The organism is Aeromonas sp. SE22 (genome assembly GCF_038739755.1).
GTDB classification, from domain to species: domain Bacteria; phylum Pseudomonadota; class Gammaproteobacteria; order Enterobacterales; family Aeromonadaceae; genus Aeromonas; species Aeromonas jandaei.
In genome coordinates this window covers 403,010-517,587 of record NZ_JBCGFD010000003.1, presented here as the reverse complement: position 1 = coordinate 517,587, position 114,578 = coordinate 403,010, and the positions used below count along the sequence as shown (strand labels likewise).

Sequence of the window (114,578 nt, the reverse complement as noted above, 5' to 3'; positions counted from 1 at the left end):
GATTGCCGTTATCCTCGCCGCCCTTGGCAAGTGGATGAAGCCGGATGTGGACGGTTTCCTGCTGCTCAGCCTCATCGCCATCGGCCTCTCGGTCGCCGCCAGCCGCTGGCTGCAACAACAACGGAGGTCCCATGAGTGATCTGACGCTCTGGCAAACCCTGCAACAGGCCGATCTGGTGGAAGGGGAGATGCCCCGCAACAACCAGCCGCACTGGTCGAGCCGTTTTCTGCTCGGGCTGGTGGGGTGGATCGCCGCCCTGTTCCTGCTCTTCTTTCTCTTTATGACCTTCGAGCAGCTGACCCGCGAGGCCAATAGCGCCCTGCTGCTGGGCGCCGTGCTGCTCGGGGTGGCTTACGCCATCAACCGCAGCCAGAACGGCGATCTCTGGGATCAGTTCGTGCTGGCGCTCGCGCTGGCAGCCGATGCCTGGCTGCTCTACGGCCTGCTGGATCAGGCCGACAGCCACCAGAGCCTGCTCTGGTTCGGCCTCTGCCTGCTGTCGCTCGCCATCGCGGTGCTGTTCGATCACTGGCTGGTGCGGCTGTTTCACAGCGTGGCGGCGGCTCTGTTGCTGACCCTCGCCCTTGCCTGCCTCGGGTTGCAACTGCTGGCCCTGCCGCTGGTGATGGCCGCCATCACCTTCTGCTGGCTGCGCGCCGATCACGACCCCACCCGTCACCAGCTCTACCACGCCATCACCCTGGGGCTCGCCCTCTCCCTGCTGGTGCTGGGCCGTCTGCACCAACCGCTGTGGGAAGGTGGCAGCAGCGTGCTCGACGAGCTGGGGCTGTCGCGCCTGCCGCTCTGGCTCAACCCGCGGCTCTGCGCCGCCCTGCTGCTGGCGGTGATGGTGAAACTGAAGCTGCCGCTCTGGTACGGTCTGCCGCTGGTGCTGCTCAGCGCCGTCATTCCGGGGATGGGGGCTGGCGCACTGGTGCTGATCCTCGGCTTCTATGCCGGCAGCCTTGGCCTGATGACCCTCGCCGCCCTGCTGCTGGTGGGTTATGGCGCTCTCTATTACTACGATCTGGGGCTCACCCTGATGACCAAATCCTGGCTGCTGCTGGGCTCGGGCGCCCTGTTGCTGGCCGCCCGTCAGCTGCTTAAAACCTGCTCGGCAAGGAGCGACTCATGAGACCCGCGACCCGACAACTCGGCCTGTTGCTCACTGGCCTTGCCATTCTGGCGGGCATCAACCTCACCGTCTGGCGTTTTGAGCGCGCCATGAGCAGTGGCGAAGTGGTGCTGCTGCGGCTCGCCCCGGTCGATCCCCGCTCCCTGATGCAAGGGGATTACATGCGCCTCAACTACGAGATCGCCCGCGAGCTGGCCAGCAGCGATGGCCGCGACAAGCAGAGCGACACCCTGGTGATCCGCCTCGATGCCCATCAGGTGGCGAGCCGGGTTGCCGATGGCAAGCCGGATCAGCTGGCCAGCGATGAGCGGCTACTGCAGGTGCACCGCAGCGATCGCCAGTGGCTGATTGGCCCCGACGCCTTCTTCTTTGAAGAGGGGGATGGCGAGGCCTTGAGCCGTGCCCGTTACGGCGAGTTTCGCCTGCAGCCTGATGGCAAGACGTTGCTGGTGGGGCTGCGCGATGAGGCTTATCAACCAATTGGGAGAAGCCGGTCACGTTGGTAACTGGGCAAAGTGGCTATTTGAGCGGTTCATGGTCACACTCAAAGCACGGTTGACTGCTGAGGATGTTCCCCATGAGGATTTGGCTCACCTGCTTGCTGCTATTGCTCCCCTGGGCCTCGATGGCCCGGGCCGATCTGGGCAAACTCGAATACTTCACCGAAGAGTACCCCCCCTACAACTTCAGCGATGAGCAGGGCCAGCCCACCGGCCTTGCGGTTGAACTGCTGCAGATGGTGTGGAAAAACAGCGGCGTTGCCCCCCAGCCGATCCGCATCCTGCCGTGGGCCCGCGGCTACTACCTGCTGACCCAGAAACCCAACGTGGTGCTCTTCTCCACCGCCCGCACCCAGGCGCGGGAAGATCTCTTCAAGTGGGTCTGCCCCATCGGCTACTCGGAGTACATCCTGCTCGGGCGCAAGGCGCAAAACATCACCCTCACCTCCGTCGACGAGATGAGCAAGTACCGGATAAGCGCGGTACGCTCCGATGCCGCCGAGCAGTTGCTGCTCAACAACGGCATGGATGACAACAACATCATCCCCGCCAACCGCCTCAATCAGGCGGTCAAGATGCTCACCTCCGGCCGCGCCGACCTGCTCGCCACCAGCAAGCTGGCCGGTTATGACGCCCTGCGCGAGATGAAGCTCAACAGCGACGACTTCAACGTCGCCATGGTGCTGAGCGCCGAGCAGCTCTGCTACGCCTTCAGCCGTCAGGTGGATGACAAGGAGATCAAGCTGTTCCAGAGCGGCCTGACCCGCGCCCTCGCCTCGCAGGAGTTTTTGAAGCTGCAGGCCAAATACCTGCCCATTCGCTGACGAGCAGCGGAGACCCGAAACAGACGAGGGATGCCAACGGCATCCCTCACTATTATTGAAGAACCTGACCGATCAACCTTGGCGAAACCGGTCGGCTTGGTCACAATTGAGCATATATATTCCCTTGAGCAGGATGGAAAAAATGAAACCATGGATTGGATTGGCCGCACTGCTTGTGAGTTCCTTCGCCCACGCCAGCCCCGAGCTGGCCAAGCTTCACTACCTGACCGAAGATTACAAACCCTATAACTACGCCGACGAAGCGGGCAATCCGACCGGCTTTGCGGTCGAGCTGCTCAAGCTGGTGTGGCAGAAGACCAACACCCCGGAGCAGCCCGTCACCATCATGCCCTGGGCCCGTGGCTACTACCTGCTGACCCAAAAACCCAACGCAGTGCTCTTCTCCACCGCCCGCACCCAGGCGCGCGACCCACTGTTCAAGTGGGCCTGCCCCATCGGTTACGCCGAAATCGTGCTGGTCGGATTGGCCGAGCACAAACTCAACATCACCAAGCTCGACGATGCCAAGGCGTTCAATATCGGGGCGGTGCGGGCCGATGTGGGCGAGCAGCTGCTGCTCAACAACGGCTTTGACGAGACCAAGATCATCGCCGCCAACCGCCTCTCCCAAGCGCTCAAAATGCTCACCTCCGGCCGGGTAGACATGGTCTCCACCAACAAGACCACCATGGAGCAGCAAATTCAGGAGCAAAAACTCGACCCCGCCAAGTTCAAGGAGCAGTGGCAGCTGAGCTCGGAGCAGTTCTGCTACGCCTTCAGCCATCCGGTGAGTGACGATCTGGTCAAGGAGTTTCAGAACGGCTTGACCCAGGTGCTGGCGGGCAGCGAATACCCGCTGCTGCACAACAAATACTTCCCCGCCCCTGCCGCCAAATAGCGGCGCCGCGCCAAACAGCAACAACAAGGGGCCCACCGCGGGCCCCTTCTCTTTTTGCCGTTGACTCTCCCCTAGCCGCGCACCAGCGCCGCAGCGGCCACCTTGTGACGGGCAATCAGCCCCTCGATATCCAGCCCCTCGATGGCGCCATCCACCACCCGCCACTTGCCGCCCACCATCACCCGATCGGCCCGCTCGGCGCCGCACAAGATCAGCGCCGCGATAGGGTCGTGACTGCCGCTAAAGCGCAGATCGTCGAGCTTGAACAGCGCCAGATCCGCCTGCTTGCCGGGCAGCAGCTCACCGAGATCGCCGCGCCCGAGCAGCCGGGCCGAGCCAACGGTCGCCCACTCCAGCACCTTGCGCGGGGTAATGCGCTCGGCGCCATAGCGCAGCCGCTGCAAATAGAGCGCCTGACGGGCCTCCTGCATCAGGTTCGAGGCATCGTTGGAGGCCGAGCCATCCACCCCGAGCCCCACCGGCGCACCGGCTGCCTCCAGATCCAGGGTCGGGCAGATGCCGGAGGCGAGCCGCATATTGGAGACCGGACAGTGGCACACCCCGGTGCCCGCCGCCCCCAGCCGCGCAATCTCGTCCGGATTGAAGTGAATGCCGTGAGCCAGCCAGGTGCGATCGCCAAGCCAGCCCACCTTCTCCAGATAATCGACGGTGCGCAGGCCAAAGCGTGCAAGGCAGAACGCCTCCTCATCCAGCGTCTCCGCCAGATGGGTGTGCAGCCGCACATCGAGCTCGGCTGCGAGTCTGGCGCTCTCCACCATGATCTCCTCGGTCACCGAGAAGGGGGAGCAAGGAGCCAGTGCAATCTGGATCTGCGCCCCGGCGCCGCGCTCGTGATACTGGCGCACCAGCCGCAGGCTGTCATCGAGGATCTGCTGCCCCTGCACCGTGTGGCGCGGCGGCAAGCCCCCCTCATCTTCGCCAAGGCTCATGGAGCCGCGGGTCAGCATGGCGCGCATCCCCAGCTCACGCACCGCCGCCACCTGAATATCGATGGACTCCTCCATCCCGCGCGGGAAGAGGTAGTGGTGATCGGCCGCCGTGGTGCAACCCGAGAGCAGCAGCTCCGCCATCGCCACCTTGCTCGCCAGCGCCAGCGCGTCCGGTGTCAATCTGGCCCAGACCGGATAGAGAGTCTTGAGCCAGGGGAAGAGCGGCTGATTAACCACCGGCCCCCAGGCGCGGGTCAGGGTCTGGTAGAAGTGGTGGTGGGTATTGATAAGGCCCGGCAGCACCACATGGTCGCGGGCATCGAACAGCTGCTCACACGGCCGGGCAGGCTGCTGGCCTGCTGCCAGCACCTCGCTGATCAGACCGTTTTCAATCACCAGCCCGCCGCGGCCATCGACCGTTTCGGGGGTAAAGGTGGCAAGGGGGTTTTTAATCCAGATACGGGTAGCGGACATGGCCGACTCCTCCATCAGTGACACATAGGGGTGAGCCAGCTCAGTTATACCCTGTCTGCTGATCCAGAGGCGGCGGTCAGCGACCGCGGCCAACCCAGTCTAGGCATACGGCGCAAAAAGTCTGTGATCGCCGTTTTGAATCAAGGTGATAGCGACGAATTGCCCAAGGCGACCAACCGCACAAGGTTTGCCCCGCAATTAATCAATCAGTAATTAACAAAAGCTTGTGCCAGCGCAAAAAAACCTCTGGTTTCTGATAGTTGCGTGATGGCCGCCATAGTTAAGCGCTCAATGAATCCGTAAGATATTTGGCGGCGCCTGTTGGCCCCTTTTCCCAAACCAAGGTCAACGGCGCAATGTGGCAGCGACAGTCAGGGGCGGTAGCGTCTTTCACGGAGACCAGCCGGTCTCCCGCCTCTGCGCCAAGGTAACCGTTCCCTCTCCCCTTGCGGGAGAGGGCCAGGGTGAGGGGTCACCAACCCCGTTGGCATGACTTCGCCAGCAGGGTCGGTAGGGTCGATTAGCGCAGCGTAATCGTCCGCGGTAACTCTCTCCTTGCGGGAGAAGCGTAGGGTGCACCAAGCGCAGCGCATTGCACCAAGGTAACCGTTCCCTCTCCCCCTGCGGGAGAGGGCCAGGGTGAGGGGTCGCCAACCCCGTTGGCATGACTTCGCCATGCAGGACGCGAGGGCGTTGCCCTCGACGGGGTTTCGCCGCCGCTGCGCGGCTTGGCGAGTGACTTTTCTTTGCGTGGCCAAAGAAAAGTCACCAAAAGAAAGGCCACCCCCCACTTGTTCGCCCTCCTGCGTCGGGTTCCCTCGGTTCAGGCAAAAGGTCTGGCGGAACGACGCAGACGGTACATCCCTGTACCGCCTGCGTCTGCGCCGTCGTCCATGACGGCGCTCCTGACCTTGTGCCCTCACCTCGGCGAACAACAAGGGGCAACAGCCAACCCGCAGCCCCGAGGCCGGTTAACAGACGTAGGTAACCATCCCCTCTCCCCTTGCGGGAGAGGGCTAGGGTGAGGGGTCGCCAACCCCGTTGGCATGACTTCGCCAGCAGGGTCGGTAGGGTCGATTAGCGAAGCGTAATCGTCCGTGTTAACCGCTCCCCTTGCAGGTGAAGCCCATGACGCAATCCGCCAAGCCTGTTGCCGCAAGCAAACCCGCGTCGAATAGAGGTGCAATTCACTTCGTTCATTGCACCCTACGGTATGGGACAAACGGGATCACCCCGGCGAACAACAAGGGGCAACAGCCAACCCGCAACGCCGAGGCCGATTAACAGGCGTAGGGTGCAACAAGCGCAGCACATTGCACCGTGCTAACACTCCCCAGCCTATTCGGGGCAAAGATCGGGCGGGTTGTTAGCTCACAGCAAACCCCTCGCCCACCCCATGGCGAGATCAGATTGTCGCACCTATGCAACAAGCGCCATCGACATAGTTGCATAGGTGAAAAAATCATGGCGGGTATAACGGCAAGCGGTGCCCATCCCTATCGGGAAACGGTTTTATATTGAAGGCCCGATAGTCAGCATTTAGCAGTAATAAAACCTTATTTTCGAATAGCTGATTGCGCTTTTATCATCGGACCTACAGGCTGTTGTTTAAATATAAAACTATTTACACATTAACTTGAGATTTAAGATGAGAATTAAAAATTCAATTTCCAGCTTGTTTTTGAAGCTAAAGACATATGAATTAGAGAAAAAGAAAATTGATTTACCTGAGATTCTATCCACTGCAAAATGGAAAGAAAGCACGTTTTTAACATACTGGAAAAAAGGGCAATTAGCATTTTTCCTTAGCGCTCAAAATGACTCTGGCCCATTTGATGTGTCAAACACAACCAATATCAATGAGGTTGAATTTGCGAAGAAATTATCTCAATCTAAACACATACAAGAGCTAGGACATAACTGCACCTCTAAGCTCGCCAAGTCATTACTTAAACGTTCAAAGGAAAACATGATTCTCGCCTTAGAGATATATAATAGACCTTCTTTAGAAAACAGAATAGATTGCTTCGTCCTTTGTTTCTGTACTGCTTGGGAGCAAATATTAAAAGCTAAAATAATAGAAAGTCATGGTGAAGAGGAAATATATGACAAAAAAGCAAGAGTCAAATATGGTAAGACTATCTCATTGCGACAATGTTTAAAAGTTGTATTTAAAGAGCCCGATTCAGTAAAGGATAATATAGAGAAAATTGTCGATTATCGTGACTACGCAGCTCATCTATTAATGCCAGAAACTCAAGGTTTGCTTTCTCGGTTATTTCAGTCTGGTGTTATAAACTATTCTATGTTTTTTGAAGCATTTTCTGAATTACCTTTTCTAAATCCATCACAATCAGGATTGTTAACTATCACTGGTAATATCAGCAATGTGAATCTAATGCAGTTAAATCAGACTTACGGAAACAGTATTGGCAATGATGTATTAAACCTAGTCAATGAATTAGAGCAGGAAATTGAAAACAAAAATGACTCTAGCTTTGCTATACCACTACCAATAAAACTGGTTTATGCCAAAGATGATGAACATGGGAATCCCGTTGTACTTTCATATGTTGAAGAGGGGATTGCTGGCTTAAAAAAAGCCATTGTAATAGAAAAACCTATTGATAGAGAAATAACGCATCCATATAAAGAGTCTGATGTAGTATCGAATGTCAACAGAATAATTAGTTCTCAAACCTGTTCATCATCATTAAGCACCTATTTCGTTGCGCAGGACAAATATGGAAAGCATATATTTACGAGCCATGATTTTAGATTGATAACAAGGAAAATGAAATGGAAAAACAGCAATAATGAATGGCACTATGAAAATAAAGACCCTCAATATCACAGATATTCCGAAAAAGTTATAAGTGATATTTGTAAAATGATAACAAAAAATGAAATAAACCTATCCAGCCTTAGATTAAGAAGCAACAATGCATGATTTATACAATCAGCAAGGTAACCGCCTATTCGGGGCAAAAATCTGGTGAGTTGTTATCCCTGCTCCCCCCTCACCCACCCTATAACGAAGCCAGATTGTCTCATCTATGAAGCAAATATCACCGACATGGTTGCATAGGTGGAAAAATCATGATGAGTACAAGTACAAACGGCAGATATCCCTATAGGAAAATGGTTGTATATAGAAAGCCCGACCGTGAGTATTTCACTGTAATAACACCTTATTTCTCGAACGTCCAATCACGCTTCGCTAATCTAACCTACGCCAGAACCATACATCTATTTTCAAAGAAGAATTTTTCGGAATTTATATGAGCAATAAACTAATTGAAAACCTGAAGTCATTTAACCGTAAAGAGCGGTTTTACTTGGTCGGACAAATGCTGGGAAATCCAGATTTTCGCATGGCTGAAAAGCAGCTTGATAAAATATCAGAACTAATCGGTATGAAAATCTCGGGAGAATACTTTGCCGCGATGGATTATCACCTTGACTGGATTTATGCCAGCTTATTCCTAACCCACAATAATGCCGATAAAGCTTTTGAACGAAACTTCATAGAAAAAGATGGCATTAAAATCGACTATCAAATATCAGGAACTCAAGAGGATGTCGACTTTCTTCTTGCCTTTGTTGATCACGAAAACACAACCCATATTGTAATGATTGAGGCTAAAGGCGATAGCTACTTTAGCAATGCTCAGTTAGACAGCAAAAACAAACGGTTCAAGGCTATTTTCGGCAACGAAAATACATGGCCAAATGTAAAACCTCATTTTTTAATTTGCAGCCCCCAAAAACCACAAAAGATCAACATTGAGGAACCTGCTTATTTTATTTTTAACAAAAGTCTGGAGCAGGCTTGGTTTCAGCTCTATATGAGCGATGACAAAAACAAAGTAACTCGATGCAATAAAGACAATAAAGCATGTAATACAGGTACACATTGGAAGATTGAAAACCGTCATTAGAAAAAACTACGTTAGCTCAAGTGGACTGGGCAATACCATACTTAACAATAAAATACATTCACCACAAAGTATAAATCAGTTCAGGAAGTATATGACAAGCAAACATATTTTGATAGCAAAAATACTATTTATCATTTCCGCATTATGTGGATTGGTTGTTTCCGCAGCTCTTGGATACATTTTCTCTGATAGCTTTAGCGTAAATGGCATTACCATATCATTGATTGGTGCAGCATTAGTTATCGCATTTCACTACTGCGCCTATCTTGGCTTGATTCAACAATCTTTTGGAATGGCAATCATTTTTTGGATTTATATAGTACTAAATCTGTTTAGCATTCCTATTGGGACGATATTTTCTATAACGTTGATATATTTTTGGAATCAACAAAGAAAACCACATTTATCCCCTATCTAAATAAAAACCGCAGCCTTGAGCTGCGGTTTTTATTTCTATTCCCCAAACACTTTTTCACTCAGGCTAAAAGACTACTTCCCCAACCCCTTGCACTGCTCTCCCCCTGCGGCGGGATAGGTGGTGAGCGTCTCATAGAGGGCGGCGCGCAGGCTGCCGGATTGGCAGAAGTCGCAGCTGCCGCCGGCGTCGATATCGGTGATGCGGGCGCCTTGCGGCCCGTCCTGTACCAGATAGGTGCTGACAAAACGGTAGGTGCCGCTGGGGGCGTCAAGCGGCGTGCCCGGCTCGCCAAAGGTGAAGCGCACCTTGACCTCGCTGCGATCCCGGCTGCCGGCGATGGCGCGCGACGAGAGGATCTCCGAGCCCAGCAGGTTATCCCAGGCGTTGGGCAGGAAGGGGTTGCCCTCGACAAAGGGGGGCTTCTCGTCGGGGGCCTCGCGGGTGGCTATTTCGCGCGCCTTTGAGGCGGCATTGAGCAGGCAGAGCAGCTCGGGGGAGACGATAGTGGGCAGCGTGCCGCCAAGATCGCTCTGATAGAGGCCACTCGGTTTGACTTGGCGCTCCCAGTCGAGAAACTGGGCTACCTTGGCCTTGGCGCGGGCACTGGCGGCCGGATCGAGTTTGCCGCTGGTGGTGGTGCCCGCATGGGCCGGGGCGATCAGGGCCGCCGCAGAGAGGGCCAGTGCCAGCACGGGCCAGCTGGATATCTTCATGGTGCCATCTTCCTTATGTTCGCTTGCATGGGCCGCGCCTTGAACAAAGCGCCGTGCCCTGAAAAAAAGAGCGCAGCCCAAGGGCTGCGCTCTGCGTCAGATCGTCAACCGGCGGCCCTTAGGCACGGCGCCAGCTGGTCTTGCCGGCGCTGTCTTCCAGCACGATACCCATCTCGGTGAGACGGTTGCGGGCGGCATCCGCCGCGGCCCAGTTCTTGTCGGCACGGGCCTGATTACGCTCGGCGATCAGGCGCTCGATTTCGGCAACCTCTTCATCCGCTTCGTCACCCTTCAAGAAAGCTTCGGGGTCTTGCTGCAGGATGCCGAGCACGGCGCCCAGCTCGCGCAGACGGGCGCCCAGCGCGGCGGCAACGGCCATGTCTTCACCCTTCTGGCGGTTGATTTCGCGCACCAGATCGAACAGGGCGGAGTAGGCTTCCGGGGTGTTGAAGTCGTCGTCCATCGCTTCCTTGAAGCGCGCCACCTGCTCGTCGCCACCGGCAGCAGCGGCCACCGGCAGATCGCGCAGGGCGGTGTACATCCGCTCCAGCGCGGCGCGGGCTTGCTTCAGGTTATCTTCCGAGTAGTTGAGCTGGCTGCGGTAGTGGCCAGACATCAGGAAGTAACGGACGGTTTCGGCGTCGTAGTGGGCAAGCACATCGCGGATGGTGAAGAAGTTGCCAAGGGATTTGGACATCTTCTCTTTATCCACCATCACCATGCCGCTGTGCATCCAGGTGTTGACGTAGTCGCCACCGTGGGCGCAGCAGGACTGGGCGATCTCGTTCTCGTGGTGCGGGAACTGCAGATCGGAGCCGCCGCCGTGGATGTCGAAGTGGTTGCCAAGGTGCTTGGAGTTCATGGCGGAGCACTCGATGTGCCAGCCAGGACGGCCCGGGCCCCAGGGGCTTTCCCAGGTCGGCTCGCCCGGCTTGGACATCTTCCACAGCACGAAGTCCAAGGGGTTGCGCTTGGCATCGACCACGTCGACGCGGGCACCGGCTTGCAACTGCTCCAGATCCTGACCGGAGAGCTTGCCGTAGTCGGCATAGGATTCGACGATAAACATCACGTCGCCGTTATCCGCCACGTAGGCGTGCTCTTTTTCCAGCAGGGATTGCACCAGCTCGATGATCTCTTCGATGTGCTGGGTGGCGCGCGGTTCGATATCCGGGCGCACCATGCCGAGGGCGTCGAAGTCGGCGTGCATGTCGCCGATCAGACGCTCGGTCAGCTCGTCGCAGGTCACTTGGGTCTCGGCGGCACGCTTGATGATCTTGTCATCCACGTCGGTGATGTTGCGCACATAGGTGAGGTCGTAACCGGCGTAACGCAGGTAGCGAGCCACCACATCAAAGGCGACGAAGGTGCGGCCGTGGCCGATATGACAGTGATCGTAGATGGTGACACCACACACATACATGCCCACCTTGCCCGGGTGGATAGGTTTGAATTCTTCTTTTTGACGAGTGAGTGTGTTGTATATCTTCAGCATCTTCTAACCACTGCCTGTGAGTAAAATGGTTGGTCATGATACCCCGTTCAGGGGCAGAAAACGAGGCAGAAAACGTGGCCAATCCCGCCTGCCAGCACGGTTACGGCGCCAGAGAGACTATGCCGCCAGCCCCTGATGGGCTAGAATTGCCACCACTTTATGCCATACACCTGCGGGCACTTCGTCGTCCGCATCAAATGAAAGGACATATCATGGTCACTCTGCACACCAATCACGGCGACATCACCCTCACCCTGAATGCTGAAAAAGCCCCGGAAACCGTGGCCAACTTCCTGCAATACTGCCGTGACGGTCACTACGACAACACAATCTTCCACCGTGTTATCGACGGCTTCATGATCCAGGGCGGCGGCTATGCCCCGGGCTTTGAAGAGAAAGACACCCGCGCCCCCATCAAGAACGAAGCGGCCAACGGTCTGTCCAACAAGATCGGCACCATCGCCATGGCCCGCACCATGGAGCCGCACTCTGCCAGCGCCCAGTTCTTCATCAACGTGAACAACAACGACTTCCTCGACTTCAAATCCGCTACCACTCAGGGCTTCGGCTACTGCGTATTCGGTGAAGTGACCGCCGGCATGGACGTGGTCAACAAGATCAAGGGCGTCAAGACCGGCAACTACGGCCGCATCCACCAGGACGTTCCGACCGAAGACGTGGTGATCACCAAGGTGACCCTTGCTGACTGATCTCTGCCGACTCGGCACTGACAAAACTGCGGCCCCGGCCGCAGTTTTTCCATCTGCCTCCCCCACTGCCAGCCCAAACTGGCGCCGCCTCGACTATCTGGCCCACGGCAACCCGCGCCAGCGCTCGGCCCATGCCCTGCTCACCGCCGGTGTGTGGGATGAGCTGGCAACGCAGTGCGCCGATCTGGCGCTGGTGAGCACGCTCGCCATCGGCCTCGATCGGCCGGGCAGCGATCTCGATATCCTCTGCCAGCATCCTGATCCGGCGGCGTTTGCCGCTACTTTTGCAGAGCAAGGCTGGCAGGCGAGCCCCAAGGGCGACAATGTCTGGCTGCTGGAGCGCACCTTTCCCCGCCTCGACCAACACAGTGCCGATAGCGGTTGCGATCAAAGCGAGGCCAGCTGGCCGGTGGAGCTGTACGTCACCCCCGCCCCTATCGAGACGCTGAATGGCTGGCGCCACCTCACCCTGATGGCGGCCCTGCTCGAGCACTTTGGCGATGACTTCTACCGCGAAGTGCTGCGCCTGCGCCTTGAAGAGGGATTGAAAGGGGAAGCAGCCATGTGCCGGTTGCTGGGTCTGGCGGGCGATCCTTACGCCGCGCTGCTGACGCTGGAGGGGCAGGAGCTGGCCCATCTGGTGTGGCCCGCCGCTATCGCGACTCCCGAAGCGGATGCGACCAGCAGCAACGGCTCGGCCATGCGCACCCTCTTTATCAGCGACATTCACCTGTGCAGCGTTCGGCCCAATATGACCGCCGCACTGGTGCACTTTCTGGCCAAGGAGGCGGTGGGCGCCGATGCCCTCTATGTGCTCGGCGATCTCTTCGAGTTCTGGATTGGCGATGATGATCCCAACCCGCTCCATCAGGAGATGGCTGACGCCTTTCTGGCCCTGAGCCAGCAGAATGTGCCCATCTACTTTATCCACGGCAACCGCGACTTTCTGCTGGGGCAACAGTTTGCCAAACGCGCCGGCATCACCCTGCTGGCGGATCCGTGCGTGATCGAACTCTATGGCGAGCGGGTGGTGCTGAGCCACGGCGATCTGCTCTGCACCCTGGATGAGGGGTATCAGAAGTTTCGTCGCATCACCCAGCTCAAGTGGCTGCGCTGGCTGTTCCTGCGCCTGCCGCTCGCCCGCCGGCAGGCCATCGCCCGCAAGATGCGCGGCCAAAGCCAGATGGAGAACGCCCACAAGAGCCAGCGCATCATGGATGTAACGCCAGCTGCGGTTGACGAGATGCTGCGCCAGCACGGCTGCAAGGTGATGATCCACGGCCACACCCACAGACCCGCCATCCACCACTTCCAGCTCGATGGCGCGCCTGCCCGGCGTATCGTGCTGGGTGACTGGTTCGAGCAGGGCTCGGTACTGGTCTGCCGCCCCGGCGAGCAGCAGCTGGAGACAAGGCCGCTGGCAGCCGCACGCTGACAGCAGGTTCACAAGGCATCCGTAAAGAGAGGGGCGCGTCAGCAGTGACGCGCCCCTTGTTGTTTTGTTGCGGCAGCTCTACCGGTGCCCCCCGAAGCGCTGCACGCCGAGGCGGTGTTAGCGGCTGAAGTTGGGCTCCAGCGCATAGTGCTTGAAGCAGGCTTCCAGATTGCTGCGAATGGCCGGTGTCACGTTGATGAACTCCAGCCCGTAGACCTCGCCCTCGGCCTCCTGTTTCGACCACATCACTCTGGCGGTCACAGCCAGCGGTGTCTGGTTGCGATAGAGGTCGATGGAGGGTTTGGGGGTGTAGATCTTGAGCTCGACTTGCGCCTTTTTGGGCAATTCGAGGGACTGTACGGTACGCAGGCGCAGACCGGTCACGCTGAAGTCCTCGGTAATCGATTCATGGAAGCTGCCAGCGGCCTCGACCTTCACCATCATGTGCTGATACATACGGGGGGCGCCGCGCAGCTCGTGTTCGGCGCGATCGACGCTGCTGGCCGCCTCGAAGCGGAACTGCTCCATGATATCGCGCAGCTGGCTCGACTCTTCATACAGGGTGCGGCTGATGATCCCGGTGGTCTGCACCTTCTCGGTATTCTCGGAGAGGGCGTGCAGCAGATCGTGCAGATGGGCATTGAGAGAGGCGAGCTTGTGCATCTGCTCGTCGCTGGTGGTGCGGATTTGGTCGGCGGCCCCGACACTGCGCTCAATCTCGCCCATCAAGCCGTTGATGGACTGGCTCGCCTCGTGGGCCTTGTCCATGGTGAGGTGGGTGCGGGCAATCACGCTCTTCACCGTGGTTTCGTTCTCGCCGATAAGCTGGCTCAGGGTGGTGACAATCCCGTTGATCTCTTTGGTCGCCTGTCCGGCATGGTTGGCCAGCTTGCGCACCTCGTCAGCCACCACGGCAAAACCGCGACCATGTTCACCGGCACGGGCCGCTTCGATGGCAGCATTGAGGGCCAGCAGGTTGGTCTGCTCGGTGATGGCAGTGATGGACTGGGTGATCACCTGGATCTTCTGGCTTGCCTCGCTCAGCTGGCGAGTCTTCTGCTCGGCCTGCTGCGCTTCGGTCACTGCGCGGCGCATCTCCTCGATGTTCTCGCTCATCACCCGGGTGCTGTTGTTGGCACTCTGGTAGGCCAGTTCGGCCTGCTGCCCGACCTGAGCGGCCAGACCCGATACCGCCTCGGCCGCGCAGGAGAGATCGTTGCTGGCACGGCTCACCTCACCGGAGTGGTGCTGCTCGGTCTGGGCCGCATCCGTGATGGTTCTGGAGATATCGGAGATCTGATAGGAGGATTGGGCCAGCTGGCGGGTACGCAGGTCAATCTGGCGCATATGACCGCTAAGCTGCTCGGCCATCATGCGCATGGTGCCCAGCACGCTGTTGCCACCAAAGCGGGTCTCGATCCTGACGGTCAGGTTGCCGGCTGCGATCTCGGCAGCGACCCGGGCGGCATAGTCCGGCTCGCCCCCCAGAGTGCGCATCAGATGGCGATACTGGATCAGATAGGCCATTGCTACAAAGAGCAGGGAGACCAGCCCGGCCCCGAGGCTTATCCAGAGTGACAGGGCCTTGGCCTCGTCCCGACTGGCGATGGCGCTGGCAATACGGTTGTCGAGCTCGTGGGAGATGCGATCGAGCTTCCCGGCGCCATTCTCGACCATGGCATCAAACCCGTCCGGGCTGGTCATGATGGCGTTGCCGGCCTCCCGCCCCTTCTGGACATAGGCGTTGACCATGACGATCCCTCTCTCCTGCAGCTGCCTGGCCACGTCCTGCATTGGCAGGATCTCGTCGGTGAGATCCGGCAGGGTGCGAGCCAATGTATCGAGATTTTTCAACGCATCATCACGGTAGGTAGCCGCCTCGGCGATCCCCTCTTCGGTATCGCCGGTCACCGAGGCATCGGTCAGAAACTGCTGGATCTGCACCAGATCGAATCGGGTTGCCTGGAAGGTCGATTGAGCACGCTCCAGGAGGTCAACCTTCTCCTGGGCTCGCAGCTGGGTTTGACTACTCCAGATGGAGACCACAGAGGCCACCAGCAGCGGCACCGCCACCAGTATGCCACCCTTGATCATCATCCACTTGACGGAGCTCCCTCTCACCGGTTTGTGCGAGGCGATAGCAGCCTCTTTCAGCTCGAAGGTGTTGTTGTGCAAGAGTCCTTGTGCTGTAGCCATGGCATCACCTCATAGACCCGTTGCAGGACGGAAAAACCATTCCAGCAAGGGATCCAACTACACGATGCCAAGCTGGCATCTCAACAACGCATAAGCTGTGCCAACAAAAAAACCGGTTTATTGCATCACTCTGTTTTCAAAATGGGAAAAACAGATTCTTGATCCAGATCAATCCAGCAAGATGCAATGCAATTTGCAAAAGCGGCGTCAGTGCTTTGCCAACTGAGGGCAAGCTCAGTGACATACCTCCTGCGTCATAACAAGTCCGACAGCTTGTGACCAGCCAAGGGGGTGGAGCCCTTCGCATCGCCAGCCGCATCCCTATAATGTGCCCCTCACATAAACAGAGAGGAGTGACTCATGGGTTTCATCACCTGGATTATTTTGGGATTGCTGGTTGGCATGCTGGCCAAGTGGATCATGCCGGGCCGCGACGGTGGTGGCTTCTTCATGACCGCCCTGCTGGGGATTGTCGGCGCCATGGTCGGCGGCTATGTGGGCACCTTGCTGGGTCTGGGCTCGGTGACCGGCTTCAATATTTCGAGCATCGCCATCGCCACCGTGGGAGCCCTTATCGTCCTGTTTGTCTTCAACAAGATCCGCAGCTGACAACCCAACGCCATCTTATGTGTAGATAAACAGGGCACCGCGAGGTGCCCTCTCTTTTTGTATCACCTTCACGATTTTGCCTGCGGCAAGATCAGCCTGACCAACAAGCCCCCCAGCTGCGGGGCAGGCAGCAGCACCACCTCGCCGTGATGGTAGTGGGCGATGTCGCGCACCAGTGCCAGACCAAGCCCTGCCCCCGGCTGTTCGCTCCCCTGCTCGAGGCGCTGGAACGGCTGCCAGACCCGCTCTGCCAGCTCGGGGGCAATGCCGGGACCGCTATCCTCCACCTCCAGCCAGATCTGCCCGTTGCTTCGCACCACCCGCGCCGTCACCGTGCCGTGGGGCGGGGTGTATTTGATGGCGTTGTCGAGCAGATTGGCACAGAGCTCCCCGAGCAGCAGCGGCTCCCCTACCACCATGATGGCGGACTCCTCCCCTTCGTAACCGAGATCTATCCCCTTGCTGCGGGCCTGCGCCAACCGCGACAGACAGGCCTGCTGCACCAGCGCCGTCAATTCGATGGGATCCCGCAGGCGCAGCCCGGAGCACTCGTCCGATTTGAGCCGGGCCAGCAGCAGGAGCCGCTCGGTCAGGGCGATGGTGTGATCGAGCCGCACTGCCATGGCATCGAGACTTTCGCTCATCAGGGCGGGATCGCCACTACCGCGCGCTACCTCAACCTGGGTTTTCAGGATGGTGAGCGGGGTGCGCAGCTGATGGGCGGCATCAGCGCTGAAACGTTCCTGCCGGGCCACCAGCTGACGCAAGCGGGCCAGCTGGCGATTGAACGCCTGCACCAACGGCCGGGTCTCCTGCCAGGGGAGCAGATCCGGCAAGGGAGCGAGCGTGGCGGCATCGCGGCGCAGGATCTCCCGCGACAAACGGCGCATCGGGGTGAGCAGCCGCTTGAGCAACAGATAAGCGAGCAGCAGGGTGAGCACCACCAGCGCCCCCTGGGTCAGCACGGCCGACCAGAGCAGCTGCTGTGCCAGTTGCTGGCGGCCGAGCAGGGTTTCCGCCACCGTGATGCGGGCCATGCCGGTGACGCCCCCCTCGCCTACCGGTTGCAGCAGCATAACGGCGCGAATTGGCGCCTCCTGATAAATTTCGTCATAGAAGTAAGCGAGCGCCGGATAGCGGTCGGTCAGGGGCGTACCGTCCGGCATGCGGGGCAAGTCGTCAAAGCCGGAGATGACCCTATCGTCGATGCCGCGCACCTGATAGAAGAGGCGATCGCGCATGTTGCGCTCGAAGCTGTCGAGCACCACATAGGGCACATCCACCTCGAGGATGCCATCGCTTGCCGTCAGCCGCTCGGCGACGGTGCGGGCCGAGGCGAGCAGGGTGCGATCATAGGCCGATGTGGCCGCCGCCAGCGCGCCGTAGTAGCTGTACCAGGCCGAGGCAGCCCAGAGGATCAGCAAGGGGCCGCCCAGAAACAGCAGCAGTTGATTGAGCAGGGAGCGACTAATGGGAGGCCTCCGGCGCCGCTTCCAGCAGATAGCCCAGCCCGCGCAGGGTGGTGATCACCACCCCGCTGCCCACCAGCTTTTTGCGCAGCCGGTGGATATAGAGGTCGATGCTGTCGAGCCCCGCCTCGTCATCGAGGTTGAACACCTGCTCGAACAGCTGCCCTTTGGCGACGGGGCGCCCGTGGCGGTACATCAACGCCGTCAGCAGCGCCTGCTCGCGCGGAGTCAGGGCCAGCCGGGCATCGGCCAGCAGAAAATAGCCGTCGGGATGCAGGGTCAGGCGCCCCAGCCGCAGCTCGGCGCCGCCACTTTCGCTGCGCCGCAGCAGGGCCCGCAGCCGGGCATCCAGCTCCCCCAGATCGAATGGCTTGGCCAGATAGTCATCGGCACCGGCATTGAGACCGCAGATCCGCTCCTCCACCGCGCCGCGGGCGGTGAGCAGCAGCACCGGCAATCCCTGCCCCCGGCTGCGCAACCGGCCGAGTACCGCCAGCCCGTCGAGCTTGGGCATCTCGATATCGAGCACCGCCAGCGCGTATTTTTCGTGGCGCAGCAGGTGATCGGCCCGGGCGCCGTCAGCCACCCAATCCACCGCGAAACCGGCGCTGGTGAGCGCCCGCGACAACCAGTGGGCCAGTTCGTGATTGTCTTCTGCCAACAGCAAGCGCATCCCTATCCCCTTGTTCTTAACGACGGCGTGCAACCACAGTGCTGCAACTGCATCCATTCACTCTGCCTGAGCGGAACAAGGTGCGATCACGGTCACACTCCCGCCAATTGGTCAGCGATTGAAAGGTGAATGAAAGGTTGTTGTTTTAACAATTTCGCATCACTTCGTCCATCGACGGAGTCACACCGAGAAAAAACAACGACAAGATGGAGCACACAACCATGAAGCAACGTAAACGTCATGCCCTCGCCCTGCTGACCCTGCTCGGCGCCCTGCCGCTGCAGGCGGCCGAGAGTGCCACCGCCCCGAGCCGTACCGAATGCATCGCACCGGCCAAACCGGGCGGTGGTTTCGATCTCACCTGCAAGCTGTTGCAGGTGAGCCTGCAGGAGACCGGCACCATCGACAAACCGATGCGGGTCACCTATATGCCGGGCGGGGTCGGTGCCGTGGCCTACAACGCCATCGTGGCACAGCGCCCTGCCGAAGCGGGGACTGTGGTCGCCTTCTCCGGTGGCTCTCTGCTCAACCTCTCTCAGGGGAAATTTGGCCGTTACGGGGTGGATGATGTGCGCTGGCTGGCGGCGGTAGGGACCGATTACGGCATGATCGCGGTGCGCCATGATGCCCCCTATCAGAACCTCAAGGATCTGGTGAATGCCATGGCAAACGACCCCAACAGCGTGGTCATCGGGGCGGGAGCTTCCATCGGCAGTCAGGACTGGATGAAGACGGCGCTGCTGGCCAAACAGGCGGGCGTTGATCCGCACAAGATGCGCTACGTCGCCTTTGAAGGGGGCGGCGAGCCGGTCACCGCGCTGCTGGGCAACCATGTGCAGGCGGTCTCCGGCGATCTGAGCGAGATGGTGCCCTATATCGGTGGCGACAAGCTGCGGGTGCTGGCGGTGTTCGCCAAAGAGCGGCTGCCCGGCAAGCTGGCCACCATTCCCACCGCCAGGGAGCAGGGTTATGACCTGGAGTGGCCGGTGATCCGCGGCTTCTATGTCGGTCCCAAGGTGAGCGACAGCGAATACCAGTGGTGGAAAGAGACCTTCGATCAGCTGGTGAAAACCGACACCTTCAAGGCGCAGCGAGATCTGCGCGGCCTGTTCGAGTTTGATCTGACCGGGGATGCGCTCGACAGCTACGTCAAGACCCAGGTGGCGCAATATCGCGAGCAGGCCAAGGCCTTCGGTCTGGCCAAGTAGGAGCCGCAGCCATGAGCGATCGCATCTTTGCCGCCATCTGGCTGCTGCTCTGTCTGGCGGGGGCCTCCCTCGCCTGGCAGTACCAGAGCGAATACAGCTATGAGCCGCTGGGGCCACGTCCCTTTCCGCTCGGGATCCTCGGCCTGATGGCACTCTGTGCCCTGCTCCTGCTACGCCGCCAGCCGGACACCGTCAGCTGGCCGCCGCTGCGTACCCTGCGCCACCTCGCCATCATGGTGGCAGCGCTGGCCGGTTACGGCGCCAGCTTCGAGTGGCTGGGCTTTCCGCTGGCTACCGCCCTGCTCACCTTTGTGCTAGGGAGCCTGTTTGGTGCCTCGGCCAAAGCCGCCCTGCTCTCCGGCATCGTCGGCGGGCTGGTGCTCTATTTCGCCTTTGACAGGCTGCTGGATGTCACCCTGCCCCTCGGCGTCTGGTTCTCTTAAGGAGTCAATATGGATACCTGGATGTACCTATCCCAGGGCTTTGCGGTGGCACTCACCCCGGAGAATCTGGTGATTGCCCTCATCGGCTGCTTTGTCGGCACCGTGGTCGGCCTGCTGCCGGGCCTTGGCCCCATCAACGGCGTCGCCATCCTGTTGCCGCTGGCCTTTGCCCTGAAACTGCCCCCCGAATCGGCGCTGATCCTGCTCGCCACCGTCTATATCGGTTGCGAATATGGCGGGCGGATCTCCTCGATCCTGCTCAACGTACCGGGAGATGCCGCAGCCATCATGACTGCGCTGGATGGCTACCCCATGGCCCAGCAGGGCAAGGCGGGAGTGGCCCTCTCCATCTCGGCGGTCAGCTCCTTTGTCGGCTCCATGCTCGCCATCGGCGGGATCATTCTGTTCGCCCCGGCACTGGCACGCTGGTCGCTCGCCTTCGGGCCGGCGGAGTATTTCGCCCTGATGGTGTTCGCCATCGCCTGCCTTGGCAGCATGATGAGCCAGAACCCGCTCAAATCCTTTATGGCTGCGCTGATCGGGCTGGGGCTCGCTACCGTCGGGGTGGATGCCAACACCGGTATCTATCGCTTCACCTTCGACAGCGTGCACCTCTCGGACGGGGTGCAGTTTATCGTGGTGGTGATCGGTCTCTTCTCGGTGAGCGAGATCCTGCTGATGCTGGAGCACACCAGCGGTGGCGGCAAGCTGGTGCGCACCACCGGGCGGATGCTGTTCAACTTCAAGGAGCTGGTCTATTGCACCGGCACCATGCTGCGCTCCTCCACCATCGGCTTTTTCGTCGGCATTCTGCCGGGCGCCGGCGCCACCATCGCCAGCGCCATCACCTACATGAGCGAGAAGCGGCTGGCGGGGCCCAATGCCAAATTCGGCGAAGGGGATATTCGCGGCGTGGCAGCGCCAGAGGCGGCCAACAACGCGTCAGCCTGCGGCTCCTTTATCCCCATGCTCACCCTGGGGGTGCCGGGGTCGGGCACCACGGCGGTGATGATGGGGGCGCTGACCCTCTACAACATCACCCCGGGCCCCACCATGTTCACCGAACAACCCGATGTGGTGTGGGGATTGATCGCCGCCCTCTTGCTGGCCAACGTCATGCTGCTGGTGATGAACATCCCCATGGTGGGTATTTTCACCCGCATGCTCTCCATCCCGCTCTGGTTTCTGGTGCCCGCCATCGCCAGCGTCTCGGCGGTGGGGGTCTATGCGGTGCACAGCACCACCTTTGACCTGCTGCTGATGGTGGGCCTCGGAGTCTTTGGCTACCTGCTGCGCAAAATGCACTTCCCCATGTCACCGCTCATTCTGGGCTTCGTGCTGGGTGAAATGCTGGAGCAGAACCTGCGCCGCGCCCTCTCCATCAGCAATGGCGATACCGCCATCCTGTGGAGCAGCAGCATCAGCCAGACTCTGCTGGTGCTGGCCATTGCAGTGATCACCCTCCCCCCGCTGGTTCGCCTGCTGGGCCGCCGCAACCCAGTCGTGGCCGCCACAGATGCCAGCGCAGAGCAAAGCTCCTGACAACCGGAGTGTTCTGCACACAAATGCAAGAAGGGCCCCACCATGTGGGGCCCTTCTCATTTCATCTAACAGCACAAAGTTGTGCCAGAGGTCATGACCAAAGAAAGCTACCAGATAAAGCCCGTCAACAGGCTGGACGATGTCACGCAAAAGGATGCACAGATTGCTGTTGGCAAAAATAGAGCAGCCGAACCGAAAGGCTGTGTGGACACATTGGCGACATTCGGACAAAACAAAAAGGCCGCTATTGCTAAATAACTGATCCCAATAGTGCTACATCTTTGCTGTACCATAGCTATTCCCTGGGAAAGGAGACACTGTATCCATGAAGTGTTTCACTCGGGCCAGCAGGCTGGCCATTCCTCTACATTGATGATTGCGCGTGATGGTTTCATGTAACTTGTGCCACAGCCGTTCTATGTGATTAACCCAAGGGCTGTAAACTGGCTGGAACACCAGGCAGAACTTGGGGTTCTTCTTAAACATCGCTCGGTCTATTTGCTTTTGTGAATGATGTAGTTATCGAGGATCAGCGTGATAGTTTTGGCTCGTCGGTAATGGTGACGCAGCTTTTCCAGCATGGCGATAAACAGGGATGAGTTTTTCTTTATCCCACTGACGTAAAGCACTCTTCCGTTGCCTGCATGGAGAGCGCCTGCCAGGTAATGTTTCGCGTTCTGTCCCGGTGTGACAACCCGCTTTTGCTGCGCTCTGAACATCTAGTCGGCCCCTAATTTGGGATTGAGGTCTATATCGACTTCATCCTCATAAAACACCGGATTATCGGCATCACAGCGGGCCAGTGCCTCGTCGATATTCGCCATTTTCTCCTGATAGGCTGGGTCTTTTATCCGCAAGGTCGGCACGGGCCTGCGCCAGACAATACCCATACGAGGTAACCATCGACGAAGTGTGGAGGCGGCCACATTGAGACCTGTTAACCGATTGATTTTGATAGCCAATAGTTCGGTACACCAGCGGCTGCGCTGATAACCAAAATCTTGCGGAGAGAACTGCATGAGCAGCACCAGTAAGGTGACAATCTTGGCGACAGGTAGGACCGGGGCACGGCCAGCCGGTAAGGCTTCTAACGCCCCCACACCTTCATCTCGATACCACCGAAGGGCGTTGTTGCCCAAATCAACGAGCAAGTCATGACTTCCCCAGCTCCTGGTTACCACTACACTCGGGGCTTTCTGACAGGCAAGCCCAAGGTATTCAGCTTGTTTATGGCGCTAACATACGTCATGACTTCTCCCACTTGGCCGTTGTAGTTACGCAGACTGATTTTCCCCGCCAGCAACTGCTTGAACCGATACATTGTCGTCTCTGCCAGCGAGCGATGGTGATACCCCGATATCTTCTTCCAGTGCCCCAGCCCTTCCTTGCGCATTACCAGCACAGCCTCATTTCTTGGATGTCCCTTTTTCCAGAGTCCAGCGTTCTTGCGAGGCGGGATACAGGCTGTCGCCCCTTTGCACGAGATCAGCTGATGGCTGGCTTTGCTGTCATACGCGCCATCCGCATAAACACGTCCCAGCTTGCGCCGCAGTGGATTGAGCAGAGTCGGCAACACCTCGACATCATGGACATTCTCTAGCGAGATTTCCGCTGCCACGATATCGTGAGTGGCCGGGTCTACTGCGAGATGCAACATGCGCCAGACTCGCCGTTTCTCGGCGCCGTGTTTTCTGACCTTCCACTCACCTTCACCAAACACCTTCAGCCCGGTTGAGTCGATAACCAAGTCGGTAATGCGTTCCTTTGGGGGCTGTCGATAAGCCACCGTCACCGAGCGTGCTCGCTTGCTGACACAACTGTAATCGGGGGCACAAAGCGGTATGTTCATCAACTCGAACAGGGAGTCGAGTAGTCCCTGAGTGGCCCGCAGAGTGAGGTTAAAAATCCCCTTGAGCATCAGGAAGGTACAGATGGTCTGGTCGGTGTAGAGCTGACTACGGCCCCGGCGCCCATGATGGTCGTGGTGGAACCAGTTATCCATGGCGCCTGCATCAACCCAGAAGGTGAGGGAACCACGGCTAATCAAAGACTTGTTGTATTAAGGCCAGTTGGTGATGGGGTGAAGCGACGCGCCCATAATACGGACTTGAAGAGGATGGTGGTGATAAAATCACCAAGTTCTCAGTTAGTTCCACTCAAGCTGTTTCGATTTGGGCAACAACGCCCATGAACAGTCAAATTCATACCTTATCTTGCTGTTCCTAGAGCTGATCATCTTCACCTGGTGGTGGGTAAAATATCCCCTTCTGGGTTTAAGAGCACGGGTGAGCTGGTTTGGCTTCCATCAACTGACGAATTGCTTTAAAGCTCCGTACTGCAGCCTTGGTGGCGACAGGATTAACCAGCCAACCAGGCAGATTATCACCGGGATTTGTATAGCTCTGAAGACGGATCAGAGTTGAGCCATTTGGCTGTGGTATCGCTTCCCATGCCCCTTTACTGATGCGAATCCGCTTTAATCCCACATGAGGCACCAGCACATCGGGAACAGCCCAAACCTTTAAACTCAGTGTGCAATCCACGGCTCTGGTCAGCAGAGAGCGAGTGATCAACTCCCGGTCTTCTAACGGCCAAGGAGCAGAAAGCAAGGTGTAGACAATATCCTCATTGGCGGATGGTCGTGCGAGCAGCCTCACTTCACGGCTTTCTGGCAACCAGACTTGATGGTTTTCGGTATCCCGTAACACATCGAGTAAGGTCAATGGTGAGGCAGTCACCAGCATCTCCAGCCTCATCTCCACAAACGAGCCCGGCCGATGGGGGCGAACCCACAGGGTGACCCCCTCATCTTGCTGCTGGAGTAACCATGTTTGTGCCCAGCAGCCTTGAGCAAAGAGTAATAGGGCTATAAGCCAGTGTTTACGCATAGATGTTACAGCCCGAATAGAGACCCATTTAGAGGCTAGTTGGTCGATATTTTCTTTCACGCCTGGCATAGGCAATCTGTCTAATTTTGGATCACCTTACACACAACCTGAGGGAAGGGTTCTCGATAAAGAACAAATTACACTTTGCTTCTCTTATATTCAGCCCCCGGCAAAATGCCTTCCAGACAAACGTGTGACCTCGATCGACTGATTGCATTGTATATATGAAAAAAAATGGTGGCTACAGCTCCCCTATAGGCCACGTCATTCTAGGGTTTGTCGTGTAGCCATCCCCACAAAAAGTGGTGGCCACAGGTGGCTACACGCCTCTTACTCGGTCGCTACACTCCCTGCTTGGTGTTATTCATCATCTCCTTTATCACCCAATACTCGTTCATCCAGCACATAGGGCCCTCATCGCCTTCCCCTTACCTAGCAACCGCAGTATCGCAGTCGCTAATCCTTTTCTTGACTTGTGAGTTGATAGCCGGCCTCAAGGCACATGGGTAAATGTGACCTAATACACAAGAATGCCATCTCGTCTTGGAACACATCTTCTGAGTTGATAACGATCAAGCAAAATCATACCGTCTGGTCGGTATGATTCAGTAATGAACATGGAAACAGCACACCGTAAAAAAGATCCTGTCCGTTTGCAGGAACAACTGCTGGAGTCAGCAGCCACAATCGCGGCTCGAGACGGCATCGCAGCTCTGTCTTTGAATGCCGTAGCCACGGAAGCAGGTGTGAGCAAAGGTGGATTACTACACCATTTCCCTAATAAGCAAGCACTGATCTTTGCTCTCTTTGCTCGTCTACTGGCAATTATGGAAGAGGCTATTTCAGCACTGATGGCTGCTGACAAGACTGAATATGGCCGTTTTACTCGTGCTTACCTGCACTATCTTTCTGCCCCTGAATTGACGGACACCCAGGAGAGTCGCCAGTTAATGGTACTTTCATTGGCCATGCCAGATGAACCAGTGTTGCGCAAATGTTGGCGTGACTGGATGCTGGCACATCTAGAGCAAGGAGATGAGTTGGACAATAGCCATACTGGTACGCTGGTACGTTATGCCGCGGACGGTATTTGGCTATCGGAGTTAACCGAAGGGCGCACCATGATTGCAAAGCACCGTCAGGCGCTGGTTGAAACTTTGCATAATATGACGCTCCCCATATAAAGCACATGGATTGAGGCCGAGATGCGCTACTTCATCAATGCCCGCTTCATTTATGATGCGACAGATGGATCCTTGACTCATCGGGAAAGTGTTGAGCCGGACAGTCAATTATCCATTACCGCCAATTCGCTTTTTTATTTTTTCTTGCGAAATACAGGGATCGTGAGCCGAGATGAGGTGCTTAAAAAAGTCTGGGATGATAACGGATTAACTTCATCGAACAGCAATCTCAACCAATACCTGAGCATATTGCGCAAGGCTTTTCGCCAGTACGATATAGACAATATCATCATCACGGTATCGCGCGGTTATTTACAGCTGAATCCAGACGTCATAATTGAACCTATCGATGATGCTCCCGCGCCACCCAATGAAATAGCGACCCCACCGGCCATGGTGGCAACCGCCGAACCAGTAATTGAGCCTGCAGAGTGGCAACTTCCCCTCACTCCACACTCACGAGGAATATGCTGGTATATCGCTGGTAGCTGCATGCTCGTTTTTGCCCTACTACTGGTGGCATTCAGTCTGTTGAATGACCGTGAGCCCCGCCCCCTTTCAATGACACAGATCCCCAATAACCAGTGCGAATTGCTGGCCAGCGACGAGATGCTGCGATCGGTCAGCGCCACTGCCTACGGTGAGCATTTCGACCAGGTGCGGCAGCGTTTAAACATCAACTGCAAACCCGGCGAACGTTTTCTGTTTTTCTACGGAGATAGACTGGAGACCAACGGTTTGGGCAGGGTATTTCTTGCCCACTGCGCCATGCACGAAGACAACCCGTTCAGCTATTGCGATAACTATTTTTACTACTCTTGGAAGCCGTGATGAAACTTGCGCCGCGTCCCTTCTTTCTTTTGTCCTGCTCAGTATTCCTAGCTGCGGCAGTCTATGCCTGTTATCAGCTACCTACCGAAAATGATGGAGTCATGAGCTGCGCCACTAAAGGCATTATGCGTTTTGAAGACATGAACAAAGAGAACGTGAACGGTAATATCCACTTCAACTTTGGCCACCAGGGAAAGGGCTCAATGGTAGTTGAAGGCTATACCGACTCGGCCGCCGGCTGGCTCTACCTCCAGCGCTATGTCACGTTCACTTACAACAGCAGCCGTGTCTCAACCACCGAACGCCAGTACCACATCAACAAATGGGAGGCGAGCGCCTCCTCCATCGATCAGTCACCGGATGTGGTCTTCGACTACTTCATGCGTGAGATGTCCGATAGTCACGATGGGTTGTTCCTGAGTGCACAGCGGCTCAATCAGCAGGCGATACTACTGAGCTCCATCAACTCGCCACTCTGGATCTGCACCCTCAAATCTGGCAGCAAACTGAACTAGTCCCGTCAATACTATGGATGCTCCGACCCAAGCGTCGATGACGCTGACACATATCGCCCTCCCCCAACAACGTGGCGGACTCAAATATCCTTGATGGCTCCCCACTCATGCGGCATGTCACCCCATTTTTCGTAAAGACAGCCATGTAGTAATTGTCTCCCTGCTCTTTCTCCTGATTCTACTCCTATAGCGACACACGCCTCTTTCGTATCACACAACAGGGTCGGCCCCTTCCACTTTTCCAGCCCACCCATATGCTCTCTCAGCCTGCACACAATACCTGCCTCTTTTTTTGGCCCGCAGTCACCGCCTTATCACTCCCTCTTGCTACATCCCACTCACTTTCCACTTTTAGCGTCACCGGCAAAATATGAGCTCCGCCACAGTTAACAACTGGCTCAATTACCTCTCCGCCCCTATTAAGCAACAAGCCATTAACATATAGCGACGATATTTCCCTGAGCCTGAATCAGGCCTTATGCAAGGCGAAAACCCCCTCTCGACTGCAGCATGAATACATAAATTTCGCGTATAAAAACCATAAATAAAGAATAAAAAACTAAATATCGAATTTTATCAGATTCAAATTCCACAAACGGTACCAGTACCTATAGTGGCGGTTGAACGCCGCAACCGTGCATCAATGTCGTGATACGGACGGTGTTCCTTAACCACACAACACAACCTGTTCTGAGGAGATCACCATGGGTGATGCATTGGGGCTTATCGAAACTAAAGGTCTGGTGGCCTGCATTGAAGCTGCGGATGCCATGTGTAAATCCGCCAATGTCGAACTGATCAGCTATGAAAACATCGGCTCCGGCCTGGTCACTGTCATGGTGAAGGGGGATGTCGGCGCAGTGAAGGCGGCGGTGGATTCTGGCGTGGAGTCGGCACAGCGCATCGGTGAAGTGGTGACCTCGCTGGTTATCGCTCGGCCGCACAACGACATCAACAAAATCGTCATTAAACACAAGGCTTAAGGCTAGGAGAGTTCAAATGGGTGATGCATTGGGTTTGATTGAAACAAAAGGCCTAGTGGCCTGCATTGAAGCGGCTGATGCCATGTGCAAAGCAGCCAACGTCGAGCTGATCGGCTATGAGAACGTCGGCTCTGGCCTGGTCACCGCGATGGTGAAAGGCGACGTGGGGGCAGTCAAAGCCGCTGTGGACTCGGGTGTGGAGTCAGCACAACGCATTGGTGAAGTGGTGACTTCCTTGGTTATCGCCCGTCCGCACAGTGACATTAGCAAGATTGTCGCCCACTACAAAATTTCCGAATAACGGGAGAGAACATGATGAAAGAAGCACTTGGTCTGATTGAGACCAAAGGTCTGGTGGCCTGCATTGAAGCGGCGGATGCCATGTGCAAGGCCGCCAACGTCGAGCTGATCGGCTATGAGAACGTCGGCTCAGGCCTGGTCACAGCCATGGTGAAAGGCGACGTCGGCGCGGTCAACGCGGCGGTGGATTCCGGTGTGGAAGCGGCGAAACGCATTGGCGAAGTGGTCACCTCTCGCGTCATCGCCCGCCCGCACAACGACATCGAAAAAATAGCGGCGCAGCACAAGGCATAACCTGAGAGGGCACGCCCCGCCCGCACTTTTTTAGTCTGATGAAGGATAGATTCATGATTGAACTCGATACCGATTTGCTCTCCCGCCAGAACGCGAGAGAACTGGTGCGCAACGCCAAGCAGGCACAGGTGATTATGGCCACCTTTTCGCAGCAGAAAATCGACGCCATCGTGAAGAACGTGGCCGAAGAAGCCGCGCGCCATGCCGAAACGCTGGCAAAAATGGCCGCAGAAGAAACAGGCTTTGGCAACTGGCAGGACAAGGTGTTGAAAAACCGGTTCGCTTCGCTACACGTTTACGATGCCATCAAAGAGATGAAGACCGTCGGGATCATTCATGACGATCAGGCGAATAAAGTGATGGACGTGGGCGTGCCGCTGGGCGTGATATGTGCGCTGGTACCCTCCACCAACCCGACCTCCACCATCTTCTACAAAACTCTGATCGCCCTCAAGGCCGGCAATGCCATCATCTTTTCGCCGCATCCGGGCGCACGCCAGTGCAGCTGGAAAGCCATTGAAATCGTCAAGCGTGCCGCCGAAGCCGCCGGGGCCCCGGCAGGTATCGTGGACGGCGTCACCCAGCTGACCCTGGAGGCGACCTCCGAGCTGATGCATAGCAAGGACGTATCACTGATCCTTGCAACCGGTGGCGAAGGCATGGTGCGCGCAGCCTATGCCTCCGGCACCCCGACCATCAGCGGCGGCCCGGGCAACGGCCCGGCCTTTATCGAGCGCAGCGCCGACATTCACCAGGCGGTGAAGGACATCATCACCAGCAAGACCTTCGACAACGGCGTGATTTGCGCCTCCGAACAGTCGATCATCGTCGAACGCTGCATCTACGACGAGGTTCATCGCGAGCTGGCAGCCCAGGGCGCCTACTTCATGAACGAAGACGAAGCCGCCAAGATGGCCGCCCTGCTGCTGCGCCCGAACGGCACCATCAACCCGAAAGTTGTGGGCAAGACCGCATTTCATCTCAGCCAGTTGGCCGGTTTCAGCGTCCCCCCCAGCACCCGCGTGCTGGTGGCCGAGCAGACCACCGTCTCCCACAGTAACCCCTACTCCCGTGAAAAGCTGTGCCCGGTGCTCGGCCTCTACGTGGAAGAGGAGTGGAGAGCCGCCTGTCATCGGGTGGTTGAGCTGCTGACCAACGAAGGCCTTGGCCACACCCTGGTGATCCATACCCGCAACCAGGATGTGATCCGCCAGTTCAGCCTGGAAAAACCGGTCCACCGAATCCTGATCAACACCCCAGCCGCCCTCGGTGGCATTGGGGCCACTACCAACCTAACGCCAGCACTGACCCTCGGCTGCGGAGCCGTTGGCGGAGGCTCCAGCTCCGACAACGTCGGCCCGATGAACCTGCTCAACATCCGCAAGGTGGGTTACGGCGTACGCACCATCGAAGAGCTGCGAGCCCCCATCCAGCCGGTTGCGGTGCAGCCTGCCAGCTCCGCCCCGGCAACGCCCCAGCACTGCAGCATCCTGGACGATGCTCGCTTCAGTGCCCAGACGCCAACCTGCCACAGCGCCGACGACCGCTTTGCCGGCGCTACCGCCGAGGTCGGCGGCGAGATCAGCGAGCAGAACGTGGAACGGGTCATCCGTCAGGTGCTTGAGCGTCTTGGCAAGTAACCCATTGAGATAAGGCGATAAAAACCATGATTCTCGCAAAGGTAACCGGACATGTCGTCGCCACGCAGAAGTGCGATGAGCTGCGCGGCAGCAACCTGCTGTTGATCACCCAGCTGGACGATCAGCAACAACCGATGAAGGACCGCTCTTGGGTCGCCATCGATAGTGTCGGCGCAGGCATGCACGACATCATTCTGGCCGAGGAGTACCTCGCGCTCAACAGAGACCGCTACAAGGCCATGTCGGTGGTCGCCATTGTCGAGAAGGTGTTTCGGGACGCTTGAGGAGTAAATGACCCAATGAGTGAATTTTTGCTGAAACCCCGGATCCGCTTCGGTCAGGACGCATTGTCCGCCCTAGCCGAACAGCCGGCCCGCCAGGCGCTGCTGGTCACCGATCAGGTGATGGTGCAAGTTGGCCTGGCCGACCGGGTGACGCAGATCCTGCGCCAACGCGGCATCGCATTCCAGCTCTGGGACGATGTTGTGGCTGATCCGGACATAACAACGGTAGTGCGCGGCATGAAACTCATGGACAGCTGCTATCCGGATCTGGTGATCGCCTTGGGTGGCGGTTCGGTGATTGATGCAGCCAAAGCGGTCATGTTCGCTCTGGCGCAAACTCGCCCGAATCAGGGGCGCGAGCGCCCCTGCTTCGTGGCCATCCCGACTACCAGCGGCACCGGTTCGGAAGTGACCAGCTTCTCGGTGGTCAAGGCCCGCAGCGAGAAGCTGGTGCTGGTCGACCCGTCATTGCTGCCGGATATCGCCATTCTCGATCCCTCGCTGGTGGCATCGGTACCGCCAGCCATCACCGCCGACACCGGGATGGACGTGCTGTGCCATGCGCTGGAGGCCTATGTCTCCCGGGCGGCCAGCGATTTTTCCGACGCATTGGCGGAGAAGGTGGTGCAACAGGTCTTTCGCTACCTGCCCGCTTGCTGGCGCAACGGTCACGATCTGCTGGCACGGGAGAAGATGCACAACGCCTCCTGCATGGCAGGCATGGCCTTCACCAACGCCTCGCTCGGCATCACCCACAGCCTGGCCCATGCCCTCGGCGGCGTGTTCCGCGTCCCGCACGGACGTGCCAACGCGCTCCTGATGACGCAGGTCGTGGCATGGAACGCCGACCAAGACGGGCAGTGTGATACCCAGGCAGCCCACAAATATGCTCGCCTGGCCCACCTGCTGGACCTGCCAGCCAATACGCCGCGCGAGGGGGTCAACAGCCTGCTGGTGGCCATCCAGGCACTCAAAGACGAGATGAAGATGCCGGCCAGCATTGGCGATACTGGCCTCCTCGCTACCGATTTCGACTTGCGGCTGTCGGAGATGGTCAGTCAGGCGCTGCGCGACAACTGTACCCCAACCAACCCGCGCACACCGGATGAGTGGGCATTAACCGAACTCTATCGTAAGGCATGGCGTGGCAACACAGCCCCCAGCCACTAAGAACAAGAACAGGAGAACTTACCTCATGGCACACTACAGCTTAACACCGCGCGTAAACGTGCTGGCTGAACGTTTATTAGCGCACAGCAGCACCTTGTGCACCGAGCACGCAACGATTCTGAGCAGGCTGGACGGCGACATCGCGGGCATTCCCGCCGCAGTCAAACCGGCACGCCGTTTTTACGAACTGATGCGCCAGCTGCCGCTGACCATCAGTGCCGACGAACTGATTGTCGGCAACCAGACCCGTACCCCCCACGGCGCCATATTTCACGATGAAAGTGCTGGGCAGCGCCCGTCTACATTTCAGTTCCTGAATCTAAACAACGCCATCGACTCCCCCGACTATAAGCTGGTAGTGGAGAAGGGCGTGCTCGCCATCAAGCTGCAGCTGGAAGAAAAAACCCGCGTGCTGGGCAGCGCCGTCAGCCGCAGCGGCATGGACGAAGTCAACGGCTGCCGAGCAGCCATCTACGCCTGCGATGCCCTGATGGCACTGGCACAGAACCTGGCCAACAGCGCCGAAACCTTGGCCGCCGCAGAAACCAACCCGTTCCGCCAGGCCGAGCTGCGCGACAGCGCCGCCATTTTGCACCATGTACCGGCACACCCGGCACGCAACTTCAAAGAGGCCTGCCAGTCGTTCTACCTGTTCCAGCTGGCGCTCCAGCTCGATAACGGCAGCTATGCGGTTAACCCGGAAGGTGCCGACAAGGCGCTGCTGCCATACTTCCAGCGCGATATCACCAACGGCGCTCTCACCGAACAACAGGCGTACGAAATCGTCGAGTGCCTGTGGTTCAAGCTGGCAGAGCTGAGCGAAGTGCGCGCCACCTGCGCCATCGACGGCTACCCCATGTTTGATGCCCTGCTGCACGGCGCCAGCCTGGAGCAGGCGAGCATCAACCCGCTCTCCGAGATGTTCCTCTGCGCCCAGCAAAACCTGAGCGCCCTCAAGCTGCCGGTTCGCCTCTTTCGCGGAGTGCAGCACGTCTCTGCCGTCCCGTTCGCCGCCGGTGCCGATACGCCGGTGATGGAGGGGCTGACGCCGCGAATGCAACGTCTACGGAATAACTATCTCACGATGCGTCCTAGCGTCTCCATCTACCGTGCACTCGCCGTTACCGAAGTTGTCAAAGCAAACCCGGGGATGCCGACCATCTTGCTGCGTGCTAAGGCATTCCGTCATGCCTGTGAAACCGCCCCCATCCTTATCCAGAACGACGAGCTGATCGTCGGCCACCCGTGTGGTAAGCCACGTGCTGGCGCCTTTTCACCGGACATTGCCTGGCGCTGGGTTCATGACGAACTCGATACAATGAGCACACGCCCGCAAGATCCCTTTGAAATCAGTGAAGCGGACAAGAAAACTATCCGCGAAGAGATTGTGCCGTTCTGGCAGGGGCGCTCATTGGATGAGGTCATGGAAGCCCAATACCGTGAGGCTGGCGTCTGGGCATTTAGTGGCGAAACCTATGTCAGCGACCTCTCCTACCACCAGATCAACGGTGGTGGCGATACCTGCCCTGGCTACGACGTGCTGCTGTTCACCAAGGGGATGAACGGCATCAAGGCTGACGCACTGGCTCATCTTGATCAGCTGAGCATGGAAAACCCGGAAGATATCGACCGCATCTATTTCTACAAGGCAGCAGTCGAAACCTGTGAAGGGGTTATCAACTACGCCCGCCGCATCGCGGCTCACGCTCGTGAACTGGCTGCCAAAGAGCAGAATGCCCAGCGCCGCGCAGAGTTGCTGACTATCGCCGAGGTTAACGAGAATGTACCAGCCAATCCACCGAAGACCCTGCAAGAAGCGCTGCAGAGCATCTGGACGGTGGAGTCACTGTTCGAGATCGAAGAAAACCAGACAGGCCTGTCGCTCGGTCGGGTCGACCAGTACTGCTACCCCATGTTCGAAGCTGATATCCACGAGGGGCGCCTAACACATGAAAGCGCGCTCGAGATGATACAAGCCTTCATCATCAAGTGTGCCGAGCTGATGTGGATGTCGAGCGAGCTAGGGGCGAAATACTTCGCTGGCTATCAGCCCTTCATCAACCTGACCGTAGGTGGCCAGAAACGCATCGGTGGCGATGCTTGCAACGATCTGACCTACCTCATCATGGATGCCGTGCGGTTCGTGAAGGTATACCAACCGTCGCTGGCATGCCGCATTCACAACCAGTCACCACAGAAATATATGGAGAAAATCGTCGATGTCGTGAAAGCAGGGATGGGTTTCCCTGCCTGCCACTTCGATGACTCCCACATCAAGATGATGTTACATAAGGGTTTCGATTTTGAGGATGCTCGCGATTACTGCCTGATGGGTTGTGTCGAACCGCAAAAGTCAGGCCGGATCTACCAGTGGACCTCCACAGGTTACACCCAATGGCCGATCGCCATCGAGTTCGTACTCAACCGTGGACGTATGGTGTTGTTCAACAGTGAACAAGGGCTGGATACTGGCGATCTGCGTAATTTGCGGACATTTGAGCAGTTCGATGCTGCGGTAAAACAGCAGATTGCCCATATCGTACGTATGTCAGCGATCGGGACTGTGATAAGTCAGCGTGTTCACCGCGATGTGGCGCCGAAACCATTGATGTCATTGATGGTGGAGGGGTGTATGGAGAGCGGAAAAGATGTCTCTGCTGGTGGTGCAGTGGTCAACTATGGCCCCGGACTCATCTTTTCTGGCCTTGCAACTTATGTCGACTCCATGGCTGCCATCAGAAAGCTGGTATTCGAGGAGAAGAAATACACTCTGGAACAAATCCGCGATGCGTTGCTAGCCAACTTCGAAGGGTATGAAGCATTGCTCCGCGACTGTCTCAATGCTCCCAAGTACGGCAATGACGACAACTACGTCGACCAGTATGCGCTGGATATTACCGAGTGGACGGAGAAGGAGTGTCGCAAGTACAAAATGCTCTACTCCAGAATGAGTCACGGCACCCTATCCATCTCCAACAACACGCCAATTGGTCAGTTGACCAACGCTACGCCAAACGGCCGCTTGGCATGGATGCCGCTTTCTGACGGCATTAGTCCTACCCAAGGGGCAGATAAACACGGTCCTACCGCTGTTATCAAGTCTGTGAGCAAAATGAACGTGGAGACCATGAACATCGGAATGGTGCATAACTTCAAGTTCCTCAAGGGATTGCTGGATACCCAGGAAGGTCGGCATGGTCTCATCACCTTGCTGCGTACAGCCTCAATCCTCGGCAACGGCCAGATGCAGTTCAGCTACGTCGACAACGAAGTACTGAAAAAAGCACAACTGGAACCGGAAAAGTACCGCGACCTCATCGTACGCGTCGCGGGCTACAGTGCCTATTTCGTCGAGCTGTGCAAAGAAGTACAGGATGAAATCATCAGCCGTACCGTGATTGAGAAGTTCTGACCGACATATTGATAACAGATATTTCTTAATCGTAAAAATAACCGGAAGTACTCCGTAATGGCAGGTCGCAAATAATGCAACCGCGGCCTGCTACATACGGAGAGGAGGCAAGCGTGAACGTGAACAATGAATTAACCGGCCGCATATTCAATATCCAAAAATATTCAATATACGACGGAGATGGCATTCGCACGCTGATTTTTTTCAAGGGCTGTAACCTTCGCTGCCCTTGGTGCGCCAACCCTGAAGGGCTGAGCAGCCAATTTCAGGTGATGTTCTCGCACGATAAATGCATTAACTGTGGTGACTGCGTAAATATCTGTCCGGCCGGAATCCATTACCGAGCCGAAGAGAACGGCAGTATGAAACACTTCATTAATCGCAATAAGGATTGCATCGGCTGTCGTAAATGTGAAGAAGTTTGCACCCAGCATGCCTTGGACATTATTGGCAAGGATGTCACCGTCAGCGAGCTGATGGACATCATCATGCAGGACTATGACTTTTACATCTCCTCTGGCGGTGGTGTCACTATCGGTGGTGGCGAGATGAGCCTACAGACTGACTTTGCCGTCGCGCTGTTTCGCGAATGTAAAAAGATGATGATCAATACCGCAATAGAGACCCAGGGCACCACCTCGCTGGCTAATTACCAGCAGCTTGCTCCCGTCACCGATACCTTTCTGTTCGATATTAAGCAAATAAACAGCGAACAACATAAGGCAATGCTGGGTATCGACAATGAAAGTATTCGCCGCAATCTGGAATGGCTAGTCGATTATGGTGCTAAGATCATTGTGCGCATGCCCCTTATACGTGGATATAACGATTCATGGGATGCCATCACCGGCGCTATCGAATATGTACAGAAACTGGCAAAGCGGGGAAATATCCTACGGATCGACATGCTGCCGTACCACCAGCTGGGACGCAAGAAATATGAGCGGCTGGATATGCCCTACCCGATTACGCAAGACCCGTCTTACACGCCGGATGAATTAGAACGGCTGGAGACCTTCTTTGCACAATTTGATTTCGATATTCGCTTGGTCCGCCACTAACAGGAGTCGACGATGAAAAGTTTGGGCGTAATTGAAACGCGAGGATTGATCGCCGCCATTCAGGCCGTGGACGCTGCCTGCAAAGCCGCAAGCGTCACCTGCATCGGCTATCGCAAGGTGGGTTCTGGGCTAGTGAGTGTCTGCTTCCAAGGGGAGATCAGCGCCATCCATACTGCCATCGAGCGTGGTGTAGCAGTGGCTGCCACTATCGACCAGCAGGTCCATTCACTGGTGATTGCACGCCCGGAGCCAAGCGCGGTAGCGGCGCTTAGCAACCTCAAGGGCTACCCGCCGCGCGCACCGGCCAGCACCAGCACTGAGCTAACGGCCGCAACAGGTGCAGCTCCGGTCCTGCCACTGCCAAGCGGTGCCGATACCGAACCGGCCACTCCACCGGCCAGCCAGCCTGCTGGGGATCAGGCGGAAGACAGACAGGCCGCGGCAAGAAAAGGGAGGAAAGCATGATCGATCCCCAGTTGCATCAAAAGATCGCCGCCCGTCTGAGCCTGGTCAGCCCGGCGATCCCGGTCGGCATCTCGAATCGCCACGTTCACCTGGCACAACAGGATGTGGAGGCCTTGTTCGGCAAGGGCTACACCCTGACACCGCTCAAACCGCTGCGCCAACCGGGCCAATTTGCCGCCGAAGAGTGCGTCACCGTGGTCGGCCCCAAAGGCTCGCTAAACCGGGTGAGGGTGCTCGGCCCGACCCGGCCGGTTTCACAGCTGGAGATCTCCCGCGCCGACTGCTTCACCCTCGGCATCAAGGCACCGGTCCGTGAGTCCGGCCAGCTGGAAAATACCGGCAGCGCGCTGCTCATCGGCCCCGCCGGCCACGTGGAGTTGCGATCCCAGGTGATCTGCGCCTGGCGGCATATCCACCTCTCGCCACAAGACGCCCGCCAGCTGAACGTGACCAATGGCCAGAAGGTGAGCGTGCGCAGCGACGGCGAGCGCCAGTTGACCTTCGATGAGGTGGTGGTGCGGGTGCGCGAGGATTTCGCCCTGGAATTTCACATCGATACCGAAGAGGCCAACGCCGCCGGACTGAAAAACGGCGCGCAGGTCAGGCTGCTCGGCTAACGGAGATCCCCATGACCGACGAACAGATTGAACGCTTGGTCGAACAGATGCTCAGGCGCCTACAGCCGCCACTGCTGGTGATGGTGACCGCGGCCCAGGGCTATCGGCAGGCCATTCGAAACCGGCTGGCCAGCTGTGGGCAACCCCTGCAGCTTGCACTGGCAGAAGAGATCGAGGATGGCGCGCTGTGGCAACCGCTGGGGGAGACAGTGCCGGCCAACGTCTGGCAACAGGCTCTACCGCTCGCCCCCTATCGCGCGCTGGTGCTGCCCTTTCTCGACTACCCGCTGGCGATGGACCTGCTGAACGGCTCGCTGCAAAGCCCCGTGGCCCGGCGGCTGCACGATGCCCTGCTGAGCGGCTTGCCGGTACTTGCACTGCGCTATCACTGCGATCCCACGAGTGAACTAAATCAACTTTTGGGTGCGCAAACGAACACGGCGTATGCCGGGCATATGCAGGCTGCACTAACAGGTCTGAACGAGATTGGCGTTACCTTATGCACCATGAATGAGCTGCTAGATAAATTGGCATCGGACCACTTTGCAGACTTGAAACCAGTGAATACGGCGAGCCCCCCACGACGCTATCTCACCGTCAGCGATGTGGAGATGAACCCGATTCTGGCCCGTGCCCCCACGGCACAGCTAACCGATGCAGCGATTGATTTTTTGAAAAACAGTAAAAAAGAAAGAGAACCTTACCTTAAATAACAACCCCGGAGTTTAAGTTATGTCTTCAAAAGCAAAATGTTGGTTATGGATGCTGTTGGTGATTGTGTCCGAAACATCGGCAACCTCCACCTTAAAAATGTTCGGTAGCAGTGAGGGCGTCACTAAGATGCTACTGCTCAGCTTGCTCGTACTGCTCTATTGTACCTGCTACTACTCACTCTCTCGTGCGGTAAAAGATATTCCAGTTGGACTTGCCTACGCTACTTGGTCTGGCACTGGAATTTTAGTCGTATCTACATTAGGTATGGCTTTTTATGGCCAACATCCAGACACCGCAGCCATTATCGGGATGGCAGTTATTGCAAGTGGCATAGTTATAATGAACGTATTTTCAAAAATGGGTAGTGAAGAAGATGACGCCTCATCAGGCGAAGCTTCAAAATAACAACACTAACAATCTGATAATTAAAATTAAGGAATATACACCATGTTTAACATAGGTTTTTTATGGCTAGCACTGTCCATCAGCTCTGAAATAACTGGCACCTCAATGATTAAAAAAACTAATGGATTTAGCAAGCTAGCTCCATCAGCATTAGTCGTTTGTGCCTACAGCCTTTGTTACTTTGCTCTGACACGTGCAATGAGTACAATTCCCGTAGGCGTTGCCTATTCACTTTGGTGTGGATTTGGTATCGTTGGCGTTACAATTTGCTCTATGATTCTGTATAAGCAGAAGCCTGATTTACCCGCAATAGCAGCTATGATTTTGATTATTTCAGGCGGTGTGATTATGAATGTATTCTCTGCGATGTAAATTGTACGGGAGCCTTCACCAATATCGGCAAAGGTTCCCGTTACTTTAAAAGCCACCAGGTATTATCTGGACAGAAAAGCAGCTTAAACAACATACATCACCAGCTACATATTCGTTCATCTAAAAAACATTCATGCAGCACCTAAGGAAGGTGCGAACAAGTGGATCGCACCTTTACCACGAACTCTTTGTCCGCATTTGAAATGCACATCACTCCAAAAACCTGACTTTTTTCCGCAAGTATTCGGCTATTAAGCGCCATTTAGCCTCATTTTCGAGGCTTATCTCGATTTTTGGGCACAGCTATCCCATGCCCGTATCATCTGGTCCACGCGAAACAGATTCGCCAGCGTAAACAACATCGCCAGTTGGTTGTCGTTCTTGCGCAGCCCCTTGAACCGCGCCTTCACAAAGCCAAACTGACGTTTGATGATCCGAAACGGGTGCTCCACTTTGGCGCGGATGCTGGATTTGAGCCTCTCAAAGGCAATCACAGCCTTGTTTTTGCGCGGATGCTTTTTGAGCTCCTTGAGCCTGCCAGGTCGCATCGCAATCGCCCATTGTGCCTTTACATCCGCCAGCTCTTCACGATTTTCCGCACCCTGATATCCTGCGTCAGCGAACACAAATGCCTCCTCGCCATGGAGCAGATTTCCCACTTGATTGAGGTCGTGCTCATTGGCTGCCGTGGTCTCCAGACTGTGCGTCAGGCCACTCTTGGCATCGACACCGATATGAGCCTTCATGCCGAAGTACCATTGATTGCCTTTCTTGGTCTGATGCATCTCGCCGTCACGCTCGCCACGCTTGTTCTTGGTCGAGCAAGGGGCTTCAATGAGAGTGGCATCGACCAGCGTGCCTTGCTTCATCATGATGCCGGCGTCAGAAAGCCACAGGTTGACGGTGTCGAAGAGCTGCCGGGCCAGCCGGTGCTGCTCCAGCAGATGGCGGAAGTTCATGATGGTGGTGCGGTCGGGGATGGCCTGGTCCAGTGAGAGCTTGGCAAACAGACGCATTGAAGTAATCTCGTAGAGCGCATCCTCCATGGCGCCGTCGCTAAGGCTATACCACTGTTGCATGCAGTGAATGCGCAGCATGGTATCGAGTGAGTAGGGACGACGGCCATTACCTGCCTTGGGATAGACGGGCTCGATGACCTCCAGCATCATTGCCCATGGGAGCAACGCCTCCATACGAGCAACGCCTCCATACGAGCCAGGAATAACTCCTTATGGGTTTTGCGGCGTTTGCCATTGAACTCGCTATCCGCGAAGGTGAGCTGATGATTCATGCTGAACCTTATCCCTGATGCCAAGTGGGGCTCATGATCTCACATCAGGGACTTGTTCGCACTTTCCCTAGTTTACGCCTGATAGATCGGATTTTAAAGCCCATCTGACAACGCACGAGAGCATCAAGCTCTCTCCATCTTTCGCCAGTCACATGTCTTGACAAACATATAATGTGACAAAATCACATTACCTCCATGATAAAATACGGATACGTAAGAAATTAATATAAAAGGACTTTTTATAATTATTAGGTGCAAAACAATTAACCATCGAATAGTTATAAAAAAACTCAAAGACCCTATTGAAAACGTCATCGCGCTCACAGACAATCATGTAGCAAAAGAAACATCAGTATCAGATGTTCAACAAAATAATAATCAAAAACATCAATAAACTTTCAGCACAATGGGTAAACAAATGCGTAATACGTTTGTAATGATCTTCTTGGCTCTCTGCGCCATGATGCTTGGTGGCTGTTCCTCAGTGCCAACCGTCACCGATGAGGCTGTCGTCAATGAAGCCAAAAGTTTCTCACCTCCTGCTGAAGGAAAAGCCCACGTCTATATTTACCGAGATGGCTGGCTTGGTCGCCGTATTAACATCGATTTGTTTCTCGATGGAAATCCTTTGGGTGAATCCGAAAATCTGCACTTTTACCTGCTCAAGGTTGATGCTGGAAAGACTGTGCATCTGGAAACCAACAGCGAGTTTGGAAACAATAAAATAGATATCGAAACTGAAAATGGAAAGATCTACTATGTTCGCCATTATACCCGCTTCGGTCTGATCTGGGGCCAAGCTGACTTTGAAATGAAGACCGAGCCAAAAGATATCGAAGATGCCCAAGAGTCCATCAAGAACTCTGAAATGTCAGTGCCCAGCATCTGATACATGATGCCTTTCATTCGTCAAAAAATTGGTAATTTTTATATGAACATATCTGATACCTATGAGATTGAAGAGTTTATTGTATTGAATGAAAACACTCACAAATACAGCTCCACAAAAGTCGAAAGTAGCGGGGGCACGGCAGGCCAACAAAACATATCATCTACTGTAACTCATCATATATCTCAGGACATATGGCTTCGTGATCAAGAAACACAAAAAGAAACTAAGTTCACATGCGAAAATTATACTTTGGGTGTGCTCCCTGGTCACTCACTTGTATTTTTTAAAAACCACAACACAAATAATATAGAGCGCATCGTTAATATTAATACAGGTGAGATCAGTGACGCTAATGGAGAATATAACGAGACTTCAATTAAAAATACCATTGGTGAAAAATCAAAAAACGATGTTATATATAGCATTATGTTTATTCTGCCTATTTTTTGTCTGGTATTATTTTTTATAACATTATGGAATTTAATTTTCCGAACTCGCGATTGCCATTTACAAACATCCATTATTGGGTTTATTTCAGCCACCTATATGTGTAGTGCTTGGCTTCAAGTATGGCGGAAAATTGTGGAGACTGGGGATGATCTTGGGAAAATGGTGGGAGATTACTCTACGTCAACAGCAAGCTGGTTTATAAATGAGAGCTTCTTTAAAGTGCTTTTTTATGGCCCAGGCCTACATTGGTGGCTTGTTCTGCCTGCATTCTTTAGCCTTTACTATTGCGCCTATAGCGAGTCATCTGCTGAAACTGATGACATGACATCACATTGCCATGCATTGGATGAATTTGTTAGTGACTATATTCGTCAACACCACTAATACAAAGATCTATTAATTCCAGTGTTAGTATGGCATTCAAATAAAATTAAATAACTGTGCAGCGAGCTTAGTTGAACATCAAAATCCATGCGGACTGCACCAAAAAATCAAGATTAACAGTATATGACCTTAAATAGATATTTCTTACCTTTTATTTTATTCATTCAATTTGTAAGTCAAGCTATTGCTAGTGAAAAAGACATTATCGGATTTCACATTGGTGAAAGTCTGGAATCAGTTCAAAATAAAAATTATAACTTCAAACCAGAAGGACCATCAGTTTTTGATACGAGATACTACAATGGCATACCAAAAACGAGTGCACTTTCCTTTTTAGATTATAAAAAAAGATATCAGTACGTTTTCCACAAAAACCAACTGAATTCGATTCACATTCGTATGAATCCATACTTAGATAGCTCTCCTGCATCGTTAAAAAAAGCCATAGCCGACTATGATGTATTAAAAAACAAAGTTTATAGCAATCTAGGTATAAAACCAGAACTGGCTGAAACAGCTACTCGCAATAATTCATTTTTTGAATGTGTGGCTGATGTTAACTGTGGCTCATACTCTGCAACATTTACTGATGGGCATAGAGATATAACTATATTCCTAATGGGTGAAGACGATCTCAAGTCAGGCTATCTAGGCGTTATATTAAGTAAACATCGTTAATAAAGTGGACTCATGGAGAGGTAAGATTGATGCAACTTCATGTTCATGCTTACCCCTCTTTCATTAATATTATGCTTTATTAAGTAGCCACAACTTACGACCCGAAACCAAGCCAAGTAGTTTTCCAAGTAAGCAGTGCCCACTCAGTGAAATTTTGCCATCCATTTCTGCCAACGACTCACGTAGTTATTGAGAGTCTGGATGTAGTTCAATTAAACTAACTGAAACAGTGATAACCTGTTCATCCACATCCCTTCAACGCTGTGTCATGGGCAAATCGCTCCCTCCATCAGTCCGCCTTTGTTGCCGTGCCACACGAGCACGTTTTTTTTCTATCGCTCTGGTTTTCGCATCAGAGCGCATCATCAGTTGTCGATTATCGTTGAAGTAACAAAAACAGAAGAGCGCCAAGAAACACAAAGTCGGTACGATCACGTTTTTGTATGTCAAGATTATCGCATTGATGGGGTAGGCAAACTCCTGCAACCTGATGATGAACTCCAGCCCCATGGCAAAGGTGTTGCCACTGTAAATGGCGGTCGCCAGAGAGAACGTTTGATATGCCTTTGTCTCGACAAGCGGGTTGGCAACCTGGTATAGGAAGAATATACCTCCGCCGACGAAGACGATTGCACCCAGCACAGCCTTGAATGTCCTGGCAGAACTTTCTTTACGCAGGAGGCAGCGTAGGAGCAGGGTGGTAATCTTGATCATATGGCCAAAACCACCGAGTAGCGACATTAGCAAGGCCAATGGTACAACGACCAGTGTTTTGACGGCGGAGTCGGCCTTTTCAACAAGCGGCCCATCTCCGACAAAACGCGTTGCTGCAGAGTCGACCTCCGCATGAAGCTTGCTAATGGCCTGGTTAGCAATAGGTAGGTAAACAAGGCGCTTGATGTCATCAAAACGGGTGACAAGAGGGATCTGGCGACCCTTTGGTGCGCCCAATTTTTTCTGCACGGACTGCTGAACTTTCGCTGTCAGCATAAAGGCCTGAATACTCATGTATTTGGTCGGATTGCTGGTGCCAACTTTGTTACCTAAGGCTTTCCAAGTATTGCTATAGGTTTTCTGACGCACGATGGCGTTGAAGGTTTGGCGATCTGCAGGGTGCCAGTCATCCGGAACCGGCACCCCCATTTTGCGAACCTCAATCCTGACCATGCCAAACCGGCGTGGAGGAACACGATCAGGGGTGACCCCTTTGCCACGCAGCTTTTTGACATAACGTACCCAAGCATTGTCCGCAGTAGACTGTAAGCTGCTTGGACTAGTACGTTTAACTGTTTCATTAAATCCATTGGTGTAGTCGGCATACCGACGTTCTACTTCTTTTATAACCTCTGGCCAGATCTCATTATTGAACTGTGCCGGTGAACCCATGCACCCATCTCGATGCTTCATGTCCTCACAGGGTTTCATCACGTTAATGGCGATAGCCTTTTTCAGCAGACTATTCATCTCGGACTGAACGTTGGGGTAGCTGAATGCCAAGGACGGGAATATGGCCACGAACGCCATCAATGATGGTTTGTGTTCGAGAACATCGGGTGTGTGAATACTACGGATGTTCAAGGTACCATTAGAGAGGCTACGGCCTGCCATGGTTAGCAGAAAAGCCCCCTTTCGTGCTTCGGCACTGTCAAATTCAGAGGCGATGCGGTGGTCGATAAAGGCGTCTTGCGCCTGATGGTTGAGCCAAGTAAAGCCTGCGATCAGCATCAACGAATAGACAGCGCGAAGCAGGGGGTGAATACTCTGCTTGTCGATGAACAGACCGATAAACAGCAGTGAGATGGCGGTACCAGTCAGCAATCTTCCAATATCTTCTAGCGCATCGATCTCTTCGATCGTGGCTTCACGACTGCACAGGGCTAGCAAATCAGCACTAAAGGCAAGCTCGCAGACAAGGTAGATCACCGTCATCCAAAATAGTTTCGTGGATACCAGATGTGCAAATCGTAGTTTTACTTCTCCCATGTGACAGCCTTTTGTCCCTTATCGGCTGGCACCTGCTGGATCTGGATTGAACCGGTCTTATACTTCTTAACGCTGGTGATCTTGGGTGGGGATGGGATCGCCACTTTGGCTTTCGATGCGCTGGACTTGCCAGCGGCAACGCGACTCTGCGGTGAGGTGGAGGTCTGTGTCGAAGTCTTCTTCACTGGCGGCTGTTCGTATTCGTACTGACCTAATTGGTCTTTGTGAATATCGTAAGCAAACAGCGAGTCACTCTTATGGGTTGGATCTTCGAACATGATGTACTTACCGTCCCCCGATTGCCTATTGGCGGTATAAGGTTCACACTCAGGAAAGTGTTTGATGGACATACCGTCCGGCTGGTAACTGATAAGCCATTGTGCGGTTTTACAGGAGACCGAAGCCCCTCGCACAATGACGATCCCGCCCTGGCGAGAAGTTGGCCAGCTGTCGAGGGAGGTAAATCCTGTCATGCCATGGATGGGAATACCAATCAGGGAACCATAAAAGGTCATGTCGTAGGTATCGTCCATACGATTGCGGCGAACTTTGGAATCATAGTAACCACCCACGGTGGTCGGAAACGTCCACAAAGTTTCATAGGTACCCAGACTGGCTAGAGGGCCGATTATGGGTAGGACGCCACTTCCTTGTGTCGAACAGCCAGTCAGTAGACTCACAACCACTATGCCCATTAAAACCGCTTTATTCACGAGTTCTTTCCTCAAACTAAAAGCACCAAGACGAAGGGGGTTGTTGACCCAAGATGATCAGACATATCCCGCGAACCTAGGTGCTTGGATTCGAGTTTAGGTAAGAAAAGGGAGTGCCTAAATCATGATTTTAACATCATGTTACTGCACATAAGCTTACCAAAGCTGGAGAATAGAGAGAAGAAGGCGATGACCAAATTAGCGCCGTATGGAATCATTAATTCTGTTGGCTATTGCTGCAATTGTAGTGGCCAACTAAAATGGACATTGAACACCTCAGGTCATGGTGGCGACTGTACCACCTAAAATGGTGTACGGGATGATTAGACCACTACAAATCCACAAAAGATAAGAAACGTCAACAAAAAAGGCTTCACCCTACTAGTCAGGCTCAAGTCCTAAGGCATGCTTAACTTTATTTGTTTTATTAGCTGCTTTCGCCACAGGGTGCAACGCCCTTTGAATCTCGAAAGCAAGCGGCCTTAGCTCCTCCAAAGCACTAATTGCAGCATCAGCTTCCAGCTGGGCTTCTACTACATTAGGATCACGGATAATAGCTGCTAGCGTAGCCAGAATGGGAGATAGCACCATTTTCATCCTTTTTTCCATCTCAATAACTGTCAGTTTGGTCCAGCTTTCAGCTTGTTGTGCCATATCCTCAGCCTGCTCAGCTTTTAATAGTGCCATACGCATGCGCTCTAGAGCCTCTTTATCAACAGCTTTGACTTTATCATTCGCTTCTGCAATTCGAATCCCTAATGTCACCTCCTCTTCTGCTAACTTAATAAGTCTTGCTTCTGCCGCCTCGATCTTGGACGAGTGCAGGATCACGGCACCTAATACATCAAGTCTCTGCATTTTAACATGTTGAGCACCATATAATGCTGCTTCTCTGGCTACCTTAATTAACTGTTCTTCAGTGTAAAGTGCCCGTCCCTTACCCAACAATCCAGCTCGGTGTTCCACGACTTGCTTGGCAATAATCTGTTTGATCCTTCCCATACTCAACCCTATTGGTTTATCAGATATATTGAGTGCTGCATGGGCAGACAGGGCTCGCTGTTCAGCCTTCCACTCATCTCTAGACAACCTACGACGGCGTGGTCCAATACGAGCCAAGCCAAAACTCTGTGAGACCCTATAGATATCCTCTTGCCATGCAATCATCGCTTTCTTATAAGCACTATTTTGCATTCCCTTTCGCTCCCCACGAGCAGCTGACGCGTGTGCTGCAGCAACCCCTGGATGTACTGAACCGAAAGACTCATCTGATAGGGGGACAAGATAAAAGTGTATGTGTGGGTATTTTTCATCAAGATGTTCAACTACAGATTTTAATCTTTCACCATACTTTTTTTGCAGATGTTTAATCATTTCATCCCGATATTCCGGCCACTTATCATGCGGAAAATTATCAGGCACACTAACCACGCCCGCGGCTAGACATAGCCCATCAATTCTAACCTTTCTTCCCTTTGGATCTTTTGCCTTAGCAGCCCACTCGTGGGCAAGCTTTACTGCTTCAGATGGTGTTACTCCAAGGTGTTGCACGGGCATCCTAGGCTCACTAACATGGTCATGTGCACCAGGTTTTCTTTCAGCTTCATCAGCAATATCTTGTGCTGACATAACACGCCCAGCTTTCGATTTCCCTCCCCTTCTGCCATAGCCATCCAAATGCGCGAATTGATATCCTGCCATACAACCCCCAAAGTAACGTGACACTCGTACTCGTATTAGTTGAGATATTCCATCACATCAAAATACATACACCAAGCGACCGACTATGCTTATGTGATTGAGACCTTCGGCATCAATCAACATAAGCGTCGGCCCTGCGGGGCAAAAAATAAAACATGAATTTTGATGATGTATATCTGAGCCATAACATTTACCATTAAAATATAACCAGACCACAAATAAAAAGGAATACAGTAAAGATATTTATAAATTTCATTCATACTCCTTGTTTCGGTTGCAAGTAGTAAAATTTCTGGGACACTATAAATTCAAATATTTCCACTCAACATATAAAAACTACAGAATACCTACTGAAAAAACTTCCATTTCACTCAATGACGATTATCATAAAACAACCGACCAACAATACTATTATTAAACCTTTTAATATTACTTCCATTTTGGATGCATTGTAGTTAATATCTATATATGTCTAAGCCTTGCACTATAGGCTTTTCAAAAAACCGGAAGTATTGGAAGCTTTTATTGTTGTAACATCATATCGCATATGGAACATCAGCGCCGGTAAATTAGCCTACTCACTCTCCATATAGTCAGTAGCTCCAAGCAAAAATTCATCAACCCTCTTGGTCAGCACAATATTAGTGACAGTACCGTTGCTGCTCCTGACTCGATACTCACTGCCTAGTTCCTTTGCTATCTGTTTCAATGCCCGACTGACCGCATTAACTGAAAGTGTATTATCAATCCCATGGTAATGCATGTAAGACAAATAAAGATGGTAAAAGAATTTGTGTGGCTCTCTTTTGATATCCGTCTTACCACCCATTCGCAACCCGTTGGCTTTTGGCATAAATTCCACCATAGTACACAAATCAAAAAGTGGGTCCGCCTCCCGCTTAACTACAATCGCATCCATTGAACCCCTCTGTGCCAGCAGCTGCCTTTTGGCTTTCATGGGCTCTGGATACTGAGATAAGAGGTATCGGATAATGACCGGAAGTTCATTAGAAATTTTACTTTCAATTTGCGAATCCTCATCAGTAACGATGAATATAACCCTACGTCTTGCTATCCCACCATTTCTTTCAGTCATTTCCATAGGAGCATTATTTGTTACCAGTACAACAGCACGCACCTTGGCACTAAACATTGGCTTACCCTTTCTGTTGATAGCTACAGCATCTCCGCCAGTGATTGCTTTCAGAATAGCACCATCGCCTATGTATTTAGGCTGATCGGGTAACAATATTAGTCGCTTATCCCATAAACCTTCCAATCCGAAATCACTATCCAAAAGCCTCATTGAGCTACTACCAATATTTCGGCTACCGACAAGCAACGCACAAAGGTTTGCCATGATTGATTTACCACTTCCGCCCGAGCCTGTCACCTCAAGAAATAATTGCCAATCATAACGATGGGTCAATACCATAAATAATGCTGCTGTAATCCGATCCATCTTATCCATACATCCTTCAGCAGCATAACTCAGCCATTTGAAAAAATTAGGAGCATGAACCTGAATTGATTCCGCTGAGTTAGCTGCTGTATAGATTATTCCATTATGAGCGAGCAGCCCATCATCCGGATCATGAGTACGAAACTGGTTAGTTGCCATATCATAGACACCATTAGAAAAACCTATCAACTCATCATCGGATACAGGAATCTCAGGAATAATATCTTTCATAGTATGAACAACCATCTCCAACTTTGAACTACTAAAGCTCAGATGGTTTCTTTCAAATATCCCCGCTAACTCCCTGCGTAACCTAGCATCGCTCATATACTCCCAAAAACTCCCTGTATAGCGATACACATATGAAGATAACAGATCTACTTTTACTGACCCCAAATGCTCGCTCAAAATCCTTGCCTGTTGATTGGTTGACTTTAGATCTATAATCGTAGCCTCACTTTGTCGGCGCTCATCAACCCTACCGTATTTTTCAGACATATTAATTTCCTCGTAATTATAATACCACCGTATGTAGCGCTAAAATATTTAATAAAAGTTCTGTATAGAACAAAGATTACAAAATGAAAATTAAACTTTCGGATATGTAATTATAACTCTCCGGCCATCCATAGACCGAAGAGCTTAGTGTTAATAAATAAGCGATTGCCAATCTTGCGACAACATTTTCCAAGTGCAGCATCTGTACTTCTTTTACTTAAGCAGCGCAATAATATCTGATAATTCATACCGTCTATACTTGCTTCTCTAACTGGCACCCAATTATCAATATTCATAGCGAGCTCTTGAATCATATTACTCATAAAGCAATCTCCAAAATAGTGTTAATAATGAATTGAGTTAATCAATGTGAGTTGACACATACAGCCTATCAGCAAGATTCAGAATATATCAAGCAATATTTTTACTTTCTTTAATTACTAAGAAATTATATTTTGGCTCATATTTGTTAACTTTAACTCTCTGTAATATTAATACTCTTCAGAGGGAAGAATAATATTGTTAAGTATTAAGAATGTCTCCAAACACCGCTGTGATAGCTTGTTTTTTATTCTCTGTTGAATGGTGCACATACCGCTGTGTTGTGACGATTGTCTTGTGCCCCAAGACCTCTTTGATAACCGACAGCGGTTGACCACTCATCGCAAGATAAGAGCCTGTTGTATGCCTTAGACTGTGGAATACAAGTCCGGTGATCTCAGCCTGCGTCAAAGCGGCATACCAATGCTTATCAAAGTGTTTGAATGGGAAAAGGGGATCATCAGGGTGAGGAAACAACCAGCCATTCCCGACCTCTCGAAACTCTGCTAGTTCAGTCAGGCAAGCTCCAGTAAGCGGTAAAACTCGGTCTGTGCCGTTCTTAGTGTCACTTAGGTATGCGGTCTGATCTTGGAAGTTGATCGAGCTCCAGCGTAATCCCAGGAGCTCGGAGCGCCGAGCCCCAGTGCTTACAGCCATCAGTACAAGCAAGTGAAGACGCTCCCACTGGCTCACTTTACAAGCTGCTAATAGCCGATCCAGTTCCTCACGAGATGCAAAACGCTCACGCTGGCGGGCCTCTTTGATTTGCTTTATCTGACGGGCAGGATTGTGCTGACAATCATAACGGTCATTTATGAACTCGAACACGGAGGACAGCGCGGACTTGTACCGATTGTGGGTAGCAGCAGCGATGCCTTCATCCAACATCGACTGAAGGCACTTTTTAACGTCTTGTTTTGTGATTCTGCCGATTAGCTTGTCGGCACCAATCGCACAGGCCCACCAGTTGAGACGCCCTTTCACGTTAGGGTCTTTGCCGGTGTGCTGGTCGAGATACTCAGCTATAGCGTCTTGGAGAGATAACGTATTGAGCGTGACGTTAGCCAATGTTCCGGCCAAATCAGCATTGAGGGTAATCAAAGCAGCGAATTTTTCCGCTTCTTTTTTAATTCTAAATGTTTTATATACGCGAGAACCCTCCCGCATGAACTCCACACGGTAGGTTTTTCCTTTTACACCTTTTCGCTCTTGAACTTTAGCCATTCGACATCTCTCCGCCTGATTGCGCCTAGAAGATGTCAACTCACACTGACTAAGTTTGTAGCTTTACCTTTAAAATCAACATGTTAGATGGTGCCCGAGGCCGGAATCGAACCGGCACGACGCGAACGTCGAGGGATTTTAAATCCCTTGTGTCTACCGATTTCACCACTCGGGCACCGTAATCGGTATCAAGCTCGCGCCGCGGGCTTGTCAATATGGAGGCACGTTCCGGAGTCGAACCGGACTAAACGGATTTGCAATCCGCTGCATAACCGCTTTGCTAACGCGCCATGCAAAAGAGAGTTGGCTCTCTATTGTCTGAATTTGGAGCGGGAAACGAGACTCGAACTCGCGACCCCGACCTTGGCAAGGTCGTGCTCTACCAACTGAGCTATTCCCGCATCGGTCTGGCTGACTGCCTGACTACGAGGACGCATTCTAGCGATGTTCCCCGCCCAGTCAACCAGAAATATTTAATTAACTGATCGTTCGGGCGTTTTTTGCCCTTTTTGCACACTTTTAGCACCTTTGGCCGTTTCTTGTCTGAAATTGCGAGAAACGGCCTGTTACTGCCAGATAACTCAGAAGCTGGAGTGATGGGTCAGATCGCTCCACGCCGCCTTCATGTACTGGAACATGGACCAGAAGGTGAGCACGGTAGCGACATAGAGCAGCACGTAGGCCAGCCACACCATCCAGACGTTGTACTGCCAGATAAGACCGGTCAGCGACACCATCTGGATCATGGTCTTCCACTTGCCAATCCAGCTCACCGCTACCGAGGAGCGCTTGCCGAGCTCAGCCATCCACTCGCGCAGGGCGGAGATGATGATCTCACGACCAATCATGGTCATGGCGGGAATGGTGACCCAGATGGTGTTGTAGTGTTCGACGATGATGACCAGTGCAGTGGCCACCATGATCTTGTCGGCGACCGGGTCGAGGAAGGCACCAAAAGCGGTGGATTGATTGAGCTTGCGGGCAAGATAGCCATCAAACCAGTCGGTGGCAGCGGCCAGAATAAAGACGATGGCAGCGGCCAGATAGGACCACTGGTAAGGCAGATAGAACAGGATGACGAAGACGGGAATGAGCAAAATCCGGAAAAACGTCAGCATGTTAGGTATGTTTGTCATTATTTTCAGCCACTTCTTGTACGTCGCTACATAGTGCGCCAAAGCCGATTTGCGATGCAACCGCACTGACGCCCGTCTTGGTCTTTTTTAATCCATCAACCCTTTCGCAATACCGCGCCATTATGGCATTTACGGCCCCCCTGCGTCACGGCTCTTGTGCATCAAGGAGTTAGCGAATGTTCCCGGTTAATCATCACATGAAAAAAACAGTGTCATTCAACACTCAGGCTGAATGCAGGCCATCGTGGATGGCTTGGGCCAGCTCCTGACTGATGCCGGGCACCTTGGCCAATTCATCCACACTCGCCTTTTTCACCTCCTGCAGGCCGCCAAGATATTTAAGCAGAGCCTGACGCCGCTTCGGCCCCACTCCCGGAATATCCTCCAGCGTGCTGCTGGTGCGGGCTTTGGCTCGCCGTGCCCGGTGGCCGGTAATGGCAAAACGGTGGGATTCATCGCGAATATGTTGAATAAGGTGCAAAGCGGGCATATCTGCCGGCAAATGCAACTCTTCGTGGCTCTCCCCCATGATGAGCGTTTCCAACCCCGCCTTACGGGTGACCCCCTTGGCAATGCCCACCAGCAGCGGATATTTGCCACCGAGGAACTCCAGCTGGCGCGCCAGGATCTCTTCGGCGCGGCGCAGCTGGCCGAGGCCGCCGTCGATAAAGAGCACGTCCGGCACCTTGTCCGGCTCCTGCTGTTTGCCAAAACGGCGCTCCAGCGCCTGCTCCATGGCCGCGTAGTCATCGCCGCCGGTGATGCCATCGATATTGAAGCGGCGATATTCGAAGGAAAGCGGCCCCTCCCGATTGAATACCACGCAGGAGGCCACCGTGCGCTCCCCCATGGTGTGGGAGATATCGAAACACTCCATGCGGGTGATAGGACGCTCCAGCTCCAGAAGCTCTTCCAGCTGATCGTAGCGGGCGGTGATGGTACTCTTGTGAGCAAGCCGCGAGCGCAGCGCCGTCTCAGCATTGATGGAGGCGAGCTTGATGAAACGGGCCCGCTCGGCACGGGTCCGGCTCACCACCCGCACCTTGTAACCGGCGGTCTGACTCAGGGTCTCGGCGATGACGTTCTCATCTTCCAACGCCACGTCGAGCAGCACCTCGCTCGGGATCTGCCGTCCCCCCTGCCCCGACAGATAGAACTGCAGCAGGAAGGATTGCACCACCTCGTCGAGCTGGGTATCGGCCGGCACTTTCGGGAAGTAGCTGCGCGAGCCGAGCACCTTGCCCTGACGGATAAAGAGCACATGGATGCAGGCCGCCCCCTGTTCGAAGGCCACCCCCACCACATCGAGCTCGTCCAGTACGTTGCCGCTCACCGACTGCTGCTCGGTGACCCGGCGCAGCGCCAGGATCTGATCCCGGTAGCGGGCCGCCTCTTCAAAGCGCAGATCACCGCTGGCGGACTCCATCTTGCCCACCAGCTCGCCAATCACCTGCTGGTTCTTGCCCGCCAGAAAAAGCTTGGCCAACTCTACCTGCTGGGCATATTCGGCCTCGCTCACCAGTCCGGGCACGCAAGGACCGGCGCAGCGCTTGAGCTGGTAGAGCAGGCAGGGACGGGTGCGGTTGGCGTAGACCGCATCCTCGCACTGGCGTACCGGAAAGATCTTCTGCATCAGGTGCAGGCTCTCGCGCACTGCGCCACCGGAAGGATACGGGCCAAAGTACTCCCCCTTGATCTTGCGGGCACCGCGATGGACGCCGATGCGCGGATGCTGGTGCGCGGTAATGATGATCCAGGGGTAGGATTTGTCGTCCCGTAGCAGCACGTTGTAGCGGGGCTGGTACTGCTTGATCAGGTTGTGCTCGAGGATCAGCGCCTCGGTCTCCGTGTGGGTGACGGTGACCTGGATATCGGCGATCTGGCGTACCAGGGTGCGGGTCTTGATGCTGTCGACATTGGCCCGAAAGTAGGAGGCGAGCCGTTTTTTCAGATCCTTGGCCTTGCCCACGTAGATGACGGTGCCGCCGCTGTCATACATGCGGTAGACACCGCTCTGGTGCGTCACGGCGGCGAGAAAGGCTTTGCTGTCAAAAGGGGGCTCGGGAGAGAGGGTCATCGGCAACTCGACTCAACGGATGAAGGCAAAAAGACGGGGAGAGCATACTGCGCCCACTCATGAAAATGCAAAAGGGGGCTAAAAAGCAAAAGGCGGCAGATGCCGCCTTGGTGACCACACAACCCTGGTTACAGGGTGTCGGCATCCAGCATGCCGTAGCGAATGGCCAGATGGGTCAGCTCCACGTCACCGTTGATCCCCAGCTTGCTGAACAGGCGATAGCGGTAGCTGTTGACCGTTTTCGGGCTCAGGTTGAGCTGCTCGGAGATATCGGTCACCTTCTGCCCCTTGGTGATCATCATCATGATCTGCAGCTCCCGCTCTGAGAGGGACTTGAAGGGGTTCTCGTCCGCCGAGGCAAACTGGCTCAAGGCCATCTGCTGGGCAATCTCCGGGGAGATGTAGCGTTGACCGGAATGCACCAACCGGATCGCCTGAATCATCTCGTCCGGCCCGGCCCCCTTGGTCAGGTAACCGGCGGCGCCGGCCTGCATCACCTTGGTGGGGAAGGGATTTTCTGAGTGGATGGTCAGCACTATGATGCGCACATCGGGACGGATCCGCAGAATTTTGCGGGTCGCTTCCAGACCACCAATACCCGGCATGTTCATGTCCATCAGGATCACGTCCGGATGGTGCTGACGACAGAAAGCAACTGCATTTTCGCCACTCTGTGCTTCGCCTACCACCTTGATCCCGCGAACATCTTCCAGAATGCGTCTTATCCCTGTACGCACCAGCTCATGGTCATCGACCAGGAATACATTTATCACCCAAACACCCCGTTTTTTATCTCGTTTTGGCCGCCCGGTTAGGGTTAACAGGGCGTCTTGCATCATAACCAAACTCGCCGCTTTGGCAAACCATGCACGCCAAAAGTTTGATAAAGCGCATTTATAGTGTTTGTAATCAGATAATTATCGAGATACTCAAAACAAAAAACGGCGTCTTGCGACACCGTTTTTCTTATCTTCAGCCTACCGGATCAGCCCGCAAGAAAGGCTCGCACCTTCTCCAGATCGGCCTGGGTATCCACGCCAACCGGTGGCGCCTCGAGCGCCTGAGCCACGTGGATCTTCTCCCCGTACCAGAGCACCCGCAGTTGCTCCAGCGCCTCGACCTGCTCCAGCACGCTAGGCGCCCAGTCCACATAACGCTGGATAAAGCCGGCGCGATAGGCATAGATGCCGATATGGCGCTGGTAGTGGTCGCCAATCTGCTCGTGACCCTTGGCAAAGCGATCCCGATCCCACGGGATGGTGGCGCGACTGAAGTAGAGGGCATAGCCATCCTTGTCAGTAACCACCTTGACCGCATTGGGATTGAACGCCTCTTCGGCATCCCTGATCGGTACCGACAAGGTCGCCATCGGCGCCGTGGCAGCGGCCAGATTGTCCGCCACCTGACGAATGATGGCAGGCGGAATGAGCGGCTCATCCCCCTGCACATTGACGATGATGGTATCGGCAGCAAAACCGTAGTGACGGCACACCTCGGCCAGACGCTCGGTGCCGGACTGGTGATCCGGTGAGGTCATGCACACCTCGACGCCGGTGCTCAGCAGTGCCTGCTGCACCCGATCGTCATCGGTGGCGACGATCACCCGATCGGCACCGGATTGCAGGGCCTTTTCCACCACGTGCTGCACCATGGGCTTGCCATGGATATCGGCCAGCGGCTTGCCCGGCAGCCGGGTGGAGGCGTAGCGGGCCGGAATGACGACGACGAAACTCATGACGGCAGCTCGTCGCTATTGAGCGGACGGGCGCGGTTCTCCAGCAGCACCGGGATCCCCTCCTCCAGCGGATAGGCCAGCTTGTCAAAGCGGCAGACCAGCTCATGCACGGCCTTGTTGTAGTGCAGCTTACCCTTGCAGACCGGGCAGGCGATGATGTCGAGCAACTTGATGTCCAAAGCCAAAACGATACTCCTTCAACGATGTCGCGCTGGCGGCTTCATCACGCCAGCGATGGATGTCGAGCAACCAGATATTCCATGCGGGGCATATCAACCCCCTGCTCCCCCGCCGAGGCGAAAGAGCTTAATCTTGCGCCCTGGCCGCGCCCTTCCCCTTCGTCCCCAGCTTGTGCAGCAGGGCATCGAGCAGGGAGGCGGGCAACTCGGCGCTGACCGGCAGATACCACCAGTTATCGAGGGCAAACGGGCGGCATTTGACCGCATCCTTCTCGGTCATCAGCAGCGGCTTGCTGGCAAAGCGGCCCACCAGCTCATCCCGATCAAAGGGGTGATGATCGCCGTAGGCTGCCTGCTGATCCAGCTGGTAGCCGAGCCCTTCTAGGGTGGCAAAGAAGCGGGGCGGATGACCAATCCCCGCCAGCGCATCAACCGGGCCTGCGAGAGGGGCTGCCAGCGGTGCATCATCGCGTACCCGATGCGGCGCGTCGGCGACCAGTTGCATGGGGTACTCCCCCTTGCCCGGCTCGCCGCCGTTGCAGATGATGGCGTCCACCCGCTTGAGGCGGGTGACCGGCTCGCGCAGCGGCCCCATCGGCAACAGGCAGGCGTTGCCAAAACGGCGCGCACCGTCCACCACCACCAGCTCGATGTCGCGGGCCAGCGCATAGTGCTGCAGACCGTCGTCGGTGATGATGATATCCACCTCACCGCTCTGCTCCAGCAGTCGTACCGCATCGGCCCGTTTCGGGGCGACCACCACGGGACAGCCACAGCGCCGGGCAATCAGTACCGGTTCATCACCGGCCTGCGCCGTGGTGCTGGCGGCATCGAGCCGATAGGGATAATGGGGCGCCTTGCCGCCATAACCACGGCTCACCACCCCGGGGCGATAGCCGCGCGCCTGCAACTGCTCCACCAGCCAGACCACTACCGGGGTCTTGCCGTTGCCGCCCACCGAGATATTGCCCACCACGATCACCGGCAAGGAGGAGCGATACCCCTTGCGCCAGCCGTGGCGATAGGCGTAGCGGCGGGTGCCGCTGATGATGGCAAACAGCAGGGCAAAAGGGGCCAGCAACCAGCGCCAGCCACTTTTGCGATACCAGAGCCGTTCCAGCATCAGGCCTTGTTTCCTGCATTGCCAAACTGAATGGCGCGCAGCTGGGCATAGGTGCCACGCTGCTCCATCAGTGCTGCGTGGTTGCCACGCTCGACGATATGGCCTTCGTCGATCACCAGGATCTCGTCCGCCTTCTCGATGGTGGAGAGGCGGTGGGCGATCACCAGCGAGGTACGCGCCTTGCAAAGCTCGTCGATAGCCGCCTGAATGTGGCGCTCGGACTCGGTATCCAGCGCCGAGGTAGCCTCATCCAGCAGCAACACCGGCGCATCGCGCAGCAAGGCGCGGGCGATGGCCACACGCTGGCGCTGACCGCCAGAGAGGGATGCACCGTTCTCGCCAACCACAGTGTCGTAACCGTGGCTCATCTTGCTGACGAACTCGTCGGCATGGGCGATACGGGCGGCCTGCTTGATCTCGTCGAGGCTGTATTTCTCTTCCGCGGCGTAGGCGATGTTGTTGGCCACCGAGTCGTTGAACAGGTGAACATGCTGGGAGACCAGCGCGTACTGCTTGCGCAGCTCGCTCAACTTGTATTCGCGGATGTTGACGCCATCGAGCAGGATCTCCCCCTGATCGATGTCGTAGAAGCGGGTCAACAGGCTGGCAATGGTACTCTTGCCTGAGCCGGAACGGCCCACCAGTGCCACCGACTTGCCCGCTTCCACCTTGAAGCTGACGTTGTGCAGCGCCGGGGTGTCTTTGGTCGGGTAGGTGAAGGTGACATTGCGAAATTCGATCTCGCCACGGGCGCGCTCCAAAGTACGGGTACCGGTATCCTGCTCCGGCTCGGTGTCGAGCAGGCCAAACAGGCTGTGGCAGGCGGTGATGGCACGCTGGAACTGGTTGTTGACGTCGGTCAGGCTTTTCAGCGGCTTGAGCAGCATCATCATGGAGGTGATCATGACGGTGAAGGTACCGGCAGTCAGGGTGCTGCGCACGCTGTCGACAGTAGCCACATAGAGGAAGGCGGCCAGTGCGATGGAGGCCACCATCTGTACCACCGGGCTGCCGATGGCATCAGCCGCGACCATCTTCATGGTTTGCTGGCGCATGTTGTTGCTGACCTGGAAGAAGCGTTTCTCTTCCACTTTCTGGCCACCAAACATCAGCACCTCTTTGTGCCCCTTGAGCATCTGCTCGGTGGAAGTGGTGATATCACCCACCGCCTGCTGGATGTGACGGCTAATCTGGCGGAAGCGACGGCTGATCAGGCCGATGATAATGCCCACCAGCGGACCCACCACCAGGAAGATCACCGACAACTGCCAGGAGTGCCAGAACATCAGGCCGAGCAGGCCGACCACGGTCGCCCCTTCCCGTACCAGGGTCACCAGGGTGGTGCTCGCCGCCGAGGAGACCTGACTCGCGTCATAGGTCACCTTGGAGAGCAGGTGGCCGGTATTCTGGCGGTCGAAGAAGCTCATCGGCATCGCCACCATGTGATTGAACACCTGCTGTTGCAGACGCATCACCACGTGGTTGCCGACCCAGGCCATGCAGTAGTTGGAGAGGAAGTTGGCGACACCGCGCAGGGCCACGATGCCGAGGACGAAGAAGGGCATCCACTTGAGCACGGTCGGATCGTTGCCGTTGATCCCCTGGTCGATCAGCGGCTTGATGGAGTAGACGAAGGTGGTGTCGACAGCGGCATAACCCAGCATGCCGATGATGCCGCCGATCAGGCCAAGCTTGCGGTCACGGACATAACCGAGCAGGCGCTTGAATACTGGCCAGCTACCTTGTGAAGTTTCTTGTTGCATGAATAGCCGTTGGTAATGGAAATGACGGGGTATTCTAGCCAAACAGTAGACATCCACCAAGCGCCACCATACAGATAGCAGGGATTCGCCCCCCAAATCAGGGATGAGATGCCTTCATCACGCCCCGATTATCCCGCATATTCGCCCTTTCATATGACGGCCGGCCGTGCCACGGAGCACGCGGGCTCCCCTTGCACCAACCCGGCCCACTCATAGTCTCTGCATCCCGACTCCATACAGGCCGCGGCCGACCGGCAACATCACTGCGGGGCTATTCGGCCACCCAGTGATTGGTCACTCTGACCCACAAGGCTCGACTTGCCGCCCCTTGATTGTTTCACCAGTAAAACTGAATCCCATCTTAAACGTAGAAATTTGCAACAATATGGGCGATGCAAGAGGGCGCCAGCGGGAAACACGAGTGGCAGAAACAGTTCCGCTCAAGGTGATGGATCTGGCCGTTCTCCCCATACTCTTGGCTGCCACCAGTTGCCGGCTTGCCGGTACCAGGGGCCATGATCCCGCTCGGCTTTGACCTGCAGGCCACCTGCGACCGGCTCGATCACCACCTCCCCGCCCAGACCGGTCACCCACTGGATCGCCCCCTGATAACGAGCGACTACCTCGGGACGGGGAAAGCCCCACTGGTTCATGAAGCCGGCGCTGTGCACCACATAACGAGGCGCCACGGCGGCGACAAAAGACGGGGTGGAGGAGGTGCGACTGCCGTGGTGCGGGCTCACCAGCAGGGTGCTGGCAAGCCCGCCCCCCTCGAGCGCCACCAGCCGCAGCTCCGCCTGCCGCTCGATATCGGCGCTCAGCAGTACGCTGCGCTCGCCATCGCTGATGCGTACCACGCAGCCATCGTTGTTGTGCCCTGCCCCGGGCTGTTCTGGCCAGAGCACGCGAAACTGCAGCCCTTGCCATGACCATGCCTGACCGCGCTGGCAGAGGGTTGTTGACGGGGTGAAAGGGTAAGAGGATAGCTCGCTGCGCACCGTCAGGGCGCTGAGCAGCCGCTTGCGGTTGCCCGCATGATCCCGATCCTTGTGGCTGATGATGAGACGATCGATGACCCTGATACCGAGGTGGCTCAAGGTGGGCAGGATCACCGCATCCGCCATGTTGTAGCCGCCGGGATAGCGATCGCCGGTGTCATAGAGGATGGCGCGATCCCCCTTGCTGATGAGCACTGCCAACCCCTGCCCCACATCGAGCACCCGCACCTGCCAGCGCGGCGGCGCCGGCCAGAGAAAGAGCGTCAGGGCCAGCAGCCCCGGCAGCGAGAGCCAGCGGGCCGCCCGCCACTGCCAGCAGAACCAGAGCAACAGCAAGAGCGTGCTCACCGGCAGCCACCAGCCCGGCAGTGGCCACCAGAGCTGGACTCGGGAGGCGAGCATATCGAGCAGGGTGAGCACCCATTCCAGACCAAGATTGGCCAGCCAGAACAACCCGTAGGCGAGCGTGCCAGAGAGCGGCGCCAGCAGCACGCCGATCAGCGCCAGCGGAATAATGACGATGCAAAAGAGCGGCACCGCCAGCAGGTTGATCACCATGGCGAGCGGCGCAATCCCCTCGAACAGCGCCAACTGCAGCGGCAGCAAACCGAGCAGCATCCAGAGCTGGATCTGCCAGAGGGTTGGCTTTTCATGGCAGTAACCGACCAGCAGCAAGATCGCGACCGCCAGAAACGAGAGCCAGAAGCCGGCCGAGTAGAGGGCAAAGGGATCCCAGAGGGTCAGCACCACAAAAGCCCAGAGCCAGATGCGGTAGGCCGGCCACTCCCGCCGTCGCCAGCGCAGCACACTCCAGACCAGAACCATGATGAGGGCTCGCTCGGTCGCCACAGCAAACCCCGCCAGCCAGCTATAAGTGGCGGCAAACAGCAGGGAAGTGATGATGGCGCCACGCAGGCCAAACAACCTGCCCAGCCACCAGCCGAGCACCGCCACCAGCGCGATGTGCTGGCCAGAGATGGCGATGATGTGGGTCAGCCCGCTGCCGCGAAACAGGCTCCACTGCTCATCTGTGATGCCACTCTGTTCGCCGAAGGTGAGCGCCGCCAGCAAGGGTCCCTGCGGGAGAGTGCGCCAGCTCTCGTTGGCCGCCGCCAGCCAGCGCTCGCGCAGTCCGGGTGCCACCGGCGCGATATGGATCACCCGGCGCAGGTTGCCGGTAGCCGTAATGCCCTTGCCGAGCAGCAGGCGACGACCATCCATCCCCGCCTCGTTGGCAAGGCCGTGGGCCGGCTTGAGAGTGGTCACCAGCGTCAGTTCACTCCCCGCCGTCAGGGGCGGTAACGACTGATAGGCGTTGACCCGGATCAGGGGGGACGGACGGAGCTGCCGACCATCCAGTTCATGGACGCTGAGGGTCAGCCGGACAAATTTCTCCCCTTCGGACTCTGCACTTTGCAGCTGTGCGGTTATGATATGGCTCGTTTTTTTGTCAAGCAGCTCCAGCCAGGCCAGATGATACGAGAGAGTGGCCTGCATCCAGAGGATGCCCAGCAGCAGAAACAGCAGCCGCCACGCGCGGCAACAGGCAAGGGGAACCAGCAGGGACAGCAACAGGCTCCCCCATGCAAGTGAAGGTAACCATGGCCAGAGCAGTGAGGAGCTTGCCCCGAGGGCAAACGACAACAGACGCAGATCCATGGTGCAAGTATTTAGCAAGGTTTCAATATGCCCAAACGACTCATCAAACGCTGGATGCCCGACCCGCAAACCCTGAAAGAACACAAGCACTTGCGCCTTTTTGGTCGCCTGTTGCTCGATGCCAATCTCTGGCATCTCAACCGGCGCTCGGCTGCGGGCGCCTTCGCCGTGGGGCTGTTCATGGCCTGGGTGCCACTCCCCTGCCAGATGTTGCTGGCCGCCGGGCTCGCCATCGCCTGTCGGGTCAATCTGCCCCTCGCAGTGGCGCTGGTCTGGCTCTCCAATCCACTGACCATTCCCCCCATGTTCTATGGCGCCTATCTGGTCGGTTGCCAGTTGCTGGGGCAGACCTCGCAACATGTCGACATCCAGTTCACCTGGGCCTGGCTGGTATCGGTATTTGAAACCGTCGCGCCGCCGCTCCTGCTGGGCTCGCTGGTGCTGGCCCTGCTGAGCTCGCTCATCGGTTACACCGTGATCCGCACCTTCTGGCGCATCAGCACTGTGCGTCAGTGGCAAAAACGCAAGGTGGCACGCCCATGCTGAGTCGCTGGTTCTCCCGTTTCAAAATCGATCCCGATACCCTGCGCAAGCAGAAGTGGTTTGCCCTGTTTGGTGAGCGACTGCTCGCTCCCGCCCTCTGGCAAGGGGGCTCTCGCGCCCTGAGCGGCGCCGTGGCGGCCGGCATCTTCGCCTGCTGGTTCCCCATCCCGATGCATTCACTGATCGCGGTCGGGCTGGCGCTGGCGTTCAGCCTCAACCTGCCGCTGGCGCTGCTGGCGGTCTGGTTCAACAACCCGCTCACCCTCCCCTTCATGTACCTCTATGCCTATCGCACCGGCTGTCTGGTGCTGCACAAGACGCCGGAGCCCTTCCACCTCACCTGGACGCTCCACTGGCTGGAGCAGGAAGCGGCGACTCTTGTTCCACCCTTCCTGCTCGGCAGCATGCTGCTGGCGGTGCTCACCGCACTGCTGGGTGGCGCCCTCACCTGGCTGGTGCTTCAGCTGCGCCGCTGGTTGCAAGGCGCTTGCTGAGCAGCTCACCCGGCTGGATCAAAAAAGCCCGTCACTGGCGTGACGGGCTTTTTCAGTAGTGCAGTTAACGGCTGGCGTTACAGCACCTTGGCGATGGCATCGCAAAGCGGATCTATGTTGGCGCGGGTGATACCGGCCACGCTGATCCGGCCGGAGCCAACGATATAGATGGCAAACTCGCTCTTGAGGCGCTCAACCTGATCCTTGGAGAGACCGGAGAAGGAGAACATGCCGTTCTGCTCGCGGATAAAGCTGAAATCCTGGTTCACACCGCGCGCAGCCAGTTTCTCCACCAGCAGCTCGCGCATCTCGCGAATGCGCACCCGCATGGCTGCGACCTCTTCCACCCACTCGGCATAGAGGGCCGGATCGCTCACCACGGCGGTGACGACGGCGGCGCCGTGTGACGGCGGGTTGGAGTAGTTGGCACGAATGACGGTCTTGACCTGGGTGAAGGCCACGTCGGCGATCTCCTTGGTCGCGCTGACCAGAGTGAAGGCGCCGACCCGCTCGTTGTAGAGGCCAAAGTTCTTGGAGAAGGAGCTCGCCACCAGCAGCTCGTCGTGGCACTCGGCGAAGATGCGCAGACCTTCGGCATCCTCTTCGATACCACGGGCAAAGCCCTGATAGGCGAAGTCAAACAGCGGCAGCCAGCCGGCGGCAGCACTCTGCTTGGCCAGCGCGCGCCACTGATCGCTAGTGGGGTCGATACCGGTCGGGTTGTGGCAGCAGCCATGCAGCAGCACCAGATCGCCAGCCTGCACTTCAGCCAGCGAGGCCTGCATGGCGGCAAAGTCGAGCCCCTTGGTGGCGGCGTCGTAGTACTTGTACCACTTGACGGTCAGACCGGCGGCTTGGAACACGCTGACGTGGTTGGCCCAGGTGGGATCGGAGATCCAGATGGTCTTGGCCAGACCGTTGCGCACCACAAATTCGGCAGCGATACGCAGGGCACCGGTACCGCCCGGCGCTTGCGCGGTCTTGGCGCGGCCGCTGGCGACCAGCGCGGAGTTCTGCCCGAACAGCAGCTGCTGCACGATGCGGCCATATTCGATATTGCCTTCAATACCGAGGTAATTCTTGGTCTTCTCGTCGGTCAGCAGCTTCTGCTCGGCTTGCTTGACGCAGTGAAGAATGGGGGTAGCACCGGTCTCATCCTTGTAGATCCCGACCCCCAGATTGATTTTGTGGCTGCGAGAGTCGGCGCGGAAGGCTTCGGTCAGGCCCAGGATCGGATCCGCTGGGGCGGCAACAACCTTTTCAAACATGGTATTCCCTGTATTCCGTTGAGTTCATTGGGTGGCAAAGCGGCGTGGTAAACAAAAGCGCTCATCCGCGAGCGCTTCGTCAACTCTTTATATCACCGCGCTCCGTGGGGGAAAACCGCTTTTTGGCCCGCTCTGGCGGGGATTTCAACCAACGGCATGCCACTCGGGTGCAAGGGCACACACCTCGGCCGACAAGGCACCATTGGACTCAACCAAACCGTTACAAATTGCCAACAAGGATTTGGGGATCCGGCTCGGTTCCCAGCGGCGAGATTCCCCGAGCGGGGTAGCGTAGGTGGTGATGATGGGAGCAAGTGTTCTGGGCAGCCACCAGCTCGGCGGACGGCTCAAGCGCTGGGCCAGCGCCACCACCCTGTCGACCCCGGCGGGATCGAGCGAGGTCAGGTGGCTCCACTGCACATTGGGCGGCAGGGCAGCGATCACCTGCTGCAGCGCCAGCTGGGCTGTCGCCGGCGCCCACACCAGCAGAGTACCAGCAGGCAGTTGTAGCTCGGCAAAGGCACCAACGCTGTCGGTGGTGATCACCCGCAACAGCTCCCCCTCCCCCCACAGGATCTTGCCAAGGCTGGCCAGGGTACGCTCGGGGAGCGCTATCTCACCGAGGGCCTGCAGCCAGGGAGCGGCATCGAGCAGGGTGCCACCGCTGAAAAAGAGGCTGAACGGCTGGGCTGCGCGCAGGCGCAACACCTGATCGGCGCAGAGCCGGATCCCCTTGTCCTCGAAGTCGATCTGCTCGTTGGGGGTGAAGTTCACCTCGCTCTTGCGATAGAGCGCGGCAAGCACCCGTTCGTTGACCAGCTCTCCCAGCTGCCACCCCTGCCCGTGCAGCCACTCCTCCGGCGCAGGCGGCGCCGTGGCGATCTCCGCCAGCATCAGCTCGCGAGTCAGATAGCGGCGCCCGGCCGGGGTCAATTCATAGCTGTGGTTGCCGTGGGCAAGCAGCAGCAGGTTATCCTTGAGCAGGCCTATCAGCGGTTGCCATTGCCGGCCCCGGATCACCGCTGGCGAACACTCGAGCAGCTGTTGCGCCAACGCCCGCCATTCGGGGTGACTAAAGTCGATCATGTGCACTTCATCCCTGTAAATCGCATCCCTGTAACTGGCTGACAGACAAAGAGCCTGAAAAGGTACAATTACCGGCAGATGACGCCAACCCTTCTGCGTCAATTACGTGACCTCTCCCCCGCCTTTGCGCCAGAAATAGACAGCCCACCGGGAGGTGGGCTGTAACGGAAGATAAAGCAGAAGCTATTCGGCGGCGAGCCGCAGTTCGGCATCGTGCCAACCGAGCGGCAGCGTCAGCAGCTGATCGATCAGTTCACGGCGATCTGATTTCTCCAGATAGGCGAGATAGAGTGGACGGCTCAGCGGCTGCCCCCCTTCTACCAGATGCAACGCCCCTTTCTCGAGGAAGGGGCTGACCATACGCCGCGGCAGATAGGCAGCGCCGCCGTTGGCCAGCACGAATTGCAGCGCCATGCTGGCAGAGCTGGAGTGCAGCACCGGGGTCTTTTGCAGGCTCTGCAACCGGCTCGGCTGCGGCTCGAAGCTAGTACCCCAGTCGAGATGGATGTGGGGCATCTGCATCAGGTTGTCGGCATTGGCCGCCGGATCCCGGCTCACCAGCTCGAACACCAGCTCGCCGATGGGATGCAGAGCGATCTCGTCGATCTTGGTCGGCTCGGAGAGCAGGGCCAGATCGAGGGAGCGTTCCAGCAACTGACGGCAGAGATGCTCGCGGGAAGCCGTTTCCAGCCGCACTGCCAAGCCGGGCGCCAGTGCATAGATGTGGTTGAGCCAGTCATTGAAATCGAGCTCCCAGAAGACGGCGGGAGCACCGATGGCCAGCTGCTGGCTGAAACCGGGCGAGAGCGCCACATCCTGTTTGGCACGACCGAGGGTATGGAGGATGGCGTCTGCATAGGGCAGCAGACGCTCACCGGAGGCGGTCAAACGGATGTTGTTGCGATGACGGGCAAACAGACTGACCCCGAGTTGCTGTTCAAGCTGGCGGATCCTGAAACTCACCGCCGACTGGGTCAGATAGAGATTTTCAGCAGCCCGGCCAAAGTGCCGGGTCTTGCTCACCTCGATAAAGGTCCGAAGCAGCTCGGTATCCATTAATCGATGGACTCGTCACTGCCACCACCACTGCCACCGCCGACATCAAAGCTGCCGCCACCGCTGCTCTCCTCGCTGGCGCCGCCAACAACGGTGCAGAGACGGTGAACACGCTTGGGCCCGATCACCTTGAGGTACTTGAACCATACCTTGGCGTGGGGGTTGGCACCGGCAGCACCGGATTTAACCTGCTCGATGAAGGCTGCCTCTACATCGTCACGGGGGGCAAGGGTGCCCTGATAGAGTGACAGCATGGCGGTGCCGTATTTTTCCAGACTATCCGCTTCGGCCACAGTGAATTCGCCACTGCGACGCAGGCCACGGGGAAAATGTTTGAAGTCGTTGAAACGCTTGTCTGATTCGAAGCTCATAATGCTCTTTTTTCTGGTTAGTTTGACCTTTGCGGGCAAGTATCATCAGGCCATCGCCGAGTGCAAAATCAATTTTCTTACTATGTTAATAAATATCTTTCATCGAAGCTGCATTATCCGTCAGACAGGACCAATTTTGCGGGTAAGCACACAAAAATCGTTGATAAATAACAGGCTTATGTAAAATTTCGTAAACATTGCCGGGCTGTTCTCAGATAAATCGGGCAAAAAATAAAGCGCCATACGGCGCTTTATTTGTTTCGTCAGGTGAACCAGCTGAACTTTTGGTGCAAAGATCGTTACTCGATCATGGCCGGCTGTGCCAGGTTGTCGGCACGCCACAAACGGTAGCGTACTTCGTACTCCTGCGGCACATAGATCACGAACGGCAGCTTGGAGTTGTAGTTCACAAAGAAACCCTGACCATAGATTTGGACGAAGGTCTCTTTCTTCTGACCATCCGGGCAAGCCATCAGGGTGCTGATGGGGTCGGAGACCTGACCCAGTTGCAGATAGTTGTAGCCCCAGCCCTTGACGCTGTGCTGTTCCAGGTTGCCCGCAAAACGCGGCACGTTGCAGTCAACCATCATCTTCTTGCCGACCTGCAGCTCGACCATCATGTCGGCTTCGTTCTCGACTTCAGGCAGGCGGATCACCACACGTTCCTGATTCACGTCAGCGGCTGGGAACATGCTGATATCAAATTTTTTCGGCTCGGCGGCGAAGGCATGGCCACCCAGCAACAAGGCGCCCAGCAGGCTAAAACGCAATACGGTTTTCATCTGTACCTCTTGGGGTTGGTTCAACGCCGCTAGACTAACCGCTCTGCCGATTTCATGCCAGCGCTCTGCAACGTAAAAAGCACGTAAAATGATGCAGATCCGGCACCCGATGACGTGATTTGGCTATTTTCTGACACCGCGCACACTCCCTTGCTGCTCCCGCTAAATAAAAAGCGAAGCCATCTGGCCCCGCTCTGAATTCAAATGGCACTTTGCCAACTATTTCCGTGTCCCTTCATGGGCTTGGATAACGGCAACCGCCTTGTCGGGGAAGTCGCTGAACACCCCGTCCACATCGGCCTGATAGAGGAAGATGTTAAGCAGATCGGTAAAGTCCTTGGCATAGGCCGGGATCTGTCCCTCATCCTGACGGAAGGTATAAGGATGCACCTTGAGACCCGCCGCGTGGGCTTCTTTCACCATGCCGGTAAAGGTCGGTTTGCCCAGGGTGCCCGGCTCCGGCACTATCATCGGCTTCCACGGGCCGATCCCCTCGGCGTAGCTGGCGATCTCCTTCATGGCGCCCGGCTTGAACATCCAGTCATAGCTGTAGGGGGTTGCCTTGCCCTTGGCGTCATAGACCATGGTCTCGTTCCAGTCGGTCTCGGCCATCAGCTGCACCAGTTTGAGATCCATGCCCATGGCCGGCATCAGCTCACTGTTGATGCGCTTGAGCTCGTTGGTATCGAAACACTGCAGATAGACCTTGTCATCCTTGCTGGTGTAGCCGTACTCCTTGAGCACCTTCAGCACCGCCTTGGAGATGTCCTTGCCCTCGTGGCGGAACAGCCAGGGCGCTTTTATCTCCGGGTAGATACCGATGTTCTTGCCGGTGCTCTTGTTGAGCCCCTGGATCATCTCGATCTCTTCCTGGAAGGTGTGGATCTTGAAGCTGGACTTCCACAGCGGGAAGCGCGCCGGATAGACAGGCACCTGCTTGCCGTCCACCAGCTGGAAAGGCTCGGTCATGCGCAGGGAGCGCACTTCATCCAGGGTGAAATCCACCACATAGTAGCGCCCATCCGGGCGAGCCCGGCCGGGGAAGCGCTCGGCCACATCGGTGATGCCATCGAGGAAGTGATCGTGCATCACCACCAGCTGGTCATCCTTGGTCATCACCAGATCCTGCTCCAGATAATCGGCACCCATGCCGTAGGCCAATGCCTTGGACTCCAGGGTGTGCTCGGGCAGGTAGCCGGAAGCGCCCCGGTGAGCAATCACTATCTTGCCTTCATCTACGGCCAGAACAGGTAATGAGAGGGATGCCCCAAGGCTTAGCGCAATGAGGGAGACGGTGAGTTTTTTCATATGTGACACTCTTTATTATTGTGTGTAGGCAGTTGTTATATCAGAGGTTTATTGCAGTTATGGGAAGGGCGACGCAGGGCCGCCCTTCAGAGGATTCAGCTTGCTTTGCGCAGGCCGTGGTGATGGTGTGCCAGCCACTCACCCAGTTGCTGTTGCTCGGAATCGGACAGGCGCAGCCCCAGCTTGCTGCGACGCCAGAGGATATCTTCCAGAGTGCAGGCCCACTCCCGCTCGATAAGGTAACGCACCTCAGATTCGTACAGTCCGGCACCAAAGTGCTGGCCACGGGGCTCCTTGAGCCAGAGCCGGGCATGGGCGCCATAGGCCTCGGCAATGCGCAGGGCGCTGCGATCATCTAGCCAGTCAAACTCCAGCGCAAAGGCGCGGGCCAGCTCGCGTACCGAGCAGTCGAACTCGCCACCGGGCAGCCGGCTGCTGGCAGTCCAGTCATCCCCCATCTGGCTGAACCAGGGCTTGAGCTTGTTGCAGGCAGCCTGCGCCAACTTGCGATAGGTGGTAAGCTTGCCACCAAATACCGACAACAGCGGCGCACCGTCGGATTCACCGGAAAGTTCGAGGGTATAGTCGCGGGTCACCGCCTGCGGCGAGTCGGATTCGTCATCGCACAGCGGACGCACCCCGGCGTAAGTCCAGATCACATCTTTCGGGGCGATCTGGCGGGTGAAGTGGGCGTTGACCACCTTGCACAGGTAGTTGATCTCGGCGTCGCTGATCTTCGCCTCGCGCGGACTACCCTTGTGCTCCACATCGGTGGTGCCGATGAGGGAGTAGTCCCGCTGATAAGGGATAACGAAGACGATGCGGTTGTCCTCGTTTTGCAGAATGTAGGCCTCTTCGCGCTCATGGATGCGCGGCACTATCATGTGGCTGCCCTTGATGAGGCGAATGCCGCGCGGGGATTTCTCGTGCAGACTCTCGTCATAGAAGGTCTTGACCCAGGGGCCGGCCGCATTGACCAGACCGCGGCAGGTGACATTGAACTGTTCGCCCCCTTCCCGCTCCAGAGTCAAGGTCCAGTGCTTTGATCCGCGCTCCGCCTTGACGCAGCGGGTACGTGTCTGCACGTCGGCCCCCTTGTCGCGCGCCATCATGGCATTGAGCACCACCAGCCGGGCGTCGTCGACCCAGGCGTCCGAATACTCGAACCCCTTGTTGATACCGGAGGTGAGGCCATCTTGCGGCAGGAAGCGCACGCCACAGCTCCCCTTGAGCTTGTCGCGCTTGGCCAGATTGTCATAAAGGAAGAGGCCGGCGCGGATCATCCAGGCCGGACGCAGATGCGGGCGGTGCGGCAGACGGAAACGCATCGGCCGAGCGATATGGGGCGCCATGCCGAGCAGCACCTCCCGCTCCGCCAGCGCCTCTTTCACCAACCGGAATTCGTAATGTTCGAGATAGCGCAGACCACCGTGGATCAGCTTGCTGGAGTTGGAAGAGGTGGCTGAGGCGAGATCCTGCGCCTCGAACAGGGCAACTTTCAAACCCCGTCCTGCCGCATCAGCTGCAATGCCTACCCCGTTGATGCCGCCACCAACGACGACCAGATCATAATGTTCGCTCATGTTCACCTACTTTCATTTTTATGATTGCTATAACAGCAATGTTTGATTTCGCTCATTTTAGAACATAAAAAAACATCAAACGAACATTTAGTTGTAAAAGTGTGATCACAATGTGCAGCCAAACAGGCTTGGCGCTTCGCGTTGGGCAATGAAAGGAGGTGTTGCCAATACCATGGCAATGACATTCAAAAAACGAAGGGAGGAAGAATCGGAAGGCAATACCCCAAAAGGGGATAATAACGAAAGGGAGGCCGCCCAACAGGGCGACCTGAACTCCACAACACAGGCGCTATATCAGCAGATATGGCAGGCGACCTGATGCTGGGCCATCAACCTTGTCAATTTCTCGGGCGGCTCCTGATCGGTAAAGAGCGCGTGAACCTGATTGATGTTGCCGAGGTTGACCATGGCGTTGCGACCAAACTTGGTGTGGTCAGCGGCCAGAAAGACCTGGCGGGAGTGGGCGATGATGGCCTGGGCAATCTTCACCTCGTGATAGTCGAAATCGAGCAGGGAGCCGTCGTTGTCGATACCCGAAATGCCGATGACGCCATAGTCCATGCGAAACTGACCGATAAAGTCGCGGGTTGCCTCCCCCACGATGCCGCCATCCCGGTTGCGGATCTCGCCACCGGCGATGATGACGGTGAAGTCATCCTTGGCCGTCAGAATGCTGGCCACGTTGAGGTTGTTGGTGACGATGCGCAGCTCGCGATGATCGAGCAGGGCGCGGGCAATGGCTTCGGTAGTGGTGCCGATATCGATAAAGAGGGACGAGCCATCGGGAATATTGGCGGCTACCTCGCGGGCGATACGCTCTTTCTCCTTGAGCTGCATCACTTTGCGGGCACTGTAGGCGGTATTGACGGTACTCGAATGCAGGGAGGCACCGCCATGATGCCGCCGGATCTTGTTCTGCTCGGCGAGATCGTTCAGATCCCGGCGAATGGTCTGGGGACTGACATCAAAATGGGTCACCAGATCGTCGGTCGAGACAAATCCCTGCCGCGTCAGGACGTCCAGGATCTCCAGATGTCGTTGGGTTTGCTTCACGCTTGCACTCCGATGATGAGACGAAAAAAGGCCCCGGCAGGTGCGGGGCCTTTGGCAGTTTACCCGATCCCCTTGGGGATCAATAAGCTGAGGATCACGTTTTATGCCTTATGAGCCTCGGCTCTGGCTGCCACGGCAAGGTTCTCGTGCTTGAGAGTCATCGCCAGCAGGATGATGGAGAGGACGCAAGATACGGTCAGCACCATAAAGCCGCCGTCCCAACCGAAGTGGTCAACGGTGTAGCCCAGCATGGCGTTGGCCGCCACGGCGCCACCCAGATAACCAAACAGACCGGTGAAACCAGCCGCAGTACCGGCCGCCTTCTTCGGTGCCAGCTCAAGGGCATAGAGGCCAATCAGCATGACAGGGCCGTAGATGAGGAAGCCGATGGCCACCAGTGCCAGCATGTCGACGGTCGGGTTGCCAGCCGGGTTAAGCCAGTAGACCAGCACGAACAGGGTTACCAGCACCATGAACAGGATACCGGCCGGCGCACGGCGGCCCTGGAACATCTTGTCAGAGATCCAGCCGCACAGCAGGGTGCCCGGAATACCCGCCCACTCATAGAGGAAGTAAGCCCAAGAGGATTTGTCGACGCTGAAATCCTTGGCCTCTTTCAGGTAGGTCGGCGCCCAGTCCAGCACACCGTAACGAATGAGGTAAACGAAGGCGTTGGCAATGGCGATGTACCACAGCAGTTTGTTGTGCAGCACGTACTTGACGAAGATATCCTTGGCGGAAAACTCCTGCTCGTGGCTCTCGTTGTAATCCTTGGGAAAATCGTTCTTGTACTCTTCGATGGGCGGCAGACCGACCGATTGCGGGGTATCGCGCATTACGAAGAAGGCGATCACCGCGATGGCCGCAGCAGCGGCTGCCGGAACATAGAAGGCACTGCGCCAGTCGTTGAACCAACCCATCCCCAGAATAAACAGCGGGCCAATCATGCCGCCACCCACGTTGTGGGCCACGTTCCAGACCGAGACCACCTCGCCCCGCTCTTTCTGTGACCACCAGTGCACCATGGTGCGACCGCAGGGCGGCCAGCCCATGCCCTGTGCCCAGCCGTTCAGGAACAAGAGCACGAACATGATGCCGATGCTCGAGGTGGCCCAGTGCATGGTACCCATCATGAACATCAGCGCAGCTGACAGCAGCAGGCCGGCAGAGAGGAAGTAACGGGCGTTGGAGCGGTCAGAGACGTTCCCCATCAGGAACTTGGAGAGACCATAGGCGATGGACACCCCGGAGAGGGCAAAGCCGAGATCCCCGCGGGAAAAACCCTGCTCGACCAGGTAAGGCATGGCCAGACTGAAGTTTTTCCGCACCAGATAGTAGCCGGCGTAACCGAAGAAGATCCCGAAGAACACTTGCCAACGCATGCGTTTGTAGAAGGGGTCGACCTTGTCGGCCGGGAGCCTGTCGATGTGCGCCGCAGGCCTGAAGAGACTAAGCATGTTCTGCTTCCTTATTGTTGTTATGGGCTGTTGAGGGTGCCCTTGAACAGTCAGACGAATCAGGTGAGTCCATTGATTCGTAAGCGAGCCAATTGTGCTCATATGCGCTCATAAGTTCTGTGATGCATGCTCAAATATTGCAGTTTTATTACAAAAAAAAGCTCCAAATGAGAAAACACTCATCAAGCGTCATCCCTTGTACAGCAAGGGTTATCGACTACCTCATAGGGGGTATTATGGAGATTACATATTGCTTTACGTCACATTTTCTTAGCAATGAGTGGGATCTTGCCCACATTTCCCATGGCGGGGGGATGGTGAAATTTATGGGAAGGTTTATTTTCTCTCACGTCCGAGAACGAGCGAAAACGAACATAACGTTTGCGCAAGAAGAATAAAGAACAAGGAAACGTTTTCGGTCGCAATGGATAGCCACAATAAAGATAAAACGGAACATCAAACCTCTACGGGTGGATACCTAAGGAATACTTATGAGCATACAAAGACCCAATACCCTGCTTGGCGAGTGCATCGCCGAGTTTATCGGAACCGGCCTGCTGATCTTCTTCGGCGTCGGATGTGTCGCCGCACTGGTACTGGCGGGAGCCAACTTCGGGCAGTGGGAAATTTCCATTACCTGGGGTCTGGGCGTTGCCATCGCCATCTATGTGACCGGCGGTATTTCGGGTGCCCACCTCAACCCGGCCGTCACCCTGGCGTTGATGACCTTCGCCGGTTTTGACAAGCGCAAAGTCGTGCCCTACATCATCGCCCAGATCGCTGGCGCCTTCTGCTTCGCCGCGCTGGTCTACTTCCTCTATAGCAACCTGTTCACCCAGTGGGAAGTGACCCACAACGTGGTGCGCGGCAGCGTCGAGAGCCTCGGCACCGCCGGGATCTTCTCTACCTATCCCAATGGCGCCATCTCCAACCTGCAAGCCTTCACCGTCGAGCTGGTGATCACCGCCGTGCTGATGCTGGGCATCATGGCGCTGGGTGACAACAACAACGGCGCCCCCAAAGGCTTTGCCGCCGCATTGTTGATCGGTATCCTCATCGCCGTGATCGGTGCCTCCCTCGGCCCGTTAACCGGTTTTGCCATGAACCCGGCTCGTGATTTTGGCCCCAAACTGTTCGCCTTCCTGGCCGGCTGGGGTGATGTGGCCATGACCGGTGGCCGTGACAACCCCTACTTCTGGGTCCCCATCCTTGGCCCTATCGTCGGTGCCCAGATTGGTACTGCCCTCTATGTCAAAGTGCTGGCTCCCTGTGTACCGGGCAACCGTGTTGCCGCCACCGAGCAAGCTGCCCAAACCGCCAAAGAAGAGGCCGCCGCCTAAGAGCGCCCCTCCCCAACGTGTAAAAACGTGGAAAATAAAAACGTGGAGAACATCATGTCTGCTGAAAAGAAATATGTCGTCGCTCTGGACCAGGGTACTACCTCTTCCCGCGCCATCGTCTTTGATCAGGATGCCAATATCGTTGGCACCTCCCAGCGCGAATTCACCCAGCACTACCCGAAAGCGGGCTGGGTAGAGCACGACCCGATGGAGATCTGGGCAACCCAATCCTCCGTCTTCACCGAAGTGCTGGCCAAGACTGGCCTGCGCAGCGAAGAGATCGCCGCCATCGGTATCACCAACCAGCGTGAAACCACAGTCGTGTGGGAAAAGGCCACCGGCAAACCCATCTACAACGCCATCGTCTGGCAGTGCCGCCGCACCGCAGCCATCTGTGAAGAGCTGAAAGCGCGCGGTCTGGAAGAGTACGTTCGCGAGAACACCGGTCTGGTGCTGGATGCCTACTTCTCCGGTACCAAAGTGAAGTGGATCCTCGACAACGTGGAAGGTGCCCGCGAGAAGGCGATGAACGGCGAGCTGCTGTTCGGCACCATCGACACCTGGCTGGTATGGAAGATGACCAACGGTGAAGTGCACGTCACCGACCCGACCAACGCCTCCCGTACCATGCTCTACAACATCCGCGACCTGAAGTGGGATCAGCGCATGCTGGACGAGCTGGGCATCCCCATGTCCATGCTGCCGGAAGTGAAACCCTCCTCCGAGGTGTATGGCTACACCACCCGTGGCGGCGGCTCCCGCATCCCCATCGCCGGTATTGCCGGTGACCAGCAGTCTGCCCTGTTCGGCCAGCTCTGCTTTGAAAAAGGGATGGCCAAGAACACCTACGGCACCGGCTGCTTCATGCTGATGAACACAGGTACCGAGCCGGTTCGCTCCAGTAATGGCCTGCTGACCACGGTCGCCATCGGCCCGAAAGGGGAAGTGAACTACGCGCTGGAAGGTGCGGTGTTTATGGGCGGCGCTACCATCCAGTGGCTGCGTGACGAGCTCAAGATCATTCACGATGCCCGCGACACCGACTACTTCGCTTCCAAGGTTGGCGATACCAACGGCGTCTATCTGGTACCGGCCTTCGTCGGTCTGGGTGCCCCCTACTGGGATCCGTATGCTCGCGGCACCATGGTCGGCCTGACCCGCGGTGCCAACCGCAACCACATCATCCGTGCCGCGCTGGAATCCATCGCCTATCAGAGCCGCGATGTGCTGGATGCGATGCAGCAGGACTCCGGCATCAAGCTGGCAGCCCTGAAAGTAGACGGTGGCGCTGTGGCCAACGACTTCCTGATGCAGTTCCAGTCCGACATGATGCATACCCCGGTGGTGCGTCCGACCCGTATCGAGACCACCGCCATGGGTGCCGCCTTCCTGGCAGGTCTGGCCGTCGGCTTCTGGAAAAGCTCGGACGAGCTGGAAGACAAGTTCAGCGTGGACCGCGAGTTCATCCCGCAGATGGACCGCGACGATCGTGCCAAACGCTACAGCGGTTGGAAGAAAGCGGTCGAGCGTTCACGCCGCTGGGCAGAAGAGGAGTGATCGGGTCACCGACACAGCCTTGAGATGAAAAACGTGAGAGGCCGACAGCAATGTCGGCCTCTCTTTTTACCTCTATCTCCCCTCTCCATCCCCTGTCGATATTCACTTATGCACTCGGCACAACTGAATTGAGTTGTTTATCTATAATTTGCTTCTGGGTCGCATCTGCGACCTGTTTTTTACAGGAGCTAGGGATTATGGACAGAGCGATAAACCGATTTTCACTTAACTTCCTCTGGTCAGGACTCGGGATCAGAACCCGGATCCTCTCCGGTGTCGCCATACTGATGGTCATCGCCATCAGTTGTATCACCCTGATCCTGGAACAGATCTCCCACACTCAGGCGCAGCAGCGGGTCGAGCGCTATGAGCTGCCAAGCAGCGTAGATCGTATCGCCAACCAGCTCACTGCCGAGCTGACCCACCACTTGACCGAAGCACAGGCACTGGCCAGCAACAGCTTCGTCATCGACTGGCTGGCTCAGGGCATGCCGGCAGCAGAGTGGCCCAAGATGGAGCACTACTTTCAGGCACTGCAGCAGCGCATTGGCGGCAATGTCTTTATCGCCCCGCTCCAGACCAATACTCTGATCAACTTCAGCGGCGGCCCCACCGCCCAGAAACAGCTGCACGACTCAGATCTGAAAGATGACTGGTTCTACGGCTTTCTCAAACGTAAGCACCCCTACGAGCTGAACCTCGATATCTCGGACTTTGACAAGCGCGCCTCGCTCTATATCAATACGGCTGTCACGGCCGAAGGCAAGACGCTGGCGGTGGCGGGTGAGGCGTGCCAGCAGGCACAGAGCATTCAGGAGCTGACCAACGTGGTCGCCATCATCGGGGATAATGCCGAGCAGATAGCCAGCCGCTCCATGGGGGTCAACGAGGTGACCCACCATATCGCCGGCCATATGCGCACCATCGAGCAGGATGTCACCCAGAGTGCCAACCGGCTTGAGACGCTGCGCAGCAGCATCAGCACCTCCTCTACCCTGCTCGATGAAGTGGTGAAAGACAGCAACGACATTACCCAGATCATGAACCTTATTCGCGACGTCTCGAACCAGACCAACCTGCTGGCCCTCAACGCTGCCATCGAAGCGGCCCGAGCGGGCGACATGGGACGCGGTTTCGCCGTAGTGGCCGACGAAGTGCGCCAGCTGGCAGTGCGCACCCAGACCGCAACCAAGGATGTACAGGATCTGATCCTGCGCCTGCAGGAGGGTACCCGCCAGGCCAGCAACTCGATGACCGACTCGCGCACCTTGAGCGAAGAGGGATACAACCGGATGAGTCAGGCCAAGGAGGTACTGATCGATGCCACCAGCCAGATCAATCAGGCGGCACTCGAGATCAACGAGATAAGTACGTTGGCCCAATCCCAGCATCAGCAGATGGGGCAGGCCAAGGCAGCCCTCGACGAACTGGCCATGGTGGCGGAGCATCAGCGCGAGCATGCAGAGGAGAGCAATGCCGCCAGTCGCGAGCTGTTCGAGCTGGCAAAAGCGATCGATGAGCAGATCCGTCAATACCGCATTCGTTGACCTGCCAGCCTCTCATGCAAATGAAAACGCCACCGCAAGGTGGCGTTTTCATTTTGCGAATCATTTTGCTAGCGCTCTCATAACAGGAATAACGATAAAAACCACAACCTATTGATTATTAACATGAAAAAAGATGGAACGGCGGTTGCTTAGTGATATCAGGCTCAATAAGAGGAATGAGATCATGAAACCGACCAGCACCCGCACCTCCCAAGAAGAGAATGCACTGACCCCCCGCGAAGGCACCTTTCTGATGATGGTCGCCCAACTGGTGGTCCTGACCACCATCGTTCTGGCCGCTACGCTGGGCGGGCTCTCATGGCAGTGGACCCTGCTGCTGGCCGTTCCCCCCGTCATCGGCGGCGCCCTGCTTAGCCGGGTCTTTGGCAAGCTGCCGCGCTAAACCGGCACACCCACCTTCCCGCAAAACGGCCGACCCTATGTCGGCCGTTTGTCTATCCGGCCATAAATGCCATTCATCGGCTAGAGGGTATGGCTGCCCAGCTGCTCCTTGAGAAAATCGAGCCAGACCCGCAGCCGGATATCGCGCTGGGCATCGGAATAGAAGACCGCATTGATGGGACGCGAGGCGCCGCTGTTGCTGCGTGCCAGCACCTCCACCAGCGCCCCGCTCGCCCGATCCGGCCCGGTCATAAAGTCCGACAGACAGACGATGCCCTGTCCCGCCAGCGCCAGCTGACGCAAGGTTTCCCCACTGCTTGCACGCAGGCTGGGAGTGATGGGAAAGCGATCCCCCTGCTCGGCACTCAATAGCGGCCAGTGGTTGAGGTGATCGGGATGCAAAAAGCCGAGCAACTCGTGGCCGTTCAGCAGATCTGCCGGCTGGCGCGGCGTACCGCGCTCGCTCAAATAGCCGGGAGAGGCCAGCAAGCGCAGCCGAGAGCGGCCCAGGGGCAGCGCGCGCAAAGAGGAGTCGCTCAGCTCGCCGATACGGATGGCCATGTCTACCCGCCGCTCCATCAGATTGATAAAGCCCTCCGAGCTGTGCAGTTGCAGCTCGATGGCAGGATAACGACGTCGAAACTCGCCGATAATGGGCACCAGCCGATGGAGGATAAAAGGCGTGGCCGCATCGACCCGCAATATCCCCTCCGGCTGTTCGCGGCGCATCAGCAGCAGCCCCTCCGCCTCGCTCATCTCGGTCAGGATCTTCACCGCCCGCTGATAGAACCAGCTCCCCTCCTCGGTAAGGCTGACCCGCCTCGTGGTGCGATTGAGCAAAACGGTGGCGAGCTTCTCCTCCAACCGTTTGATGCCGCGGCTCACCACCGAGTTGTCCATGCCAAGGTTCTCCGCCGCCTGGCGAAAACTGCCCGCCTCCACCACCGCCACAAACAGGGTCAGTTCATCAGAATGGGTCTTCATTGCTGTTATCCGGACAAGAGTAATGGGCTTTTATAGGCGTAGCCGCTCTGTATTGGCAAGCATTGCCTGATATGGCTTCACCATCACAGCAAAGAGATAACGTGATGGCCCGCTCAAACTCTGTTCGGTGTTTGCCGGTAGAATGGAACCATATTGGTTCGTATGAAACCGAATAAACACAAGGACGAATACGATGACATTTGAAAAGCGGCTGGCAGCTGCCCATCAGGAGCTGGCAAACAAAGGGGTATGGCATGCCAACTACAATCCCCCTTTGTGCAGGCTGCTGCGCAGATTTGGCTATCCCGTCAAACCGCCTCAGTATGAAGGTTGGCTAACCAACTTGCTGGTATTCGGGGTCGGCGTTGGTCTGGTATGGGGCACGATGATGTGGTTTTTTAGCTGGCAACCCATGGCAATGGATCTGCTATTTGCCCTGCGCCAAACAGCCCTGTTTGCGGGATTCTTCGGCCTGACCATGGCATCTTGGCTCTGGCTACGACGCAAGCAGCTGAAACTGACCCCTTGGGAGCAACTGGCTAACCCCGCCGATGCTGATGATGAGGAATAAGAGCTGAATGAAATCCCATGAAAAACTGAACTATGTGGAGTTTGCTGCGCGAGATCTTGCCGCGACCAAGGCCTTCTTTCAGGCCGTATTTGGCTGGCAATTTGTCGATTACGGCCCCGACTACTGCGCCTTTGCCGATGAGGGGCTGGATGGCGGCTTCTATCGGGCGGATCAGTGCAGTCAGACAGCTCAGGGCGGCGCCCTGCTGGTGTTCTACAGCGCGGATATTGAAGCGACTCAAGCCAAGGTGAGCCAACACGGTGGCACAATCAGTCGCCCACTATTCGACTTCCCCGGTGGCCGCCGCTTTCACTTTGTCGAGCCCAGCGGCAATGAATTTGCGGTCTGGTCGGAACCCGCCGGCGCCTGATAAGCCAGCTCCTGATAATAGGGAGCCACGGCCCCCGATTGCTGTGCCTCTCTCAATTCACTGCTGCGCCATTAACCCTGTTTCCGGCAAGTCACGGCAGGCATACTGACTCTTCGTTTTTGCCAAGGAGGTTCAGATGTCATCGCCCGTGATTGTGATTGCCCAGCTTGAAGCCAGACCCAAATTCGCCGCCCAGTTTCGTGCCGCCCTTGAGCCGCTGATTGCGGCCACCTTGCAGGAGGCTGGCTGCCAGCGCTACCAGCTACATCAGGATCTGGACAATCCAAACAGCTGGATGCTCTACGAAGTGTGGGAGAGCGAAGCGGCCCTCACCGCCCATCAGGGCCAGCCCCACTTTACGGAATTTGTCGCCAAGACCGAGCCTTGGTTTGCCGGCAGCACCATTCGCCGCTATCAGCCGCTGGACGCCTGATCCGCCGCGCCACTGAGCGCCCTTTGCAACCCGTTTGAGGAGTAGCATGATGAAGATGCCCAACCTGGGTCTTGGAACCTTTCGCCTGACCGGCCAACCCCTGCGCGACTCGCTGTTGCAGGGGCTGGAACTTGGCTACCGCCATATCGACACCGCCCAGATCTACGCCAACGAAGCCGAAGTGGGCCAGCTGATGAGCGAGAGCGGCGTGCCTCGCCAGGATATCTATCTGACCACCAAGGTGTGGACCAGCGAATTCGGGCCGGGCAAGGTGATCCCGAGTCTTGAGGTGAGCCTCGAAAAACTGGGTACCGACTATCTGGATCTGGCGCTGATCCACTGGCCCTCCCCCAAGGATGAGGTGCCGATGGCTGTCTATCTGGAGCAGCTGGCCGAGGCTAAAGCCCGGGGCCTGACCCGCGAGATCGGGGTCTCCAACTTCACCGTGGCCCAACTCAAACAGGCCATCGAGATTTTGGGGCCGGGTGCCATCGCCCACCAGCAGGTGGAGATCCACCCCCTGCTGCAAAACCGCAAGGTGGTGGAGTTCTGCAAAGCCCACGGTATCGCCATCACCGCCTATATGCCGCTCGCCTATGGCAAGGTGCTCGCCGAGCCGCTGCTGATGGAGATCGGCCAGCGCCACGGCGTCTCGGCGGCCCAAGTGTCGCTGGCCTGGCTGCTGGCGCAGGAGATGACGGTGATCCCGAGCTCCACCAAGCGGGAGAATCTCGCCGCGAACCTTGCAGCCCTCAAGGTCACGCCCACTGCCGAAGAGATGGCCGCCATCGCTACCCTGGAGCGGGGCGAGCGCTGCGCCAACCCGGACTTTGCGCCGGATTGGGATTAAACAGAAAAAGATACATAGGCTCTCTTGCTTCGACGGCGGGTACCGGCAACCCTCACGAGCCTATTGCAGCCACAAGCTATCCCCTCTCCCTACGGGAGAGGGTCAGGGCGAGGGCAAGCGACCTCCCCCTCATCCCCAACCCTTCTCCCGCAAGGGGAGAAGGGAGCAAATAACGCTCAATGACATTTTTCAGCAAAAACGGGAGGCATCATGCCTCCCGTTTTTTTGCCCTTTAATCTCACTCTTTACTCACTCCCGCACGCACAGCAGGTTCAGCGAACCCTGTCGCCTTCCATTGCTCAGTCACCATTCCCTATTTGTGCCCTACTCGCTCAGCACGCTTTGTCTCTGCTCTCCTGTCACTTCGCACCCCACTCTCTTCCCCCCTTTGCGGCAACGTTTGTCTCTCCCATTCCCCATCACCATTGCTGCTTATTTGGCAAAAGTAATTTGATGTCACCATCATTTTTGCCAACAAAACCCATCGGCATACTGGCGCCATTCTCCCGTCGGGAGTCCCTAACCAAGGAGTTGTTATGCCACTGGCGTTATTTGCCCTTACCCTGAGTGCCTTTGCGATCGGCACCACCGAATTTGTTATCGTGGGGCTTATCCCCACCATCGCCGAGCAGCTCAATGTCTCGCTCCCCTCGGCGGGCCTGTTGGTCAGCCTCTATGCCCTTGGCGTAGCCATCGGTGCCCCCGTGCTCACGGCGCTCACCGGCAAGGTGCCGCGCAAGTGGCTGCTGGTGGGACTGATGGCACTCTTTACCGCCGGCAACCTGCTCGCCTGGCAGGCCCCGGGTTACGAGAGCCTGATCGTGGCCCGCATCCTGACCGGATTGGCCCACGGGGTCTTCTTCTCGGTGGGCAGCACCATTGCCACCGGCTTGGTCGCCAAAGAGAAGGCTGCGAGCGCCATCGCCATCATGTTCAGCGGCCTGACTGTGGCGCTGGTGACCGGCGTACCGCTCGGCACCTGGATTGGTCAGGTCTTTGGCTGGCGTGAAACCTTTCTGGTGGTGAGCCTGCTCGGCCTCGTCGCCATGGTGGGCAGCCTGCTGCTGATCCCGAACAACTTGCCCAAGGGGGCGGCCTCAACCATCCGCGAACAACTTTCGGTACTGACCAAAAAGCCGCTGCTGCTGGTCTACGCCAAAACCGCCCTCGGTTACGGCGGCGCCTTCACGGCTTTTACCTTCCTCGCCCCCATCCTGCAGCAGGTGAGCGGCTTTAGCGCCGGTGCGGTGAGCCTGATCCTGCTGGTGTACGGGGTATCGGTTGCCGTCGGCAATATCTGGGGCGGCAAGCTGGCCGACAAGATGGGCCCCCTGCCGGCGCTCAAGCTGCTGTTTGCCGGTCTGGCGCTGGTGCTGCTGGCCCTCACCTTCACCGCCCCCCATCCGGTGCTGGCTGTGCTCACCGTGCTGGTGTGGGGCGCCTTTGCCTTCGGCAATGTGCCGGGTCTGCAAGTACTGGTGGTCAAACAGGCCGAACTGCACACCCCCAAGGCGGTGGATGTGGCATCGGGCCTCAATATCGCCGCCTTCAACGTCGGCATTGCGCTCGGCTCCGTAGTCGGTGGCCTGGTGGTGGAACACATAGGGTTGATGCACACCCCCTGGATCGGCGCCCTTATCGTGCTGCTGGCCTACGGGCTGACCCATGTCAGTGAGCGCCGCGAAACCCTCCGGCTCGCCGCCTGTCAGGCATAAGCTGCGCCAGCAGGCGTCACGCAAGAGCGTGGCGCCTGCTGCAATCGGCGCGGCAGGCTTCTATGCTGTGACACAGCGTTAACCCGGCAACCATTTCAGCAACTGTTTCAGCAACCAAGCCTGTCACCCTCGCATCATTTGCCACGGAGTCTGTTATGAAGGTGCTTATCGTCTATGCCCATCCCGAACCCAAAAGTTTCAACGGTGCCCTCTTCTGCCACGCCATCAGGGCGCTGGAGCAGTCGGGCCACACAGTGATGACCAGCGATCTCTATGCCATGGGCTTTGATCCCGTCTCGGATCGGCGCAACTTCACCGCCGCCAGCGATCCCGATTTTCTCAAGCTGCAGCTTGAAGAGCTGGCTGCCACCGAGCAGGGCAGCTTTGCCCCGCAGCTGGAGCAGGAGATGCAAAAGCTGGAGGCGGCCGACCTGCTGATCTTCCAGTTCCCGCTCTGGTGGTTTGGCCTGCCCGCCATTCTCAAGGGGTGGGTGGATCGGGTCTTTGCCATGGGGCGGGTTTATGGTCAGGGCCATATCTACGAGAGCGGCAAGTTTCGCGGCAAGCGGGCGTTGCTGAGCCTGACCACCGGCGGCCCTGCCGAGACCTATCTGCCCGACGGCTTCAACGGCGATATCGACGGGGTGCTGCGCCCCATCCAGCGCGGGATCCTGCAATTTGTCGGCTTTGACGTGCTGCGCCCCCATATCTGCTATGCCCCGGTGCGGGTCTCGCAAGAAGAGCGGGAAGCCTGGCTCGCCCAGTGGGCCGAGCGCCTTGGCCAGATTGAGCAGGAGTCCCCCATCGCGGTTGGCCGCTACCAGTAACGGCTGACGCAGCTGACACTCCCCCCCACACAGCACAAAAACAGCGAGCGGCCCCCGGCCGCTCGCTGTTTTTCACGCTCTGTCGTTATGGTTTTTGTTATCCGTGGACAAGCCTTATGCCGCCTGTTGCACGCCTGCTTTGCCGGTCACGGCACGCTTGAGCCAGTAGTCGAGGCTGACGTAGCGACCCCCGCCGTAAACCAGCAGCACCAACAGCATCACGAAGTAGGTGGCGGCAAACTCCATCCCGTTGTTGAGCATCACGGGATCCCCAAGCTCGGTGATGTAGTTGTAGCGACCGGGGAAGTTGGCGGCCAGCCACTCAATAAAGCCGTTGAGGCGCACAGTGGCCTCCATGCTGCCGGTGGCGATGGCGTCCCAGCCGTGCTTCCAGTGCACCATGGCACTCGCCACGCTCATCAGGAAGATGGTGGGAATGGCCATGATGCGGGTAAAGAGGCCAAGGGCGATGCAGATGCAGCCCAGCACCTCGGTGCCCGCTGCCAGAAAGGCGAGCAGAGTCGGGAACGGCAGGTTGAGCCCCCCTTCCGAGACTGGGGCACCAAACCAGGCAACCGTGCCGGCAAAGCCCATCACCTTGGAGTGGGCCCCCACATAGATGACCGGAATGAGATAGAGGCGAATAGCCAGCAGGGCCAAAAAATCGAGCCGCTTGCACTGGGCCACCGCCCGCTCGTACCACTGGATCAGGGTGTTGTTCATGGGAATTCTCCTTGGTGTTTGCTAAATGAGGACCTAAGTCAGGGCACAGGGGCGCCGGACTGGCGCTCGCCGACGGGCAGGATCAGCAGACCCAGCCGGTGAAAATGGCGCGCCCACTCGATCAGATCAAAGTCGCTGCGAACCTGTTGCACCTGTTGCTGGAATGCGGCTTGGGTGATCCCCTGCTGCTGTTGCAGCAACTGGATCAGCGCCACGTCCCATTCGCGCAAGCGCTGGGTCACCACCTGATGATCCGGGCTGCGAAACAGGCCATAGAAGTGGTTGCCCTGCCGGGTCGGCACCACCCCGCTGCGACGAATGGCAAAGGGGAGTTCAAGCAGTTGCAGGGTGGGATTGAGCACAAGCGGACTCTCCGCCGTCACCTCAACCCCCGATATAACTTGCGGCACTACCCCTTCATCAATCTCGACACAGAGGCAGGCCCACTCGTACTCCAGCAGCGCCAGCCGCTGCCTGGGCCAGTTGAGAGAGCCCTCGCCGTGGCGATGTTGCACATAGCGGACAAACTCGGTGGCGATATGGTGAAACTCGGGGGCCTCGGCGCCGTGTGCGATGACAAAGCCCTCCACCAGCTGCCCTCTGTCCACCGGCACCCAGTGAGCGTGGGTGAGCGGAAAAGCGCTCTCCAGCACCGACTCCACATTGGCGCGCACGCTGCGGGCATAGTGGCTGGCGATGCCATCCTGCGGCAGCCGTACCCGGCTCGCCAGCCAGGCGGTCTGCTGCTGCATCCGCTGCGGCGCCGTTTTGGACGTGCTGATAAGAGATAACCGTCTATCCATAGCGCACCTCCCGCACCTGATGGTCGATCGCCTCGTAACAGGCGCCGTGCACCCGCGCCAGCTCGGCCTCCAGCTCTGCCAGCGGCGGCAGATGGTGATCCCGCTCCAGCAGCAGGGGGCGCAGGCCGTGGGTCTGCACCGTATAACGGGCCAGCGCCACCACCTCCTCACATATCGGACGACCATGGGTATCCAGCAAGGTGCCATCCGCCTCTTCCAGATGACCGGCGATATGGAAATAGCGGATCGCACTGCCCGGCAGCCCGGCGATCATCCGCTTGGGGCAATAACCGTGGTTGCGGCTGTTCACAAAAACGTTATTGATATCGAGCAGCAGCTCGCAGCCGCTGCGCGCCACCAGCTCGGCGAGAAAATCCTCCTCCGGCATCTCGTGGTCATAGCCGTGGTAGTAGGAGATATTTTCCAGCACCAGCGGGCGGGTCAGCGCCTCCTGCACCTGCTCAATCCGCTCGGCCAGATAGGGGATATTCTCCCACTGGCGCGGCACTGGTAAGAGCTCGTAGAGATAGCCCTGCTGGTCGCGGGAAAAGCTCAGGTGCTCGCTATAGATCCCGATACCGAACTCATCCAGAAAGGTACGGATCTGGCTGAGCAAAGTGCGATTGAGGGGCTGGCAATCGCCGAGGGAGAGGCTGAGGCCATGGGCCACCAGCGGGTAACGCTCGGCCAGCTGATGCAGCTGCTCGCGCCTGGCGCCGCCGATGGCCATCCAGTTCTCCGGCGCCAGCTCGAGAAAGTCGATGCCTGGGCGGACGGGGCCGGAGCAGAGCGCATCCAGATGCTCCTGACGCAGCCCGATCCCCCGACTGCGGGAGCTTATTGGCCACATACCCCCTCCGTCATCTTGCTGCCGCTGTTGGTACCGGATCTGTCGCTATCAATCCCCTCTCCCGCCACGCCACACTTGCCGTCGCGAGCGCGCACCAGCCGCCCCTGTGGGTCACTGTCGAGGGCTTGCTTTTCAAAGCGCTTCTCGGTGCCGCACTTGCCCGCCGCACACTTGCCACCGTGCTGTTCGCTGGGGGCGGCCTTGACCGGTGCATCGCTCGGGGTGGCCGCCAGCGCCAGCCCCGGGGTCAGGGCAATCAGGCTGGTCATGGCGATGGAGAGGGTCAGTTTGTTGGTCTTGTTGCTGCTTGGGTTACTCATGGGTGGACTCCTTCACGGATGAAACGGGGTAGCTGGAAAGATCGCGGGCGGCAATCACCTGACCGCGGAACTGCGACTTGACGATGTCGAGCGCCTCGCTCTTGCGGCTCAGCCCCAACCCCATCCAGTGGTTGAGCACCAGCAGCTTGGGGTTCACCTCGGCGGCAATCTTGGCTACCACCGATGGCTTGGCATGGAGCGAGGCGGAGACCGGGTCGGCCCCTTCGTGGATGGCGAGCGGCATCACCAGAATGTCGGCCCCCTTGGCAAACGGCACAAAGGCCGGATTGCTGCCGTTCTGATCTGCCGAGATAACGATGGTCCCCTCGGTGCTCTCGATGCGATAGGCCAGACAGGGCACGTCACCGTGGGGGATGCCGAGCGCCGTGATGGTCAGCCCATCCTGCTGATAGACGGTGTGAGGCTGCGGGCTCTGGTAGGGCACATCGTGCAAGGTGATGGGGAAGAGGCCATCGGTGCCATCCTTGAAGCCGCTCAGGTAGGCATAAGCGCCCTTCTCCTTGTTGAAGAGGGCATCAAAGTAGCCGCTCATGCTGGGGAAGGCCGAGCCCGCCTCGGGCCCCGCCAGATCCAGCGGATCGCTGCGCTCGAAGAAGTAGGCTCCCTTGAGCAGGGCGGGCAGGTCGGTCACATGGTCGGTGTGAAAGTGGGTGATGCCGATAAAATCGACCTCTTCAAGCTTGGCCCCCGCCTGACCGAAGCGCAGGTAGACGCCGCCACCGGCATCGATCAGGATGCGGGATTTCCCCTTCCACCAGATCACCTCGCTGGAGGAGGCACGCTGATCGTCGGAGATGGGGCCGCCGCTACCGAGCACCTGCAGGGTGAAGTTCTTGTCCAGTGGCGTCAGTTGTACGCCCTGGCTGGCGGCCCCCGCCGGCGCGGCGGCAAGGGCGCAGCCGATGGCCAGCGCCACCGCTTTCAATGTCTGTTTCATATTGATTACCTGTCGGTTGAGTGACAGTTCGCGACTGTCAGTGAAGTGGCAGGGTGGGTGATCGGGCTGCGCCACTGGCAGCCCGACCGGGCATGCGGGTCAACCCCGCAGATCAGATCTGGTCGCGGTCAGCCGCTTCCCAGCGCGCTTCCAGCCAGAGCAGATTGCACAGCCCCAGCAGCAGGGCAAAGCCGAGCCCCAGTATCCAGGTGAAGTACCACATGGCGTCCTCCTTATGGTCAGTAGAGTTGATAGCCGTCGCGCTTGATGCGGGCGCGGTCGAGCTTGCCGCGCACCACCCGATAGACCCAGCCGGTGTAGCCGAGGTTGACCGGCATCAGCACCAGCACGATGCCGAACATGATGGCCAACGTCTTGTAGCTGGAGGTGCCATCCCACAGGGTCAGGCTGCTCGCGGCATCAAGGGTTGAAGGGAGCACGAAGGGGAAGAGCGAGATGGCCACCGAGCAAAGCATGGCGATGCAGGCTGCGGCGCTTGCCACCAGAGCCAGCCGTCCGCGCTCCAGCCAGGCTGCGATCCCGCTCGCCAGCGGCGCCAGCGCGCCAATCAGCGGCACCAGCCAGAGCAGCGGCTGCTCGTGGTAGTTGCGCAGCCAACCGGCGACATGGGGGGTGACCCCCTTCATCAGCGGGCTCAGCACCGCATTGCCGTCAAAGGGCTGACCCGCCAGACCGGTCAGCTGATAGCCCTGCAGATCCACCAGATGCCAACCGGCCAGCAGGTAGAAAAAGGTCACCAGCGGGGTCAGCAGGATGGCGATACCCCGTGCGCGCAGCGCGGGCGTCCCCGTGACCTTGGCTTGCAAAAAGCTGGCGCCGTGCAGCAGCAGCAAGGTGATGGCGGTGGCCAGCACCGAGAGCAGCCAGCCCCAGTGGAAGTCGAATGCGCCGTAGTGCAGGCGCAGCGCCGTGTCGAAGCGAAACGGCAAGCCCTGCATCACCAGACCGATGGCGGCGCCGAGGATCAGGGTCGGTATCAGGCCGCCCGCCACCAGCGCCCGATCCCACCAGCGGCGCCAGAGCGGGTCGGTCAGCTTGCTGCGGTAGTCAAAGCCGACCGGGCGCAGAAAGAGGCCGAGCAGCAGCACCACCATGGGGATATAGAGCACCGAAAAGGCGGCGGCATAGACCAGCGGCCAGGCGGCGAACAGGGCGCCGGCACCGGCAATCAGCCACACCTGATTGCCCTCCCACACCGGCCCCACGCTGTTGATCACCAGCCGTCGGTCGTCGTCATCCTGCGAGACCACCGGCAGCAGCATGGCGATGCCGAGATCGAAGCCATCCATCACGATAAAGCCGACCATCATGAAGAGCAGCAGCGCCCACCAGATGAGTTTCAGGGTTGCGTAATCCATCAGGCGATCCTCGCAAGTTCGGGTTGTTCACCGCTGTAGCGGCCGGTATGGAGAATGGCGGGCCCCTTGCGGATCACCCGGCGCAGCAGGAAGAGCTCCACCACCAGCAACAGGGTGTAGATGGAACAGATGGCGATGAGACTGAACCAGAGCTGGCCCGGGGTAAGCAGGGAGACCGAGGCCGAGACCGGCAGCACGTCGCTGATGGTCCAGGGTTGGCGACCGAACTCGGCCACAAACCAGCCCGCCTCAATGGCGATCCAGGGCAGCGGAATGCTCCAGAGCAGGGTCTTGAGCAGGCGTGGCGAGCTCTGCAGCCGGTTGCGGCAGAGCTGGATAAAGCTCACCACCATCAGCCCCAGCATCGCGACACCCAGCCCCACCATCAGACGGAAACCGAAGAAGAGCGGCGCCACCTGCGGGATGGAGTCCTCTACCGCCTTGGCGATCTCCGCCTCCCCCGCCTTGGCGATATTGCTGGCATAGGGGGTGAGCAGCAGACCGTAGCCGAGATCCTTGCCGTGCTTGGCAAACAGCGCCCGATTTTCGGCCGAGTCGTTGCCGGCGCGGATCTGTTCGAGCGCACCGGACGCCACCATGCCGCTGCGAATGCGCGCCTCGTGCTGCACCTTGAGATCCTTGATGCCGGTCACCGCCTCATCGAGGGAGCGAGTGGCGATGATCCCCATCAGATACGGGATCTTGATGGCGGCGTGAGTGGTCTCCCCCTGCTGATCCGGGAAGCCGAACAGGGTGAAGGAGGCAGGCGCTGGCTCGGTGTGCCACTCCGCCTCGATGGCGGCAAGCTTCACTTTCTGCACCTCACCGGTGCGATAGCCAGACTCATCCCCGAGCACGATGACCGAGAGGATGGCGGCCAGCCCGAAGCCGGAGGCGATGGCGAAAGAGCGCAGGGCGAACTGCACTTCCGTCTTGCGCAGCAGATACCAGCTGCTCACCCCCATCACAAACATGGAGGCGGCCACATAGCCCGCCGCCACCGTGTGAACGAACTTCACCTGCGCCACCGGATTGAGCAGCACGGCGGCGATATCCACCAGCTCCATGCGCTGGGTCAGCAGGTTGAACTCGGCCCCCACCGGGTTTTGCATCCAGCCGTTGCCGATCAGGATCCAGAGCGCCGAGAGGTTGGAGCCGAGCGCCACCAGCATGGTCACCAGCAGGTGCTTGCCGCGAGAGAGCTTGTCCCAGCCGAAGAAGAAGAGCCCCACCAGGGTCGATTCGAGGAAGAAGGCCATCAGCCCCTCGATGGCCAGCGGGGTACCGAAGATGTCCCCCACATAGTGGGAGTAGTAAGCCCAGTTGGTGCCGAACTGGAACTCCATGGTGATCCCCGTGGTGACCCCCATGACGAAGTTGATGCCAAACAGTTTGCCCCAGAAGCGGGTGATGTCCTGATAGATCACCTTGCCGGTCATCACATAGGCCGACTCGGCGATCACCAGGATCCAGGACAGCCCCAGGGTGAGGGGGACAAACAGGAAGTGGAACAGGGCCGTGGCGCCAAATTGCAGGCGCGACAGGCTGACCACGTCATCCGGATTGATCATGCGTCACTCTCTTTTGTTGTATTTGCCTTGCACGTTTCATGCGGGACAAGTACACCACGGGTCATGACACCTATAACAGATGCAGTTATAGTGAATAGCACCTATAACAGTTGATCCAGATCATGCCTCTTTACCAACAACTGGCCGAACGCCTGAGCCGCGAGATCGATGACGGCATCTGGCAACCGGGGGAGCGCATCCCCTCCATCCGCCAGAGCTGCAAGACCCACAACCTGAGCCCGATGACGGTGCTGCAGGCCTATCAGTTGCTGGAGAGTCAGGGGCGGATCCTCGCCCGTCCCCAGTCCGGTTACTACGTCAAGGCCGCCTCGCCAAAGGTGGCGCGCCACACCCCGAGCCAGACCCACTACAGCGGTTCGGTGGATATCAACGATCTGGTGTTCGAGGTATTGCAGGCGAGCAAATCGCGGGCACTGGTGCCCCTTGGCATGTCGGTGGCCGACCCGACCCTGTTCCCCCATCCCCAACTCGGGCGGGCGCTGGCCAGCTGTATGCGCAAGCTCGACCCCTTCAGCACGGTGGCCGACCTGCCCCCCGGCAACGAGGCGCTGCGCCGCGCCATCGCCCAGCGCTACGCCAGCGACGGGGTCGCCATCAACCCGCAGGAGATCATCATCACCACCGGCGCCATGGAGGCGCTCTCCCTCAGCCTGCAGGTGCTGACCGAGCCCGGTGACTGGGTGGTGGTGGAGTCCCCTACCTTCTATGGCGCCCTGCAGGCTATCGAGCGGCTGAAGCTCAAGGCGGTGGAGATCCCGGTGATCCCCGGGGTAGGTATCGATCTGGCGCTATTGCAAGATGCCCTCAGCCAGATGCCGATCAAGGCGTGCTGGCTGATGGGCAATGTGCAGCACCCGCTGGGTCACACCATGCCCGATGCGCACAAACAGGGGCTGATGGCGCTGCTCAACGCCCACAAGGTGCCGCTGGTGGAGGATGACGTTTATGCCGAGGTCTACTTTGGCCGCGAGCGCCCCAAACCCATCAAGCACTGGGATCAGCGCGGTGACAGCCTGCTCTGCAGCTCCTTCTCCAAGTGTCTGGCGCCGGGCTTTCGGGTCGGCTGGGTGGTGGCGGGGCCCCATGCCGAGCGGATCCAGCGGCTGCAACTGATGTCCACCCTCTCCACCAATGTGCCTAGCCAGCTGGCGCTGGCCGAAATGCTGCGCCAGGGCGGGGTCGATGCCCACTTTCGCCGCCTGCGCCACACTCTGGCCCAGCGCCAACAGCAGATGCGGGCCGCGCTGCAGCGACTGTTGCCGGGCGAGGTGCGGATCTCCTCCCCCGATGGCGGCTACTTTCTCTGGCTGGAGTTTGCGCCCCGCCTCGACAGTCGTGCCCTCCACGCCATGGCGCTCGACTGCGGCTTCTCCATCGCCCCCGGCGCCCTCTTCTCCAGTCAGGGGCAGCACAACCACTGCCTGCGCCTCAACAGCTCCCATCCCTGGAGCGATCAGCTGGAGCACGCGCTCCACCAGCTTGCGGGCCTGATAAACCGGCAGCTGGCAACAGAGGGGTGATCGCCAAAGCGCAGAAACAACAACGCCCCTTGAACGGGGCGTTATCGGCAATCCATGGCGGTGAGGGTATCAGGCGGGGGCGTTAAGTTGGGCCACCTGCCGCTCGATGCTGCCCTTGAGGTTGTCATCGAGTTTGAGGGCGCGCGCCAGCTCGTCGAGATAACCGCGCTCCATAAAGTGATCCACCTCGATGGCGAGCAGGGAGGCGAGATAGATCTCGGTGGCCAGCTCCATGTCGGTCACTTCCCGCGCCAGCGCGTGGGGGTCGAGGGGGCGGGCCAGCTCGGCGTCAATCCAGCGGGCGGCATCGCTCTGGCCCTGTTCGGTCAGGTACTCCTGAATTTTCTGGCGCTCGGCGCCGTCGATATGGCCGTCGGCCCGGGCTGCCGCCACCATGGCGCGCACCAAGAGAGCCGAGCGGGCATCCAGCGCATTGCCTTCCAGAGTGCTGACAGGATGGGTCGGCTGGGCGGGCGCCGCCTGCTGGGCTTGCCAATCCTGATAGAGCTTGTAGGCCAGCCCGCCGAGGGCCGCAGCGCCACCCACGGAAGCGGCCTTGCCGCCATATTTGCGCATCTTCTTGTTGCCCAGCAGCAGACCGAGCGCACCGCCGGCCAGCGCCCCCTGCATCTGCCCCTTGCGTTTGTCTCCGCCTTCGTTGAGCCAGCCTTTGCCAGCCCCCAGCAACTGTTCCAGCATCTGTTTCATGGTGTCACTCCTGCGGGTCAAAAAAGTGAAATCGGGATGAATAGAGCCAGATAGTGACCCCGCCCCCCTGAATCGGGGATGAACCCTTGACCGGGCAGGCCGATGGGGCAAAGCTCAGGGAAACCCTTCAGGCAATAAGGATGTGACTGTGCCCAATCGCGAACTGACCCTGCAATTTCTGGCCGAACCCTCCGACGTCAACTTCGGCGGCAAGGTGCATGGCGGCATGGTGATGAAGTGGATCGATCAGGCGGGCTATGCCTGCGCCGCCGGCTGGTGCGGCGGCTATGCGGTGACCGTCTATGTGGGGGGGATCCGCTTTTTGCGCCCCATCCAGATTGGCCAGCTGGTGGAGGTGCACGCCCAGGTGATCCACACCGGCACCACCAGCATGCATCTGGCGGTAGATGTCTACAGCCGCCACCCCACCGAGACCGAGCGCCACAAGACCACCCACTGCATCATCATCTTCGTGGCGATGGATGAGCAGGGCAAACCGACCCCGGTCCCCCAGTGGCAGCCGGTGAGCGAGAGCGATCTGCAGTTGCAGCAGTACGCCAAAAAGCTCATCGCCCTGCGCGAGGAGATCGACAAGGAGATGCGCCAGCACCTCTGACCTTCGTGGCTCACAACCCGACAGAGCGGGCGCTTTCGGCCAACGGCGGCGCCCCTGTATAATCCCCCCTCTTCCCGCAACCGGAACGCTGCCCATGTCACTGGAAACTGCCCCGCCCGAGGTAAAACTCGCGGTGGATCTGATTGAACTGCTGGAAACCAATGAGCTGGCCCCCGAGCTGGTGCTGGCGGCGCTGGTCATCGTAAAAAATGACTACGAGCGCAAGCTGGCGGAGGGGAAGGATCACTGATCCCTCCCCGCACTTTTTCCGCCTTATCTTTCCGACTTCAGTTTTTCCCCACAGAAGTTTTTCCCCACATAGCCACTCACTGCGGCCCCATCACCTCGTCGCACAGGGCGATCAGGGCCGAACTCAGGCGGCTGAGCGGTTCACCCCCATCCTTTGCCGCATGGAGCGCCAGCTCCACCGATGCCACCTTGGGCCACTGGGTCAGGGACAGCTGATCGGCGGGCATCAGCCGCTTGGGCAGCAAGCTCACGCCAATGCCTGCGCTCACCGCCCCCTGCAAACTGGCGAGACTGGCGCTGACATAGGCGATACGCCAACGCCGACCCAGACCATCGAGCGCCTCGGTCATCTGCTGGCGATATAGCCCTTCGCTCGGGAAGGCGACCAGCGGCAGCGGATCACGCCCCTTCGCTGGCCAGTCGCGGCTATCTACCCACACCAGCGGCTCACTCCAGCTGGCGAGCGGCGAGCCCTGTCCGCGCACCTGCTTGACCAGCGCCAGATCCAGCTCCCCCGCCACGAAGCGCTGCCAGATGTGGTGGCTCAGGCCGCTCTCCACCTCCAGCCGCACCTCGGGGTAGTCGCGGGCAAAGGCGGCCAGCACCGGGGTAATGGCACCGGCGGCGAAATCCTCCGGCACCCCGAGGCTGAGCGATATGCTCCCCTCGCTCACCTGCTCCTCGGCCTGTGCCAGCAGCGCCAGAATGCGGCGGGCCAGCCCCAACAGCTGCTCCCCCTCGGCCGTCGCCACCACCTGCCGACCGGAGCGGTCCAGCAGCGGGCAGCCGATCTGCTGTTCGAGCCTGCGCATCTGCTGGCTGATGGTGGATTGGGTCAGATGGACCCGTTCACCGGCCCGGGTGAAGCTGCCGGTGTCGATAATGGCGACAAAACTGCGCAGTAACAGGGGATCCAGCATGGGTTTCTCCATTTATAAAACCACTGAAACTCATTTTATCATTTAATTTCCAAATGGCTTGTTTCGCCGCTAGGCTGGCATTTGTTTAGTCAAATCAGGGTTTTTCATCATGTCTGCGCCCCTTGTTGCCTCTGCCAACGCCCGCCCGATCCCCTCATCAACCACCCTCCCGACTCATCAGCGCTGGCTGGAGCAGGCGGTGCAACTGGCCAGAGCTAATCACCGGCAGGGGGGCCGTCCCTTCGCCGCCCTGCTGGTACGCGATGAGCAACTGGTGGCGAGCGCGGTCAACGGCATCCATCTGGATGGGGATCCGACCCGTCACGCCGAGCTGGAGGCGCTGCGCAAGGCAAGCCAGAGCGGGCCGCTCGCGGGCGCCACCGTCTATGCCAGCGGCCACCCCTGCCCCATGTGCCTCGGCGCGCTGGTGATGAACGGCATCGCCGCCGTCTACTACGCCTTTGATAACGCCGATGCAGCGCCGTTCGGCTTTGACAGCACCGCCGCCTATCAAAAGCTGGGGCTGCCGCTGGCACCGCCACCTCTGCCGCTAGTCAAACTGGCCGTGACCCTGACGGCGGCAGATCTCTACGGCTCCCAGTTACAACAAGCCACACAAGCAGCGCCTGACCATGAGTAAGGGGACAAGCGAACGCCCGGCAGAGGCGCGCCGCCAGCAGTTTGCCCTGCTGGTGCTGGTGATCCTGACTGGCCTTAACCTGCGCCCCTTTCTTACCGCCATCGGCCCGTTGAGCGGCGAGATTGGCCGCGCCCTGTCGCTCGGGATGGATACCCTGGCCTGGCTCACCCTGCTGCCGCTGTGGCTGATCGGGGTCGGCGTGCTGCTCACCCCGCGCCTGCGCAGCCTTGCCAGCGCCACCCCCCTGCTGGGGCTGGCCCTGCTACTGCTCACGGCGGGCAGTGCCCTGCGTTTTGATGCCCAGAGCGGCGCCCTGCTGATCACCACCGCCGCCCTCTGCGGCCTGGGTTCGGCGCTGGTACAGGGGGTGCTGCCCGCCCTTATCAAGCAGCACTTTGCCAGCAAGGTGCCGCAAGTGATGGGGATCTTCTCTGCCTGCATGATGGGGGGCGGCGCGCTGGGGGCCAGTCTCACCCCAAGGCTGGCGGCCAGCCTCGACTGGTCGCAGGCACTGGCGCTCTGGAGCCTGCCGCTGCTGCTGGCCCTCGGCTGGCTAGGGTGGAAAGTGCGTCTGCCAAGCACCGCGGCGGTCGCGATCCCCCACGGCGAGCAGCGGCTGCTCACCCTGCCCCGCAGCTGGTTGCTGATCGTCTGCTTTGGCATCATCAACAGCGGCTACGGCATAGTGGTGGCCTGGCTGGCCCCTGCCTATATGGCGCAGGGGTGGAACGCTGCGCAGGCAGGCGAGCTGGTCGCTTGGCTGGCGCTGGCGCAGACCGCCTGCGGCCTCGGCCTGCCGCTGCTGGCCGCCCGCAATCTGGATCGGCGGCCGTGGATGGGGCTTGCCATCGCCATGCAGCTGGCGGGATTTGGCGGCCTCTGGCTGGCACCAGCCAGTGCCCCGATCCTCTGGTGCATGCTGTGCGGCGCCGGTCTTGGCGGCAGCTTTTCGCTGATCATGGTGATTGCGCTCGATCACCTGCCCGATCCGCGCCGCGCCGGCACCCTGAGCGCCCTGATGCAGGGCTTCGGCTTTATGCTGGCGGCCACCGGCCCCTGGGTCGCCGCCCGCCTCTATCACCTGTTCGGCGACTTCGCGGCCGCCTGGCAGTGGCAGCTGGGGGGCTTGCTGCTGATGAGCCTGCTGGTGCTGCGCCTCGACCCGCGCCACTACCCTCGCGTAATGAAGTTACCGACCGCCAGCGAGCCGCCCCTTTCCGCGCCCCTCCCAACCAGCGCTGCGGCCCAAAGCAACACACCGGCCTGAGGCCGGTGTGTTGGGGATAACAGTGTTGGGGTGACAAGACGAGGCTGACGCCGCTCAGAGGGGCAACTCAGCGCCCCTTCTTCTGCCGTCCGGTGTTAGCGGTGCGCGGCTTGCCTGCGGCCGGTTTACCCCCCTTGCCGGGAGCCCCTTTGCCTGCACTGCCCTTGCCAGCGCCGCCCTTGTTGGCGGCACCTTTGCCCACCGGCAGCTTCTTCTCGAAAGCTTCCGGGCCCGGCACATTCGGGCGACCGCCAATCTCGTGATCGTCATCGCGGCGCGGCTTCTTGCCCTGCCCCGGTTTGGCGGTTTGCGCCGCAGGGGCCTTGGCCGCCTTCGGTTTGTCGCCTTTGGCCGGTTTCACCTCGGAGGAGGAGTCCTCAATCAGCTTGAACAGATCGATCAGCTCATCGTCGGTCAGATCGCGCCACTCGCCCACCGGCAGCCCCTTGAGGCTGACGTTCATGATGCGAATGCGCTCCAGCTTGGTCACTTCAAAACCGAAGTGCTCGCACATGCGGCGGATCTGGCGGTTAAGCCCCTGCACCAGGGTGATGCGAAAGACGAACGGCGCCTCTTTCTTCACCTTGCACTTCTTGGTCACAGTACCGAGGATAGGCACCCCGGCCGCCATGCCGCGCACAAACTCGTCGGTCACCGGCTTGTCGACGGTCACCAGATACTCTTTCTCGTGATCGTTGCCCGCCCGCAGGATCTTGTTGACCAGATCGCCGTGGTTGGTGAGAAAAATCAGCCCCTGCGAATCCTTGTCGAGCCGCCCGATGGGGAAGACCCGGGTGCTGTGGTTGACGAAATCGACGATGTTGTCCTTCTCGCCCGCCTCTGTGGTACTGACGATGCCCACCGGCTTGTTGAGGGCGATCAGCACCAGACTGTCAGCCTCGCGCGGCTCGATCACCTGACCGTTCACCTTGACCAGATCGCCAACCTGCACCTGATCGCCAATCCCGGCGCGCTTGCCGTTGATAAAGACGTGGCCCTGCTCGATAAAGCGGTCAGCCTCGCGGCGCGAGCAGATGCCGCTCTCACTGATGTATTTGTTCAGGCGCATGGATTCGTTAGCCAGCATGAGTCACCTGCCAGAGGGGCTGAACCCCATCCTGTTGTACGGTTGCGTGCGTCGGCCATGCCGGACACATGATCTGCGGCATCACCCTCTCCACTACGTCGTTTTTTTGCATACGGCTCCAATTTCAACGAGGCCAATGCCGGCCCATCCGGCAAAAAAGTGCGACACATTACCACATCGCCCGCCACAGCACGCCGGATTATCGCCAACTCCAGCGCACCGGCGACACAATTGCGGGCCAGCTCACAGCACCAAGCCCCGCATCAGGGGTTATGGGGCAAACGGGGTTAACCGATTTCACGGCCAGCAAAGGCGCCGGCAATGGCGAGCGCGGGGCGCGCCAAGAGAGACAAACGAGGGAATGATAGCGCCCCGACCAGCGGCCGGGGCCAGCGGTTGATACGCCAACCCAACTCCCTCTGTCGCGGCGGACTCAGGGGTAGCGACTTATCTCGATCAGGTTCTGATCCGGGTCGAGGAAGTAGATGGACTCGATGGGCCCGCAAGCCCCGCTTTTGGTCACCGGCCCCTCGACAATCTCCACCCCGTGGCAGGCAAGCTGAGTCATCACCTGCTCCAGCGGCCAGCGGGTGATAAGGCAGACATCCCCCGACCCCACCTGCGCCCGGTTGCGCGGCTCCTGCCCAAGCAGTTGCAGATTGATCTTCTGGTTGCCAAACCCCACCGCCCGGCGCCCCGCACCGAAGGTGATGGCCTCCATATTGAGCACCGAGCTGTAAAACGCCACGGCGCGCTCGATATCACTTACCGTCAATACCAGATGGTCGATATGGCTGATCATGATTCCCTCCTGGTGCTGATGCCGGCAACGCGGCCGGTGGTGATAAACATGCAGGCAGCCAACCCGGCTGTCCGCCTTGCCAGCGCATCCCCGCTCGTTTGCCATAGACATCACAGATACAGGAACGCCCCGCTAGCTCCTCCATCATACCGGGCCAAACCACCCGCGACTGTGGTATGGCGCGCAAAGATGCTCCGACGACTTGGCGGGCGCGATAAATCTCCATCAGCGCACTGCGGCACATGCCTTGTCCCGCTGGGCCAGCAGGGTTTCATCTTCGCTATCCATCGCTGCCAGAATCGCCTGATTGCAGGCCCGCTCTGCCAGCTTGGCCGGACTCTGTTTGGCATTCCCAATCTCGGCAATCATGGGCCTGTAGCTGACGGCGGCCGAACAATACATGCCGCGATATTTGGGCAGTTGCCAACTGCTGTCATCCTGCCGGGTCAAGTCATCACACAGCTTGTGAAATAGAGCCGAAGCCTTGACCGTGCACTGGCTAAAGCGCCGCACATCCTGCTCGTAGGGACGACAAACGCTCGGCTGCTGGATCTGCCAGAGCTGAAACGAGAAGGGTACTGATTCCCCCTCATACTGCACCGCAACCGTTTTAAGCTCAGTGCCATAGATATCTGAAATCTGCTGCTGAACCAGATTGAGATAAGCCGAAAAAAGATAGGAAACCGGATCCATCACCACCTCCCTGTGGTTGTCACTGCCGGGCTTTATTACCGAAAACCGGGGCGATTTTCAAACGAGTAACAGGCGACAACAGCTTACTGATTTGGCAACAAAAAATAATTACTTTTCACACGCGGTGGAAGCTGGGTCGAGAGTGCTATCCGGTCAGTTATATGGACGGGAATGATCCATGGCGATCTGCAGTTCACGGCCACCAGCAATCTCGCCATGACTGATGCCGCTGGTCAGCCACCAGCTAATAACCAGAAGCAGTCGTTCCGGATCATGGCGCAGACGCCCTTTCAGGGCACACTCCCAGATGATCAGACGGCGGATACCCAATTTGTCCAGCTCGGCCAGATGACGGGCATCACGCGCACGATTACTGGCGATCTTGGCTTGCCAGAAGTCGGTTCTGCTCGATGGCAGCTTGAAGAGATGACAATCATGACCATGCCAGAAACAACCATTCACCTCGATCACGGCACGGTAGCGCGCCAGCCAGAGATCCGGCTTGCCTGGCAAGGCGGTATTGTGCAAGCGATAGCGAAACCCGGCATGATGCAACATGGCGCGCACCCGCTTCTCGGGACGGGTATCCCGGCTACAAATACCGGCCATCATCTCGCTACGCTTTTGGGGCTTCACGATATCTGTCACAATGTCGCCTCGCTTGTGAATCAGCACCATTTACTGTATAAACGCACAGTTAATCAACGAGATTTTAGTACTGTCATTGGATATACATCACACAGTTTCGATGCATTCAAAGAGCTTCATAACTACTGACTATCCAGCTCAAAAATTCATTACCAAGAGAATCAATCAATGAACCACTCTGTTTTTTCTTTTTTTTCAGGCTCCGGTTTTCTGGATCTCGGCTTTGAAAAAGCAGGATTTAATGTCGTTTTCGTTAATGAACTGAACAAAGATTTTCTCAATGCATACAAATACAGCAGAAAGAAAATGGGTATCCCGGAACCTGAGTTTGGTCATTTTTTGAACTCCATAGATGACTTTCTCGATGGTCCTTTAAGCTCAGAGCTTAAGACAATGGTAAGTAGTGCAAGAAGCAAGTCAGAGACTGTTGGCTTTATTGGTGGTCCACCATGCCCAGACTTTTCGGTTGCAGGAAAGAATAAAGGTCACGATGGTGAGAATGGCCGTCTTTCCAAGTCATATGTAGATTTGATTATTAAAAACAAGCCAGATTGGTTTGTTTTCGAAAATGTCAAAGGCTTGTGGCGCACAAAAAAACACCGTGAGTTTTATGAATCAATAAAAAAACAGCTTCAAGATACTGGTTACGCTATTACTGAGAGGCTAATAAACTCAATTGAGTTTGGCGCCCCCCAAGATAGAGACCGCATCATCATGTTTGGTTCCTTAAACCATGTAGATGAAGCAATGAGTAGCTTTTCTTGGGAGAGATATATGCCATACCCTAACAAGATGGCATTTAATTATCCTTGGCCAACCCAAACCCCATTCAACTCAACCCCCAGCAAAGCTGAAGTACCAGAGGAATTAACCGTAAGCTGGTGGTTTAAAGAGAATAATGTGGATGAACATCCTAATAGTCAGCATTATTTTACTCCCAGAGCAGGTCTGGCCAAGTTCATGGTGATAGAAGAGGGTGATACCACCAAAAAGTCATACAAAAGACTACATCGCTGGAGATATTCACCTACTGCGGCCTATGGCAATAACGAAGTGCATTTACACCCATGGTTACCTCGGCGGATTTCTGCAGCAGAGGCTCTGGCTATTCAGTCACTGCCAAAAGAGTTTGAATTGCCTCCAACAATGACTCTTTCGGCAATGTTCAAAACAATTGGTAATGGGGTTCCATATAAATTCTCATATGGTATAGCAAAAACTATCGCTGATTTCATGGAGTGAATTAATGAGTAGTGACATCATCTTTGACGAAATTTTAGATGAGATTATTGCCTTAAAAGGCAATAATCTGAAATATATTTCGAGCGAGAAAACGACAAAAATCATTGATATCAACCAGAATGATAAAATAATTTCTGCTACTCGCGGCCCTGATGTTGTAAATATCTCGTTCGATAGATTCAAACTTGCTATAGATGCGCTAATACAGAATAAGCCCATCCATATCGATACTGTTTTCAATAGTAGTGGAAATGACAGGACAATTATAGAAACTATACTTTGCCATACATCACATATTGGTTACATGAAAGCAAAGACGGGAAGAAACAAAGGGAAAAATAAAGTCATACAATATTTTAACAAATGGATTCATGACACTGGAAAAATATGCGATGTTAGTGGCGAAGAATTCAAATCAGATAATGATGATTTTGCCACTAACGAGGCTTTAAACCTGAGTTCATATAAACCATTTCTCTTGTTAGCAGGTATTTCAGGCACAGGGAAAACCCGCTTTATTCGTGAGCAGGTCAAGGACTATCCAGGCCAGAAAAATTACTGCCTGGTACCTGTACGGCCAGACTGGCACGAACCCTCCGATCTGCTGGGCTATATCTCCAGGATCAGTGGTAAAAAGGAGTATGTATCAACGCCGGTGCTGCATTTTATTACCAAAGCCTGGATCCATATTTACGAGCGTATTGGCGAAGTGAGAGCCGATGGCAAGATTGGTCTGAGCCAGGAACAACTGGACCATATCCCCCCCTTCTGGCTCTGCCTCGACGAGATGAACCTGGCGCCGGTTGAACAATATTTCGCCGACTATCTATCGGTACTGGAGACCCGCCACTGGTATACCTCACCCGAACTGACTGCATTTAACGACAATGAAGGGGTGGACTACGGCTATGTCTACCAGTGCGATCCCCTGCTCAAAGCAGATACGCTTAGCCAGCAACTGGATCAGAACGCTCGTACCGAACTGGCGGAAAAACTGGGACTGGACCTGAATATTGCCCTACATCAGCAGATCTGGGCCAGCTTCTGCCAGCACGGTATCGCTATCCCCTTCAACCTGATGGTGGCCGGTACCGTCAATATGGACGAGACCACCCACGGCTTTTCCCGCAAGGTGATCGACAGGGCCCTCACCTTCGACTTTAACGAGTTCTTCCCCAACGATTTCGATGCCTACTTTGCATCGGCATTGCAGCCAAAACGGCTGGGTTATCCGACCTGGTCAGACGGGCGGGCCATCACTGAAGTTCCCGAGCTGGAGCAATACAGTAAAGAGAGCGTCACCTTCCTGAAGGCAGTCAACGAGGTGCTGCAACAGAGCCCGTTCGAACTGGCCTATCGCGCCCTGAACGAGCTGATGCTGGCCCTGCTGGCCCATCACCCCGCCAATACCGCAGAACTGGTCGCCATCTGGGATGACTTTATGATGTGCAAGGTATTGCCGCGCATTGAGGGAGATAGCAACAAGTTGCGCAGCCATCAGACTGCTGATAGCGACAAGTCGACTGAGAGCAGCCAGACAGAGCCCAATCTGTTGACAGATCTGGAAAAGGCTTTGGCAGCACAATTTGGTAGTCACTGGGATGGCACACGCCCTGACCTGTTTAACTGCAAGGAGGCTGCCGCCGGTGAAAATTCCGTCCCCGCAGAAACTCCGCACGTCCCCTGCCGCAGCAAGAAGAAACTGGCCTGGATGAAAGAGCGGCTGGCACGGCAGTGCTTTACCAGCTTCTGGCCGTAAGGGGGTTGTGATGGAGTGCCTGTTTACTCTGCAGAGCCGTGACTGGATTTTACGGATCTACGCAAATGAGAAGACGGTTCGAGAACGTTGTCAGCAGTTACAAGCCACCCGCGCCCATCATCAACAAGAGCGTGATAAATCGGGCCTGCTGGCGAGCGCTGGCAGCAATGAGCCTCCTATTGTGCGTTTCTCACAACCTCTGTCGATTACCCGCGCTGAAGTTGCAGGCAAACCACATGATCTGGCCGTTGGCAAGGTATTCACCTCTTTGGTTCTGCCCGCGCCTTTGCTGTTTGAAAACTGCTTTTACGAATTCGAATGGGAGTTTCTTCACTGTGTTAGCGAGGAAAGTGATGCGCCGCGGCTGGAGCATCATCTGCAACGGATCTGCGAGTCGTTTCGCTTCAAAAGCAGGCGTGGATCGCAGGAGCTGCTGGGGGGATTCAATACCGGCAACGAAGTAGGCACACTTGCACTTCCCTTCTCTTATCAGCCGAAATCGGCTGCAGGAAAAGCCGCTCGCGTTCAGCTGACGCTCTGGTTCGAGGTCTACCCGGTCAAGCTGGATATCCGCCGGGATGTGCCGCTGATCCATCGGGTGCTGGATGAGCAGTACCCCTACTGGCGTTTTACCCTGAACAGCGCGACCAGTCAGCAAGGGGGGCGCAGCCAGCGCAAGGCCGAACCGTTCCCCCTGCTCTGGCTTGCCCATTTCGAAGCCCTGCACAAGGACCTTGAGCGGGGGATCCGCCAGATCATCAATGCGCCCCACAGCAGGCTGCAAAGCAAGACCGAATATCTGCTGGCCGCCAGAATGAAGCGCCCGCCACGCCCGAAGCAGGCCGAACAGATCCGCCAGGATCTGGATAACGGTATCGAGCGCAGATACCGGGTGGAACGTAAACAACTGACCACGGATACCCCGGAAAACCGCTTTATCAAGTTTGTGCTGGAGCGCGCCGGAAGGATGCTGCAACAGCTGACACAACAGGGCGATCGCACCCTCTTGTCCAGAGCCTTTTTTGACCGTCTGAAGGCGTGGAGCAAACCGCTGGATCAGGCGCTGGCTCACCCCCTGATGCAGGAGATAGGTCCGGCGACGGTGCTACAACGCGAGTCTCTGGTACTGCAGCAAAAGAGCGGCTATAGCACGGTTTACCGGGTCTGGCAGCAACTGCGCCTCTATCTCGATGCGTTGGGAAATGATGCCGTGGCCGGCGTGCGCAGCATGGATCAGCTCTACGAGCTCTGGTGCGTGATCGAGGTGCGCCGGATTATCCTGACGCTGGGATTTACCGAGGTGAAAACACCAGCCTTTAACTTCACCCGCGATGGTTGGGATACCCGGCTGGCCGAGGGGATGAAATACTGCTGGGAGTACCTTCGTGCAGCAGACGGTGTAAGGCTCAAGCTGGCCCATGAACCCAGATTTCACAAGACCAACAAGCCGGTTCACTCCCTGCTGGTTCCCCAAAAGCCGGACATTCTGATCGAAGCCACCACTGGCAGTGGCGACACCTTTATCTGGCTGTTTGATGCCAAGTACCGGGTCGATAATGGCACTCAAGATGATCCGAGAGACAGGGTGCCCGATGATGCTATCAACCAGATGCACCGTTATCGCGATGCTCTGCTCTATCAGCAACAGGATGACCCGATACCAAGCCGCCCCACCTTTGGCGCTTTTGCGCTCTATCCGGGCTTTATGAGCCAGCAACCCGGAACGAAAAATCCCTATCAGGAGGAGATCGACCGGATTGGTATCGGTGCCTTTGCCCTGTTGCCAGCAGAGGATCACAGCGGCTCTTGCTGGCTGCAAACCTTCCTTGAGCAAAAGCTGGGTAAATCGGGGGAAGAGTTCCGCTATCCTGCCATCCACTCGGGCCACTTCTATCTGGAAGAGCCCAGCCGGATTGCCACCCTGGGGATGCAGCAGGTCCGCCACCATGATCTCACCCTGGTCATTCCGACCGCACTGGAAAACAGCCGCCCAGCGAGCTACTTCGATGCATTTCGTGATGGCTCTGCCCGCTGGTATCACACCCCTGCCGAAACCATTGCCACTCGTTACGATGATCAGCTGATGAACGAAATCAGCTATCTGGCCGTAGCGACCCTTGCGGCCGATGGCCTGACGCGTGAGGTAACCCGTGTCTGGCCTGTGCTGACATGCCGGAAGCTGCGAAGGGAACAACTGACCGAAGAGCAGACAGGTACACCGCTGGCCGAGGGGAATGTGAATCCTTACTGGTTGCTGGAGCTGGGGCCCTCTATTTCATTGCTCCACCCTCTGACACAGCTGGATGCGGCAAGTTTCAGAGCAGCCATGAGACTGACCAGACTGGCAGAATTGCAAAGTGAATTGACCGGGTTTGCGGCACTGCCGGATTATTACGGGGAATTATTGCGCATGCATCCAGCCTGAACACCTTACGGCTATCCCGGCCTGGCCATTGCGCTGTTGGCCAGACCGGGATTACAGCCTCGCATGACCATGAGTAAAAGTGCCGCGATCTGACCCCAAAACCCCGGCTAAATTATCCAGTTGCATAATAACCATGCGGCCTTGCGGTTGTTTAACGTGCCCTAACATCAGATAATGTTGCGGCCTTCAAACCGGATACCCGACCTTCGATGACTGAATACCTGCTTTTATTGATCGGCACAGTGCTGGTTAACAACTTCGTGCTGGTGAAATTCCTCGGCCTCTGCCCCTTTATGGGGGTCTCGGGCAAGCTGGAAACCGCTATCGGCATGGGGCTCGCCACCACCTTCGTGATGACCCTGGCCAGTGCCTGCTCCTATCTGGTGGAGCACTACATTCTGGTGCCGCTGGAGATCGCCTATCTGCGCACCCTCGCCTTTATTCTGGTGATCGCCGTGGTGGTGCAGTTTACCGAGATGGTGGTGCGCAAGAGCAGCCCGACCCTCTACCGCCTGCTGGGGATCTTCCTGCCCCTCATCACCACCAACTGCGCGGTGCTCGGGGTGGCGCTGCTGAGCATCAACGAGCGTCATGACTTCGTGCAGAGCGTGATCTACGGCTTTGGTGCCGCCACCGGCTTCTCGCTGGTGCTGATCCTGTTTGCCGCCATGCGCGAGCGTCTGGTCGCCGCCGATGTGCCCGCGCCGTTTCGCGGGGTCTCCATTGCCATGATCACTGCCGGTCTGATGTCTCTGGCCTTTATGGGCTTTACCGGCCTCATCAAGATATAACCATGATCCATATTCTTTTTGCCATTCTGGTGCTGACCCTGCTGGCGCTGGCGTTCGGGATTATCCTGGGCTTTGCCGCCGTCAAGTTTCATGTGGAAGCAGACCCCATCGTCGATCAACTCGATGCCCTGCTGCCCCAGACCCAGTGTGGCCAGTGCGGCTATCCCGGCTGCAAACCCTACGCCGAGGCGGTTGCCAACGGCGATCAGATCAACAAGTGCGTACCCGGTGGCGAAGCCACCATGCGCAAGATTGCCGACCTGATGGGGGTCGAACCCCAGCCGCTGGGCGGCAGCGACGAGGCCGCAGTGCCGGTCAAGAAGGTCGCCTTTATCCACGAAGATCAGTGCATCGGCTGCACCAAGTGCATTCAGGCCTGCCCGGTGGACGCCATCGTCGGCGCCACCAAGGCGATGCATACCGTGATTGCCAGCGAGTGCACCGGTTGCGATCTCTGTGTCGATCCCTGCCCGACCGACTGCATCGAGATGATCCCGGTGCCCACCACGGTCGATAACTGGAAGTGGGATCTCAATAACGTGCAGGTTCCGGGCAAGATTCCGGTCAGGTTGGTGGAGTAACCATGCAGTCTTTACTTGAACGCATCAAAGCCGGGAATATCTGGGACTTTCACGGTGGTATTCACCCCGCCGACAACAAACTGCAATCGAGCCAGAGCCCGGTCGAGCAAGCCGGTCTGCCGCCACGCCTGATCATTCCGGTGCGCCAGCACGCAGGCGCTGCTGGCGACCTGCTGGTGCAGGTGGGTGACAAGGTCAAGAAGGGTCAGCCGCTGACCCGTTATGCCAGAGGGCGGGTGGTGCCGGTGCACGCCTCCACCTCGGGCACCATCACCGAGATTGCCAACCACACGGTCGCTCACCCTTCGGGGCTTGACGATCTCTGCGTCATCCTCACCCCCGATGGCGAGGATGAGTGGGGCGAGCTCGATGGCAAACCCGATTACTGGAATCTGGAGCGGGGCGAGCTGCTCGAGCGCATCCAGCAGGCGGGCATTGCCGGTCTTGGCGGCGCCGTCTTCCCCACCCATAGCAAGCTCGACGGCCGCGGCCAGCTCACCGAGATCCTGATCGTCAACGGGCTGGAGTGCGAACCCTATATCACCACCGACGATCGGCTGATGCAGCAATACGCCGACGAGATCATGGATGGCATTCGGGTGCTCAAGCACCTGCTCAAACCGAAACTCACCCTGATCGGGGTGGAAGATAACAAGCCCGAGGCGATCACCGAGCTGACCCGTCACGCCACCGACGAAGATGTGCTGGTCAAGACAGTGCCGACCAAGTACCCCTCGGGCGGTGCCAAGCAAACCATCGAGCTGCTGACCGGCCGTCAGGTGCCCAAAGGCGGCCGCGCGGTCGATATCGGCATCATGGTGCTCAACGTCGCCACCGTGTTTGCCATCAAGCGCGCCATTATCGACGGCGAGCCGCTGATCGAGCGGATCGTTACCCTCACCGGCGACAGCTTCAAGAAACCCGGCAACGCCTGGGTGCGCCTCGGTACACCAGTGCGCTGGCTGCTGCAGCGTTTCGAGCTGCAACCGGAAGCGGATCAGCGGGTGATCATGGGGGGCCCCATGATGGGCTTTACCCTGCCCCACGCCATGGTGCCGGTGGTCAAGGCGACCAACTGCCTGCTGGCGCCGACGCAAGCCGAACTACCCGCTCCCGGCCCGGAGCAGGCCTGCATCCGTTGCAGCGCCTGCGCCGATGCCTGCCCGGCCAGCCTGCTGCCGCAAGAGCTCTACTGGTACAGCAAGGCCAAGGAGTATGACAAGGCCGAGAAGCTCAACCTGATGGACTGCATCGAGTGCGGCGCCTGCGCCTGGGTCTGCCCGAGCGAGATCCCGCTGGTGCAGTACTACAAGATCGCCAAGGATGACATTCGCGAGGCCCGCGCCGAGGCCGAGAAAGCCGAGCGCGCCAAGCAGCGTTTCGAGGCCAAGCAGGCCCGCTTCGAGCGGGAGAAAGCGGCCCGCGAAGCGCGCCACGCCGAAGCCGCCGCCCAGCGCCGGCAGGCGATGACTGCCGCTGGCGGGGAAGATCCCGTTGCCGCCGCGCTGGCCCGTATCAAGGCCAAGCAGGATGCGCCCATCACCGCTATTGCAGCCACCTCAGAGGGCGTGCCCGACAACAGCGCGGTGATCGCTGCCCGCGAAGCGCGCAAACGGGAAGCGGAAGCGCGCCGCGCTGCCAAGCTGGCGGAGAGCGCAAACAGCGAAACAGCTGCTGCGCCGCAATCCGCCGAGACAGTTGACCCCGCCAGCGATCCCAAAAAAGCGGCCATCGCCGCGGCTCTTGCTCGTGCCAAAGCCAAAAAGGCGGCTCAGGCTGGCGATGCTCCTGCTACAGATAGCGCGGCCGAGAGCCAGCCTGCAGCAGACGCCGACCCGAAAAAGGCAGAGTCCGATCCGAAAAAGGCGGCGATTGCCGCCGCCATTGCCCGTGCCAAAGCCAAAAAGGCTGAGGCGAATGGCGAACCGGCAAGCGCAGATCACAGCGCGGCAGCTGACGCAGGCACACAAGGCGATGCGCCATCTGCTGCCAACGAAGCGGTCGATCCCAAAAAAGCTGCTATTGCTGCTGCCATTGCCCGGGCCAAGGCCAAAAAGGCAGCCCAGCAGGGCAACAGCGCTGAGGGCGATCTGACTGCAACCGCAGGCACCAGAGAAACGGCTGCAACCCAAAGCGATGCGCCATCTGCGGCCAGCGAAGCAGTTGACCCCAAGAAAGCCGCTATCGCCGCGGCCATTGCCCGGGCCAAGGCCAAGAAGGCCGCCCAGCTGGGTGACAGCGCTGAGGGCGATCTGACTGCCACCGCAGGCACCCACGAAACGGCTGCAACCCAAAGCGATGCACCATCTGCGGGCAGCGAAGTGGTCGATCCCAAGAAGGCCGCTATTGCTGCTGCCATTGCCCGCGCCAAAGCCAAGAAGGCGGCCCAGCAGGCAGCGGAACAGGGTGAGCCAATGCAGGCAGCAGAAGGGGCTCGCGGTGAGCAAGCACTCGCCGAGCCGGTGAGCGAGGCCGTGGCCGAACCGGCAGTTGCCGAGGCGAGCGTTGACCCGAAGAAGGCAGCCATCGCCGCTGCCGTCGCCCGCGCCAAGGCGAAAAAACTGGCTGCTGAAGCGGCCAGGGCCAGTGGGGCCACCCCGGATGAGGGATCATCATCCGACGCCGAGCCGCGCTGATGCTCGCTGGCCCATCGTTAAACAACGAGGTAATGCACTAATCCATGTTCAATATCGCGACTGCGCCGTTTGCCCATAACCGCAAACAGACCCGAACCCTGATGCTGCTGGTGATCCTGGCCTGTGTGCCGGGCTTGCTGGCCCAGACCTGGTTCTTCGGCTGGGGCTCCTTTATCCAGATCCTGATTGCGCTGGTAACCGCGCTGGTGAGTGAAGCGCTGGTGCTCAAGCTGCGGGGCCGCCCCGTCAAACCGGCCCTGATGGATGGCAGCGCCGCCCTCACCGCCGTGCTGATCGGCCTCTCCCTGCCGCCGCTGTTGCCGTGGTGGATGATGGTAGTGGGCACTGCCTTCGCCATCATCATCGCCAAGCAGCTCTACGGTGGGCTGGGCCAGAATCTGTTCAACCCGGCCATGGTGGCCTACGTGCTGCTGCTGGTCTCCTTCCCGGTGCAGATGACCAGCTGGCTGCCGCCGGAGAGCGTGCGCGCCTACAGCCTCGGCTTTGGCGATGCGGCGTCAGTCATCTTCACCGGCTTTAGCCTCGACGGCTACAGCATGGCCCAGCTCAAGCAGGGGGTGGATGGGCTGACCATGGCGACCCCGCTCGATACCCTGAAAACCGGCCTGACTCAGGGGCTCACCACCGGCGAGATCCTGAGCGGCCCGCTGTTTGAGGGTTGGGGCGGCATCGGCTGGAGTTGGGTCAACCTCGGCTATCTGCTGGGCGGCCTGTTCCTGCTGCAACAGAAGGTGATCAACTGGCGCATTCCGACCGCCATTCTGGGCTCCCTGCTGGCGGCAGCGACCCTCGGCTACCTGATGAGCCCGGATGCCACCGCCACGCCGATGTTCCATCTCTTTAGCGGCGCCACCATGCTGGGGGCCTTCTTTATCGCCACCGACCCGGTCAGTGCCTGCACCACACCGCGCGGTCGGCTGGTCTATGGCATGCTGATCGGGGTGCTGGTCTACATCATTCGCCGCTTTGGCGGCTACCCGGATGCCTTCGCCTTTGCCGTGCTGCTGGCCAACCTTTGTGTGCCGTTTATCGACAGCTTGACTCGCCCGAAAGTGTATGGAGCCCGTCGCCAATGATGTTTCTGCCCTCTTTCCCCATCACAGCTGACGGAGCCCGGACATGTTAAAGAGCATGCGCAAGAATGGCCTGATCCTGGCCATGTTCGCGCTGGGCTGCACCGCACTGGTGGTGCTGACCAACGAGTTGACCAAGGACAAGATCGCCCACCAGCAGCAGCTGGAGAAGTTGCAGACGCTGGAAGCACTGCTGCCTGCCGGCAGCTATGACAACGATCTGGTGACCAGCTGCAAGCTGGTGACCAGCAGGAAGTATCTGGGCAGCGATCAGCCGCAGGCCCTCTACACCGCCAGCAAGAATGGCGTGGTGACCGGCTATGCACTGGAGGCCATCGCGCCGGACGGCTACAGCGGTGCCATCCGCATCGTGGCGGGCTTTGATGCTAAGGGCACCGTCAGCGCGGTGCGAGTGCTCGCTCACAAAGAGACCCCCGGTCTTGGTGACAAGATTGAGCTGAAAAAATCTAACTGGATCAACAGCTTTACCGGCAAATCCCTGACCGCCGACAATGAATCGGAGTGGGCAGTGAAGAAGGATGGCGGCGAGTTCGATGCCTTTACCGGTGCCACCATCACTCCCCGTGCCGTGGTCAAGGCGGTGAAAAACCTGCTGAAACTGCAGCACGAGCACCCGGAACTGCTCAGCAACGCCCCGGCTTGTCCGGCCGCACAATAAACCGGAGTCGACCCCGTCATGACACAGATGGAACAGATTGAAACGGGCAGCGCCCCGATCGCCGAGCTGGAAAGCCGCAAGGGCGAGCTCAAGGAGCTGATGGTACAGGGGCTGTGGAAGAACAACCCCTCGCTGGTACAGGTGCTGGGTCTGTGCCCTACCCTCGCCGTCTCCTCCACCTTTACCAATGCGCTGGGGCTCGGCCTTGCCACCATGGCGGTGCTGGTCTGCTCCAACCTCGCCATCTCGCTGGTGCGCAACTGGGTGCCGAAGGACATCCGCATTCCGGTCTACGTGATGATCATCGCCTCGCTGGTGACCAGCGTGCAGTTGCTGATGAACGCCTACACCTATGGCCTCTATCAGGCGCTCGGCATCTTTATCGCCCTCATCGTCACCAACTGCATCATCATCGGCCGCGCCGAGGCGTATGCCTCCAAGAACCCGCCGCTGCTGGCGGCCCTCGACGGTCTGATGATGGGGCTGGGCTTTACTCTGGTGCTGCTGGTGCTTGGCACCATGCGCGAAATCATCGGCATGGGCACCCTGTTTGATGGCGCCGATCTGCTGCTGGGCGAGTGGGCCAAGTCCCTGCGCATCGAGCTGTTCCACGCCGATGCCAGCCTGCTGCTGGCCATTCTGCCACCGGGCGGCTTTATCGGGCTGGGGCTGCTGATCGCCGCCAAGAACGCCATCAACGAGTGGCGTGACCGCAAGCAGGCGACCACAGTGGCTCACTGCAATGTGCCCCCCGTCCGTGCCCGGGCGACCCAGCTATGACACCACGCGAGGCTGCATGAACAACCAGAAACGCAGAGAGATACTGGAGCGACTGCGGGAGCACAATCCCCACCCCACCACCGAGCTCAACTTCAACTCGCCGTTCGAGCTCTTGATCGCCGTGCTGCTCTCGGCGCAGGCAACCGATGTCAGCGTCAACAAGGCGACCGACAAGCTCTATCCGGTGGCCAACACCCCGCAGGCGATGCTGGATCTCGGGGTGGAGGGGCTCAAGGAGTACATCAAGACCATTGGCCTCTTCAACACCAAGGCCGAGAACGTCATCAAGACCTGCGCCATCCTGCTGGAGCGCCATGGCGGCGAGGTGCCGGAGAATCGCGAAGCGCTGGAAGCCCTGCCGGGCGTCGGCCGCAAGACCGCCAACGTGGTGCTCAACACCGCCTTTGGCTGGCCCACCATCGCCGTCGATACCCATATCTTCCGGGTATCGAACCGCACCGGTTTTGCGGTAGGCAAGAATGTGGATCAGGTGGAGGAGAAGCTGCTCAAAGTGGTGCCCGCCGAATTCAAGCTGGATGTCCACCACTGGCTCATCCTGCACGGGCGTTACACCTGTCTGGCTCGCAAGCCCCGCTGTGGTTCCTGTATCATCGAGGACTTGTGCGAGTACAAAGAGAAGGTCTATCCCGAAAGCTGATAGCCTCGCAACCGAGATTGAAAGCAGTACACATCACCAACCCGGAGAACTGAGCAATGAGAATTCTGCATACCATGCTGCGTGTCGGCGATCTGCAACGCTCCATCGACTTCTACACCCGCGTCCTTGGCATGAAGCTGCTGCGCAAGAGCGAGAACAGCGAGTACAAGTACACCCTGGCCTTCGTCGGCTACGGTGACGAGAAAGATGAAGCGGTGATTGAGCTGACCTACAACTGGGGGGTGAGCGAGTACGAACTGGGCTCCGCCTACGGCCATATCGCGCTGGAAGCGGACGACATCTACGCCACCTGCGAAGCGCTGCGCGCCGCCGGTGCCAAGATCACCCGCGAGCCGGGCCCGGTCAAGGGCGGCACCACCGTGATCGCCTTCGTCGAAGATCCGGACGGTTACAAGATTGAACTGATCGCCAAGAAAGATGCCGGCACCGGCCTTGGCGACAGCTTCTAAGCGGCCCGGGTAAAAACGCCCGATGGCAGGATCAAAAAAGAGCGCGCTGGCGCTCTTTTTTATGCTTGTCTGCTTGGGCTGCCGGGCTAGATCTCGCCGTTGCGCCCCATGCTGATAACCACCCGCCGGTTCTTGGCACGCCCCTGCTCGGTTTCGTTGGAGGCAACGTGCTGCTTCTCGCCATGCCCCTCCACCGAGATCTTGCCGGGATCGAGCCCCAGATCGACGAACACCTTTTTGATGGCATCAGCCCGCTTTTCCGAGAGTTTCTGGTTGGTCCAGCGCCCACCGTAGCTGTCGCTGTAAGCGTCGATCACCACCACATCGATGCTCTTGTCCGCCTTGATATATTCGCCGATCATCGCCAGCCGTCGTTTGGATGAGATGGATAGCTGATCGCTGTTCTTGTCGTAGGTGAGCACGCTAAAGGCGATATCGTTGAAGCTGTAGGGCAGCAGCCCGCTCTGACAGTCAAGGAACGCCTGATATTTAACCCGGAAGTTGACCGACGAGAGCGACACCCGCACCGGCCGGTTCTGGCGATACCAGTCCCGGTACTGGAAAGTGGGCATGTTGCCCCCCTCCAGCTCGTCGAGCATGGTCCAGGCGGTCTGTCCCTCAACCAGTCCATCAAACTGCTGATAGAAGTGGAGCTGGCTCACTTCCCGTCCGGCGATGCCGGGACGCCATACCGGCGGCATGATGCCAAGGCTCACCGTCTCGGTTCTGGCCTGTGGCCGTTTGCCCTTGAGCTCGAAATCGAGATTGATCTTGCGCCCGGCGCGGCTGACAAAGGCCCCCGAGCCCCAGTTCGGGATCGGGTGCTCGAGGCGGCACTCTATCTGGGTATCGGAGGTCAAACGCCAGACGGATTGATCCAGACCGGCACCGAATTCGGTCACCCCAGCCTGTACCTGCATACTCACCGATATGCTGATCAACCCCAACTTCCAAGCGTCCAACGGCTTGTCCTCCACACGATCTCATATGGAGTATCGGCCGCGGACAGGCAACCTTTAGCGGCAAAACTGCAAAGGGCTGCCGCTGGCGGCAACCCCTTGCCTCTGTTGAAAAAAATCGGGATAGCAGTGGCAATCGCAGCATCTGATGCGCGCCAACGGCGGCGGATCTCGCTACAGTAGAGCCAGAGTGACAGGATGTCGCCGTGCAGGAGCAAGACGCATGTTCAGACCCTTCCCGACCTTGTGGCCCCTTATGCTGGCCATGCTCGGCAACGCCGCCCAGAGCGCAACCCAGGATGAAGAGTGGGCGCAAGAGCGCGCCAATGCCGTGCTCTCCCTGATGAGCTTTACCGTGGTGCCGGATATCACCGCCAGCGATCTCTCCCTCGGCAGCGGCAGTGGCCAGTCGGCCGCCCTCAGCATGGCCCAGCTGGGCGGTGGCGCGACCATGAGCGAATCGTTCCCTATCTATCTGGAAGGAGCCCTCGGCTTTAGCCGCTACGATCCCCAGTTTGTCATGAGCAACGGCAGCGAGAGCCGCACCATCCCCACCCACTGGAACAGTGCCACCGCCTCGGGCGGCGTTGGCTGGGATATCTCCCTGCACAGGGATAAACAGGGCGGCCACTGGGTACTGCGCCCCATCGCCAATGTCTCGCTGGGCACCATGGCCAGCGATATTCGCATCGGCAACTGGCTGCTCGATCGTACCAAAGGCTACTCCCTCGACTTTCTCGAGAACGGCCAGCTCAATATGTACGGGCTGGGTGGCTCGCTGATGGTCGATTACGAGCTCTTCTCCAAAACTCAGGATATCGATGCCGAGCTGCGTTACTCCTACCAGCACCTGCAGAGCTTCGGCAATACCTCGGAGAGTGTGCGTGGCAGCGCCGAGGCGGAGAACCTCGGCCTCTATCTGCGCCGCCGGGCGCCGCTGTTTGACTGGACCCTGCTCGATCGCCCGCTGCGCTATGTGATGGAGGGGGCGCGCACCGAATACCTCGGCGAGCAGCGTGGCCTGCTCGGCTTCAATGCCCTCAACTCGCTGGGGCTCGGCCTTGAGATAGACAGCAGCAAGTACCACATCATCGTCAGCCGCACCCGACTGGTCGCCCGCTATATGTTCAGCAACAACACCCGCGGTTATTCGGTCGGACTGGCCATGAGCTTCTGAGCTGAGCGGGATATGCGTGGGATAAAAGAGAGATCGGGCAGCCTTTTCCGGGCGGGTTCCCGGCCATATGTACCGCCAGTGGCGCTATTTGGGATGTGGCAACCACCCGGATGACGCCGAATTAATAAAGTAAAGTGTTTATTAATTCCGCGCTATTCAGCCTGCAAGGGAGCGACCCAAAGAGCAAAGCGGCCTTCATCCGCTCGAAAGGGCTGACAAACCTCCCCTCCGATCTGATGACAAAGGGTGATCGGGCCACAAAATGCCCCTTTTCACTCTCTCTGTTGCCGCCAATAAAAACGCCAGCCTTGCGGCTGGCGTTCTCATGCAGGTTGAAGCGACTTATTTCAGATCGAAACGGTCGTTGTTCATCACCTTGACCCAGGCCTTGACGAAGTCGCGGACGAACTTCTCCTTGCCATCTTGCTGGGCATAGACCTCGGCGTAGGCACGCAGTACCGAGTTGGAGCCAAACACCAGATCAACCCGGGTGGCAGTCCACTTCACCGCGCCGCTCTGACGATCTACGATCTGGTAGCTGTTGCGGCCAGTCGGCTGCCAGCTATAGGCCATGTCGGTCAGGTTGACGAAGAAGTCGTTGCTGAGCACCCCGACCCGGTCGGTAAAGACACCGTGGGCCGACCCGCCGTGGTTGGTGCCAAGCACCCGCAACCCGCCGACCAGCACTGTCATCTCGCGGGCGGTAAGCCCCAGCAACTGGGCACGGTCGAGCAGCATCTCCTCCGGCTGCACCTTGTAGTGCCCCTTCTGCCAGTTGCGGAAACCATCGTGCACTGGCTCGAGGAAGGCGAACGACTCGGCATCGGTCTGCTCGGCGCTGGCATCGCCGCGGCCCGGCGCAAAGGGGACGACGATATCAACGCCGGCCAGCTTGGCCGCCTGCTCCACCGCCGCGCTG

General features: G+C 57.4%; 112 protein-coding genes, 3 tRNA genes and 3 pseudogenes (2 of these 118 running past the window's edge). 64 read left to right on the top strand and 54 right to left on the bottom strand.

Features of this window, described 5'->3' with window-relative positions; translation table 11 throughout:
- The 5 genes from AAHA39_RS09365 to AAHA39_RS09345 form a co-directional block, all read left to right on the top strand.
- On the top strand, positions 1-139 hold the final stretch of the coding sequence (locus AAHA39_RS09365) for a DUF2157 domain-containing protein (protein ID WP_320656911.1). It extends 800 nt beyond the left edge of the window; 139 of the gene's 939 nt are visible here — the last part of the coding sequence; its start codon lies off the left edge, out of view; its stop codon occupies positions 137-139.
- A complete protein-coding gene (locus tag AAHA39_RS09360) occupies positions 132-1,136 on the top strand; it encodes a DUF4401 domain-containing protein (protein WP_320656912.1) in 1,005 nt (334 codons plus the stop codon). Before AAHA39_RS09365 ends, AAHA39_RS09360 begins: the two co-directional genes overlap by 8 nt.
- Positions 1,133-1,642: a GDYXXLXY domain-containing protein gene (locus AAHA39_RS09355; protein WP_042033138.1), complete on the top strand. Its 510-nt coding sequence runs from the start codon at positions 1,133-1,135 to the stop codon at positions 1,640-1,642. The genes AAHA39_RS09360 and AAHA39_RS09355 overlap by 4 nt, the downstream gene beginning before the upstream one ends.
- A 71-nt stretch (positions 1,643-1,713) precedes the next feature.
- Positions 1,714-2,460, top strand: a complete 747-nt coding sequence (locus tag AAHA39_RS09350) for a substrate-binding periplasmic protein (protein ID WP_033113705.1) — start codon at positions 1,714-1,716, stop codon at positions 2,458-2,460.
- 142 nt (positions 2,461-2,602) lie between these two features.
- Positions 2,603-3,358, top strand: coding sequence for a substrate-binding periplasmic protein (locus tag AAHA39_RS09345; RefSeq protein ID WP_041208487.1), 756 nt, complete (start codon positions 2,603-2,605; stop codon positions 3,356-3,358).
- A gap of 71 nt (positions 3,359-3,429) precedes the next feature.
- Here AAHA39_RS09345 and AAHA39_RS09340 read toward each other — a convergent pair whose 3' ends face one another.
- On the bottom strand, positions 3,430-4,782 hold the full coding sequence (locus AAHA39_RS09340; protein WP_320656913.1) for an 8-oxoguanine deaminase: 1,353 nt from the start codon (positions 4,780-4,782) through the stop codon (positions 3,430-3,432).
- A gap of 1,648 nt (positions 4,783-6,430) precedes the next feature.
- On the opposite strand from AAHA39_RS09340, the gene AAHA39_RS09335 reads away from it, so the two are divergent.
- The 3 genes from AAHA39_RS09335 (at position 6,431) to AAHA39_RS09325 (ending at position 9,141) form a co-directional block, all read left to right on the top strand.
- On the top strand, positions 6,431-7,732 hold the full coding sequence (locus AAHA39_RS09335; protein WP_320656914.1) for a DUF3644 domain-containing protein: 1,302 nt from the start codon (positions 6,431-6,433) through the stop codon (positions 7,730-7,732).
- Between the two features lie 331 nt (positions 7,733-8,063).
- On the top strand, positions 8,064-8,723 hold the full coding sequence (locus AAHA39_RS09330) for a hypothetical protein (RefSeq protein ID WP_320656915.1): 660 nt from the start codon (positions 8,064-8,066) through the stop codon (positions 8,721-8,723).
- Between the two features lie 91 nt (positions 8,724-8,814).
- Positions 8,815-9,141 carry a hypothetical protein gene (locus tag AAHA39_RS09325; protein WP_320656916.1) on the top strand — a complete coding sequence of 109 codons (327 nt, stop codon included), beginning with the start codon at positions 8,815-8,817 and terminating at the stop codon, positions 9,139-9,141.
- Positions 9,142-9,212: 71 nt separating this feature from the next.
- On the opposite strand, the gene AAHA39_RS09320 is transcribed toward AAHA39_RS09325, so the two are convergent.
- The gene (locus tag AAHA39_RS09320; RefSeq protein ID WP_320656917.1) at positions 9,213-9,854 is read right to left on the bottom strand and encodes a hypothetical protein; all 642 of its coding nucleotides are present in this window, start codon (positions 9,852-9,854) and stop codon (positions 9,213-9,215) included.
- 118 nt (positions 9,855-9,972) lie between these two features.
- Entirely contained in the window at positions 9,973-11,349 is a 1,377-nt protein-coding gene (gene cysS, locus AAHA39_RS09315) for a cysteine--tRNA ligase (protein WP_041208491.1), read from the bottom strand.
- Between the two features lie 212 nt (positions 11,350-11,561).
- Between cysS and AAHA39_RS09310 the strand changes: the two genes are divergently transcribed.
- The 3 genes and pseudogenes from AAHA39_RS09310 to lpxH all read left to right on the top strand — a co-directional run bounded on the left by AAHA39_RS09310 (position 11,562) and on the right by lpxH (position 13,494).
- A complete protein-coding gene (locus AAHA39_RS09310; protein WP_033115878.1) occupies positions 11,562-12,059 on the top strand; it encodes a peptidylprolyl isomerase in 498 nt (165 codons plus the stop codon).
- A pseudogene (locus AAHA39_RS09305) lies at positions 12,049-12,768 on the top strand (DUF4269 domain-containing protein); the annotation flags it as partial. The gene AAHA39_RS09310 and the pseudogene AAHA39_RS09305, both read left to right, overlap by 11 nt.
- On the top strand, positions 12,760-13,494 hold the full coding sequence (lpxH, locus tag AAHA39_RS09300) for a UDP-2,3-diacylglucosamine diphosphatase (protein ID WP_320656941.1): 735 nt from the start codon (positions 12,760-12,762) through the stop codon (positions 13,492-13,494). The pseudogene AAHA39_RS09305 and the gene lpxH, both read left to right, overlap by 9 nt.
- A 117-nt stretch (positions 13,495-13,611) precedes the next feature.
- On the opposite strand, the gene AAHA39_RS09295 is transcribed toward lpxH, so the two are convergent.
- Positions 13,612-15,690 (bottom strand): methyl-accepting chemotaxis protein, encoded by a 2,079-nt coding sequence (locus AAHA39_RS09295; RefSeq protein ID WP_320656918.1) that lies wholly within the window; start codon positions 15,688-15,690, stop codon positions 13,612-13,614.
- 360 nt (positions 15,691-16,050) lie between these two features.
- Between AAHA39_RS09295 and AAHA39_RS09290 the strand changes: the two genes are divergently transcribed.
- Positions 16,051-16,299, top strand: a complete 249-nt coding sequence (locus AAHA39_RS09290; protein WP_042031142.1) for a GlsB/YeaQ/YmgE family stress response membrane protein — start codon at positions 16,051-16,053, stop codon at positions 16,297-16,299.
- Positions 16,300-16,367: 68 nt separating this feature from the next.
- Here the strand turns inward: AAHA39_RS09290 and AAHA39_RS09285 are convergent, their stop codons facing one another.
- Together AAHA39_RS09285 and tctD are read right to left on the bottom strand one after the other, a co-directional pair.
- Entirely contained in the window at positions 16,368-17,723 is a 1,356-nt protein-coding gene (locus AAHA39_RS09285; RefSeq protein WP_320656919.1) for a sensor histidine kinase, read from the bottom strand.
- 43 nt (positions 17,724-17,766) lie between these two features.
- A complete protein-coding gene (tctD, locus tag AAHA39_RS09280) occupies positions 17,767-18,498 on the bottom strand; it encodes a transcriptional regulator TctD (protein ID WP_225628375.1) in 732 nt (243 codons plus the stop codon).
- A 164-nt stretch (positions 18,499-18,662) separates the two neighbouring features.
- Here tctD and AAHA39_RS09275 point away from each other — a divergent pair, with 164 nt between their 5' ends.
- The 4 genes from AAHA39_RS09275 to AAHA39_RS09260 all read left to right on the top strand — a co-directional run bounded on the left by AAHA39_RS09275 (position 18,663) and on the right by AAHA39_RS09260 (position 21,892).
- Positions 18,663-19,649 carry a Bug family tripartite tricarboxylate transporter substrate binding protein gene (locus tag AAHA39_RS09275; protein ID WP_320656920.1) on the top strand — a complete coding sequence of 329 codons (987 nt, stop codon included), beginning with the start codon at positions 18,663-18,665 and terminating at the stop codon, positions 19,647-19,649.
- An 11-nt stretch (positions 19,650-19,660) separates the two neighbouring features.
- Positions 19,661-20,092, top strand: a complete 432-nt coding sequence (locus tag AAHA39_RS09270; protein WP_139405338.1) for a tripartite tricarboxylate transporter TctB family protein — start codon at positions 19,661-19,663, stop codon at positions 20,090-20,092.
- 9 nt (positions 20,093-20,101) lie between these two features.
- Positions 20,102-21,634, top strand: a complete 1,533-nt coding sequence (locus tag AAHA39_RS09265) for a tripartite tricarboxylate transporter permease (RefSeq protein WP_320656921.1) — start codon at positions 20,102-20,104, stop codon at positions 21,632-21,634.
- A 93-nt stretch (positions 21,635-21,727) separates the two neighbouring features.
- Positions 21,728-21,892: a hypothetical protein gene (locus tag AAHA39_RS09260; protein WP_320656922.1), complete on the top strand. Its 165-nt coding sequence runs from the start codon at positions 21,728-21,730 to the stop codon at positions 21,890-21,892.
- Between the two features lie 15 nt (positions 21,893-21,907).
- On the opposite strand, the pseudogene AAHA39_RS20575 reads toward AAHA39_RS09260, so the two are convergent.
- From AAHA39_RS20575 to AAHA39_RS09245, 4 genes and pseudogenes are all read right to left on the bottom strand, one after another.
- Positions 21,908-22,353 (bottom strand): annotated as a pseudogene (locus AAHA39_RS20575) (IS630 family transposase).
- Complete coding sequence (locus AAHA39_RS20570; RefSeq protein ID WP_446699563.1) at positions 22,354-22,785, bottom strand: winged helix-turn-helix domain-containing protein; 432 nt, start codon at positions 22,783-22,785, stop codon at positions 22,354-22,356.
- A 29-nt stretch (positions 22,786-22,814) separates the two neighbouring features.
- Positions 22,815-23,681, bottom strand: a complete 867-nt coding sequence (locus tag AAHA39_RS09250) for an IS5 family transposase (protein ID WP_320656923.1) — start codon at positions 23,679-23,681, stop codon at positions 22,815-22,817.
- A 226-nt stretch (positions 23,682-23,907) separates the two neighbouring features.
- On the bottom strand, positions 23,908-24,591 hold the full coding sequence (locus AAHA39_RS09245) for a hypothetical protein (RefSeq protein ID WP_320656924.1): 684 nt from the start codon (positions 24,589-24,591) through the stop codon (positions 23,908-23,910).
- A gap of 542 nt (positions 24,592-25,133) precedes the next feature.
- Here AAHA39_RS09245 and AAHA39_RS09240 point away from each other — a divergent pair.
- The 16 genes from AAHA39_RS09240 to AAHA39_RS09165 all read left to right on the top strand — a co-directional run bounded on the left by AAHA39_RS09240 (position 25,134) and on the right by AAHA39_RS09165 (position 38,769).
- Positions 25,134-25,706 carry a TetR/AcrR family transcriptional regulator gene (locus AAHA39_RS09240; protein WP_215808206.1) on the top strand — a complete coding sequence of 191 codons (573 nt, stop codon included), beginning with the start codon at positions 25,134-25,136 and terminating at the stop codon, positions 25,704-25,706.
- 21 nt (positions 25,707-25,727) lie between these two features.
- On the top strand, positions 25,728-26,537 hold the full coding sequence (locus AAHA39_RS09235; RefSeq protein ID WP_320656925.1) for a transcriptional regulator: 810 nt from the start codon (positions 25,728-25,730) through the stop codon (positions 26,535-26,537).
- Positions 26,538-26,638: 101 nt separating this feature from the next.
- Positions 26,639-27,052, top strand: a complete 414-nt coding sequence (locus tag AAHA39_RS09230) for a FidL-like protein (RefSeq protein WP_240039908.1) — start codon at positions 26,639-26,641, stop codon at positions 27,050-27,052.
- A gap of 704 nt (positions 27,053-27,756) precedes the next feature.
- The gene (locus AAHA39_RS09225) at positions 27,757-28,035 is read left to right on the top strand and encodes a BMC domain-containing protein (protein ID WP_010634659.1); all 279 of its coding nucleotides are present in this window, start codon (positions 27,757-27,759) and stop codon (positions 28,033-28,035) included.
- Between the two features lie 16 nt (positions 28,036-28,051).
- Entirely contained in the window at positions 28,052-28,336 is a 285-nt protein-coding gene (locus tag AAHA39_RS09220) for a BMC domain-containing protein (RefSeq protein ID WP_042080492.1), read from the top strand.
- A gap of 11 nt (positions 28,337-28,347) precedes the next feature.
- A complete protein-coding gene (locus AAHA39_RS09215) occupies positions 28,348-28,629 on the top strand; it encodes a BMC domain-containing protein (RefSeq protein ID WP_017408466.1) in 282 nt (93 codons plus the stop codon).
- A gap of 53 nt (positions 28,630-28,682) precedes the next feature.
- Complete coding sequence (locus AAHA39_RS09210; RefSeq protein WP_320656926.1) at positions 28,683-30,269, top strand: acetaldehyde dehydrogenase (acetylating); 1,587 nt, start codon at positions 28,683-28,685, stop codon at positions 30,267-30,269.
- 26 nt (positions 30,270-30,295) lie between these two features.
- Positions 30,296-30,553 (top strand): EutN/CcmL family microcompartment protein, encoded by a 258-nt coding sequence (locus AAHA39_RS09205; protein WP_320656927.1) that lies wholly within the window; start codon positions 30,296-30,298, stop codon positions 30,551-30,553.
- Between the two features lie 15 nt (positions 30,554-30,568).
- Positions 30,569-31,723: a 1-propanol dehydrogenase PduQ gene (locus AAHA39_RS09200; protein ID WP_320656928.1), complete on the top strand. Its 1,155-nt coding sequence runs from the start codon at positions 30,569-30,571 to the stop codon at positions 31,721-31,723.
- 25 nt (positions 31,724-31,748) lie between these two features.
- Positions 31,749-35,135, top strand: coding sequence for a choline trimethylamine-lyase (gene cutC, locus AAHA39_RS09195; RefSeq protein WP_320656929.1), 3,387 nt, complete (start codon positions 31,749-31,751; stop codon positions 35,133-35,135).
- 113 nt (positions 35,136-35,248) lie between these two features.
- Positions 35,249-36,196, top strand: a complete 948-nt coding sequence (cutD, locus tag AAHA39_RS09190) for a choline TMA-lyase-activating enzyme (protein WP_446699562.1) — start codon at positions 35,249-35,251, stop codon at positions 36,194-36,196.
- Positions 36,197-36,208: 12 nt separating this feature from the next.
- A complete protein-coding gene (locus AAHA39_RS09185) occupies positions 36,209-36,661 on the top strand; it encodes a BMC domain-containing protein (RefSeq protein WP_342690013.1) in 453 nt (150 codons plus the stop codon).
- A complete protein-coding gene (locus AAHA39_RS09180) occupies positions 36,658-37,278 on the top strand; it encodes a phosphate propanoyltransferase (protein WP_320656931.1) in 621 nt (206 codons plus the stop codon). The genes AAHA39_RS09185 and AAHA39_RS09180 overlap by 4 nt, the downstream gene beginning before the upstream one ends.
- A gap of 11 nt (positions 37,279-37,289) precedes the next feature.
- Positions 37,290-37,991, top strand: a complete 702-nt coding sequence (locus tag AAHA39_RS09175) for a hypothetical protein (RefSeq protein ID WP_320656932.1) — start codon at positions 37,290-37,292, stop codon at positions 37,989-37,991.
- A gap of 19 nt (positions 37,992-38,010) precedes the next feature.
- Entirely contained in the window at positions 38,011-38,397 is a 387-nt protein-coding gene (locus tag AAHA39_RS09170; protein WP_320656933.1) for a DMT family transporter, read from the top strand.
- 42 nt (positions 38,398-38,439) lie between these two features.
- Positions 38,440-38,769 carry a DMT family transporter gene (locus tag AAHA39_RS09165; protein ID WP_320656934.1) on the top strand — a complete coding sequence of 110 codons (330 nt, stop codon included), beginning with the start codon at positions 38,440-38,442 and terminating at the stop codon, positions 38,767-38,769.
- A 281-nt stretch (positions 38,770-39,050) separates the two neighbouring features.
- Here AAHA39_RS09165 and AAHA39_RS09160 read toward each other — a convergent pair.
- A pseudogene (locus tag AAHA39_RS09160) lies at positions 39,051-40,060 on the bottom strand (IS5 family transposase).
- Between the two features lie 418 nt (positions 40,061-40,478).
- Between AAHA39_RS09160 and AAHA39_RS09155 the strand changes: the two are divergent.
- The 3 genes from AAHA39_RS09155 to AAHA39_RS09145 all read left to right on the top strand — a co-directional run bounded on the left by AAHA39_RS09155 (position 40,479) and on the right by AAHA39_RS09145 (position 42,464).
- Positions 40,479-40,949 (top strand): DUF2846 domain-containing protein, encoded by a 471-nt coding sequence (locus tag AAHA39_RS09155; protein ID WP_162504355.1) that lies wholly within the window; start codon positions 40,479-40,481, stop codon positions 40,947-40,949.
- Between the two features lie 3 nt (positions 40,950-40,952).
- Positions 40,953-41,786, top strand: coding sequence for a hypothetical protein (locus AAHA39_RS09150; RefSeq protein ID WP_320656935.1), 834 nt, complete (start codon positions 40,953-40,955; stop codon positions 41,784-41,786).
- Positions 41,787-41,909: 123 nt separating this feature from the next.
- The gene (locus AAHA39_RS09145) at positions 41,910-42,464 is read left to right on the top strand and encodes a hypothetical protein (RefSeq protein ID WP_320656936.1); all 555 of its coding nucleotides are present in this window, start codon (positions 41,910-41,912) and stop codon (positions 42,462-42,464) included.
- A gap of 255 nt (positions 42,465-42,719) precedes the next feature.
- On the opposite strand, the gene AAHA39_RS09140 is transcribed toward AAHA39_RS09145, so the two are convergent.
- The 17 genes from AAHA39_RS09140 to AAHA39_RS09060 form a co-directional block, all read right to left on the bottom strand.
- Complete coding sequence (locus AAHA39_RS09140) at positions 42,720-44,447, bottom strand: hypothetical protein (RefSeq protein WP_320656937.1); 1,728 nt, start codon at positions 44,445-44,447, stop codon at positions 42,720-42,722.
- Positions 44,435-45,160, bottom strand: coding sequence for a hypothetical protein (locus tag AAHA39_RS09135; RefSeq protein WP_320656938.1), 726 nt, complete (start codon positions 45,158-45,160; stop codon positions 44,435-44,437). Before AAHA39_RS09135 ends, AAHA39_RS09140 begins: the two co-directional genes overlap by 13 nt.
- Positions 45,161-45,541: 381 nt before the next feature.
- Complete coding sequence (locus tag AAHA39_RS09130; protein WP_320656939.1) at positions 45,542-46,861, bottom strand: plasmid recombination protein; 1,320 nt, start codon at positions 46,859-46,861, stop codon at positions 45,542-45,544.
- Between the two features lie 574 nt (positions 46,862-47,435).
- Positions 47,436-48,821: a DNA primase family protein gene (locus tag AAHA39_RS09125; RefSeq protein WP_320656940.1), complete on the bottom strand. Its 1,386-nt coding sequence runs from the start codon at positions 48,819-48,821 to the stop codon at positions 47,436-47,438.
- Positions 48,822-48,931: 110 nt separating this feature from the next.
- Positions 48,932-49,144, bottom strand: coding sequence for a hypothetical protein (locus AAHA39_RS09120; RefSeq protein WP_320656144.1), 213 nt, complete (start codon positions 49,142-49,144; stop codon positions 48,932-48,934).
- Between the two features lie 199 nt (positions 49,145-49,343).
- Positions 49,344-50,366, bottom strand: coding sequence for a tyrosine-type recombinase/integrase (locus tag AAHA39_RS09115; RefSeq protein ID WP_320656145.1), 1,023 nt, complete (start codon positions 50,364-50,366; stop codon positions 49,344-49,346).
- An 88-nt stretch (positions 50,367-50,454) separates the two neighbouring features.
- Positions 50,455-50,541: transfer RNA gene (locus AAHA39_RS09110), tRNA-Leu, on the bottom strand.
- A 41-nt stretch (positions 50,542-50,582) separates the two neighbouring features.
- Positions 50,583-50,656 (bottom strand) — tRNA-Cys (locus AAHA39_RS09105).
- Between the two features lie 35 nt (positions 50,657-50,691).
- Positions 50,692-50,767: transfer RNA gene (locus AAHA39_RS09100), tRNA-Gly, on the bottom strand.
- A gap of 180 nt (positions 50,768-50,947) precedes the next feature.
- A complete protein-coding gene (pgsA, locus tag AAHA39_RS09095; protein ID WP_041208501.1) occupies positions 50,948-51,502 on the bottom strand; it encodes a CDP-diacylglycerol--glycerol-3-phosphate 3-phosphatidyltransferase in 555 nt (184 codons plus the stop codon).
- Positions 51,503-51,725: 223 nt separating this feature from the next.
- Complete coding sequence (gene uvrC / locus AAHA39_RS09090; protein WP_320656146.1) at positions 51,726-53,579, bottom strand: excinuclease ABC subunit UvrC; 1,854 nt, start codon at positions 53,577-53,579, stop codon at positions 51,726-51,728.
- A gap of 128 nt (positions 53,580-53,707) precedes the next feature.
- The gene (gene uvrY / locus AAHA39_RS09085) at positions 53,708-54,352 is read right to left on the bottom strand and encodes a UvrY/SirA/GacA family response regulator transcription factor (protein ID WP_033112896.1); all 645 of its coding nucleotides are present in this window, start codon (positions 54,350-54,352) and stop codon (positions 53,708-53,710) included.
- Positions 54,353-54,564: 212 nt separating this feature from the next.
- Positions 54,565-55,314 carry a 3-deoxy-manno-octulosonate cytidylyltransferase gene (gene kdsB / locus AAHA39_RS09080; RefSeq protein WP_041208503.1) on the bottom strand — a complete coding sequence of 250 codons (750 nt, stop codon included), beginning with the start codon at positions 55,312-55,314 and terminating at the stop codon, positions 54,565-54,567.
- Positions 55,311-55,499: a Trm112 family protein gene (locus AAHA39_RS09075; RefSeq protein ID WP_005347033.1), complete on the bottom strand. Its 189-nt coding sequence runs from the start codon at positions 55,497-55,499 to the stop codon at positions 55,311-55,313. The genes kdsB and AAHA39_RS09075 overlap by 4 nt, the downstream gene beginning before the upstream one ends.
- A 121-nt stretch (positions 55,500-55,620) precedes the next feature.
- Positions 55,621-56,616, bottom strand: a complete 996-nt coding sequence (gene lpxK / locus AAHA39_RS09070; protein ID WP_320656147.1) for a tetraacyldisaccharide 4'-kinase — start codon at positions 56,614-56,616, stop codon at positions 55,621-55,623.
- Complete coding sequence (msbA, locus tag AAHA39_RS09065) at positions 56,616-58,379, bottom strand: lipid A ABC transporter ATP-binding protein/permease MsbA (RefSeq protein ID WP_043849448.1); 1,764 nt, start codon at positions 58,377-58,379, stop codon at positions 56,616-56,618. Before msbA ends, lpxK begins: the two co-directional genes overlap by 1 nt.
- A 440-nt stretch (positions 58,380-58,819) precedes the next feature.
- Positions 58,820-61,036, bottom strand: coding sequence for a DNA internalization-related competence protein ComEC/Rec2 (locus tag AAHA39_RS09060; RefSeq protein WP_320656148.1), 2,217 nt, complete (start codon positions 61,034-61,036; stop codon positions 58,820-58,822).
- 27 nt (positions 61,037-61,063) lie between these two features.
- Here AAHA39_RS09060 and AAHA39_RS09055 point away from each other — a divergent pair, with 27 nt between their 5' ends.
- Entirely contained in the window at positions 61,064-61,582 is a 519-nt protein-coding gene (locus AAHA39_RS09055) for a DUF2062 domain-containing protein (protein ID WP_320656149.1), read from the top strand.
- Entirely contained in the window at positions 61,576-62,073 is a 498-nt protein-coding gene (locus AAHA39_RS09050; RefSeq protein WP_320656150.1) for a DUF2062 domain-containing protein, read from the top strand. Before AAHA39_RS09055 ends, AAHA39_RS09050 begins: the two co-directional genes overlap by 7 nt.
- Positions 62,074-62,150: 77 nt before the next feature.
- On the opposite strand, the gene AAHA39_RS09045 is transcribed toward AAHA39_RS09050, so the two are convergent.
- The 9 genes from AAHA39_RS09045 to glpT all read right to left on the bottom strand — a co-directional run bounded on the left by AAHA39_RS09045 (position 62,151) and on the right by glpT (position 72,037).
- On the bottom strand, positions 62,151-63,341 hold the full coding sequence (locus AAHA39_RS09045; RefSeq protein ID WP_042031165.1) for an amino acid aminotransferase: 1,191 nt from the start codon (positions 63,339-63,341) through the stop codon (positions 62,151-62,153).
- Positions 63,342-63,485: 144 nt separating this feature from the next.
- Positions 63,486-64,427, bottom strand: coding sequence for a hypothetical protein (locus AAHA39_RS09040; RefSeq protein ID WP_320656151.1), 942 nt, complete (start codon positions 64,425-64,427; stop codon positions 63,486-63,488).
- Positions 64,428-64,610: 183 nt separating this feature from the next.
- A complete protein-coding gene (hdfR, locus tag AAHA39_RS09035) occupies positions 64,611-65,483 on the bottom strand; it encodes an HTH-type transcriptional regulator HdfR (RefSeq protein ID WP_041208513.1) in 873 nt (290 codons plus the stop codon).
- Complete coding sequence (gene maoP / locus AAHA39_RS09030; protein WP_033112906.1) at positions 65,483-65,854, bottom strand: DUF413 domain-containing protein; 372 nt, start codon at positions 65,852-65,854, stop codon at positions 65,483-65,485. Before maoP ends, hdfR begins: the two co-directional genes overlap by 1 nt.
- Positions 65,855-66,153: 299 nt before the next feature.
- Positions 66,154-66,636: a serine protease inhibitor ecotin gene (gene eco, locus AAHA39_RS09025; protein ID WP_033112907.1), complete on the bottom strand. Its 483-nt coding sequence runs from the start codon at positions 66,634-66,636 to the stop codon at positions 66,154-66,156.
- A gap of 219 nt (positions 66,637-66,855) precedes the next feature.
- Complete coding sequence (gene glpQ / locus AAHA39_RS09020; protein ID WP_201908084.1) at positions 66,856-67,944, bottom strand: glycerophosphodiester phosphodiesterase; 1,089 nt, start codon at positions 67,942-67,944, stop codon at positions 66,856-66,858.
- 95 nt (positions 67,945-68,039) lie between these two features.
- Positions 68,040-69,527 carry a glycerol-3-phosphate dehydrogenase gene (gene glpD, locus AAHA39_RS09015; protein WP_320656152.1) on the bottom strand — a complete coding sequence of 496 codons (1,488 nt, stop codon included), beginning with the start codon at positions 69,525-69,527 and terminating at the stop codon, positions 68,040-68,042.
- Positions 69,528-69,821: 294 nt separating this feature from the next.
- Complete coding sequence (locus AAHA39_RS09010) at positions 69,822-70,580, bottom strand: DeoR/GlpR family transcriptional regulator (RefSeq protein WP_033112910.1); 759 nt, start codon at positions 70,578-70,580, stop codon at positions 69,822-69,824.
- Between the two features lie 101 nt (positions 70,581-70,681).
- On the bottom strand, positions 70,682-72,037 hold the full coding sequence (glpT, locus tag AAHA39_RS09005) for a glycerol-3-phosphate transporter (RefSeq protein WP_320656153.1): 1,356 nt from the start codon (positions 72,035-72,037) through the stop codon (positions 70,682-70,684).
- Between the two features lie 491 nt (positions 72,038-72,528).
- On the opposite strand from glpT, the gene AAHA39_RS09000 reads away from it, so the two are divergent.
- The 4 genes from AAHA39_RS09000 (at position 72,529) to AAHA39_RS08985 (ending at position 76,884) form a co-directional block, all read left to right on the top strand.
- Positions 72,529-73,377 carry an MIP/aquaporin family protein gene (locus AAHA39_RS09000; RefSeq protein WP_033112912.1) on the top strand — a complete coding sequence of 283 codons (849 nt, stop codon included), beginning with the start codon at positions 72,529-72,531 and terminating at the stop codon, positions 73,375-73,377.
- A 54-nt stretch (positions 73,378-73,431) separates the two neighbouring features.
- Complete coding sequence (gene glpK, locus AAHA39_RS08995) at positions 73,432-74,934, top strand: glycerol kinase GlpK (RefSeq protein ID WP_033112913.1); 1,503 nt, start codon at positions 73,432-73,434, stop codon at positions 74,932-74,934.
- A 197-nt stretch (positions 74,935-75,131) separates the two neighbouring features.
- The gene (locus AAHA39_RS08990) at positions 75,132-76,481 is read left to right on the top strand and encodes a methyl-accepting chemotaxis protein (protein ID WP_320656154.1); all 1,350 of its coding nucleotides are present in this window, start codon (positions 75,132-75,134) and stop codon (positions 76,479-76,481) included.
- 184 nt (positions 76,482-76,665) lie between these two features.
- On the top strand, positions 76,666-76,884 hold the full coding sequence (locus AAHA39_RS08985) for a hypothetical protein (RefSeq protein WP_320656155.1): 219 nt from the start codon (positions 76,666-76,668) through the stop codon (positions 76,882-76,884).
- Positions 76,885-76,964: 80 nt separating this feature from the next.
- On the opposite strand, the gene AAHA39_RS08980 is transcribed toward AAHA39_RS08985, so the two are convergent.
- The gene (locus AAHA39_RS08980; protein WP_041208521.1) at positions 76,965-77,867 is read right to left on the bottom strand and encodes a LysR substrate-binding domain-containing protein; all 903 of its coding nucleotides are present in this window, start codon (positions 77,865-77,867) and stop codon (positions 76,965-76,967) included.
- A 193-nt stretch (positions 77,868-78,060) separates the two neighbouring features.
- Between AAHA39_RS08980 and AAHA39_RS08975 the strand changes: the two genes are divergently transcribed.
- From AAHA39_RS08975 to AAHA39_RS08950, 6 genes are all read left to right on the top strand, one after another.
- Positions 78,061-78,438, top strand: coding sequence for a DUF6404 family protein (locus tag AAHA39_RS08975; protein WP_320656156.1), 378 nt, complete (start codon positions 78,061-78,063; stop codon positions 78,436-78,438).
- A 7-nt stretch (positions 78,439-78,445) separates the two neighbouring features.
- A complete protein-coding gene (locus AAHA39_RS08970; RefSeq protein ID WP_320656157.1) occupies positions 78,446-78,808 on the top strand; it encodes a VOC family protein in 363 nt (120 codons plus the stop codon).
- Between the two features lie 136 nt (positions 78,809-78,944).
- Complete coding sequence (locus AAHA39_RS08965) at positions 78,945-79,241, top strand: putative quinol monooxygenase (protein WP_320656158.1); 297 nt, start codon at positions 78,945-78,947, stop codon at positions 79,239-79,241.
- Positions 79,242-79,287: 46 nt separating this feature from the next.
- Positions 79,288-80,091 carry a 2,5-didehydrogluconate reductase DkgB gene (gene dkgB / locus AAHA39_RS08960; protein WP_320656159.1) on the top strand — a complete coding sequence of 268 codons (804 nt, stop codon included), beginning with the start codon at positions 79,288-79,290 and terminating at the stop codon, positions 80,089-80,091.
- 536 nt (positions 80,092-80,627) lie between these two features.
- Entirely contained in the window at positions 80,628-81,806 is a 1,179-nt protein-coding gene (locus AAHA39_RS08955; protein ID WP_320656160.1) for an MFS transporter, read from the top strand.
- 155 nt (positions 81,807-81,961) lie between these two features.
- Positions 81,962-82,633, top strand: coding sequence for an NAD(P)H-dependent oxidoreductase (locus tag AAHA39_RS08950; protein WP_320656161.1), 672 nt, complete (start codon positions 81,962-81,964; stop codon positions 82,631-82,633).
- A 114-nt stretch (positions 82,634-82,747) separates the two neighbouring features.
- Here AAHA39_RS08950 and AAHA39_RS08945 read toward each other — a convergent pair whose 3' ends face one another.
- From AAHA39_RS08945 to AAHA39_RS08910, 8 genes are all read right to left on the bottom strand, one after another.
- Positions 82,748-83,356, bottom strand: a complete 609-nt coding sequence (locus AAHA39_RS08945) for an HvfX family Cu-binding RiPP maturation protein (RefSeq protein WP_005337566.1) — start codon at positions 83,354-83,356, stop codon at positions 82,748-82,750.
- A 38-nt stretch (positions 83,357-83,394) separates the two neighbouring features.
- Positions 83,395-84,159 (bottom strand): HvfC/BufC family peptide modification chaperone, encoded by a 765-nt coding sequence (locus AAHA39_RS08940; RefSeq protein WP_320656162.1) that lies wholly within the window; start codon positions 84,157-84,159, stop codon positions 83,395-83,397.
- The gene (locus tag AAHA39_RS08935; protein ID WP_320656163.1) at positions 84,152-85,009 is read right to left on the bottom strand and encodes a DUF692 domain-containing protein; all 858 of its coding nucleotides are present in this window, start codon (positions 85,007-85,009) and stop codon (positions 84,152-84,154) included. Before AAHA39_RS08935 ends, AAHA39_RS08940 begins: the two co-directional genes overlap by 8 nt.
- Positions 84,997-85,329: a hypothetical protein gene (locus tag AAHA39_RS08930; protein ID WP_201908065.1), complete on the bottom strand. Its 333-nt coding sequence runs from the start codon at positions 85,327-85,329 to the stop codon at positions 84,997-84,999. Before AAHA39_RS08930 ends, AAHA39_RS08935 begins: the two co-directional genes overlap by 13 nt.
- Positions 85,322-86,287: an MBL fold metallo-hydrolase gene (locus AAHA39_RS08925; protein WP_320656164.1), complete on the bottom strand. Its 966-nt coding sequence runs from the start codon at positions 86,285-86,287 to the stop codon at positions 85,322-85,324. Before AAHA39_RS08925 ends, AAHA39_RS08930 begins: the two co-directional genes overlap by 8 nt.
- Before the next feature lie 112 nt (positions 86,288-86,399).
- Entirely contained in the window at positions 86,400-86,510 is a 111-nt protein-coding gene (gene cydX, locus AAHA39_RS08920) for a cytochrome bd-I oxidase subunit CydX (RefSeq protein ID WP_041208534.1), read from the bottom strand.
- Positions 86,511-86,526: 16 nt separating this feature from the next.
- Complete coding sequence (gene cydB / locus AAHA39_RS08915; RefSeq protein ID WP_320656165.1) at positions 86,527-87,666, bottom strand: cytochrome d ubiquinol oxidase subunit II; 1,140 nt, start codon at positions 87,664-87,666, stop codon at positions 86,527-86,529.
- Positions 87,666-89,237, bottom strand: coding sequence for a cytochrome ubiquinol oxidase subunit I (locus AAHA39_RS08910; protein ID WP_156853427.1), 1,572 nt, complete (start codon positions 89,235-89,237; stop codon positions 87,666-87,668). Before AAHA39_RS08910 ends, cydB begins: the two co-directional genes overlap by 1 nt.
- 122 nt (positions 89,238-89,359) lie before the next feature.
- Between AAHA39_RS08910 and AAHA39_RS08905 the strand changes: the two genes are divergently transcribed.
- The gene (locus tag AAHA39_RS08905) at positions 89,360-90,778 is read left to right on the top strand and encodes an aminotransferase-like domain-containing protein (protein ID WP_320656166.1); all 1,419 of its coding nucleotides are present in this window, start codon (positions 89,360-89,362) and stop codon (positions 90,776-90,778) included.
- 69 nt (positions 90,779-90,847) lie between these two features.
- Here AAHA39_RS08905 and AAHA39_RS08900 read toward each other — a convergent pair whose 3' ends face one another.
- Entirely contained in the window at positions 90,848-91,486 is a 639-nt protein-coding gene (locus AAHA39_RS08900) for a tellurite resistance TerB family protein (protein WP_320656167.1), read from the bottom strand.
- A gap of 148 nt (positions 91,487-91,634) precedes the next feature.
- On the opposite strand from AAHA39_RS08900, the gene AAHA39_RS08895 reads away from it, so the two are divergent.
- Entirely contained in the window at positions 91,635-92,102 is a 468-nt protein-coding gene (locus AAHA39_RS08895; protein ID WP_005337580.1) for an acyl-CoA thioesterase, read from the top strand.
- A gap of 94 nt (positions 92,103-92,196) precedes the next feature.
- Positions 92,197-92,352 carry a pleiotropic regulatory protein RsmS gene (gene rsmS / locus AAHA39_RS08890; RefSeq protein ID WP_139395023.1) on the top strand — a complete coding sequence of 52 codons (156 nt, stop codon included), beginning with the start codon at positions 92,197-92,199 and terminating at the stop codon, positions 92,350-92,352.
- Between the two features lie 76 nt (positions 92,353-92,428).
- Here rsmS and AAHA39_RS08885 read toward each other — a convergent pair whose 3' ends face one another.
- Positions 92,429-93,271 carry a LysR family transcriptional regulator gene (locus AAHA39_RS08885; protein WP_320656168.1) on the bottom strand — a complete coding sequence of 281 codons (843 nt, stop codon included), beginning with the start codon at positions 93,269-93,271 and terminating at the stop codon, positions 92,429-92,431.
- Positions 93,272-93,380: 109 nt separating this feature from the next.
- Between AAHA39_RS08885 and AAHA39_RS08880 the strand changes: the two genes are divergently transcribed.
- Together AAHA39_RS08880 and AAHA39_RS08875 are read left to right on the top strand one after the other, a co-directional pair.
- Entirely contained in the window at positions 93,381-93,911 is a 531-nt protein-coding gene (locus AAHA39_RS08880) for a nucleoside deaminase (protein ID WP_320656169.1), read from the top strand.
- The gene (locus tag AAHA39_RS08875; RefSeq protein ID WP_320656170.1) at positions 93,904-95,178 is read left to right on the top strand and encodes an MFS transporter; all 1,275 of its coding nucleotides are present in this window, start codon (positions 93,904-93,906) and stop codon (positions 95,176-95,178) included. The genes AAHA39_RS08880 and AAHA39_RS08875 overlap by 8 nt, the downstream gene beginning before the upstream one ends.
- A gap of 67 nt (positions 95,179-95,245) precedes the next feature.
- Here the strand turns inward: AAHA39_RS08875 and rluF are convergent, their stop codons facing one another.
- The 4 genes from rluF to AAHA39_RS08855 form a co-directional block, all read right to left on the bottom strand.
- Complete coding sequence (rluF, locus tag AAHA39_RS08870; RefSeq protein WP_320656171.1) at positions 95,246-96,265, bottom strand: 23S rRNA pseudouridine(2604) synthase RluF; 1,020 nt, start codon at positions 96,263-96,265, stop codon at positions 95,246-95,248.
- Positions 96,266-96,698: 433 nt separating this feature from the next.
- Complete coding sequence (locus tag AAHA39_RS08865; RefSeq protein ID WP_040067818.1) at positions 96,699-97,067, bottom strand: VOC family protein; 369 nt, start codon at positions 97,065-97,067, stop codon at positions 96,699-96,701.
- 225 nt (positions 97,068-97,292) lie between these two features.
- Complete coding sequence (locus AAHA39_RS08860; RefSeq protein ID WP_320656172.1) at positions 97,293-97,760, bottom strand: hypothetical protein; 468 nt, start codon at positions 97,758-97,760, stop codon at positions 97,293-97,295.
- Positions 97,761-97,913: 153 nt separating this feature from the next.
- Entirely contained in the window at positions 97,914-98,408 is a 495-nt protein-coding gene (locus AAHA39_RS08855) for a very short patch repair endonuclease (protein WP_202043942.1), read from the bottom strand.
- A gap of 168 nt (positions 98,409-98,576) precedes the next feature.
- On the opposite strand from AAHA39_RS08855, the gene AAHA39_RS08850 reads away from it, so the two are divergent.
- The 11 genes from AAHA39_RS08850 to gloA all read left to right on the top strand — a co-directional run bounded on the left by AAHA39_RS08850 (position 98,577) and on the right by gloA (position 111,523).
- Positions 98,577-99,650 (top strand): DNA cytosine methyltransferase, encoded by a 1,074-nt coding sequence (locus AAHA39_RS08850; protein ID WP_076493702.1) that lies wholly within the window; start codon positions 98,577-98,579, stop codon positions 99,648-99,650.
- Between the two features lie 4 nt (positions 99,651-99,654).
- Positions 99,655-101,409: an McrB family protein gene (locus tag AAHA39_RS08845; protein WP_320656173.1), complete on the top strand. Its 1,755-nt coding sequence runs from the start codon at positions 99,655-99,657 to the stop codon at positions 101,407-101,409.
- Positions 101,410-101,590: 181 nt separating this feature from the next.
- Entirely contained in the window at positions 101,591-103,834 is a 2,244-nt protein-coding gene (locus AAHA39_RS08840) for a DUF2357 domain-containing protein (protein ID WP_342690012.1), read from the top strand.
- Between the two features lie 209 nt (positions 103,835-104,043).
- Positions 104,044-104,625, top strand: a complete 582-nt coding sequence (rsxA, locus tag AAHA39_RS08835; RefSeq protein WP_042031202.1) for an electron transport complex subunit RsxA — start codon at positions 104,044-104,046, stop codon at positions 104,623-104,625.
- 2 nt (positions 104,626-104,627) lie between these two features.
- Positions 104,628-105,206: an electron transport complex subunit RsxB gene (gene rsxB / locus AAHA39_RS08830; protein ID WP_041208548.1), complete on the top strand. Its 579-nt coding sequence runs from the start codon at positions 104,628-104,630 to the stop codon at positions 105,204-105,206.
- Positions 105,207-105,208: 2 nt separating this feature from the next.
- Complete coding sequence (gene rsxC, locus AAHA39_RS08825) at positions 105,209-107,842, top strand: electron transport complex subunit RsxC (protein WP_320656175.1); 2,634 nt, start codon at positions 105,209-105,211, stop codon at positions 107,840-107,842.
- Positions 107,843-107,886: 44 nt separating this feature from the next.
- Positions 107,887-108,939, top strand: coding sequence for an electron transport complex subunit RsxD (gene rsxD / locus AAHA39_RS08820; protein ID WP_185226907.1), 1,053 nt, complete (start codon positions 107,887-107,889; stop codon positions 108,937-108,939).
- 43 nt (positions 108,940-108,982) lie between these two features.
- Positions 108,983-109,615: an electron transport complex subunit RsxG gene (rsxG, locus tag AAHA39_RS08815; protein ID WP_033113576.1), complete on the top strand. Its 633-nt coding sequence runs from the start codon at positions 108,983-108,985 to the stop codon at positions 109,613-109,615.
- Between the two features lie 18 nt (positions 109,616-109,633).
- Positions 109,634-110,395 (top strand): electron transport complex subunit E, encoded by a 762-nt coding sequence (locus tag AAHA39_RS08810; protein WP_378007165.1) that lies wholly within the window; start codon positions 109,634-109,636, stop codon positions 110,393-110,395.
- Between the two features lie 16 nt (positions 110,396-110,411).
- Positions 110,412-111,053 (top strand): endonuclease III, encoded by a 642-nt coding sequence (nth, locus tag AAHA39_RS08805; protein WP_071911139.1) that lies wholly within the window; start codon positions 110,412-110,414, stop codon positions 111,051-111,053.
- 56 nt (positions 111,054-111,109) lie between these two features.
- Positions 111,110-111,523, top strand: a complete 414-nt coding sequence (gene gloA / locus AAHA39_RS08800) for a lactoylglutathione lyase (RefSeq protein ID WP_005337610.1) — start codon at positions 111,110-111,112, stop codon at positions 111,521-111,523.
- Positions 111,524-111,609: 86 nt separating this feature from the next.
- Here the strand turns inward: gloA and AAHA39_RS08795 are convergent, their stop codons facing one another.
- On the bottom strand, positions 111,610-112,485 hold the full coding sequence (locus AAHA39_RS08795) for a flagellar protein MotY (protein ID WP_320656176.1): 876 nt from the start codon (positions 112,483-112,485) through the stop codon (positions 111,610-111,612).
- A 253-nt stretch (positions 112,486-112,738) separates the two neighbouring features.
- On the opposite strand from AAHA39_RS08795, the gene AAHA39_RS08790 reads away from it, so the two are divergent.
- Positions 112,739-113,659: a hypothetical protein gene (locus tag AAHA39_RS08790; protein WP_320656199.1), complete on the top strand. Its 921-nt coding sequence runs from the start codon at positions 112,739-112,741 to the stop codon at positions 113,657-113,659.
- Positions 113,660-114,001: 342 nt separating this feature from the next.
- Here AAHA39_RS08790 and katG read toward each other — a convergent pair whose 3' ends face one another.
- Positions 114,002-114,578, bottom strand: the 3' portion of a protein-coding gene (gene katG / locus AAHA39_RS08785) for a catalase/peroxidase HPI (protein WP_320656177.1). It continues 1,610 nt past the right edge of the window; 577 of the gene's 2,187 nt are visible here — the last part of the coding sequence; its start codon lies beyond the right edge, outside the window; its stop codon occupies positions 114,002-114,004.

Coding starts and splice junctions, on each gene's coding strand:
- AAHA39_RS09175 (WP_320656932.1), top strand. CDS start 37,290: ATGACCGACGAACAGATTGAACGCTTGGTCGAACAGATGCTCAGGCGC.
- AAHA39_RS09230 (WP_240039908.1), top strand. CDS start 26,639: ATGAGCTGCGCCACTAAAGGCATTATGCGTTTTGAAGACATGAACAAA.
- AAHA39_RS09295 (WP_320656918.1), bottom strand. CDS start 15,690: ATGGCTACAGCACAAGGACTCTTGCACAACAACACCTTCGAGCTGAAA.
- AAHA39_RS08845 (WP_320656173.1), top strand. CDS start 99,655: ATGAGTAGTGACATCATCTTTGACGAAATTTTAGATGAGATTATTGCC.
- AAHA39_RS08970 (WP_320656157.1), top strand. CDS start 78,446: ATGAAATCCCATGAAAAACTGAACTATGTGGAGTTTGCTGCGCGAGAT.
- AAHA39_RS09265 (WP_320656921.1), top strand. CDS start 20,102: ATGGATACCTGGATGTACCTATCCCAGGGCTTTGCGGTGGCACTCACC.
- kdsB (WP_041208503.1), bottom strand. CDS start 55,314: ATGAGTTTCGTCGTCGTCATTCCGGCCCGCTACGCCTCCACCCGGCTG.
- rsxC (WP_320656175.1), top strand. CDS start 105,209: ATGCAGTCTTTACTTGAACGCATCAAAGCCGGGAATATCTGGGACTTT.
- AAHA39_RS08985 (WP_320656155.1), top strand. CDS start 76,666: ATGAAACCGACCAGCACCCGCACCTCCCAAGAAGAGAATGCACTGACC.
- AAHA39_RS09055 (WP_320656149.1), top strand. CDS start 61,064: ATGCCCAAACGACTCATCAAACGCTGGATGCCCGACCCGCAAACCCTG.
- AAHA39_RS08940 (WP_320656162.1), bottom strand. CDS start 84,159: ATGGATAGACGGTTATCTCTTATCAGCACGTCCAAAACGGCGCCGCAG.
- cydX (WP_041208534.1), bottom strand. CDS start 86,510: ATGTGGTACTTCACCTGGATACTGGGGCTCGGCTTTGCCCTGCTGCTG.
- AAHA39_RS09115 (WP_320656145.1), bottom strand. CDS start 50,366: ATGGCTAAAGTTCAAGAGCGAAAAGGTGTAAAAGGAAAAACCTACCGT.
- AAHA39_RS08955 (WP_320656160.1), top strand. CDS start 80,628: ATGCCACTGGCGTTATTTGCCCTTACCCTGAGTGCCTTTGCGATCGGC.
- AAHA39_RS09345 (WP_041208487.1), top strand. CDS start 2,603: ATGAAACCATGGATTGGATTGGCCGCACTGCTTGTGAGTTCCTTCGCC.
- AAHA39_RS08850 (WP_076493702.1), top strand. CDS start 98,577: ATGAACCACTCTGTTTTTTCTTTTTTTTCAGGCTCCGGTTTTCTGGAT.
- AAHA39_RS08975 (WP_320656156.1), top strand. CDS start 78,061: ATGACATTTGAAAAGCGGCTGGCAGCTGCCCATCAGGAGCTGGCAAAC.
- rsmS (WP_139395023.1), top strand. CDS start 92,197: ATGTCACTGGAAACTGCCCCGCCCGAGGTAAAACTCGCGGTGGATCTG.
- AAHA39_RS08910 (WP_156853427.1), bottom strand. CDS start 89,237: ATGATCAATCCGGATGACGTGGTCAGCCTGTCGCGCCTGCAATTTGGC.
- tctD (WP_225628375.1), bottom strand. CDS start 18,498: ATGGATGCAGTTGCAGCACTGTGGTTGCACGCCGTCGTTAAGAACAAG.
- cysS (WP_041208491.1), bottom strand. CDS start 11,349: ATGCTGAAGATATACAACACACTCACTCGTCAAAAAGAAGAATTCAAA.
- AAHA39_RS09340 (WP_320656913.1), bottom strand. CDS start 4,782: ATGTCCGCTACCCGTATCTGGATTAAAAACCCCCTTGCCACCTTTACC.
- AAHA39_RS08990 (WP_320656154.1), top strand. CDS start 75,132: ATGGACAGAGCGATAAACCGATTTTCACTTAACTTCCTCTGGTCAGGA.
- AAHA39_RS09180 (WP_320656931.1), top strand. CDS start 36,658: ATGATCGATCCCCAGTTGCATCAAAAGATCGCCGCCCGTCTGAGCCTG.
- AAHA39_RS08950 (WP_320656161.1), top strand. CDS start 81,962: ATGAAGGTGCTTATCGTCTATGCCCATCCCGAACCCAAAAGTTTCAAC.
- AAHA39_RS08880 (WP_320656169.1), top strand. CDS start 93,381: ATGTCTGCGCCCCTTGTTGCCTCTGCCAACGCCCGCCCGATCCCCTCA.
- AAHA39_RS09330 (WP_320656915.1), top strand. CDS start 8,064: ATGAGCAATAAACTAATTGAAAACCTGAAGTCATTTAACCGTAAAGAG.
- AAHA39_RS08945 (WP_005337566.1), bottom strand. CDS start 83,356: ATGAACAACACCCTGATCCAGTGGTACGAGCGGGCGGTGGCCCAGTGC.
- AAHA39_RS09155 (WP_162504355.1), top strand. CDS start 40,479: ATGCGTAATACGTTTGTAATGATCTTCTTGGCTCTCTGCGCCATGATG.
- AAHA39_RS09125 (WP_320656940.1), bottom strand. CDS start 48,821: ATGTCTGAAAAATACGGTAGGGTTGATGAGCGCCGACAAAGTGAGGCT.
- AAHA39_RS08810 (WP_378007165.1), top strand. CDS start 109,634: ATGACACAGATGGAACAGATTGAAACGGGCAGCGCCCCGATCGCCGAG.
- AAHA39_RS08965 (WP_320656158.1), top strand. CDS start 78,945: ATGTCATCGCCCGTGATTGTGATTGCCCAGCTTGAAGCCAGACCCAAA.
- AAHA39_RS09185 (WP_342690013.1), top strand. CDS start 36,209: ATGAAAAGTTTGGGCGTAATTGAAACGCGAGGATTGATCGCCGCCATT.
- AAHA39_RS09335 (WP_320656914.1), top strand. CDS start 6,431: ATGAGAATTAAAAATTCAATTTCCAGCTTGTTTTTGAAGCTAAAGACA.
- AAHA39_RS09270 (WP_139405338.1), top strand. CDS start 19,661: ATGAGCGATCGCATCTTTGCCGCCATCTGGCTGCTGCTCTGTCTGGCG.
- AAHA39_RS09215 (WP_017408466.1), top strand. CDS start 28,348: ATGATGAAAGAAGCACTTGGTCTGATTGAGACCAAAGGTCTGGTGGCC.
- rsxB (WP_041208548.1), top strand. CDS start 104,628: ATGATCCATATTCTTTTTGCCATTCTGGTGCTGACCCTGCTGGCGCTG.
- AAHA39_RS09235 (WP_320656925.1), top strand. CDS start 25,728: ATGCGCTACTTCATCAATGCCCGCTTCATTTATGATGCGACAGATGGA.
- AAHA39_RS09290 (WP_042031142.1), top strand. CDS start 16,051: ATGGGTTTCATCACCTGGATTATTTTGGGATTGCTGGTTGGCATGCTG.
- AAHA39_RS09120 (WP_320656144.1), bottom strand. CDS start 49,144: ATGAGTAATATGATTCAAGAGCTCGCTATGAATATTGATAATTGGGTG.
- AAHA39_RS08885 (WP_320656168.1), bottom strand. CDS start 93,271: ATGCTGGATCCCCTGTTACTGCGCAGTTTTGTCGCCATTATCGACACC.
- AAHA39_RS09275 (WP_320656920.1), top strand. CDS start 18,663: ATGAAGCAACGTAAACGTCATGCCCTCGCCCTGCTGACCCTGCTCGGC.
- glpQ (WP_201908084.1), bottom strand. CDS start 67,944: ATGAAAAAACTCACCGTCTCCCTCATTGCGCTAAGCCTTGGGGCATCC.
- glpT (WP_320656153.1), bottom strand. CDS start 72,037: ATGCTTAGTCTCTTCAGGCCTGCGGCGCACATCGACAGGCTCCCGGCC.
- AAHA39_RS09355 (WP_042033138.1), top strand. CDS start 1,133: ATGAGACCCGCGACCCGACAACTCGGCCTGTTGCTCACTGGCCTTGCC.
- pgsA (WP_041208501.1), bottom strand. CDS start 51,502: ATGACAAACATACCTAACATGCTGACGTTTTTCCGGATTTTGCTCATT.
- AAHA39_RS09150 (WP_320656935.1), top strand. CDS start 40,953: ATGATGCCTTTCATTCGTCAAAAAATTGGTAATTTTTATATGAACATA.
- AAHA39_RS08860 (WP_320656172.1), bottom strand. CDS start 97,760: ATGGATCCGGTTTCCTATCTTTTTTCGGCTTATCTCAATCTGGTTCAG.
- AAHA39_RS09240 (WP_215808206.1), top strand. CDS start 25,134: ATGAACATGGAAACAGCACACCGTAAAAAAGATCCTGTCCGTTTGCAG.
- lpxK (WP_320656147.1), bottom strand. CDS start 56,616: ATGCTGGAACGGCTCTGGTATCGCAAAAGTGGCTGGCGCTGGTTGCTG.
- AAHA39_RS08935 (WP_320656163.1), bottom strand. CDS start 85,009: ATGTGGCCAATAAGCTCCCGCAGTCGGGGGATCGGGCTGCGTCAGGAG.
- AAHA39_RS09000 (WP_033112912.1), top strand. CDS start 72,529: ATGAGCATACAAAGACCCAATACCCTGCTTGGCGAGTGCATCGCCGAG.
- AAHA39_RS08980 (WP_041208521.1), bottom strand. CDS start 77,867: ATGAAGACCCATTCTGATGAACTGACCCTGTTTGTGGCGGTGGTGGAG.
- lpxH (WP_320656941.1), top strand. CDS start 12,760: ATGCGCACCCTCTTTATCAGCGACATTCACCTGTGCAGCGTTCGGCCC.
- AAHA39_RS09145 (WP_320656936.1), top strand. CDS start 41,910: ATGACCTTAAATAGATATTTCTTACCTTTTATTTTATTCATTCAATTT.
- AAHA39_RS09170 (WP_320656933.1), top strand. CDS start 38,011: ATGTCTTCAAAAGCAAAATGTTGGTTATGGATGCTGTTGGTGATTGTG.
- AAHA39_RS09060 (WP_320656148.1), bottom strand. CDS start 61,036: ATGGATCTGCGTCTGTTGTCGTTTGCCCTCGGGGCAAGCTCCTCACTG.
- rluF (WP_320656171.1), bottom strand. CDS start 96,265: ATGCTGGCTAACGAATCCATGCGCCTGAACAAATACATCAGTGAGAGC.
- AAHA39_RS09360 (WP_320656912.1), top strand. CDS start 132: ATGAGTGATCTGACGCTCTGGCAAACCCTGCAACAGGCCGATCTGGTG.
- rsxG (WP_033113576.1), top strand. CDS start 108,983: ATGTTAAAGAGCATGCGCAAGAATGGCCTGATCCTGGCCATGTTCGCG.
- cydB (WP_320656165.1), bottom strand. CDS start 87,666: ATGGATTACGCAACCCTGAAACTCATCTGGTGGGCGCTGCTGCTCTTC.
- AAHA39_RS08865 (WP_040067818.1), bottom strand. CDS start 97,067: ATGATCAGCCATATCGACCATCTGGTATTGACGGTAAGTGATATCGAG.
- AAHA39_RS09310 (WP_033115878.1), top strand. CDS start 11,562: ATGGTCACTCTGCACACCAATCACGGCGACATCACCCTCACCCTGAAT.
- AAHA39_RS09045 (WP_042031165.1), bottom strand. CDS start 63,341: ATGTTTGAAAAGGTTGTTGCCGCCCCAGCGGATCCGATCCTGGGCCTG.
- AAHA39_RS09220 (WP_042080492.1), top strand. CDS start 28,052: ATGGGTGATGCATTGGGTTTGATTGAAACAAAAGGCCTAGTGGCCTGC.
- nth (WP_071911139.1), top strand. CDS start 110,412: ATGAACAACCAGAAACGCAGAGAGATACTGGAGCGACTGCGGGAGCAC.
- AAHA39_RS09140 (WP_320656937.1), bottom strand. CDS start 44,447: ATGGGAGAAGTAAAACTACGATTTGCACATCTGGTATCCACGAAACTA.
- AAHA39_RS09260 (WP_320656922.1), top strand. CDS start 21,728: ATGACCAAAGAAAGCTACCAGATAAAGCCCGTCAACAGGCTGGACGAT.
- AAHA39_RS09210 (WP_320656926.1), top strand. CDS start 28,683: ATGATTGAACTCGATACCGATTTGCTCTCCCGCCAGAACGCGAGAGAA.
- cutC (WP_320656929.1), top strand. CDS start 31,749: ATGGCACACTACAGCTTAACACCGCGCGTAAACGTGCTGGCTGAACGT.
- AAHA39_RS09165 (WP_320656934.1), top strand. CDS start 38,440: ATGTTTAACATAGGTTTTTTATGGCTAGCACTGTCCATCAGCTCTGAA.
- AAHA39_RS09130 (WP_320656939.1), bottom strand. CDS start 46,861: ATGGCAGGATATCAATTCGCGCATTTGGATGGCTATGGCAGAAGGGGA.
- rsxA (WP_042031202.1), top strand. CDS start 104,044: ATGACTGAATACCTGCTTTTATTGATCGGCACAGTGCTGGTTAACAAC.
- AAHA39_RS08790 (WP_320656199.1), top strand. CDS start 112,739: ATGCTGGCCATGCTCGGCAACGCCGCCCAGAGCGCAACCCAGGATGAA.
- msbA (WP_043849448.1), bottom strand. CDS start 58,379: ATGCAACAAGAAACTTCACAAGGTAGCTGGCCAGTATTCAAGCGCCTG.
- glpD (WP_320656152.1), bottom strand. CDS start 69,527: ATGAGCGAACATTATGATCTGGTCGTCGTTGGTGGCGGCATCAACGGG.
- hdfR (WP_041208513.1), bottom strand. CDS start 65,483: ATGGATACCGAGCTGCTTCGGACCTTTATCGAGGTGAGCAAGACCCGG.
- AAHA39_RS09245 (WP_320656924.1), bottom strand. CDS start 24,591: ATGCCAGGCGTGAAAGAAAATATCGACCAACTAGCCTCTAAATGGGTC.
- AAHA39_RS09200 (WP_320656928.1), top strand. CDS start 30,569: ATGAGTGAATTTTTGCTGAAACCCCGGATCCGCTTCGGTCAGGACGCA.
- dkgB (WP_320656159.1), top strand. CDS start 79,288: ATGATGAAGATGCCCAACCTGGGTCTTGGAACCTTTCGCCTGACCGGC.
- maoP (WP_033112906.1), bottom strand. CDS start 65,854: ATGAGCTTCGAATCAGACAAGCGTTTCAACGACTTCAAACATTTTCCC.
- AAHA39_RS08930 (WP_201908065.1), bottom strand. CDS start 85,329: ATGAGTAACCCAAGCAGCAACAAGACCAACAAACTGACCCTCTCCATC.
- AAHA39_RS09225 (WP_010634659.1), top strand. CDS start 27,757: ATGGGTGATGCATTGGGGCTTATCGAAACTAAAGGTCTGGTGGCCTGC.
- AAHA39_RS09040 (WP_320656151.1), bottom strand. CDS start 64,427: ATGATCGACTTTAGTCACCCCGAATGGCGGGCGTTGGCGCAACAGCTG.
- AAHA39_RS08905 (WP_320656166.1), top strand. CDS start 89,360: ATGCCTCTTTACCAACAACTGGCCGAACGCCTGAGCCGCGAGATCGAT.
- AAHA39_RS09320 (WP_320656917.1), bottom strand. CDS start 9,854: ATGAAGATATCCAGCTGGCCCGTGCTGGCACTGGCCCTCTCTGCGGCG.
- rsxD (WP_185226907.1), top strand. CDS start 107,887: ATGTTCAATATCGCGACTGCGCCGTTTGCCCATAACCGCAAACAGACC.
- AAHA39_RS08875 (WP_320656170.1), top strand. CDS start 93,904: ATGAGTAAGGGGACAAGCGAACGCCCGGCAGAGGCGCGCCGCCAGCAG.
- AAHA39_RS09050 (WP_320656150.1), top strand. CDS start 61,576: ATGCTGAGTCGCTGGTTCTCCCGTTTCAAAATCGATCCCGATACCCTG.
- AAHA39_RS08900 (WP_320656167.1), bottom strand. CDS start 91,486: ATGAAACAGATGCTGGAACAGTTGCTGGGGGCTGGCAAAGGCTGGCTC.
- AAHA39_RS09325 (WP_320656916.1), top strand. CDS start 8,815: ATGACAAGCAAACATATTTTGATAGCAAAAATACTATTTATCATTTCC.
- AAHA39_RS09350 (WP_033113705.1), top strand. CDS start 1,714: ATGAGGATTTGGCTCACCTGCTTGCTGCTATTGCTCCCCTGGGCCTCG.
- eco (WP_033112907.1), bottom strand. CDS start 66,636: ATGAAAACCGTATTGCGTTTTAGCCTGCTGGGCGCCTTGTTGCTGGGT.
- AAHA39_RS09205 (WP_320656927.1), top strand. CDS start 30,296: ATGATTCTCGCAAAGGTAACCGGACATGTCGTCGCCACGCAGAAGTGC.
- AAHA39_RS08925 (WP_320656164.1), bottom strand. CDS start 86,287: ATGAAACAGACATTGAAAGCGGTGGCGCTGGCCATCGGCTGCGCCCTT.
- glpK (WP_033112913.1), top strand. CDS start 73,432: ATGTCTGCTGAAAAGAAATATGTCGTCGCTCTGGACCAGGGTACTACC.
- uvrC (WP_320656146.1), bottom strand. CDS start 53,579: ATGACCCTCTCTCCCGAGCCCCCTTTTGACAGCAAAGCCTTTCTCGCC.
- gloA (WP_005337610.1), top strand. CDS start 111,110: ATGAGAATTCTGCATACCATGCTGCGTGTCGGCGATCTGCAACGCTCC.